We start from the raw sequence: 109,926 nt of genomic DNA, 5'->3' as shown, positions 1-109,926 counted from the left end.
TGTGATCGGGGCGCGTCCGTTCCCGATGGGCCCACAACCTTCCTGGTGATCACGTCGATACGGTCGGTTCAATGACCCAGGATACTGCGTAAGCCTTTCATCTTTTGGGGGGCTGCGTTCAGTGTCTGCCTTGGCCGAGAGAGCACAGCAAGCATGACTTATCTGGGATGGGGAGCGCCAATGCAAGGGTGGAGGAACAGGTGAAACGATGCGCGTCGGGGGGCGATATTTTCCCTGCTGCTCGAACCTGGGAGTGGCGAGGTGGCAGGGCGATGCAGCTACACGAATATCGTGAGGGGCGCTTTTCAAGCCTGTCATCTCGGCTTCCCTGGGCGAATTGTTGGTTGAGTTGGGGAGGTGCCTAGTGCCTGGGTGGCTGCTTTCAGCCCATCGCTGCCGATCAGCACAGACACTAAACAGCCACAATCAGACATCCGTGACGGTTAGCATTCAGCTCGAAGTAGCCTCCCGCACGGTAGTTACATCAGCTTTTCAATCAAAATCGAGGTAGCTGTGATCGTTATATCTCCAAAATCGCCTTCAAGGGATAGAACATTATCAACGATATTTATCCCTTCAAGCTCTCCGAGTTCGCTGATGTTTTGAACGTTAAGGGCGCCAAGCTTGATAGCTAGCTGAGTGCCGTCCGCGTTCCACGCCATCAGCTTGTTTCTGGACCCGTCATCCAGTCTGACAACCATCTCGAAATAGCGATGGGCTTGGTCCATTGTGATCGATAAGACACTGCTTTCTTCAAGTGCGTGAACATCCATGATGAAGCTTCTTTTGTTCAAATCCGCATTCTACTACAGGCCGCTATAGGTGAATGAATGCGTCTAAAATGAAGGTCCGCTCCTGGCCGCTTGCCGACCTTCATACAGGGCAGCTTCTGGTCGATTGCCCCATCAGCGGCTGACGACCTCTGACCCAGAGCTTATGTGGCATGCGTTGGAGTAGCCCACTGCCTGAGAAAGTCGTCAACTCTGCGCTCAATGTCACTCTCAACTGTCCGCAGTCGCAGAATAGGAATGCCACTTTTCGCCAAGATCTCATTTTTCATGGCGTCCCGAGCGGCCTGCACGGGGAGGTCGTGGTAACCGCCATCGACCTCGATTACGCCTATCGGTTTCTTGCCCACCCTGAAATAGATCACGAAATCGCAGCTGGCGCGTTTCATGAACGCCCGCTGGGGCTCCGTCCAGTCGAGGCTAGTCGGCGATGCGAGCTTATCCAGATGGATTTGAGTGTGGAACGTCAATGCCTGGCACGCCGGGGTTGACAGCGCTTCGCGCAGCAACTGTGCCACGATCTGCTCGGACTTGTAGCGTGAATCCTCGGGCCGCAGGCGGGCGTCCAAGCGTGCCAGAGACTGGTCGTACTCGCGGTACAGCAAGTCGAATGCAGACACGACCGGTGCGCGCACGATCTGCTCGTCCTGCGCGTAATAGCTGATGTAGCGGATCAGTGCGGCGATGTGGCCATTGTTGTCAGCGAACACCTCGTCGCCGGTTACCAGGGTGAAACGATGTTTGGCCCGCGAAACCGCCACGTTGATCATGCATGGGTCGTCGACGAAATCCATGCGTGTTCGTGTCTGGTTGTAGCGCTTCTTGTCCAGCACAGTGGAGAAGACGATCTCGTCGCATTCGCGGCCCTGAAACTTGTGCACGGTGTCCTTGACGAAGTCCGCCGGCAAGTGTGTGTCGGAAAGGTTGACTTGCGCCCGGAACGGGGCGATGTAACCCCGGCCTTCGCCGTCTGTTCCAACGGGCTGCCCCTCGTCCTCAAGCACCTTCAGCAGGGAATCCAATTCCCGAAGGTTGGTGTTCTTCCTGGTGTGGTTGCCCTTGGCTGTCACCACCAGGCGCAAGGGCGCTTCGCCCTTGTCCTCGGTCATCGGTATCAGCGTGTTGTCGTAGAACTGTTGGTTGCAGAACTGGATGATCCTGGGGTGGCAGCGATAATGCTCTTTCAGCAGGGTTCTGGGCAGTGCGTTGCGGAACACCGCAATGCACGAATCCAGCAGGTTGTAGTGCTCGCAATCGTAGGCCTCGGCGGGCGCTTGGAGCCCTAGTGCAACAGGGATATGCGGCAACTGGCGGTTGTCTCCAACGACGATCAGGTTCTTTGCGCAGCCCAGTGGCAGGATGCCCGGCACGATGTCCTGCAAAGACGCTTCGTCGATGATCACGTAGTCGAGAACCGCTCCCGGCGCGATCGAATTGACGATGGAGTGCGTGCCGCTGCCCAGGATAGGGAAGCGCTGCACGAAGGCGTCGAAATGCCTGCAGTAGGTTTTGACATCAAAGCTATGCGATGGCGGTACCTGAAGTTGCAGATGCTGCTTCAGATGGTGCATCGATGCGGTTGTCAGTTCTTTCAACAGGGCGGTGAAATTCGCGCGTGCCAACGATTCACGGCACGCCCGCTGCTCAGCTTCCTTGTCCCGTAGCGACTTGTCGTAGTAATGCATCTGCAGTGCATGGAAAATGGCCATGCGCGCCTCGCCCTCGGCGAATGTCTTGGCGCGAAAGATTCTGAATTTGAGCAGTAGCTCGATGCGGTCCTTGAGATGAATGCGCTGCTCGCCGAGGTAAGCCAGATAGGCCATGAGGTCCGCAGTCTTGCGTGGTGTCAGTCCGTACTTGTCGAGCGAGCCTGTGGCCTGCACATCGTTTTCTGCCTGCCACTGCTGTAGGTAGCGTCGCTCGATGACCAGCTCGTCCAGCTCGATTTGCAGTTGTGCGACCCTGTTGTGGTCTTGCAAGTGCTGCTTCAAGCGGGTCAGCAAGGCCTGGATCTCATCCAGGGATGGTGCCGGCTCGGGCGCGCTTGAGGGCCACACAGGCAGGTCGGCGAAGAAGGCTTCACGTTTGTCCTGGTTGCCAAGCTTGGCGACCAAGTGGCCCAGACCGTGTTTCTCCAGCTTTTCGTAGACGTTTTCCACAGCAGCATTGTTGTTCGACAGCACCGCTACCGTCTGCCCACGTAACAGAATATTGGCAAGGATGTTGAGGATCGTCTGGGTCTTGCCGGTCCCTGGTGGGCCTTCGATCACGCTGACTTGCGCACTGAACGCTCGCTCGACCGCCTGAAGCTGACTCTCGTTAAGTCCGAACGGATAGATGAACCCCTGGCCTGGCGCCAGCGTGCCGTTGCGGCCCGTACAATAGGCTTGCAAGGCAGTGCCAGTAATGGCGGGCAGTTTTGCGAGCTGGCGTACCACATTGCCGGCAATTTCACGGTCAGTCTTCGACTCAGCGTGATCCTGTCGGGCATTCGCCACAGTGCTGAAATAGCGGAAGACCGGCGTGTCCTTCATCGATGTCGGGGCGGTAAAGCCGATGCCATCCATCTTGTAGACATAGGGTTTTTCGGCGCCCGGGTAATGCACGACGGCATATCGCTCATCGTAGATCGTCGCTTTGGCAATAGGCGTGGCGATCGTGCTGCCGGGCTTGTGCAGCAATACGTTGGTCAACTCGCGGGTGGGCGAAACCTGACAGTGACTGAGTGGGCGGGTGTATTTTTTCTTGGAGGGGAAGTGACAGGTCAGCTCCAGGGCTTCGTACTTGTCGCTCCAGCGAATCGCCCAGTCGTTGATCTTTGCGGTCTTGTCCTCACCATCCATCTGAATCGAAGCCATATTCCTTATCCCTCTGCGCATGACATCCGGTTTCGCCTAGCGCCGAATGTTACTTTTTCCTTGAGAGATCATATTGCCATCATTGCGTGCAAGGTCGATAGTCGGTTCATGGGGTTAGTCATCTTCCGTGTGCCTGGTCGAGAGCAGCCCTTTGCAAGCAGCTGCAATCGATCCAAAGCGGAGCCGAGCGTGCCTCGGATGCTTCAGGAATGGTTAAGCGCGATCACATAGGCGCGAAACATATCAGCCATGCCATCGGCATAAACCGCGATGTCTTCAGCCGTGCGTGGGCTGCCGGAGAAATCCTTTCCTACTGAACTGAGGGTGGTCAGGATCAGATCGCAGGCCAGTGTGCGCGTCGGCTCGGTGACCCCCGGCAGCAATTCAAGCATGAACCCTTCGAAAATCTGTTGCCCCGCCGCGCGCACTTCCACGGCTTCCGGGGCGTTGCGATAGAGCGGCGCCGCGTCGTTCAGTGCGACGCGCATCTGTGCTTCTTCGCATTCCGAGCGGATAAAGGCGTGCACCAAGGTGCGCAAGCGCTCCAGCGGTGCCGCGTGGTTGTTTGCGAGGATTGCGCGCAGCATCTGGGTGGTCTGCTGCCACTCGTCACTCTGCAACCTGAACAGGATCGCCGCCTTGTTCGGAAAGTACTGGTACACCGAGCCCACGCTCACGCCGGCTTTTTCCGCGACCCGTGCGGTGGTGAAACGGGTGGCGCCTTCCTTGGCCAAAACCTGAATAGCCGCTTCGAGAATCGCTGCCACCAGCTCGGTGGAGCGTGCCTGTTGTGGCTGCTTGCGCGTGGAAATCCGCGGGGTCTGGCGGTTGGTCATGCAGGGCTCCGGTGGTGGGGCTAATGCGAATAGCGAATGCGACGAATCACTCGCATACTTTTAATGCGACGAATTAGTCGCATCTTAGCCCCAACGTCACGGAAATCAATTATGTCGAGCCTGACCACCGCGCCTTTGGCGCAACTGATTGAACGCCTGTATGCCCAGGCCTGCGCCGCCACCAGCCCGGTGCTGAACACGGTATCGAAGGCAGAACGCGAGCGGCTGATGCACAGCAAGACCGAGTATGTGGCGCTGTATTCGATGCTCAAGGACCTGTGGCTTCCCGTGTCGCGGGACACCGGCAAGCTGCTCTACATGCTGGCGCGCAGCAGCAAGGCGCGGGCGATTGTCGAGTTCGGTACCTCGTTTGGCCTGTCCACCTTGCACCTGGCCGCTGCGCTGCGTGACAACGGTGGCGGTGTGCTGATCGGCAGTGAATTCGAAGCCTCGAAGGTGGCCCTGGCGCGGGAGCACTTTATCGACGGCGGCGTGAGTGACTTGATCCACATTCGTGAAGGCGATGCGCTGGTGACCCTGGCCAGCGACCTGCCGGACAGTGTCGATCTGCTGCTGCTGGATGGCGCCAAGGCACTCTATGGCGATGTACTCCGCCTGGTGGAAAGCCACCTGCGCCGCGGTGCTTTGGTGGTGGCCGACAATACCGATTACTGCCCTGAATACCTGGCCTACGTACGCGCCCCCGAGAACGGCTACTTGTCCGTTCCATTTGCCGATGACATCGAACTTTCAATACGCCTGGGATAATCGAGGAGTCAACTCATGCACGTATTTGTCACGGGAGCCACCGGTTGGGTGGGCTCCGAAGTGGTAAAGGACCTGATCGGCGCCGGCTACCTGGTGAGCGGTCTGGCCCGCTCCGACGATAAGGCCCGCGCACTCGCTGCCACCGGCGCGAAGGTGGTGCGTGGCACGCTGGATGATCTGGACACCCTGCGCCGTGCTGCGTGGAGCGCTGATGCGGTGATCCACACGGCGTTCAACCATGACTTCTCGCGGTTTATCGAAAACTGCGAGCAGGATCGCCGTTTAATCGCGGCCTGGGACAGTGTGTTGAAGGGGTCGGACACGCCGTTGATTGTTACGTCGGGTTTGTCTGGCCTGGCACGCGGAGCGACTGAAGCGGACTTGCCGAGCGACGCTTCCCCGCGCAAATCCGAGGCGGCCGCCAGGGCGCTGGCTGAGCGCGGCGTGCGTGCGGCAGCGGTGCGCCTGGCGCCGTCGGTGCATGGCGTCGGGGACCATGGCTTCCTGCCGATCCTGATCCGTCTGGCCCGCGAAACCGGTGTGTCGGCGTACATCGGCGAGGGGCAGAACTGCTGGTCGGGCGTGTACCGCACCGACGCGGCGCGGGTGTATCGCCAAGTGCTCGAGGACGGCCTGAGCCAATCGGTGTATCACGCGGTCGCCGACCAGGCGGTGCCGTTCAAGGCGATTGCCGAGGTGATCGGGCGTCGGCTGGGCTTGCCGGTGGAATCCCGGCCGCGCGAGCACTTCGGTTGGTTCGCCATGATGGCCGGCGCCGATATGGCGGTGTCCAGTGTCCAGACCCGCGAGCGGCTGGGGTGGACGCCGGTAGGTCCGGGTTTGCTGGCGGACCTGGACCAAGCCGATTACTTCATGGGTTAAGGGGAGGGGCGTCATGACACAACACAGAAGTGAGCAGCGCTCGGTGCTGCTGAATATGCTGCCGATCACCTTGGCGGTGTTCGTCGGTTTCCTGATGATCGGCATGCAGTTGCCCGTGCTGCCGTTGCATCTCAACCAGACGTTGGGCATGGGCACGCTGGTGGTGGGCGTGGTGATCGGTGCGCAGTTCGCGGCGGCGCTATTGTCGCGGGCCTGGGCCGGCAACTTTGCCGATATGCGCGGCCCCAAGCGCGCCATGTTGCTGGGCATGCTGGTGGCGGCCAGTTCGGGGTTGTTGTACCTGGCCTCCCTGGCCTTCGTCGATTCGCCGGTGCTTTCGGTGTGGGTACTGCTGGCCGGGCGCGTGGTGCTGGCGTTGGGCGAAAGCCTGATCATCACCGATTCCATGGGCTGGGGGATGGGGCTGGTGGGACCGCAGAACGCCGGCAAGGTGATGGCCTGGATCGGGATCGCAATCTACGCCGCGTTTGCGTTGGGGGCACCGCTGGGCGTGGTGATCAATAGCCAGTGGGGCTTCAGCGGGCTGTCGATTGCCAGCCTGATATTGCCGTTGTTGGCGTTTGGCATCGTGGTCGGCGCCAAGGGCGTGGCGCCGACCAGTCAGCGGCGTACGTCGTTTTACTCGGTGTTGGGGGCAGTCTGGCTACCGGGATTGGGGCTGGCGTTTTCCAGCATCGGCTTCGGGGTGATCACGGCGTTTATCGCGCTGCTGTTCGCATCCAAGGACTGGGGCAATGCGTCGTTCGCCTTTACCGCGTTTGGCCTGGCGTTTATCAGTGCGCGGATTTTCTTCGGGCATCTGCCAGACAAGCTGGGTGGCACCATCGTCGCGCTGATCTGCGTGCTGATCGAGGCGGCGGGGCAATTGTTGATCTGGGGCGCGAGCGACCCGTTGATGGCGTACCTGGGCGCGGCGCTCACCGGCTTTGGTTACTCGCTGGCGTTCCCGGGCTTCGGCGTGGAAGCGATCAAGCGCGCGCCTCCGCAAACCCGTGGGTTGGCGATGGGTGCCTATGTGGCGTTCCTGGATATCTCGCTGGGTATCACCAGCCCCTTGGCGGGTGCGCTGGCTGGCGCGGCGGGTGTGGCGTCGGTGTATCTGGCGGGCGCGGTGGCGGTGGCGCTGTCGGCGCTGGTGGCGTGGGTGTTGCTGACGAAAAAGCCGCTGCTCAGCGCCTGCTGAACGCCAAACGTGCGGCAAACAACACGAAGATCATGCCGGTGGTGCGGTCCATCCACTGGATGACTTTTTCACGCCGCAGGATCCCGGAAAGCGGCCGCGTGGCACTGATCAACACCAGCGACCACAACGCGCCGAGCAGCACATGGATGCTCACCAGGCCGAATGTCCAGAGGATCAGCGGCTGACCCTGGGGGATGAATTGCGGCAGGAAGGACACGTAGAAAATCCCCACCTTGGGGTTGAGCACGTTGCCCAGCATGCCCTTGATAAACCAGTTGCCGGCGGGCTTGGCATCCGTCTCGGCACTCGTGAATGCGCGGCGGGGGCGCAACAGCATGTTCAGACCCAACCAGGCCAGGTAGGCGGCGCCGCAGTACTTGAGCAGGTTGAAGGCGACTTCCGACACCGCAACCAACGCCCCAGGCCAAACGCAACCGCCGCGCCCCACAGCAGGCAGCCGGCGTTGATGCCCAGCGTGGCCTGCAGTGCCTGGCGCTTGCCTTCCACCGTTGCGGTCCTGAGCACCAAGGCCGTGTCGAGGCCGGGCGTGAGCGTCAGCAGCGTGGCGGCGAAGGTGAAGGCGAGGAGGTTATCCGTGATGGACATGGGTGGGCTTCTTGATGGGGTGGGCGTTGACCCAAGCATATCGCCATTATCGTGTGGCGAGCGCGTTCTTTATGGTGAACGGGACAAGCCCGCTCACCACAGGAAGCGGGCTTGTCACGAGACGTTCAGCAGGGGCTCAGCGATTGAAGCGCTCGACCAATGCGTATTGGGTGGACGCGGTGTTTGTCAGTTCCTTGCTCAGGTCCGTGGATTGATGGGCTTGTATCGAGGTCTGGTCGGCCAGTTCGGCGATGGTGGTGATGTTGCGGCTGATCTCCTCGGCGACCGCGCTCTGTTCTTCAGTGGCGGCGGCGATCTGGGTGGTCATGTCGGTGATGTGGGACACGGCCTCGCTGATACCCACCAGCGCCTGGTCGGCCTCGAGTACCCAGGCCACGCCTTCCTGGGCCTGGCGCTGGCCGTTTTCCATGCTTTGCACCGCGTTGTTTGAAGACGCCTGCAACTGGGTAATCAGCGCGTGGATCTGGGTGGTGGACTGAGAGGTACGCTGGGCCAACTGGCGAACTTCGTCGGCGACCACGGCAAAACCACGGCCTTGCTCACCCGCACGCGCGGCTTCGATGGCGGCGTTGAGGGCCAGCAGGTTGGTCTGGTCGGCAATGCCCTTGATCACATCCACCACGCTGCCGATTTCGTCGCTGTCACGGGCCAATTGCGCCACGGTGACGCCGGTTTCGCTGACCACGGCGGACAAGCGTTCGATCGCCTCACGGGTATCGCGCGCGACGTCACGCCCGCGCCCGGTCAGCACATTGGCTTGCTGGGTGGCGTCGGCGGTGCGCTGGACGTGGCTGGCGACTTCCTGGGTAGTGGCGGCCATCTGGTTGACGGCGGCCGAGACCTGTTCGGTTTCGACGCGCTGGCGGTCCAGGCCCTTGGAGCTGGCGGTGGCCAACTGGTCGGATTGCCCGGCCAGGGCGCTCAATTGCTCGGCACTGTCCTGCAGGCGGGTCAGGCAGGTTTTCAGGCGTGCGGTCTGGCTGAGGAACGCGGTTTCCAGGCGTGCCTGGGGCCCGCTGGCGTCGCTGTACATTTGTGCGATCAAGGCGTCCGAGGTCGAGGGTTCGACACCTTGCAACAGGCGCAAGGTGCTGCCTTGGCGCCAGCGCGAGCAGAGCACGCCCACCGGTACCGCGACGACGACAGCCACGGCAATCGCCAGCGGTGCACTGAGGAACATTCCGGCAAGGCTGCCGGCCACGCCGGTCGCCGCGTACGGCACGCAGCTGAGCGCGGCCGGCAGCCAGGCGTCCTGGCGCGGCACCGCCGGTTTGCCTTGGCTGATACGGCGGTACAAGGCCTGGGCGCGGCGGATCTCATCGGCGCTGGGCTTGACGCGCACTGACTCGAAACCCACGACCTTGCTGCCATCGAAGATCGGTGTGACGTAGGCGTTGACCCAATAATGGTCGCCGTTTTTCGAGCGGTTCTTGACGATACCCATCCAGGGCAAGCCTTGTTTGAGCGCGCTCCACATGTGCGCAAAAACGGCGGGGGGCACATCGGGGTGACGTACGATGTTCTGCGGGGCGCCGATCAGGTCGGCGCGTTCGAAGCCGCTGATTTCGACGAAGGCGTCGTTGCAATAAGTGATGACACCTCGGACATCCGTGGCGGAGATGAGTTTTTGTGACGGCGCGAGGGAAATCTCACGCTGTGTTACAGGCTGGTTATTGCGCATTCCGACTACTCCCTGGTTGCCTTAAGTCCATCGGCGCCAACAGCGAAAAGGTTAATGCACATCTGTCATTTAGCCAGCCACTGGTCAAAAGCCTGAAACTTCCCGGTGAAAAACCTCATAATGGCGGCCATTTTTGTTTAGCCCGTTATTCTGGTGTGCCCCCATGGAAATCAAGGTCAACTTTCTCGACAACCTCCGGCTAGAAGCCAAGTTCGATGACTTCACGGTGATTGCCGACCAGCCCATTCGCTATAAAGGCGATGGCTCGGCACCGGGGCCATTCGATTACTTCCTGGCGTCGTCGGCGTTGTGCGCGGCGTACTTCGTGAAGTTGTATTGCCAGACGCGCAATATCCCCACCGACAATATTCGCCTGTCGCAGAACAACATTGTCGACCCGGAAAACCGCTACAACCAGATCTTCAAGATCCAGGTGGAATTGCCCGCGGATATCTCCGACAAGGACCGCCAGGGCATCCTGCGTTCCATCGACCGCTGCACGGTCAAGAAAGTGGTGCAGGCCGGCCCTGAGTTCGTCATCGAAGAGGTCGAGAACCTGGATGCGGATGCCCAGGCCTTGTTGATGCCCGGCTCTACCTCCGAGGGCGGCACCTACATCGCCGGCAAGGACCTGCCACTGGAACAGACCATCGCCAACATGTCCGGCATCCTGGCCGGCCTGGGCATGAAGATCGAGATCGCGTCGTGGCGCAATATCGTGCCTAACGTGTGGTCGCTGCATATCCGCGATGCGCATTCGCCGATGTGCTTCACCAACGGCAAGGGCGCGACCAAAGAGGGCGCCTTGGCGTCGGCGTTGGGCGAGTTTATCGAACGGCTCAACTGCAACTTCTTCTACAACGACCAGTTCTGGGGCGAAGAACTGGCGAATGCGCCGTTCGTGCATTACCCGGATGAGCGCTGGTTCCAGCCCGGCCCCAACGACGAACTGCCGAGCGAAATCCTCGATGCGTACTGCCTGAAGGTCTACAACCGCGACGGCGAGCTGCGCGGTTCGCACCTGTTCGACACCAACTCCGGCAATGAAGAGCGCGGTATCGTTTCGCTGCCGTTCGTGCGCCAGTCGGACGGTGAGGTGGTGTACTTCCCGTCCAACCTGATCGAAAACCTCTACCTCAGCAACGGCATGAGCGCCGGCAACACCCTGGCCGAAGCCCAGGTGCAGTGCCTGTCGGAGATCTTCGAGCGCGCGGTGAAGCGTGAAATCATCGAAGGCGAGTTCGCCTTGCCGGATGTACCGGCCGAAGTGCTGGCCAAGTACCCCGGCATCCTCGCCGGTATCCAAGGGCTCGAAGCCCAAGGCTTCCCGGTATTGGTGAAAGACGCGTCCCTGGGCGGTGAATTCCCGGTGATGTGTGTGACCTTGATGAACCCACGTACCGGCGGCGTATTCGCCTCGTTCGGCGCGCACCCAAGCCTGGAAGTGGCGTTGGAACGCAGCCTCACCGAACTGCTGCAAGGCCGCAGTTTCGAAGGCCTGAACGACCTGCCGCAGCCAACCTTCGAAGGCCAGGCAGTGACCGAGCCGAACAACTTCGTCGAGCACTTCATCGACTCCAGCGGTGTGGTGTCGTGGCGCTTCTTCAGCGCGCAGTCGGATTACGAATTCGTTGAATGGGACTTCACCGGCGAAGGGGCCGACTCGAACGCCCAGGAAGCCGCGACCCTGTTCGGGATTCTCGAAGGCATGGGCAAGGAGTCCTACATGGCGGTGTACGAACACCTGGGCGCTACGGCGTGCCGCATCCTGGTGCCGGACTACTCGGAAATCTACCCGGTGGATGACCTGATCTGGGACAACACCAACAAGGCGCTGTTCTTCCGCGAGGACATTCTCAACCTGCACCGCCTCAACGAGGAAGAATTGCAGGCGTTGGTCGAGCGGCTGATTGAAAGCGAGCTGGACGACTACACCGATATCACCACCCTGATCGGCATCGAGTTCGACGACAACACCGCCTGGGGCCAACTGACCATCCTGGAGTTGAAGCTGCTGATCTTCCTGGCCCTGCGGCAATATGAAGAGGCCAAGGAGTGCGTGGAGATGTTCCTGCAGTACAACGACAACACCGCCGAGCGCGGCCTGTTTTACCAGGCGATGAATGCGGTGCTGGAGATGGAACTGGACGATGACCTGGACCTGGCGGATTACGAAACCAACTTCCGCCGCATGTTCGGCAATGAGCGGATGGACGCGGTGATTGGCTCGGTGAAAGGCGACGTGCGTTTCTATGGCCTGACGCCGACCAGCATGAAGCTGGAAGGGCTGGAACGGCATCTGCGCTTGATCGAGAGCTACAAGAAGCTGCATGCAGCCCGAGCCAACATCACCTCAAGCTGACACAACCCATTGTAGACGCCGGCTTGCCAGCGATGGCGATCTTGCGGGCGTCATCGCCGGCAAGCCGGACTCCTGCAGAAGCGACTCAAATCCACCTTTGTAGGAGCCGGCTTGCCAGCGATGGCGATTTTTCGGGCGTCATCGCCGGCAAGCCGGACTCCTACAGAAGCGACTCAAATCCACCTTTGTAGGAGCCGGCTTGCCGGCGATGGCGATTTTGCGGGCGTCATCGCCGGCAAGCCGGACTCCTGCAGAAGCGGCTCAAATCCACCTTTGTAGGAGCCGGCTTGCCAGCGATGGCGATCTTGCGGGCATCATCGCCGGCAAGCCGGACTCCTGCAGAAGCGGCTCAAATCCACCTTTGTAGGAGCCGGCTTGCCAGCGATGGCGATTTTGCGGGCGTCATCGCCAGTTGGCTCCTACAGGGGATTGGTGTTGTTGTTAGATTTTTGCCAGCGCCTGGGCCAGATCGGCGCGCAGGTCCTCCACATCCTCAACCCCCACCGACAAGCGCACCAGCCCATCGCCAATTCCTAGTTGCGCGCGCGTGGCGGCCGGGATGCTCGCGTGGGTCATGATCGCCGGGTGTTCGATCAGGCTTTCCACGCCGCCGAGGCTTTCGGCCAGGGCGAAGATCTTGACGTTTTCCAGGAAGCGCGTCGCGCCGGCCAGGTCGCTGTTCAGGTCAATCGAAATCATCCCGCCAAACCCACGCATCTGTTTGCGAGCCAGTTCATGCTGCGGGTGGGAGGCCAGGCCTGGGTAGTAAACCCGTGCCACTTGCGGTTGCTGCTCCAGCCAGGTGGCCAGGTCCAGGGCGTTGCTGCAATGGCGCTCCATACGCAGTGCCAGGGTTTTCACGCCGCGCAGGGTGAGGAACGCGTCGAAGGGCCCCGCGATGGCGCCGACCGAGTTCTGCAGGAAGCCCAGGCGTTCAGCCAGCTCGGGGTTGTCGCCGACAATCGCGATGCCGCCGATCACATCGGAGTGGCCGTTGAGGTATTTGGTGGTGGAGTGCACCACCACATCGAAGCCCAGTTCCAGCGGACGCTGGATCCATGGGCTGGCGAAGGTGTTGTCGGCCACGCAGATGATGCCTCGATCGCGGCAGATACGTGCGATGGCGCTGAGGTCGGTGAGGCTCAGCAGCGGGTTGCTCGGGGTTTCGACCCAGACCATGCGTGTGTCGTCCTGCAGGCTTGCTTCAAACGCCGACAGGTCACTCAGGTCGACAAAGCTGAAGCGGTGCCCGGCGCTGCGCTGGCGCACTTTGTCGAACAGGCGGAAGGTGCCGCCGTATAGGTCATTGCCGGAGACGATATGGGCGCCGGCGTCCAGCAGCTCCAACACAGTGGAAATCGCCGCCAGCCCTGACGCAAACGCAAACGCCTGGCTGCCACCTTCGAGGTCGGCCACACAGCGTTCCAAGGCGAAGCGCGTGGGGTTGTGGGAGCGGCCGTAGTCGAAGCCCTTGTGCACGCCGGGGCTGTCTTGCAGGTAGGTGGAGTTGGCGTAGATCGGCGGCATCAGCGCGCCCGTGGTCGGGTCGGGGGATTGCCCGGCGTGGATCACACGGGTGGCAAACGCGCTTTTATCGGACTGACTCATGCAAGGGATCTCCGTAGGTGGTTAAGCAGGTCGACGCGGGTGATCAGGCCGTGGAAGCCTGAATCGTCGGCAATAATGGCAACCAGGCCGCGATCCAGCTCCGCCTGCAGTTCCGCCAGGCTGGCGCTGGGGGCCAGGGTTTGCAGGGTGTTGGTCATGGCGCTGGCGACCATCATTTTGAAGTCCGCGGCGTCATGGTGCAGGCCCAGCAGGATGTCGGATTCATCGATCACACCGACCAGCTCACGACCGTCCAGCAGCACCGGCAGTTGCGAGACATCGGCCAGGCGCATGCGTTGGAATGCGGTGAGCAGAGTGTCGTCGGGGCTCACGCTGATCACGCGGCCGTCTTCGAAGCGCCGCGCGATCAGGTCGCGCAGGTCGCCGTAATGCTTGTATTGCAGCAGGCCCGCGTCGTTCATCCATTGGTCGTTGTAGACCTTCGACAGGTAGCGCGTGCCGGTGTCGCACACGAACGTGACCACGCGCTTGGGCGTGGTCTGTTCGCGGCAATAACGCAGCGCGGCGGCGAGCAGGGTGCCGGTGGAGGAACCGCCGAGAATGCCCTCGGCCTTGAGCAACTGCCGGGCGTGATCGAAGCTTTCTTCATCGCTGATGGAATAGGCGTGGCGCACGCTGGAGAGGTCGGCAATCGACGGGATGAAATCCTCGCCGATACCTTCAACCGCCCAAGACCCCGGTGTTTCCAACTGGCCGCTGCGGCTGTATTCGGCCATCACCGAACCCACCGGATCAGCCAGCACCATGGCCAGTTCCGGCTGCACACGTTTGAAGAAACGCGTCAGGCCGGTGAGCGTGCCGGCCGAGCCGACGCCCACCACGATGGCGTCCACATCGTGCTGGGTTTGCGCCCAGATCTCCGGCGCGGTGCTGGTCTCGTGGGCCAGGGGGTTGGCCGGGTTGTTGAACTGGTCGGCGAAGAACGAATCGGGGATGTCCTTGGCCAGGCGCGCGGCCACGTCCTGGTAATACTCGGGGTGGCCCTTGCCCACATCGGAGCGGGTGATATGCACCTCGGCGCCCATGGCCTTGAGGTGCAGCACTTTTTCCGTGGACATCTTGTCGGGCACCACCAGCACCACGCGGTAGCCCTTGGCCCGGCCGACCAGCGCCAGGCCCAGGCCGGTGTTGCCGGCGGTGGCTTCGATAATGGTGCCGCCGGGGCGCAAGCGGCCGTCGCGTTCGGCGGCGTCGATCATGGCCAGGCCGATGCGGTCCTTGATGGAGCCGCCGGGGTTCTGCGATTCGAGCTTGAGAAACAGCGTGCAGAGGCCGGTGTCGAACCGGCTGACCTTGACCAACGGCGTGTTGCCGATCAGTTCGAGGACGGCGGGGCGGGAAAGGGTGGGCATGTCGTCACCTGAATACGGATGGGATGGACAGCAAAGGCACAGCATGCGTTCGACGATAGGCCGGGATCGGTCCGGTCGCAACCGGACGGTCCGTTGGCTGTCTGTTTTTGGCGCATTAGCCGGCCTGGGCCAGCACCTGCTGCAAACGCGCCGTGACCGCAGCACTGGCCGCTTGCATCGGCGCGCGCAATTCGCGGCCGATCAGGCCCTGCATGGCCAGCGCGGCTTTGACCGGGGCCGGGTTGGGCTCCATGAACAGTGTCTCGATCAGCGGCTGCAAGCCGAAGAACGTCGTGCGTGCCTCGGCCAACTGGTTGTCGCGTACCTGCAGGTACAGCGCCACGAACTGTTCTGTCTGCAGATGCGCCGAGGCTGCAATCGCTCCGGTAGCGCCGAGGCACAAGGCGTTGAAGATCTGCAGGTCTTCGCCACACAGTACGTCCACGTCACCACTGGCCAGCAGTGCCAGGGTATTGCCCAGGTTGCCACCACAGTCCTTGATCGCCACGATGCGCTTGTGGGCGACGATGTTCAGCAGCGTGGCCTGCTCGAAGGTCACGCCGGTGCGGTAGGGAATGTCGTAGAGAATGATCGGCACGCTGGATGCATCGGCCACTGTGCGGAAGAACGCCTCGAGGCCGGCCTGGGACGGGCGGATATAACTCGGCGCCGGCACCAGAAGCCCGGCCACCGGACGCTGTAGAACTTCACGTTGGAACTGCAGCAGTTCGATCTGGTTGTTGCCCGCCAGGCCCATCACCACGCGGTACGCCGGCACCAACTGCAACACGGCATCGAGTACCGCCAGTTGTTCCTGGCGGCTAAGCGATGCCGCCTCCCCAGTGGTGGTGCAAACCATGATCCCGGCCACGTGCTTTTCCAGCAGGTGGCTGACCAGCCGGCGCAGGCCGATAAAGTCGATGGCGCCGTCATGGAACGGCGTGACCACGGGAACCCAGATACCTTGAAACGCTGACATTGCACTCTCTCCTGATGATTGACCGCTTGAGTCACCGTCAGAAGGGCAGAGGCAATTGTGCAAAGGAGGGGAGACCGTCGCGCTCAATGTCCTGTCAGCTCATCTGACGGGACAGCGCGCCCCGGTCACATGAGCGACTGTTTCTTCGATTTGAGGGCGTGCGCAACGCAACCTTGCGCCTTGGCAATCAAGCCAATGGCGTAAAGGTTAACGGAGGACATTGCGGACATTGGCTGACACACCCTGAATAAGGCCACCATCTTCATGGAATATTACAGAGTGTGTCAACGGTGCTTATTCGAATTTTTCGATACGCGGGTCGGAGTAGAAAAGCGCGTTCTTGTCGGTGCTCGACTCGAAGAAGCAGGCGTAGTCGGTCAGGAAATACAGGTGATTGACGCGCTTGTACTGGCCGTCGTCGACACGGCAAGACAGGGCCTTGGCGCTGCCCGACAGTTTCGCGTTGAGTTCGCTGGCTGCCAGCACGTGCGGCTGCACCGACGTCAGGGTGACGGCGGGTGAAGCTGGATCTTTAGCCGGATATGTACGGGTCGCAACGGTTCCAACCCACTCGCAAGGCCCACGCCCGTGACGTATTGCCTTAGCCTGCGGCCACCGCCGCCTCAAGGCTGGCGATGTCGATCTTTTTCATGGTCATCATCGCGTCAAAGGCGCGCTTGGCTATCGCCGGGTCGGGGTGGGTCACTGCATCCGTCAGTACGCGCGGGCTGATCTGCCATGACACCCCCCACTTGTCCTTGCACCAGCCACAGGCGCTTTCCTGGCCGCCATTGCCGACGATAGCGTTCCAGTAACGGTCGGTTTCAGCCTGGTCATCGGTGGCCACCTGGAATGAAAACGCTTCGGTAGGGGGGAAGATCGGCCCGCCGTTGAGGCCGATGCAGGCGATGCCCAGCACGGTAAAGTCCACCGTCAACACATCGCCCTGTTTGCCGGAAGGGTAATCGCCGGGGGCCAGGTGCACGGCGTTCACCGTGCTGTCCGGGAAGGTCTTGGCGTAGAAGGTCGCGGCCTCCAGGGCGGTGCCGTTGTACCAGAGGCAGAGGGTGTTTTTGCTACGCATGATCGCTCTCCACGTGAAAATGGGTGTGTGGAGTCTAGACGGCCAGCTGCTGCTCGATGGCCGCTTTGTCGATCACTGACCACACGTGGGCCAATTTGCCGTCGACCACCTCATAGAACACGTGCTCGTCGAAGGTCACCTGGCGCCCATTGATCGGCAGTCCGAAAAACTCGCCCCTGGGCGTGACCTTGAAGTTCAGGCGACTGGCAACGGTAGGCGGGTCGGCGACCAGCAACTGGATACGGAACACCAGGTCCGGTATCTCGCGAAAATCCCGTTCCAGCATGGCGCGATAGCCAGCAAGGCCGACCACCTTGGCGTTATAGGTCACGTCCGCGTGCACGAAGTGGCCCAACTGGTCCCAGTCCTGGCGGTTCAGGCAGTCGATATACCCTTGGTAAAACATGGCCAGTGCATCTCTGTTCATACCGCTCTCCTGGGTTAAAAGCGTTCGTCACGCAACCCGGCCTGTTCGCGCGGGGTGCTCAAGGGGGCCTCGGTGTTCAGATACCCCAGGGGTGTCCCCAGCCTTGCCGAGCCCCTCGATCAGGGCCTTTTGCCCGAGGCTCAGAACGGCCAGAACTTGAACCAGCGAAACGACGTGGAAACTTTTCGATCGCACTCCAGAAGCTGGGCCCTGACTTCTCCGGCAGGCTGGGCGGAGGTCGAAACGTTTACATACCAGCGCCCCGCAATCAGATCTTCCATCTGCGCCGGCGACAACACCGCCTTGCCACGCAACGCGTGCCCCTCTGTGTCTTCCACCGCGGCAGCATTGATCTTTTCCCTGGCAATCGGAATCTGGAGCGTGCCCACTTGTCCCTTCCCGGCAGGGCCGAAGAAGCCAACGGCGATGGGTACGCCACTCAATCGTGCGTAGTGGATAGACCATTCCAGCACCCTGGATTCGATCATGAGGCTGACCTCTGCCGATCCGCCTCCGTCGCCACGGGCAGGAGGCACAACCTGTTCCGTCTCAAGGCTGGGGCAGGACAGGTATAGCCAGCGTTCTTGCTTGGGGGCTGTCGGAGACGGTGCCTCACCCCTGGCACTCGATGCATGGACCGGGAAGGTTGCTACAGATAAAGCGAGGGCAGCGATCATCAGGCACACCGCCTCAGGTCTGTGGCTCCGTTTCATGTGTTCTCCTTGCTTTATTGGGCAGTGTGCTTGGGGTGAGCCCAGCTTGATTGCTCATTTCCATGTGACGACTGTCAGGGCAAAGCGGGATGCGGGGCCGTTCTAAACCCTGCGCGCGGTCAACAACACCGTCGCCGCCGCCGACAACAACCCCGCGCAGCAACGATTGAAAATCCGCTTGCCTCGAGGCTCGGCAAACCAGCGACGCATATGCAGCCCCATGTAGGCGTAGACGCTGATAGCGATCCATTCCAGCACCAGGAACAGCGCGCCCAGCAGCGCGAACTGCGGCGTGATCGGCTCGCCGGGAACCACGAATTGTGGCAGGAACGCCGTGAAGATCAGGATGGCTTTGGGGTTGCCCGCCGCCACCAGAAACTCCTGACGTGCCAGCGCCCACAATCCCACCTTGGCCGCCGCCGGTTCCGCCTCGGCCTCGGGATTGGCCCGCCACAACTGAAACGCCAGATAAAACAGATACGCCGCCCCCAGGATCTTGATCCCGTAGAACAACAACTCCGACGTTTGCAGCACCACCGCCAAGCCAGCCGAGGCGAGGGCGATCATGCCGGCGAAGGCCAGCAAGCGGCCGATACCGGCCAGGCATGAAGTGCGGTAGCCGTAGCGTGTGGAATTGCTGACGGACAGCAGGTTGTTCGGGCCCGGCGCCATGTTCAGGGCGAAGCAGGCGGGGAGGAAGAGGGCGAGGGTGGCGAGTTCCATGGCAGTTCCTGGTTTGCGGGGGACGGGGAGGCGTGAGGATAAGGGGAGTCGGTAGCGATTGGACAGCCTCGACCGTTCCGGTTTCCAGCTATTTCCCTATTTGTGACATCGCCTTAACGACGTCCGCGGCTATCTGCTCGGCACTGTTCGTCCCGTCGATCCGCAGGACCCGCGCCGTTTGCTGTGATAGCCATGCCTCGTGCCACGCGCGGTTGCGTCCCGAAAAGCTGGGGTCGTCGTACTGCGAAGCCCACTCCTTGAAGGCCACGTGTATCTGATGCATGTCGCCGCCGGGTGCAATCCGGTCGCCAAAGCGCGCCGTTTCACGCGCGGTCAGCCGTTCAAGACGAACGGGCGTTGGGGTCGCCACGAACACAATCAGATCGGCATCAGTAATCAGTGCGTCGCCCCAGCCCAGGCAAGAACCGGTCAGTACCCATTCGTCGTCACCGAGTGCCTGCCGCATCAGTGACACGCGGTCAGCGGGAGGTCGCTTGGTCGTGAACGGGGGGCTGGTGGGCATCCAGTAGTAATCATCGACATCGACCTGGCGTACGCCGAGGCGCGTTACCAGGTTTTGCCCCAGGGTGGTCACGCCTGCGCACGAAGCGCCGGTAATGTATATCCGCATTTTTTCTCCATGAATGCCTGCCGGCGTCGAGGTCAGCACGATAACCCAAATGGCTCATTCGTTTGCATAACACCGCTGAGCACCATGTGAGTAATGGTCGCTGCAGCGTTGTGGTAGTCGGTGGCCGCTGGATGTTGCGTCCCTGTAATGAGCGACATTTGCCAAGCAAGATTTGTATAGGTTCGGGTTGCTGACCAGATGAAAAGCATCAGGTGCTCAGGGTCTACGGGGGCGATCAAGCCGCGTTCAATCCAATTGCGCAGGAACTCGACGTTGTGCTGCGCCTCGGCTTGCAGCAGTGCCTTGTGCTCTTGCGGCAGATGCTTGGCACCCCGTAGTAGCTCGTGACTGAAAACCTTCGAGCTGAGCGGGTTTTCTTGGACGATGCGGATTCTTGCGTGTATGTAGGCGTGCAGGGCGACGGCTGGGTCGTCGCTTGCTCGAAGGGCCGCCGATGCTTCCAGCAACGGCTCGACAAAGCTCAATAAAACGTTTGCGTAGAGGTTCTCTTTGCTTTGAAAGTAGTAATAGATATTCGCCTTGGGTAATCCAGCGCGTGCTGCGATTTCACGAATTTGAGTCGCGTCGAAACCTGTTGCCGCAAACTCCTCGCTGGCTGCATTCAGGATGAGGCGCATGGTGCGATCGCGGATGCGGGGCGTCGTGACTTCGAGAGGCCCTGTCAGGGCACGGGTATCGATGTTAGAGGTTTTCATAAGGCAGGGGCGAAGGGCGGGTCATGGCTGTATCTTTTTTATAGGTTATCGCAATATACAAAAATACATAGCGAATAACCTGTGCTTTCTCAACAAAGGAGTCATCAATGCCTTTTTCTGTTCGCGAGGCGGTAAAAGACGACTGCCTGCGCATCAGCCAGATTGCCGCACAAACATTTGCCTTGGCGTGTCCGCCGGACACGCCGCCGGCGGAGATCGATGCGTTCATTCAGGAAAACCTGCTGCCAGAGCACTTGGAAGCACTGCTGCAACGCCCTGACAAAGAACTGCGAGTGATCCTGAATGAAGGGCAGGTTATCGGTTACAGCATGGTCAGCCTCAGGCCCGAATCGCTGGGAGTGCCGCTCGCCGATCATGTGCCCGAGTTGACGCGCTGCTATCTGTCAGCGAGCCATCATGGGACCGGTGCGGCTCAGTTCCTGCTCGACCACACACTGCGCAGCCTCCAAGGCCCTGTGCGGTTGACGGTCAGCGAGAGCAATGAGCGTGCCCTGCGTTTTTATCAACGCAATGGTTTCAAGACCGTTGGCGAGACGCACTTCCAATGCGGCGCAGACCTGCACCGCGATTGGGTGATGCTGCGCTGCTGACATGGCGCAGAGCGCGCTCTTTCTCCCGCAACACGGCGCTGTAGTTGTCTTTACACAGCGCTAAGCTTGATGATGGCGCCAATTTCTAACCTGCAAGTCAAGAAAAGAGGCATTCCCATGAAAGTCAGTGCACGTAACGTATTCAAAGGCCAGGTCAGCCAGGTCCAGGAGGGCGCGGTCAACGCTGAGGTCGTCCTGACCCTGCCCGGCGGTGAGCAATTGGTGGCGGTGGTGACCATGGAAAGTATCCGTAACCTCGGCATCGCTGTCGGCAAGGAAGCGGTCGCGCTGGTCAAGGCACCGTGGGTGATGCTGATGACCGAATCCAGCGATATCCGTCTTTCGGCGCGTAATTGCCTGGAAGGCAAGGTGCTGAGCGTGAACGACGGTGCGGTGAATGCTGAGGTGGTGATTGAGCTGGCGGGCGGTTCGAAGGTGTTTTCCATAGTGACCCGCGATGCGGTGGCAGAACTGGGCCTGGTGCCGGGCGTGAGCGCGACGGCGGTGATCAAGGCTTCCCATATCATCCTGGGCGTACCGGCCTGATAAAGACCCTGTGGGCCGGTGCGTTCCAGCCCACAGGTTTTTCGGTTGAGGATGCCTGCGCGCCGACATCAGCCAGCCTCCTGTCCCGCGGGCCAACGGGTCTATGCCTATGATGCAGTCCGACACTGAGTTCAAGGAGCAAACAGAGTGCTGAAGATCGGAGTCCTGGGCGTTGGTGAGTTGACGGAAAAGGTCGTGATCGGCCTGCGCCGCAGCGGGTTTGCAGGGCGGGTGCTGCTTTCGCCGCGCAACCACGAGCGTGCACAACAGCTGCGCAAGGTGTGGGCGTGTGACGTGATGTCCGACAATCAACGGGTCGTCGATGAGGCGGACCTGTTGTTCCTCGGTGTGCGCCCGGAGGTGGTCGAGCCGCTCTCGAATGAAGTGCAGCTCAAGCCCCGGCAGACGCTGGTGTCGCTGGTAGCCGGTTTGAAGATGGACGCGTTGCAGCGCCACTTCCCACAGGCGCGTCCGGTGCGCGCGATGCTGTCGTATGCCGCCCAGATCAACCAGTCAACCGTCGTGATCACGCCGGGTGGTGAGCCCCATCAAACACTGCTGGGGGCACTGGGCTCGTTGATCGTGCTCGACCAGGAAGACGCATTCGAATTGGCCACCGTCGCGGCCTGCATGAACGGCTGGTTCTATTTCTTTCTCAGCGATCTTCAACGGTGGTTTACCGATAAGGGCCTGTCGCACGAGCAGGCCAGCCAGTTGGTGATGGGGAATATGCAGGACTGCCTGGCCAGTGCCCTGCACCCGCCGCATGCCAACCTGGAGGTGCTGGGGAATGCCATTGCGACGCCGGGGACGTTTACGGCGGCGGGGCTGGATGTGCTCAGGCGTAACGGTGCGACGCAGGCGTGGAGAGAGGCGTTTGATGAGGTGTTCGGTCGGTTGCACAAAGGATCATAGCGGCGCCTTCAAAAATCGCTGTTCATGACCCGGATGTGGCAACAGGCAAGTGTCGCATTTCCCCAAAAACCGATAGCGATTGCGTGCGATGCGGTCGTAAGAGGCGGTTAGTACCGATCCTACCTGCTTCGGCACCGCCGGCATTTCGGTCGCCTGATACTCCGCGAGCGCAGCAGTCCCCACAGGATTATCGCGAGAGCAATGGCTCGGCGTCTTTTACCTCCGTGCCCACGTCGTGCAGGGAAACCCTCGATGTCTCCGGCAGCGCCAGCCCACCGGCCAACGCCAGCAGCGCCACCGCGATCAGGTAAAACGCCGGTGACAGGTTGCTTCCCGTGGTGCTGATCAACCAGGTTGCCACCAGCGGGGCTGTGCCGCCGAAGATCGTGTACGCCATGTTGTAGGTAATCGCCGAGGCGGTGTACCGCGTGCGCGTCGGAAAGGTCTCCGACAGCAACGCCGCCGTGACCACCCCACACAGTACGGCGCCCACCGCCAGCAGCATCACGCCGACAATGGACGCCGCAAACGAACCGGAACTGGCCATCAGGAACGACGGGTACACCACCACAATCAACAACACGCACGCGGTCATCACCGTAACCCGACGCCCCACTCGATCCGAATACAGCCCCGCCAGCGGACAAATCGCCGCCGCGAAGATCAACGCAATCAGCGACACCAGCAATGCCATCGCCCGACTCAAGCCACCCGCTACTTGCAGGTACGTCGCAAAGTAGGTGGTGAACATATAAAACGACAGCGCCGTGAGTGACACAAAAGCGCCCAGGCAGCAGATCGCCGCACCATGGCTGCGCAAGGTTTCCGTGAGTGGCGAGTGGGCGATAGCGTGCTCCTGCTTAACGGCCTGGAAGGCTGGCGTCTCGTCCAGCTTCCAGCGCAGGTAGAGGCCCACCAGCCCCAGCGGTGCGGCGATCAGGAACGGCAGGCGCCAGCCCCAACTGCCCATCGCCTCGGCGGACAACGACGCTTCAAGTGCATATGCCACCACCGCGGCGGCGGCGAACGCGGAAAATGTCGACACCGGCACGAAGCTGCCGTACCAGGCGCGTTTGTCGCGGGGCGCATGCTCCATCAGGTAGGCACACGCTCCGGCGTATTCCCCTCCGGCGGAGAAGCCCTGGGCACAACGGATCAGCGACAGCAGAATCGGCGCAGCAACACCAATGGCGGCGTAGGTGGGCAGCAGGCCGATCAAGGTGGTGGCGCCGGCCATCAGCAGGATCGTCATGGCCAGGGTGCGTTTGCGGCCGATCCGGTCGCCGAGCATGCCGAAGAAAATGCCGCCCAAGGGCCGGAAGGCGAAGGCCACCGCAAAGACGGCGAAGGTTTTCAGCAAGGCGGCGCTGGCGTCGCCGCTGGGGAAGAATTGTTGGGCGATGGTGGTGGCGAGAAAGCCGTAGACGGCAAAGTCAAACCACTCGACGAAGTTACCGATGCCGGCGGCGATGATGACCTTTTTCAGGGTTTGGGGGCTGACCTGTTCGGTGGAGGGGCTCGTCATGGGGGAAGGCCTCGGGATAGCGGGGGGGATGACCGATTATCGGGGCAGGCGGTTGGGCGGCGGGGCCCAAAAGAGTCGTCCGCGTAGTCAGTAGCGACTTGATGGGATCAGAGCAGGCAGGAATCGGGCCAGGTGAGGGCGCGCAGTTGCATGTTGAAGAACGGCTACCCGGGCGGGTAGCCGTTGAGGGGGGCGGGGGTCAGAAGCTGTATTTGGCTGTGACGCCAAAGCTGCGCGGGTTCCCGTAGGTGTCGGTGGAACCCCAGGTCGGGCTGGTGCCAATTGCCGAATAGTAGGTACGGTCAAAAATGTTGTTCACGTTCAGTTGCAGGTCCAGGTGCTTGTTCACCTGGTAGCCGGCCATGACGTCCGCAACCGCATAGCTGCCTTGTTCCAGGCGATAGGTACTGCTGTTGGCGAGGACCACATCGTTGTACATGCGGCTCTGCCAGTAGACGTTGCCACCGATGCGCAGTTTTTCCAGCGGACCCTGGAAGCGATAGGACGTGGTGAGCTTGAACAGTCGCTCCGGGGTGTCGGTGTCAAAGCGCTGGTTGTCGTTGGCCGGCTTGGTGTCCTTGATGTAATGCGCGCGGGTATAAGTGAAACCACCGCCCACTTGCCAGTTCTCAGTGAGTGCGCCTTGCAGTTCAAGGTCGATACCTTGGCTGCGTACCAGGCCCGAGGCTTCATAGCAGGCAGTGATCGGGCATCCGACTTGGCTCTCAGGCAGCGTCGCGCGGTTTTTCTGGTCGATCTGGAACACGGCCAAGCTGGCATTGAGCGCGCCGTTGAAGTATTCGCCCTTGATGCCGACCTCGTAGTTTTCGCCGACGATAGGCTCCAGCGGCTTGTCCGAAAAATCTCGGCTGGTCTGCGGCGTGAAGATATCGGTGTAGCTGGCATAGACCGAGTATTGATCATTCAAGTCGTAGATCACGCCGGCATAGCGCGTGAGGTTGCGGGTCACTTTGTAGTCGCCGTCGCCCTGGCGGTCATCGTAGTCGTACCAGTCCACGCGGGCACCAAGGATCACCTTGAGCGGGTCCGCGAGGTTCAGGCGGGTGGTCAGGTACACACCATCCTGGGTGGTGATGCTGTGGCCTTTGCCGTCGCGTACGAAGTCCGGTTTTGCCCCATTGAGCGGGTAGTTGGTGTCGTAGGGGCTGTATTCCTTGGACGTCGCATCGTAGATGCGTTTGCTGGTGCCCACCACGACTTCGTGTGTACGGCCGAAGGCTTCGACCGGGCCGCTGGCGAAGGTGTCCAGGCCGTACTGTTTGTCGTCCTGGTGCGATTGGTAGGCGGTGCGCGCAAGGGTGGTGCTGTAGCGCGACTGGTACGTGCCGGTGAACACGCCGTCCAACTGCGATGACGAACCCGCGACGTGCAGTTTCCAGCCGTTGCCGAAGCGATGTTCGATGTCACCGAATACGGTGTCGATGGTCAGCTTCTTGTTTTCCCAGTCGGAGCCTGGGTTGGTGGAGCGGGGCAGGTTCAGGTGATGGCCATCTGTGCCGAGGGGCAAGCCGCCCCAGAAGAAGTTGGTCTGGTCTTCCTGGCGCGAGAAGCCCAGGGTGGCGGTGGTATTTTCGCTGAGGTCAGCTTCGCCGATGGCGTAGAACAGGCCGTGGTCGCTTTCTTCACCTTTGCGGAAACTGTTGGCATCCCGATAGGAGCCCACCACGCGCCCACGCAAGGTGCCGCTGTCATTCAAGGCACTGGAGGCGTCGAATTCACCGCGATAATCGTCCCAGCTGCCGGCGGCGCCCGTGATCGACACCTGCGGCGTTGCCGTGGGGCGCTTGCGCACAAAGTTGATCGCCGCCGAAGGGTTGCCGGCGCCGGTAACCAGGCCGGTGGCGCCGCGAATCACTTCCACGCGGTCGAACATTGCCAGGTTGGGTTGCACGCTGTTGGCGTAGCCGGAATAGGAGCTGGGGATGCCATCGAACATCATGTTGTCGATGTCGAAGCCGCGCGAGCTGTACGTCTGACGCCCTGGGCCGCTGGATTGGCTGAGGAACAGGCCGGGAGTGTTCTTGACCACGTCGTTGACGCTGGTCATGGCCTGGTCGTCCATGCGCTGGCGGGTGATCACCGTGACGGCCTGGGGTGTCTCGCGCATGGTCAGAGGTAGCTTGGTGGCGGTGGCCATCTCGCCGGTGGTGTAGGACTGCGTGCCTTCGGTCGTCTGGCCCAGCTGTTCACTGCTGATCTGGGTGGCACCCAGCTCCAGTGGTACGGCTTTTTCGGCCTCCGCGGCAAATACCGCTTGTGAGCTTGCAAGACAGACGGCCAACGCCATCAAACTGGGTGAAAAACCTTTGCCGCCAAGTTGTTGCACAGACATGGAACTGACTCTCCCCGAACGCCGTCCCTAGCGAATAATAAAGATGTTGATAATTATTCGCATCAGTGTGCCAGAACGAATCTGTAGGAAAAAGCCTTTAGAGAGAATTAGTTAACGAATTTTTCACATCTGGGTGGCGGCGTTTGGCCATAGCGCCCCAAAAATAGCCGCTGCAGCCCCCTTCATTCGCGCTTGGAAATCGCCACCCGACTTGTCGCCTTTACCTCACGCAACGCCAGGCTCGACTGTATCGACGCAATCCCCAACTGCCGTCGCAACACGCTCTCGACGAACTCGCTGTAGCTGTCCAGATCTTCCGCCAGCACCTGCAACAAATAATCGGCATCCCCGGTGATCTTGTGGCACGACAGCACCTGCGGCAGTTCCTTCACCACCGCCTCGAAGGCGTCGGGCGCGTGGTCGGTATGGATCGCGAAACGCACGTGCACGAACGCCATGATGTCCAGCCCGAGCATCTTGCGATCCAGATTGGCCTGGTAGTCCTTGATCACGCCTTCTTCTTCCAGGCGTTTGCGTCGGCGCCAGCAGGGCGTGAGGCTCAGGGACAGACGCTCGCTCAGTTGCGCATTGGAAATACTGGCGTCTGCCTGCAGCAGGGCGAGGATGGCGAGATCGGTGTCATCGAGAACGACCTGCTTGGATTTATTTTTCATAATTGCGCGCTGTATGGGTAAGAATTCCCGATAAACCTAACAGCGCCGCAAGTAAAAGCAAAGAAAGCCCGGCGTCGCCAGAACAAAATAGGCCCTGTCTTTTACTGGCGGATGTCCACACATGTTGACTGTTTTCAGCGAAGCCCACCGTTTGCACCATGGCACCGAACTCAAGGACGGCGTGCTCAAACCCTCGTTCGAACAACCCAGCCGCGCTGACACCGTGCGTGACCGCGTCCGGCAGGTTGGCCTGGGCGATATCATCACGCCGCGTCACTTTGACCGCGCCTGTTACGTTGCCGCCCACAGCGAGCGTTACGTGACGTTCCTCGAAACCGCCTGGGCCGAGTGGACCGCTATCGGCCGCAGCCATGACGCATTGCCCCTGGTGTGGCCGGTACGCGACCTGGCCAACCAACAGGTGCCCGAGTTCATCGACGGCAAGCTCGGTTTCTTCGCCATGGACGCCGGCTCGCCTATCACCCGCACCACCTGGGAGGCGGTGAAGACCAGCGCGGATATCGCGCTGACCGGCCTGGCGCTGCTCGATGAAGGCCACCACAGCGCCTTCGCCCTGTGCCGCCCACCGGGTCATCACGCCGCCCGCGAGTACATGGGCGGTTATTGCTACCTCAACAACGCCGCGATTGCCGCGCAGCACGCCATTACCCAGGGCGCCAAGCGCGTGGCGGTGCTGGATGTGGATTTCCACCATGGCAACGGCACGCAGAATATTTTCTACGACCGACCGGACGTGATGTTCATTTCCCTGCACGGCGACCCGCTGGTGTCGTACCCGTACTTTTCCGGTGCCAGCAGCGAACGCGGTGCCGGTGCCGGTGAGGGCTTCAACCTGAATTACCCGTTGCCGAAAAACACGACCTGGGCCCGCTACCAAACCGCCCTGGTCGACGCCTGCCAGCAACTGCGCCGCTTCGCGCCCGATGTATTGGTGATCTCCCTGGGCGTCGACACCTTCAAGGACGACCCCATCAGCCACTTCCTGCTCGACAGCCAGGACTTCCTCGGCATGGGCGAAATCATCGCCAGCGTCGGCGTGCCCACGTTGTTCGTGATGGAAGGCGGCTACATGGTCGATGAGATCGGCATCAATGCCGTCAACGTGCTCCACGGTTTCGAAAGCAACACCCGATAACAACAGCGCTCGACTTTTTCTTCTGCCAAAACTCAAAAACATAACAAGAGGTTTTGTGATGAAAACATCCACGCCCGGGCTTTGTGAAAAGCCTGCGTTGCAACGCACCCTGAGCAACCGCCATATCCAGTTGATGGCCATGGGCGGCGCGATCGGCACCGGCCTGTTCATGGGCTCCGGCAAGATCATTGCGCTGTCCGGCACCTCGATCATCCTGATCTACATGATCATCGGGCTCTTCGTGTATTTCGTGATGCGCGCCATGGGCGAGTTGCTGCTGTCCAACCTCAACTTCAAAAGCTTCGCCGACTTTGCCGGTGCGTACCTGGGGCCGCGCGCGGCGTTTTTTCTTGGCTGGTCGTACTGGCTGAGCTGGAGCGTGGCGGTGGTGGGAGATGCGGTGGTCGTCGGCGGCTTTTTCCAGTACTGGTTTCCCCATGTGCCGGCCTGGATGCCCGCCGTAGGCATGCTGCTCACCCTGTTCGCGTTGAACGTGCTGACGGTCAAGCTGTTTGGCGAAGTGGAGTTCTGGTTCGCGATCATCAAGATCATCGCCGTGGTGACCTTGATCAGCGTGAGCCTGGTGCTGATCGCCAGCTCGTTTGTCTCGCCCACCGGTGTCACCGCCTCGTTGAGCCATTTGCTGGATAGGCAGGTGGCGTTTCCCCATGGCCTGTCCGGCTTTTTCGCCGGGTTCCAGATGGCGATCTTCTCCTTCGCAGGCACGGAGCTGATCGGCACGGCCGCCGCTGAAACCCGTGCACCTGAGCGCACATTGCCCAAGGCGATCAATTCGATCCCGTTGCGCATCATCCTGTTCTACGTGCTGGCCCTGGCGTGCATCATCGCGGTGACTTCATGGCAGCAGGTCTCGCCGACCAAGAGCCCGTTCGTGGAGTTGTTCCTGGTGGCAGGCTTTCCCGCCGCAGCGGGTATCGTCAACTTTGTGGTGCTGACGTCGGCGGCGTCTTCGGCCAACAGCGGGGTGTTTTCTGCCAGCCGCATGCTGTTCGGTTTGGCCGACCTGGGTGACGCGCCGGGTATCTTCCGGCGCCTGTCGACCAGCAGCGTGCCCTTTATCAGCCTGGCCTTTACCACCTTGCTGATGCTGTTGGGGCTGGTGTTGCTGTTTGTGGTGCCGGAGGTGATGACCGCCTTCACCATCGTGTCGACGGTGTCGGCGATCCTGGTGATCTTTACCTGGTCGACCATCCTGGCGTCCTACCTCGCCTACCGCAAGAAACGCCCGGACCTGCACGCCACATCCATCTACAAGATGCCCGGCGGTGTGCCGATGGCCTGGATTTCCCTGGCGTTTCTCGCGTTTGTGCTCGGCCTGTTGGCGTTGCGGCCGGATACACGCCTGGCGCTGTGCGTGATGCCGGCCTGGTTCATCTGGCTGGGGATTGCCTACCAGTATTCACGCTGTCAGGGAGCCCATTGGGCGAAGGCGACGCACTCGGTCACAGATGATCCGCATCGATGACGGCCTTGGCAAACGCCTCCGGCGCTTCCTGCGGCAGATTGTGGCCAACGCCACCGGTGATTAGGCGGAACGCATATTTGCCGGTAAAGCGCTTGGCGTAGTCCTCAGGCTGCGGGTGCGGGGCGCCGTTGGCGTCGCCTTCGAGCGTGATGGTCGGCACACCGATGGACGGCGTCTGTGCGAGCTTCTGCTCCAGTGGGTCGTACTGCGATTCACCCTGGACCAGGCCCAGGCGCCAGCGGTAGTTGAACACGGTGATCGCCACGTGATCGGGGTTATCCAGGCCTTTGGCGCTGCGCTCGAATGTGGCGTCATCGAACTTCCAGTGCGGCGACGCCAGTTGCCAGATCAGCTTGGCGAAGTCGTGGGTGTTTTTCTGGTAACCGGCGGCGCCGCGCTCGGTGGCGAAGTAGAACTGGTACCACCATTGCAGTTCGGCCTTGGGCGGCAGCGGGTTGTTGCCAGCGGCCTGGTTGCCGATCAGGTAACCGCTGACCGACACCAGCGCCTTGACCCGCTCCGGCCACAGTGCCGAGACGATGTCCGCCGAGCGGGCGCCCCAGTCGTAGCCGCCAAGCACGGCTTGCTTGATTTTAAGCGCGTCCATGAAGTCGATCACATCACTGGCCAGCGCCGCCGGCTGGCCGTTGCGCAGGGTTTTATCCGACAGAAAACGGGTATCGCCGTAACCCCGGGCGTAGGGGATCAGCACGCGATAGCCCTTGGCGACCAGCAGCGGGGCGACCTGGGCATAGCTGTCGATATCGTAGGGCCAGCCGTGCAGCAGGATCACCGCCGGGCCAGTCGCTGGCCCGACGTCGGCATAGGCCACGTCCAGCAGCCCGGCCTTGACGTGCTTGAGGGCACCGAAGCCGGGTTGCGGGCTGACAACGGTCTTGGTGGGGGGCTCGGGCATTTCCGCATGGGCCATGCCCATGGTGCCCAATGGCAACAGGCCAAAGGCCAGGAAGAGGGCGGGGTGTTTGAAACGGCGAGTCAACTGAGCGTGCATGGCGAGCCTCCTGCGGCTTGATGTGTGCCGGGTGCTCAGTTGAACGCCTGGCTGTATCTGGCCTGTTTCAGGAAACGCGTTGAGTTAAAGATGGTGTATCGCCGCGGGCTCTGTACACACTGCGATACAAACCTGCCACGTCTGACGCGAGCAGCAGGCGTAGTGGGGTTTACGAGAGCACTATCTCATAGGGTTCGCGCATTCGCTCCAGCAACACCTGCGCCAGCATCGGCGCCAGGCCGATCTGCGGGTCGCCGGCCAGTTGGCTGGCATAGGCATGCGCGGCATGGAGCTTGCGCGCCACGCTCCACGTGTCCAGGCGCACCTTGCGCGCTCGTTGCCACGGGATGATCGCACCTTCGCGGGCGGGCCAGTGCCAGGCCCAGATCGGCAATTCATACAGCTGCGCACCCACCAGGCTGCAGGCCTTGGCACTGGCACGGCCGACGGCGTCATGGTCGTCATTGCCATCGTTGCGCCAGGTGCTGAACACCACGTCGCCGGGCTGCAGGTAGCGGGCAATGAATTGGCTCAGTTGTGGTTCGCGGGCGGCGAGGGCGTTATCGCAAAAGCCGCCGCGAATCCACTTCAGGCTATGCAGTGGCATGCCCAGGCGGCGCAGGGCTTCGGCACTCTCTTGCGGGCGCACCACACTGAGGCGGCTGGCTGGCCAGACATTGGAGCCTGGATGGCTGGCGCTGCCGTCGGTGATCGAGATCAGTTGCAGCGGGTGTTCCAGGGTGCTGAGCAATTGCAGCAGCCCGCCGCAGGCCAGGACTTCGTCGCCGGGGTGCGGGGCGACGATCACTACCCGTGCACCCGGTGGTACCAGTGAGGCGGGCGTAATGGGAGGGATCTGCGCCAACTGCGGGGCGCTGTTCCAGATTTGTGCAGGACCGCGACGGCCGTCGCTTAAGGAAGCAAGCTTCATGGGGTGTCACATCCTTGTCGATTGATGCGGGGTCGTGCCCCGTTGACGGGACGACTCTCTTTTATCCACCACGGTCTGCGCCGCAGTGGCTGCGTGGCACCCCAACCCTGGAATGCCAGCAAGGCGTATTCAGCATAGACAAGGATTGGGTGGTTTACATTCTGTAACGCCGTTTTTTTAAGTGGCGTGCATCAGGCTCTTCAAATAGTCGCCAAACCCGCCCTGGGCGCGGGCGTCCAGGCGTGCACTGGTGATCACCTGCGGGGTGTGGCTCCAGGCGATAGACGCGCCGCACAACTCCAGGCTGCGAACCAATTGCACGTCTTCATGGCACGCCAGGGGTTCGAAACCACCGGCGCGCACATAAGCGCCGGCGCTTACGCCGAGGTTGGCACCGTGAATGTGCCGATGACCGTCACGGGCCTCGTAGCCCTGAAGATAACGAATCTGCGCCGCGGGGTCGAAATCTTCGCTCCACGCATCCACCGTGACCGTGCCACACACTGCATCCACTTCCAGCGCCAGTTGGGCCACCAGCCAATCGGGGGCTACCCGGCTGTCGGCATCGGTGCAGGAGATCCACCGTGCGCCCTGATTGAGCAGATGCCGTGCACCCACGCCCCGCACGTGCCCCACATTGCGCGCCTGGGCTTCCAGGCGTTGCACCGGGTAGGCTTTGGCAATCGCGGCACTGCCATCGCTGCAGCTGTCGAGCACCACCAGGATGTTCACGGGCTCGCCCAACAGCCCCGGGTGGCTGGCGGCGATCAGCGCTGCTTTCAGGCAGTCGTCCAGCAACGCCTCTTCGTTGTGTACCGGGATCAGAATGCCGATCATCGCAGGCCCTCGAGGGTGGCGACCGAGGTGCCGTCGCGGCTCCACAGATCAAGAAGGAAGTCATGTTCGTGATGGCTGGCGACGCGTGGCATATCCAGGCGCTGCTGCAGCAATGCGTGCACCTGTTCGGCGGTTTGCGGGCAACCTTCGATCGGTGGACGCCAATGGCAGGCGAGTATCTGGCCGTCGCTGGTCAGCGAGGCGCGGGCACGATCGATCAACCGGCACAGGTCATCGGCATCGAGGTAGTAGCACAACTCGCTCAACACGATCAGCTCGAACTGGCCGGTCGGCCACTGTTCGGGCAAGCGGCTCTGCTGCACCTCGGCATAGGGGAAACCCAGCAAGCGACTGCGCGCCAGCGCCACGGCAGCCGAAGCCGTGTCGCAGCACAGCAGGCGATCACAGCGGGGCGCCAGCTCGAAGCTCAGCTCGCCGTTGGCACAACCGGGTTCAAACACCGAGGCATAGCGAGGCCGCGTGAGTATCGCCAGGGTCATTGCGCGCTTGCGTCGTTCATACCAGCGTTGGCGGAACGCCCAGGGGTCATCGTTCTCGGCGAACAGTTGGTCGAAGTAAGGCGTGGCCACACTCATACGAATACCACTTCAAAGGGTTGCAACAGGCGCTCCACCACATAGGGCGCGAGCACGGGAGGCAGGCCGATCTGCGGGTCGCCCTCCAATTGGCTGGCAAACGCATGGATGGCATGGCGCTTGCGGGCCACGGCTTCGCAGGTCAGCGGGATCTTGCGTGCGCGGTGCCAGGGCACCAGGCTGTTTTCCGGGGTTGCCCAGTGCCAGGTCCATACCGGCAGTTCATACAGGGTGGCGCCTGCGGCTTGAGATGCCTGGGCACTGGCACGACCCACGGCCTCATGGTCGCAATGGCCGTCTTCGCGCCAGGTGGTGAACACCACGTCGGTGGGTTTGAGGTAGCGCTGGATGAACGCTGCGAGTTCGTCCTCTCGCGCTGCCACCTGGCTGTCGGAGAAGCCTGCGCGCAGCCATTTCAGGCTGTGCAGCGGCAAGCCGAGACGATGCAGGGCCTGGGCGGACTCCTGGGGGCGCACCACGCTCAGCCGCTCCACCGGCCAGCGTCGCGAACCGGGGTGACTGGCGCTGCCATCGGTGACGGAAATCAACTGGATCGGCCGGCCCAGCGCCGCCAGCCCCTGCATCAGGCCACCGCAGCCCAGCACCTCGTCATCCGGGTGCGGGGCGACGATCACTGCGCGGTGCCCTTCGGGTACCAATTGTTCGATGCTGATAAGCGGCAGTTCGGCCATCTTTGGTGACGCCTGCCAGTGATGCAACGGCGTGCCCTGGCCAACAATCGGGTTGGGTTTCATAGCTGCCACCTCCCTGTGGGTTCACCGGCAACGAACTCTCCGAGGCCGGCCAAGTCGCGTTCGGCATGGCTTTGGCGCACATACACCGGCAGGTCCGCCATCAGTTGGGCAAAATGCGGGTCCTTGCAGTAGGGGCCTGCGCCGACCGCACGACCCACGTGGCGTATCACTTGTTCAACGGTGTCTTCGATACAGGCACGGGCCTGCTGGGCCAGTTCCCTGGCGTCGGCCGCTGGTTCGCGGTCGATCTGCCTGGCGCTGGCACGCAGCACGCACGCCGCGCTGTTCAACGCGCTGTCCACGGCGCCAAGGTGGGCGAGGGCATGGGGTTCGGGGCGCTTGCTGCATTGCTCGCGCAGGACTTCCGCCAGGCGTTGGGCGCCGCCATACCAACAGGCAGCGATACCGACTCCGCCCTGCCAGAAACCGGGGCGAGCGAGGTAGTCTCCCGGCTCGCCCACCGCCAGCCCCCAGGCCCCGTCGAACACGATCTCGACGCTGCCGGTGGCGGCCATGCCGACGGCGTTCCAGCCTTCATCTGTCACGGTGATGCCGGGCTGGTCCATGTGCACCGCCACCAATTGCTGGCGATCCTCTTCGTCCCAGGCGGTCAACAAACCATGGCTGACCACCGCCGCGCCAGAACACCAGGCTTTGCGTCCTTGCACCCTCAGGCGATGGCCCTCCCGGTGCACGCGTACCTTGGCGGTTGGCGGCTCGGCGGCCCACATGCCCCAGGTACTGCCCAAGGGCGGCAAGGGGCTGTCGAGCTCGGCAATGATCGCCAAGGCATCGGTATGGCCTTCGAACAGCTTGCACAGGCGCAGGTCATGACCCGCCACCTGCGCCAGGCGACTGAACCGCGCCAGGGTCTGGCCGCTGCCCGGCAAGGGCAATTGGTCCAGGCCTTCCTCCTGAAGCGCCTTCAGGGCCACGCCCAGGGCTTGCGTGTCCGCATAGCCCCGGAAGCCTTGAAGGAATCGGTGCAAAGCCATCTCACACCTCGTCTTCACGCTGCAGTTCGAACAGCAACAGCGAGCGGCCAGTCACCGCGTACTCGTGATCAAAGTCAAAGCGTTCCTGGCCGCGTACGGCGGGCTCGTTGGTATCGAGCATGCAAGTCCAGAATTGACCTTCGGGCACCGACGGCAAACGGAAATTGACCATGTCGTGGTGCGCATTCACCACCAGCAGCAAGGTGGCGTCAGCGCCGGCGCGCCGGATGCCGGTCTCCTGGGCACGGCCATCCATCAGCATGCCCAGGCAACGACCGTGGCTGTCTTCCCACTGCTCCGTGGTCATTTCGTTGCCATCCGGCGCCAGCCAGGTCACGTCCTTCACGCCGATGTCTTCGTTGTAGTCGCCCACCAGGAAACGCCCACGGCGCAGAATCGGGTAGGCCAGGCGCAGCTTGATCAGGCGCTTGACGAACTTGAGCAGCGCCTTGCCGTCATCGTCCAGGTCCCAGTTGACCCAGCCGATCTCGCTGTCCTGGCAATAGGCATTGTTGTTGCCGTGCTGGGTGCGGGCGAATTCGTCCCCGGCCACCAGCATCGGCGTGCCCTGGGCCAGCAGCAGGGTGGCAAAGAAGTTGCGCATCTGGCGCAGGCGCAGCGCGTTGATTTCCGGGTCGTCGGTCGGGCCTTCCACACCATGGTTCCACGACAGGTTGTTGTTGCTGCCGTCCTGGTTGTTTTCGTCGTTGGCTTCGTTGTGCTTGTCGTTGTACGACACCAGGTCATGCAGGGTGAAACCGTCGTGGGCGGTGATGAAGTTGACCGAGCTGTAGGGGCGGCGGCCGCGATGGTTGAACATCTCGCCCGAGGCTGTCATGCGCCCGGCAAAGTCTGCCAGCTGGCCGTCGTCACCTTTCCAGAAGGCCCGCACGGTGTCGCGGAAGCGGTCATTCCATTCCACCCAGCCCGGCGGGAAATTGCCCACCTGATAACCGCCGGGACCGCAGTCCCAGGGTTCGGCGATGAGTTTCAACTGGCGCAGCACCGGGTCCTGGCGACACGCCACGAGGAAGCTGTGGCGCTCATCGAAACCGTCACGGTAGCGGCCGAGGATGGTCGCCAGGTCGAAGCGGAAGCCGTCGACATGCATCTCGTTAGCCCAGTAGCGCAGTGAGTCAGTGACCATTTGCAACACGCAGGGGTGACTCAGGTCCAGGGTGTTGCCGGTGCCGGAGTCGTTGATGTAGAAACGCTTGTCATCCGGCATCAGGCGGTAATACGAGGCGTTGTCGATGCCGCGCATGGACAGGGTGGGGCCACGCTCGTTGCCTTCGGCGGTGTGGTTGTAGACCACGTCGAGGATCACTTCGAGCTTCTGCTCATGCAGGTGCGCCACCATCTCCTTGAACTCGGCGATCTTGCCGCTGGCCAGGTAGCGCGGGTCGGGGGCAAAAAACGCAATGCTGTTGTACCCCCAGTAGTTGGTCATGCCTTTTTGCAACAGGTGCTGGTCGTTGACGAAGGCATGTACAGGCAGCAGCTCCACCGACGACACGCCCAACTGGCGAATGTGCTTGAGCACGTCATCTTCCATCAGCCCGGCGCAGGTGCCACGCACGGATTCGCCGACCGAAGGGTGGCGCATGCTGATGCCGCGCAGATGGGTTTCGTAGATGATCGTACGGTCCCAGGGCACGCGCACCGGCTGGTCGTTGCCCCAGGTATGCGCCGGGTCGATCACTTTGCATTTAGGCACGAAGGGCGCGCTGTCGCGCTCGTCGAAGCTCAGGTCGTCATCCGGGTGCCCGATGGTGTAGCCGAACAGCGCCTCGGACCATTTGAGTTCGCCCACCAGCTGTTTGGCGTAGGGGTCGATCAGCAATTTGTTGTGGTTGAAGCGGTGGCCGTTGGCCGGGTCATACGCACCGTACACGCGGTAGCCGTAAATCAGCCCGGGGTGGGCGTCGGGCAGGTAGCCGTGGAAGGTTTCGTCGGTGTATTCGGGGAGTTCGATACGTTCCAGCTCGACTTCGCCGGCATCATCGAACAGGCACAGCTCCACCTTGGTGGCGTTGGCCGAGAACAGTGCAAAGTTGACGCCCAGGCCATCCCAGGTGGCGCCAAGCGGGAAGGGCAAACCTTCACGAATCCGCGACGGCTCGTTGCCCGGCGTCGAAGGGGTTTTGTCGGGTTTGCTCATTGAGTTGCTCCTGCAAAGGTCTTTTTTCGGGCCGAACGCGGCCGTGCTGACGCAAGGTCAGATCAATCTTCAAATTTGTACGAAACCCCGTAGGAGCCGGCTTGCCGGCGATAGCGATCTTGAGGTCGCTATCGCTGGCAAGCCAAGCGCCTACGCGGGGCAGTCAGCTGGCGGGTTTGCGCGGCGCTGCCTTGGACTTTTTAGGCGGCGGTGGCGGGGCAGCTTTAGGCTTGGCCGTCGCCTTGGGCGCGGCCTTGGGCTTGGCAGCGGCCTTGGGCTTGCTGGGCGTCAGCGCTTCGGCTTCCGCCAGTTTGCGCGCCATTTCCCAGTGTCGCGCATCCTCGCCGTGGGGTTTACCTTCAGACTCCCAGATCTGATGCGCCAGTTCGCGTATGCGTTTGTCTTCAGTACTCATCACAATGCTCCTCACAGAAAATTTCAGCTTTCTTGATCATCAGGATTGATAAAGACATTGACCGGGAAATCCCCCAGGGCAGTGCTGATCAACAGCTCCTTGTCTGGTGTGACTGCGCCTGTATGAAAAAGTCCCTTCCAGTTTCGAGTTGGCGCGGCGAACGGTAATTTCACCCGCGTATCGCCCCAAACCTGCGCATTGATCTGGGGATGCACACCGTTTTCAAGCAGGTGATAAGGCCAGCGCGGCACCACCACCAGCAGGTGTTTGCCTTGATGTTCGCGACCGAAAGCAACCACCCGTTCGGCGTGTTTGCCGACCACTTCCAGCGGCGTATAGGCGCCGTTGCGGAACAGGTCGGGATGGGCGTTGCGCAAGCCCAGCACCTGGGCGATCAACGCCTGCTTGATACGCCCATCGCGCCAGTTGAACAGCAGTTCGCCGCTGTCCGGCGGGGTATCCAGCGCCTGTTGCCGTGCGTTGAAATCCACCGGACGGCGGTTGTCCGGGTCCACCAGGCTGAAGTCCCAGAACTCATCGCCCTGGTACAGGTCCGGCACACCCGGCACGGTGATGCGAAGCAAGGATTGCGCCAGGCCGTTGAGGGCGCCGGCCGGGGCAATCACCTGAGCGGCGTCGCCGATGGCCGTGCGCAGCGCATGGCCTTCTTCGCTGAGCAACAGCCGCGAGAGGAACGCTTCCACACCTTGCTCATACGCCTCGTTGGGCGCGCTCCAACTGCTCTGTAACTTGGCTTCGCGCAGGGCTTTCTGTTGCCACTGCCACAGGCGTTGCTGGTAGCGCTCGAAGTCGGACGTCAGGTCCAGCGGCCAACTGCCCAGCAGCACCTGATAGAGGATCAACTCATCGCCGGCTGACGGTGTGTCGGCATCCACACGCAAGGGGGCGGCGAGGCTGCGCCAGTGCTCCACCTGCTCGACGTACCACGGCGCGCACTCACTGAGTACCGCCAGGCGCGCACGCGTGTCTTCGCCGCGCTTGTGGTCGTGGGTAGCGGTGGCCAGCAGGTTGTCGGGGAAGGTCTGCAGACGTTGCCGGTTGACCTCGTGAAAGTCGGCCAGGGGGGCGCTGAACTGCTCGGTGCTGAAGCCCACGTCGTTACGCGACAGCAATACCGCCGAGCGATAGAACGCGGTGTCTTCCACGGCCTTGGCGGCGGCGGGCGAGGTCAATTGCTGGAAGCGCACACAGGCATGCTTGAGGATCTTGCGCTCACGGCCCACCGGGCGGTTGCGCCAAGGCTGGCCGCCGAGCCATTTTTCCAGGTGTTCGAGCACCGGCCAGTCGCCTTCGCCGAGGGTGGTGCGTGCGCCGTCCATGGCCTGCTGGAACACCTTGTCGTCGGCAGCACTGCGGCCGCGTGCGCTGATGTAGGTGCGGTACACCGGGAAGTGCACGATCAGTTCTTGCAAGGCCCGGCGGATGGCGCCGAGGGTCAAGTCACGGGTCATCACATCGTCGCGGGCCACTTGCAGCAGGGCCTGGGCGACGCTTTCAAAGTCGCCGCCGAGGGAGCCATTGAGGATCTGCTGGCGTGCCAGCCGCGCTTCTTCGGCAAACGCCGAAGGCCGTTCGCTGTGGCGGGTCCACAACTCGGCCAGGGGCGCGAAGCCGTCCGGGTGATGTTGCAGCAGCGACAATTGGTTCATGAATTCATAGCCGGTGGTGCCGTCCACTTGCCAGTCTTCACGCAAGGTTTCGCCTTCGCCGAGGATCTTCTCGACGAAGATCGGCAAATGCCGCTCCGGCGACAGCGAGTCCACGCGACGGCGTAGCTTGCGGCAATAACCGCGCGGGTCGGCCAGGCCGTCGATATGGTCGATGCGCAGGCCATCCACCAGGCCTTCGCTGATCAGCTCGAAAATCTTGCCATGGGTGGCTTCGAACACGGCCGTGCGCTCCACGCGCAGGCCGCCCAGCTCGTTGACATCGAAGAAGCGCCGCCAGTTGATATCGTCCGCTGCCGTGCGCCAGCTGGCCAGGCGATAGGCCTGCTGTTCCAGCAAGTGATGCAGGCGGTTGAAGCCCTCGGGATGGCGTGCGTCGAATGCGGTCAGCCGTTGCTTGATCGCCGGCAGCACTTCGGTGGCGCGCTCGGCCAGGGCTTGCTTGAGCCACGCCGCTTCGTGGTAGGCATCGTCTTGGTAGGCGAGGGCGCTGAAGCGCTCCGCCAGGGGCTTGAGCAGTTCATCGTTGCCGAGGATCGCGGCGTAATCCCTGGGGCAGATCGGGAACCGGTGTTCGTAATGTTCGACGTAGAACGCACCGTGGCCGGCATCGAACTGCAAGGTCAGGGTACCGGACTGCAGGGCTTCGCCGTAGTCGCTGCCGAGGAACGGCATCAGCAACTGGCCCTTGAGCAACGGGTCGGGCGAATGCCACTGGATATCGAAGAACTCACTGTAGGGGCTCAGGCGCCCCCATTCGAGCAGGTCCAGCCACCAGGGGTTGTCGGCGCCGCCCACGGCCATATGGTTGGAGACGATGTCGAGGATCAGGCCCATCTCATGTTCGCGCAGCGCAGCGACCAGACGGCGCAGGGCCGGCTCGCCGCCGAGTTCCGGGTTGACGCTGGTAGGGTCGACCACATCGTAGCCGTGCATGGAGCCGGCGCGGGCGCTGAGCAGGGGCGAGGCATACAGATGACTGATGCCCAACCGGGCGAAATACGGCACCAGAGGCACTGCATCATCGAGGGTGAAGCCTTTATGGAATTGCAGGCGCTGGGTAGCGCGCAGGGGCAGTGCTTTCATCGGTCACGCTCATAGGCTTGGTTGCGCGCGACGGCCAACAACTCGAGGCGGCGGGCGGCACCGGCATTGTCGAGCAGGCTCGACGCCTCACCCGGCAGGCGACGGCGCCAGTTGGGGTGGGTGTCGGTGGTACCGGGCAGGTTGGCTTGTTCTTCCACGCCAAGGGCGTCCTCCAGCGGCAACAGCACCAGCGGGGCGCGGGTGTGGCCGAGGTAGCGCACGCTGGCGTCGATCATATGGTCGGTTTCATTGCGGATCTCGTCGACGAAATTCTGCGGGTCCTGGCTCAAGGCCTGGCGCAGTGCCTGGCGCTCGCGCAGGCGGTGTTCGCTCCATTGCTCCACGGTGGGCGCATCGATCAGGCCGAGCTGGATATTCCAGTCGATATCGCGGCTGTGCCACCAACCGTTGAGGGTCGGCAAGTCGTGGGTGCTGGTGGTAGCCAGGGCGTTGTCGGGCCAGTCGAGGATCGGCTTGAACCGGCCTTCGTGGTTTTGTTCGAACAGCAGCACGCGCATGCCGAGGATCGAACGGGCGATGAGTTTTTCACGCAGGCCGTCCGGCACTGTACCCAGGTCTTCACCCAGCACAATCGCCTGATGACGATGGGACTCCAGTGCCAACAGGCGCAGCAGGTCGTCCACCGGGTAATACAGGTAAGCGCCCTCGCGTGGCGACGCGTCCATGGGGATCACCCACAGGCGTTGCAGGCCCATCACATGGTCGATGCGCAACCCGCCGGCATGGGCGAAGTTGGCGCGCAGCATTTCGATAAAAGCACGAAAGCCATGGCGCTTGAGGCCTTCGGGGGAGAACGCGGAAATGCCCCAGCCCTGGCCGGCACGGTTGAGAATATCCGGCGGGGCGCCCACGGTCAGGTCGGCAAGCAATTCATCCTGGCGGCTCCAGGCCTGGCTGCCGCCGCCATCGGCGCCCACGGCCAGGTCGGCGATCAGGCCGACGCCCATGCCGCTGCCGCGCGCGGCTTGTTGTGCGCGTTCAAGGCAGCGGGCGATCAGCCATTGGTTGAAGGCGAAATAGCCGATCTCGTCACGGTGGTCTTCGGCGAACTGCGCCAGTGCGGGGCTCTGCGGGGTGCGCCAGTCTTCAGGCCAGTGGCGCCAGTCGAGGTCTTCACCCGCCGCTGCGCGGGCCGCTTGCACGGCTTCGAAGCGGCAGTGGTTTTCCAGCGCCTCTCCACCGGCCTGGCGGAAGCTCTGGAAGTCGGCGTGTTGTGGGTGGTGGCCGTGGCGGAAGTCTTCATACAGCGCACGCAGCAGGCGCTGCTTGGCCTGGGCGGCCGCTGGCCAGTCGATCAGGGTGTGTTGCTCCAGGTCGTGCAACTCGTCCGCCAGGCCGCTTGCCTCGATGGCGTTGCGCACTTCGCGTTCACCGAGGATGCAGCCCGGCGAGGCATACAGGCTGTTGAGGAACAACCGGCTGGAGGGCGAATACGGGCTGTAGCGCCCGGTGTCGGCGCTGAACATCGCGTGCATCGGGCTGATCGCCAGGGCATCGGCGCCACGCTCGGCCGCCGAACGGGCCAGGTGCTCCAGGGCCAGGGTGTCGCCAAAGCCGCCATCGCCCAGGCGACGCAGGCTGTACAGTTGGGCACTGAGACCCCAGGCACGGGCGGGCTGGGTGTCGACCGCTTCGGCCACGCTGTAGCAGTGGGTGGGCGCGACGGCCAGGGTGAAGGTCTGGTCGGCGATATGCACCTGGTGATAACCGAGGGCAATGATGCCCGGCAGCACGGCGGCGCCATCGAGCCGCAGTTCCAGGGTAGCGCCGTCTTCGAGGCTGACCCGGCACGGGGTGTCCGCTTCGAAGTAGCGGGCCAGGTCCAGGCCGGCGCCGCTGTCGATGGTGAGTAACGGTGGCAGGTGTCTGTCTTGTTGCACCTGCTCCAGTTCGAGCAGGCTGGCGTCGATCTCGGCATCGGTGTCGGCCGGGTGGCCCAGGCCTTTGAGAACGGCGCGCAAGGCGTCGGGTTTCACATGTTGCGGGCGGCCGTTTGCGTCGATCCAATCGACGGCCAGGCCCGCTCGGCTGGCGAGGATTTCCAGGTTCGCTTCGCTCAAGGGTGCTCTCCAACAGGGGATAGGGTGACGCGTGCGCTGTACGGCGGCAGGTGCGCGCCCGCGTTGGCAGGCGTTTCAAACAGGACTGGCTGCGTCGCCGGGTGATCCACGGACACGTCACTCAGGTTGAGGTCGATCTGCAGCACACGGCCATTGCCCAGGCGCCAACGGGCGGTCACGGCACCTTCGGTCAACACCTCGGCACCCAGCGCCACGCTGCCAGGCAGGTGCGGGGCGATGTGGCGATGGCGCAGGCCCAGCAGTTGGCGGTAAAGCCGGGTATGCTCGTTTTCGTCGAAGCTCGGGGTGGTCTGCACAAAGGTCGGCAGGGCATTGGGATCGGGGATGCGTTGGCGTCGCTCTGGGTCCTGGAACGCAGCGAAATCCTTGAACTCATTGCGTCGGCCTTCGCGCACCGCTTCTGCCAGTTCGCCATGGTGATCGGTGAAAAACAGGAAGGGCTCGCTGGCGTTGACCTCATCGCCCATGAACATCAGCGGGATCATCGGCGAGAGCAGCAGCAGGGCGGTCGCCGCTTTCAGCGCCTGGGGCGAGCAGAGTTGATGCAGGCGCTCACCCAAGGCACGGTTGCCGATCTGATCGTGGTTCTGCAGGAACGCCACGAAGGCGGTCGGCGGCAGGTACCCACTGGGTTCGCCGCGCTCATGGCCATGCCGGGTGGTATGCCCCTGATAGATAAAACCTTCGCCCAGGCAGCGCGCCAGTTTGGCGGTAGGCGCGTGGGCAAAGTCGCTGTAATAGGCATCGGTTTCGCCGGTCAGCAGGACATGCAGGACGTTATGGAAGTCGTCATTCCACTGAGCGTCGAAATCGTGTTGCAGCAGGCTGGCCTGGTTGAGCTCGTTTTCCAGCATCAGCCAGACGTGCCGACCCGTGTCCACTTGCTCGCGCACCCGGTGCGCCAGCTCCTTGAGAAAGTCCGGGTTATCAATGGCGTGTACAGCGTCCAGGCGCAGGCCGTCGAAGCGGTATTCGAGCAACCACATCAGTGCGTTATCGAGGAAGAAATCCCGGACTTCACGCCGATCGAAGTCGATGCCGGCACCCCACGGCGTGTGCACGTCCTCCTGGAAGAAACCCTTGGCGTACTGGCCCAGGTAATTGCCGTCGGGCCCGAAGTGGTTGTAGACCACGTCGAGGATCATCGCCAGGCCATGTTCGTGGGCGCTGTCGATCAGGTGCTTGAGCTGTTCGGGAGTACCGTAGGAGGCTTGGGGGGCGTAGGGCAAGACCCCGTCGTAGCCCCAGTTGCGATCACCGGGAAATTGCGCCAAGGGCATCAATTCAATCGCGGTAATGCCCAGCTCGGCCAGGCGTGGCAGGTGTTTCTCGATTTCGGCATAACCGCCCATTGCACCGACGTGCAGTTCATAGATGACTGCTTCGTGCCAGGGACGGCCTTGCCATTGGCTGTGACGCCATTGATAGGCGAGGGGATCGACCACCAGGCTCCAACCATGCACATCCGAGGCCTGGGCCCTGGATGCGGGATCGGGTACATCCATTTCCCCATCGATATTGAAGCGGTAGCGCGTGCCCGCCGGGCACGCTATTTCAGTTTCAAACCAGCCATCTGCCTGGGGCAGCATGGCGACGGACTTGCCGTTTTCCAATTCAACGCTGACATAAAACGCGTCTGGCGCCCACAAGGCAAAACGCGTGTGTTGCGCGTCCAACATGATTGCGCCGTGGGGCCAGGTTTCCAGAGTCCGTAACGGCATCTACAAAAACCTCCCTTTGATTATTTAGCGGATTTCCCCAGTGCTTTAGCCACCAGTTGCTCGTACAGCTCGGCGTAGGGTTCCACCGCCTGGCTCCAGTTGAACGGTTGAGTCATCGCCCGGCTGCGCATGGCGTTGAGCAAGCCAGGGAAGGCAAACACCTTGAACGCACGGCTCAAGGCTTCTTTGTAGCTGTCGACTGTGGATTCATTGAACAGGAAGCCAGTCACACCGTTTTCGATGGTGTCGGCCAGCCCGCCGGTATTGCGTGCGACAGGCAACGAACCGAAGCGCTGCGCATACATCTGGCTCAGCCCGCAGGGCTCGTAGCGCGACGGCATCAGCAGGAAGTCGCTGCCGGCGAACATGCGGCGGGCATCGGTCTCGTTGAAGCCGATGCGTACGCCGATCTGGCCCGGGAAGCGCAGCGCCAGTTCACGCATGGCGTTTTCTTCTTCCGGCTCGCCGCGACCGATGATGGCGATCTGACCGCCTTGTTCGACGATAAAGCTGGCAACGGCCTCGGTAAGGTCCAGGCCTTTCTGGAACACCAGGCGCGAGACCACGGCGAACAGCGGGCCGGTCGAGTCATTCAGGCCGAACAGGTTGCGCACCTGCGCGGCATTCACCGCCTTGCCTTCCCAGTCGCCAATATTGAAGTTGTGCGTCAGGTGCGGGTCCGTGGAGGTCTCCCAACTGTCTTCGATACCGTTGGGGATGCCGCTGAGCAAGCCTTGCTGGGTCTTGCTGGCCAAAAAGCCATCAAGGCCACAGCCGAACTCAGGGGTGGTGATTTCCTGGGCGTAGGTGGCGCTCACGGTGGTGATATGGCTGGAATACGCCATGCCCGCCTTGAGGAACGACATCTTGCCGTAGAACTCCATGCCTTCCTGTTGCAGGGCGTGGGGCGGGATGCCCAGCTCCGGTGTGGAGGCCAGGCTGACCACGCCCTGATAGGCCAGGTTATGGATGGTGAACAGCGTCGGGGTGCGTGACCCACGCCAGTGCATATACGCCGGGGCCAGGCCAGCGGGCCAGTCGTGGGCGTGCACCAGGTCCGGGCACCAGTGGATCTGCGCCAGGTTGGCGGCCATGTCAGCGGCGGCCAGGCCCAGGCGGGCGAAACGAATATGGTTGTCCGGCCAGTCACGGCCGTTGTTGGCGCCGTACGGCGTGCCTTCGCGCTCATAGAGTTCGGGGCAGATCAATACGTAGATGACCAGGCCATCCTTGAGGTCCATGCGCCCGATCTTGCACGGCGGCAGCGCGGCGTGGCCGCCCAGCTCACCGATGATATGGATCGGGTTGTCGCTTTCCATCACCTGCGGGTAACCGGGGATCAGCACCCGCACATCATGCAGGTGGGCCATGGCGCGGGGCAGGGCTGCGGACACATCACCCAGGCCGCCGGTTTTGACCAGGTCGGCGAATTCCGAGGTCACAAACAGGACTTTCTTGCGATTGGGGTTCTGACTCACGATCGGCCGCACAGTGTTGGTCAGGTCGGCCAATGAAGGCCCGCCTACCGGTTTACTGCCACGCTCTCCTTGAATATCTACAGCGGCACTGATCATAGTTCTCTCCCACATGTTGGTCGGCTAATGGCCCGCTGCCATTAGCTCCGATGACCGCATCCTGCGGCCAGGCGCACAAGCACTGTACAAACTGGCAAGGCGTATGCCAGTTGCACGGTTGGCCTGAAAAGATTGGATGGACGGCATTGGGTGTGTATCCCACGTGCTCGCCTTACCTTAAAACTGGACCTACGGCAGAGTTGGAAAGTTTCGATTTTTTGCGGGGTTTTTGTTTTGGAACGGACCCATCGGTCATGAGTCTAGGACAGATCCTAGAGCCTGTAGGGTTTCTAGGAAGATTTTGTAGGACAAAATACTTGTAACAAAAATAGGTCTGGTTATTAGGCGGCGGCGTTGGTTCGCAGATTTACGGGGAGAACCGGATTGTTGTGGTGAACGGGCTCTCTGTGGTGAGCGGGCTTGCTGTGGTGAGCGGGCTTGCCCCGCGCTGGAGTGCGAAGCGCTCCCAAATGGGCTATGCCAGTGCACCCTATAGATCTCGGTTGTCTGGTTTGGGGCTGCTTCGCAGCCCAGCGCGGGGCAAGCCCGCTCACCACAAACGACAAGCTGGCTCAGCCTGACGCATCCGTGCGCCCGGAAGTATCCTTGCCCTTTATTGGTGCGTCAGCCAAGCACCCGAATGGGCGCGCCGTTGGCCCAGGCCTGGATGTCTTCGATCATCTGCGCGTAGAACTGTCGGTAATTCTGCTCGCTCACATACCCCACATGCGGTGTGGCCAGCACATTCGGCAAACTCCGGAACGGATGATCGGCGGGCAGCGGCTCCTCGGCGTACACATCCAGCGCCGCACCGGCCAAGCGGCCGCTTTGCAATGCCTGCACCAGCGCCTGCTCATCCACGATGGGCCCTCGCGCCGTATTCACCAGGCGTGCTTCGGGCTTCATCCAGCCGAGTGCCTGGGCATCCACCAGTCCACGGCTGCGGTCGCTGAGCACCAGGTGCACGGTGAGGATGTCCGCCTGTTCGAACAGCGCTTGCTTGCTGACCCAGGTAACACCCGATTCGGCCGCACGTTCCGGCGTGAGGTTTTCACTCCAGGCGATCACGCGCATGCCAAACGCCTGGGCGAACAGCGCGACCTTCTGGCCAATGCTGCCCAGGCCGAGAATGCCCAGGGTCTTGCCATGCAGATCGCCGCCGAGGCCAACCTGCCAGTTGCCGGCACGCAGCGAATTGGCTTCGGCCACCAGGTTACGCGTGGAGGCCATGATCAACGCCCAGGTCAGTTCCGGCGCGGCGTGTTTGTAGCTGTCGGTGCCACAGACCTGAATGCCCAGGGCCTTGGCCGTGGGAATATCGATGGCGGCGTTGCGCATGCCGCCCGTCACCAGCAATTTGAGTTTTGGCAGGCCTTGCAGCAGGGCCTTGTCGAAGGACGAGCGCTCGCGCATCACGCAAATCACCTCGAACCCCTGCAAACGCTCGATCATCGTGGCGGTGTCCGCCGGGTAATCGTGCAGGAAATGCACTTGGCCCACGGCCTCCAGGACCGACCAATCCACTACGCCACTGGCCACATCCTGCCAATCATCAATGACTGCGATCTGTACCGACATTCACGAGTGCCTCGAAAAAAGTTGGATTAAAGGGCATTCAGGCCCTGCAACAGCGCGGTGTGAAACTGGGCCGGCTCTTCCATTTGCGGTGCGTGCCCCAGCCCCGGGAACTCCACCAGGGTCGCATGGGGGATCAGCTTGGCCACTTGCTTGCCCAACACGGCATAGTTGCCGAGCTTGGCCTTGACCGCCGGCGGCGCGACATCTTTGCCGATGGCGGTGTTATCCGCCGTGCCGATCAGCAGCAGCGTGGGCATCTGCAGGTTCTTGAACTCGTAGTACACCGGCTGGGTGAAGATCATGTCGTAAATCAACGCCGAGTTCCATGCGACCAGCGTATGCCCAGGCCCGTTGCTCAGGCCGGCGTACATATCCACCCAGCGCTCGTACTCCGGTTTCCAGCGCCCGACGTAATAGGTATTGAGTTGATACGTGCGAATGCCCTCGGCGCTGACTTTCAGCTCACGCTCATACCACTGGTCGACGCTGAGCGAGGGCACGCCCAGCGCCTTCCAGTCCTCCAGGCCAATAGGGTTCACCAGCCCCAACTGCTCGGTTTGCCCGGGGTACATCAGAGCGTAACGGGTGGCGAGCATGCCGCCCGTGGAATGGCCGATGACTGTGGCCTTTTGAATGCCGAGCTTTTCCAGCAGTTGGTGAGTGTTGTTCGCCAGTTGCTGGAAACTGTACTGGTAGTGATCCGGCTTGCTGGAGCTGCAAAAACCGATCTGGTCCGGCGCGATCACCCGGTAACCGGCGTCGCTCAGGGCTTTGATCGAGCCTTCCCACGTGGCGCCGCAGAAGTTCTTGCCGTGCATCAGCACCACGCTGCGGCCGTTGGCCTGCCCTTTGGCAGGCACGTCCATATAACCCATTTGCAGGGACTTGCCCTGGGATTGAAACTCGAAATGCTTGAGCGGATAGGGGTATTCGAAGCCTTGCAGCTCGGGACCGTAGGTAGCGGCGAATACCGGGACGGCAGCGGCCGTGAGCAGGCCGGCGATACAGAAAGCGCGGATCAGGGGCATTGGCAGGGCTCCGAGAAGGGTGGCTCGGATGCTGTTGCCCAAGGATTAACTAGCGATTAAGCGGGGACTAACACCCACTGCAAAGTCGCGGCTGCAAGCACGCCATAACGCACGCCTTTGGCCAGGGTCACCAGCAATAGAAAACGCCACAACGGCTCGCGCATCACCCCGGCCACCAGCGTCAGCGGGTCGCCAATGATCGGCACCCAACTGAGCAACAACGTCCAGTGCCCCCAGCGCTCGTAATGGTTGCGGGCTTTTTCCAACTGCTTGTCGTTGATCGGAAACCAGCGCCGTTGCTTGAAATGCTCCACCCAGCGCCCCAGCCACCAGTTCACTACCGAGCCCAGCACATTGCCCAGCGTGGCAATCCCCAGCAACAGCCACAGGCTGTAATGCCCGCTGAGCAGCAGGCCGACCAGCAGCGCTTCCGATTGCAGCGGCAACAATGTCGCGGCGCCAAACGCCGCGAAGAATAGTCCCAGATAACCGGTGATCATTGCGCCGGGTATTCAGCCACCACCACATCGTTGCCTTCACGGGTCAGGCCGATGACTTGATACGCCTCGCTGCGGCCTTGCACTTCCATGCCCGGCGAGCCCATCGGCATGCCCGGCGCAGCAATGCCCAGCAGGTCGTCGCGCTTGCGCAGGGCCAGCACCTGTTCGGCCGGCACATGGCCTTCAACGAATTTGCCGTCGATTACGGCGGTGTGGCATGAGCCCAGGCGCGGTGCCACGCCCAGGCGTTGCTTGACGGCGCTCATGTCGGTTTCGACGTGGTCGCTGACCTTGAAACCGTTGTTTTCCAGGTGGCTGATCCACTTTTTGCAGCAACCGCAATTGGCGTCGCGGTGCACGTCGATGGGGATCAGATCGGCGGCCAGGGCCAGGGGGGCGGTGAGCAGGGCTGACAACAGGGCCAGGCGAAACGGGGTTTTCATGGGGGACTCGCGTGCAGGAGAAAGCCGTTGGGATGGCGGCGATCATGACGACGTCATCACCGGCAAGCCAGTGCCTACTGGTGGGCGAGCGTGCCGGTAATGTTTCAAAATTATACGAACGGCGGGTTTTCCAACCGGTGCTTGAGCTGGTCCAACGCGACCGCCGACAGCTCGATCATGCGTTCATGCAAGGTGGCGAGTTGCAATTCGGTCTCGTAGGTCAACACGCGCTTGAACAGCGTGCCGCCTTGATGGGGCAACAGAAAATAATGAATCGAACCATCGACGGCCAGGGACGTGAACACGGTCTTGAACTCGCCGGGGCGTCGGGCGATCTGTACGCGGTAACTCATCGGCACGCGTACACCCAGCAAGTCGATGAACTCGGTAAAACGCGCGCCGGCCGGAAGTGAGCCGGTGGTGCCGGTATCGGCGCCGAGGGAGGTGGGGTGCCATTCGTGCCAGCGATCCGGTTGGGTCACATAGTCGTAAACGGCTTCGATAGGGGCCTGGATAAAGCGTTCCTGACTGATCCGCTCCAAGCGGACCGACTGCTCGGCTGCGCGCATGGCACACCTCCTGTGTGGCGTCTTCGAACTGTCAGAATAGTCCGACTCCCGCGCTTTGCACGGGAGTACACAGGCATTTGATCAGCGGACTTTAAAACGACCCATCAAGGCGATCACCCGGCCATTCGCATCCAGCAGGCTTTGGGTATTGGTTTCAGTGGCATGGCCGCTTTGCACCAGTTCTTCGACCATTTGTCGGATCTGCACCATGCTGCGGTTGATCTCTTCGGTCACTGCACTTTGCTGCTCGGCGGCCGTCGCGATCTGGGTGCTGAGGTTGTTGATATGGCTGACGGAACCGGCCATCTCATCCAGCCCGGTGTTCACCCGCGCCGTGGCATCCGCGGCCGATTGGCAGCTGGCCTGGGTGTTTTCCATGGCTGCCACCGAGGAGCTGACGCCCGCGGTCAGGCGCGTGAGCATGTCGTTGATCTGCGAGGTGCTGGCCTGAGTGCGTGCGGCGAGCGCGCGGACCTCATCGGCGACCACCGCAAAACCACGGCCTTGCTCGCCGGCACGGGCGGCTTCGATCGCGGCGTTGAGGGCGAGCAGGTTGGTCTGCCCGGCGATCGCGCCGATCACGCCGAGGGTTTCGGTGATGCGTGCGGCGTCCTGGCGCATGTTTTCCACGCTGTGGGTGGCGCTGGACACTTCGCCGATCAAGGCGCTGACGCTGTTGGACGCTTCACCCACGACCACGCGGGAACGGTCGGCGTGCTCATTGGCGCGCTGGGTGAACGCGGCGGTTTCGGCGGCGTTTTGCGCAACGGTGTCGGCGGTGGAGCTCATTTCGGTGATGGCGGTGACGGTCTGGTCGGTTTCCGAGGCATGCCGCACCAGGATCTGATTGGTATGCGCCGAAGTGCGCTGCAGTTGCTCAAGGCTTGACGACATGGCGCCAGTGGCTTGGGTCACTTCACCGATCATGTTCTGCAGGTAGACGATAAAGCGGTTCACCGAGTGGCCGATGGCACCCAGTTCGTCTTCGGCACGGATGGTGATGCGTCGCGTCAGGTCGGCATCGCCGGTGGACAGTGCGTCGATGTTGGTCTTCAGCGATTTCATGCGTTGCACCAATTGGCGGATCGCATACGCCGCGAGCAGCACCAGCAGCAACACCATCGGGATCTGCAGCAAGGCCAGGGTGCCTAGCACGTCATCACGCTGGGCGGTGATCAGCGAGGTGGGCAGGGCGGTGGCGAGGAACCACGGCGTGCCACCGATCGGCCGCATATAGAAAGTGCTGGCCACGCCCTGATTGTCGAACTCGCTGCGTTGCAGCGCTTGGTCGCGGTGGGCCAGGGCTTTGCTGACCTGGCTGGCGAACGCCGAGGAGCCGGTGAGTTCGCTGATGTTCTTCAACACCACTGGGCCGCTGATGCGCGAGCTGTTGCTGATGATCTTGCCGTCACCTTCGACGATCAGCATCTGCCCGCCGATGTCCTTCTCTTTGCTGGCGACCAGGTCATTGAAGAAGCCCAGGGTCACGTCGATGGTGGCGACACCGTAGGGCGCGCCATCGCGCTGGATGGCCATGGCGCAGTTGGTGCGCGGCTCCTGGCTGGCGTCGTCCTTGTAGGCGGCGGCCCAGGCGCATTGGCCACGCGGTGAGGCGAGGCCGCCTTTGTACCAGCTCTGGTCGTAATAGTTGGGCGCGGGGTCGCTGTTCCAGAAGGTATTCACCGCCAGCTTGCCCGATGCATCACGGTGCCAGAACGTGCTGTGCTTGTTGCGCCCCGGCGTGCGCTGGTTGGGCAGCGGCCAGATCCCGCCGCCGAAGACTTTCAGTTCGCCATATTGGTCGACCAGGCCCGGCAGCACCTTGTCGATGGCATCGCTGTCGAGCAAGGGGATGGTCTGGGTGATGGTGCGTTGCTGGGATTGAACCTTGTTCAGTTCGCCCTGGATCTGTTCGGCAACCTCAGCGATGCGGTTGAGCACCACCTGTTCTTCGGTATGGCGCAGCGTTGGGGCGACCAACTGGCCGATACCCACCACGGTCAACACAAATAACACCAGGACGAACAGCACCAGGAACAGGGTATAGCGGGCTTGGATAGAGCGCAGTGTGGGCATGGGGTCGTCCTTACGAAGCGTTTATTATCGACGCGGCTTTGTGAGAGCTTCGTAGGGCTATCGGCTTGGGCAGGCGGAGCTTTAGGTACGTTCGTACAAGAAAAAAGAGCGCCGGGTGAGGGCGCTCCGTTTATTCAGATATCCAGCATGGCCATCACGGCCTCGGGGTAGCGCAAACCGGCGGTTGCTTCGAGCGGGAAGATCGCATCCAGGGCCGCCAGCTCAGCCTGGCTGAGGCGGATCGACAGCGCTGCGGCATTTTCTTCCAGGTACTTGCGCTGCTTGGTGCCGGGGATCGGAATGATGAAGTCACCCTGCGCCAGCACCCAGGCCAGCGCGAGTTGCCCGGCGCTCACGCCTTTGTCGGTTGCCAGTGCTTGTACCTGTCTCACCAGTTCAAGGTTTTTGCCGAAGTTCTCACCCTGGAAGCGCGGGCTGAACCGGCGATAGTCATCGGCCCCAAAGTCGTCCGGACTTTGCAGTGCGCCGGTCAGGAAGCCACGGCCCAGCGGACTGTAGGGCACAAAGGCGATACCGAGGCGCTGGCAGGCGGCGAGACAGCCGTTGTGTTCCTGATCGCGGCTCCACAGGGAGTACTCGCTTTGCAGTGCGCTGATCGGGTGTACCTTGTGGGCGCGCTCCAGGGTGACGGCGGAGGCTTCGCTCAAGCCCAGGTAACGCACCTTGCCCTGCTGCACCAGCTCGGCCATGGCGCCGACGGTCTCTTCGATGGCGACATTCGGGTCGATACGGTGCTGGTAGTACAGGTCGAGGGTCTCCACGCCCAACCGCCGCAGCGTGCCGTCGATGGCATTGCGGATGTAGTCGGGGCGGCCGTTCACACCACGCAGCGCCGGGTTGGCCGGGTCGCGCACAATGCCGAATTTGCTGGCCAGGAACACCTGGTCACGTTTGCCGGCGATGGCCTTGCCGATCAGTTCTTCATTGGTGTGCGGGCCATAGATGTCAGCGGTGTCGAGAAAGTTGATGCCCAGCTCCAACGCACGGTGCAGGGTTGCAGTCGCTTCGCGGGTGTCGCTGCCGGGCGTATAGAAATCGCTCATACCCATGCAGCCGAGGCCGATGGCTGAGACGAGTGGGCCATTTGTTCCGAGTTGACGGGTGTGCATGGGGATCAGCTCCTTGGGTGGGAAGGGCTGCATTGTTACGCTCGACAAAATCGGGATAAACCGGCTAAAAGTACTAACACTATTCGTATTATCTAAATAATCCGCTCTAGGAGCCGCCCTTTGGACCGTTTCAACGCGATGCGCGTGTTCACTCGGATCGTCGAACTGGGTGGCTTTGCCAAGGCGGCCGACAGCCTGCAATTGCCGCGTGCCTCGGTGACTATCCTGATCAAGCAGTTGGAGGCGCACCTGGGTGTGCAACTGTTGCAGCGCACCACACGGCAAGTCAGCCCGACCCTGGATGGCGCCGCTTACTACCAGCGCTGTGTGCGATTGCTGTCGGACCTGGAGGAAACCGAGGCGGTGTTTTCCGCGAGCCGCCAGAGCCCGCGTGGCACCTTGAGTATCGATATGCCCTCGGGAATCGGGCGTTTGATCGTGATTCCGGCGTTGCCGACCTTCACCGCCCGCTACCCGCAGATCGAATTGGAAATTGGCCTCAATGACCGCCCGGTGGACCTGATTCGCGAAGGTATCGATTGCGTGCTGCGCGGTGGCGCAGCCCTGGACGACTCCTTGGTGGCGCGGCCCCTGGCGATGATGGATCAACTGACCCTGGCGAGTCCTGGCTACCTCGAACGCATGGGCGTGCCCATCTGCCTCGATGACCTGGCCCACCATCACATGGTCGAATACCGCTCCGGTGCCAGCGGCAAACGGTTTGGCCTGGAGTTCGAAGTCGACGGCGTGTTGCGCCCGGTCAACCTGGCCAAGCAGGTCGCAGCCAACAGTTCTGATGGTTACTTCGCGGCTTGTGAGGCCGGGTTCGGTTTGATCCAGGCGCCGCACTATCACGCGATGCGTCAATTGGCCGAGGGCACGCTGGTGGAAGTGCTGCCGCACCTGGCAGTACCCACCATGGCCCTGACGGCGCTGTACCCGCCGCACCGCCAGTTGTCCCAGCGCGTGCGGGTGTTCGTGGACTGGCTGGTGGAACTCTGCGCCCAGCCCGGCACTGGCTTGCAGCGCTAGGCTTGGGCCTTGCGATAGGCGCCGGGCTGTTGGCCGGTGACTTTGTGAAAGGCCCGGGTAAATGCTGCCACCGACTGATACCCCACCGCCAGGGCGACATCCGCCACCGTCTGGTCCTGCTTGAACAGCTGGCAGGCATGGCGCATGCGCATCATCAGCAGGACCTGCCCTGGCGACTGGCCGCACAGTTCATTGAAGCGCTTGAAAAACGCCGAGCGCGACAACCCGGTGTACGCGGCCATGCTTTCCAGGGTCCAGGCATCGGCCGGGCGGGCGATCAGTTGTTCCAGCAGGTGGGCAAACGCCGGCTGCCGGCCCAATGCGGCCAAGCCTCCGAGTTCGCTGTTGTCCAGCACCTGTTGGCGCAGAACGTACAGGAACAACAGGTGGCAAAGCCGTTCGAGCAAGGGGGAAGAGGGCGCCGGCACACGCTCGCACTCTTGCAGGATCAGTTCGAACAGGTTGCGCGCGGCGGTCAGTGAGGGGTCGCCTGCACGCAGGATGATCCAGGCGGGCAGGGTATCGACGATCATTGCCGACAAGCCGGATTGGAAATGGAAGAACCCGCACACCAGGCCTACGCCATCGCTGGCGGCACTGTCCAAGGGCACCATCGGCACACGGGGGCATTCCTGCGCACCGGCCGCCGTGGGTTCGCCGGACAGGCGATAAGCCAAGTCGCGCAGCAGGAACACCGCATCGCCGTTTTCCAGATGATGGGGCGCGCTGTCGCCATCGATGTGCAGCCAGCACTGGCCCTGCACCACCAAGTGGAAACTCGCGCTCGCCAGGCCATGGGTGCTCGCGTGCCAGTCGCCGCAGTAACGGCCCACATGGAACAGGCTGGTGTCGAGTTCGAGGCTGTCTAATAACCAATCGACAAGTGCACTGGATGAATTCATCTAATGGAAAGACTCAAGAGCAAGTAATCGCTACTTTAGACTATTGAGGCGATTTTTTATAACCAACAGACTTGGTACACCAACCCATCAGGAGTCCACTCCATGTCCCGTGTACCGTTGCTCACCCCTGAAACCGCGCCGGAAGCGGCCAAGCCCTTCCTCGAAAACGCGCTGAAAGGCTCGGGTTTCATCCCCAACCTGCTGGCGGTATTGGCCAATGCCCCGGCCGCGCTGGAAACCTACGTCACCGTATCTGGCCTGAATGCCAAGGCCGAGCTCAGCCTGGCCGATCGCGAAGTGGTGCAACTGATTGCCGCCACCACCCACGGCTGCGATTTCTGTGTGGCCGGCCACACCGCCGTGGCACGCAACAAAGCCAGATTGCCAGAAGAGGTGATCGAGGCCCTGCGCCAACGCGGCGAACTGCCCAATACGCGCTATGAAACACTCGCCGCCTTCACCCGTGAAGTGATCGCCACCCGTGGCGATGTCAGCGATGCGGGTTTCGAGGCATTCCGCGCTGCCGGTTACTCCGACGGCCAGGCCCTGGAAGTTATTCTGGGCGTGAGCCTGGCAACCCTGTGCAACTTCGCTAACGTGTTTGCCCGCACCCCGCTGAACCCGGAGTTGGCGCAATACCGCTGGGAAAAACCGGCAAGCTGAAGATGGTCCACCTGCTGCAAAGGAGAAACATGAATGCTTGACCCAATCCTGAGCCGTTGGCTCGATGTTCAGGCGCAGGCCCTGGATGTGGGCAGTTGCGATCCACAGGAAGTGCTGCCACGGCTGGCAGAGGCCAACGTATTGCGCATCGGCGTGCCGGCTCGACTGGGCGGGCTGGGCGGTGATGTGGCCGGCGCGGTAGAAGCCATCGCCAATGTCGCCAGCCACTCCCTGGCGGCGGCATTCGTGTGCTGGGGCCAGCGTTCCTTCATCGAATACCTGCTGCAAAGCCCCAATGCGCGGTTGCGCGAGCAACTGCTGCCGGACTTGCTCAGCGGCAAGCTGGCCGGGGCCACGGGGCTGTCGAATGCGATGAAGTTCTTGTCGGGCATCGAAACCCTGCAGATCAGCGCCGATCCCACCGATGACGGCTGGACCCTCAACGGCCGCCTGCACTGGGTGACCAACTTGCGCAAGAACGGCTTTGTCGCTGCAGCGGCCATCGAACATGCCGCTGGCGGCGCGCCGTTTATCCTCGCCATTCCCGACTCGGTAGCCGGCCTGCAGCGCTCCCGCGACCTGGAGCTGCTCGGCCTGCAGTCGAGCAACACCGCCGCACTGGGCCTGGAAGGCGTGGCGTTGAGCCGCGACTGGTTGTTGCATGAGGACGCGCGCAAGTTCCTGCCGGCGGTACGCCCGGCGTTCCTGGGGTTGCAGTGCGGCATGTCCATTGGCCTGGCCCGTCGCTCCCTGGCGGAAGTCGCCAACCATCTGGGCGCGACCCGTACGGTATTGCGCGAAGAGCTGGAAACCTTGCGTGTGACCCTGGACCAGTTGGTTACCGATTTGAAGAACGGCTTGCTGGCCGGGCGGTTTGCGGCCGAGCCGGTGCCGTTGTTCAAGCTGCGCATCGCCCTCGCCGAAACGGCGGCCAGCGCCGTGCAGCTGGAATTGCAGGCCAGTGGCGGCAAGGCGTACCTCACGGCCCACGGCAGTGGTTTCGCCCGCCGTTGGCGCGAGTCGGCGTTTGTGCCGATCGTGACCCCCAGCCTGGTGCAATTGCGTACCGAGCTGCAGCGCCAGGCCAACCTATGACTGACGCCGTATTGAGTGCCCGGGGGATTTGCCTGGGGTATGCCAGCGGGCCGGTGCTGCAGGGCTTCGACCTGCACTTGCAGGCCGGCGAAGTGGTGTCGATCCTCGGCCCCAGCGGTGTGGGCAAATCCAGCCTGTTGCGAGTACTGGCCGGTCTGCAGGCACCCCAGGGCGGCAGTGTGCGGGTGTTGGGCGAGCCGCTGAACGGTCCCCATCCTCGCGTGGCGGTGGCGTTCCAGGACCCCAGCCTGTTGCCCTGGCTGAGCCTGGAAAAGAACGTCGCCTTCGGCCTGGACTTCGCCCGTCAACCGCACCTGAGCGCTGACGAGCGCCGCCACCGCGTCGACCACGCCATCGCTGCCGTCGGCCTGGAACATGCGCGCCAGCACTTCCCGGCGCAGCTCTCCGGCGGCATGGCCCAGCGTACGGCGCTGGCCCGTTGCCTGGCGCGACAACCCCAAGTGCTGTTGCTGGATGAACCCTTCGGCGCGCTGGACGAAGTGACCCGCGCCGACATGCAGCACCTGCTGCTCAAGGTCAACCGTGAGCAAGGCTCGGCAGCGGTACTGATCACCCATGACATTGACGAAGCGCTGCTGCTGTCCGACCGCATCCTGCTACTGGGTAACCGCCCGGCGCGGACGTTGGGCGAGTGGCTGATCGACCTGCCGCAGCCGCGGGAAGAACAGGTGGAGGCCATCGGCGCGCTGCGTATCGACATCCTTAAAACCCTACGGCAGGCGAGCCGCCCTCAACCCGACCCCCTTGACCTGCTGGAGCCTGCCCATGTGCCTGGATGACTTGACCCACTCGCGCCGCGACTTTCTCAAACTCTCCGCGGTGCTCAGTGCCGCCGGTGCCTTGCCGTTGTTGAGCAGCTTGCAGGCGCGCGCCGCCAGCGAGCCGGATGCGCCCGTACGCATCGGCTACCTGCCGATCACCGACGCCACGCCGCTGTTGGTGGCGCATAACAATGGCCTGTTCGAAGCCGAAGGCATCAAGGCCGAGCGCCCGGTACTGCTGCGCAGTTGGGCGCAGGTGATCGAGGCCTTCATCTCGGGCCAGGTCAACGTGATTCACCTGTTGTCGCCGATGACCGTGTGGGCGCGTTATGGCAGCAAGGTGCCGGCCAAAGTGGTGGCGTGGAACCATGTGGGCGGCTCGGGCTTGACCGTGGCACCGGGCATTACCGACGTGAAGCAACTGGGCGGCAAGTCGGTGGCGATTCCGTTCTGGTATTCGATCCATAACGTGGTGGTGCAACAACTGTTTCGCGACAACGGCCTGACGCCGGTGGCGCGGGCGACGGGCACGGCCATCGCTGCCAATGAAGTCAACCTGATCGTGCTGCCGCCTTCGGATATGCCGCCTGCGCTGGCCAGCAAGCGTATCGACGGCTATATCGTCGCCGAGCCGTTCAACGCCCTGGCGGAAAACCTCAAGGTCGGCCGCGTGCAGCGCTTTACCGGCGACGTGTGGCGCAACCATGCGTGCTGCGTGGTGTTCATGCACGAGCACGACCTGGTCAACCGCCCGGAGTGGTCGCAGAAGGTGGTGAATGCGATCGTCAAGGCGCAGGTGTGGACCCGTGACAACCGCGAAGAGGCGGTGAAGCTGCTGTCCAAGGACGGCCCGAACCGCTACACCCCACATGCCGAGCCGGTGCTCAGCAAAGTGCTGGCGCCAGCCGCTGCCGACCGCGCCGCCTACCTGGCCGACGGTGCCATCCAGCACGCGAATTGGGACGAACACCGCATCGACTTCCAGCCTTACCCATTCCCCAGCTACACCGAGGAACTGGTGCGTCGCCTGAAGGACACCCTGATCGAGGGCGACAAGCAGTTTCTGTCTCAACTCGACCCGTCGTTCGTCGCCAAGGACCTGGTGGACGACCGCTTCGTACGCAACGCCATCGAGGCGGTAGGCGGCATGAAGACCTTTGGGCTGCCGGACGGTTTCGAGCGGCACGAGGAGATCGGCGTTTGAACAACGGTAAAATCCTGGGCGGGTTGCTGGGGCTGGGGGGCTTGGCCGGTTTGCTGTTGCTCTGGTGGCTGGGGGTGAACGTGTTCGGTGATGCCGGGGGCTTGTCGGCACGCTTTTCCCTGGCCGCCACCTTCGGCAGCCTGTGGGAACTGCTCGGACGTGGCGAGCTGTACCTGCATATCGCGGTGAGCCTCAAACGTATTTTTGTCGGGCTGTTCCTGGCCTTGCTGGTGGGGGTTCCCCTGGGGTTGCTGGTGGGCAGTTCGCGCAACCTGGAGGCGGCGACTACGCCGGCCTTCCAGTTCCTGCGGATGATCTCGCCGCTGTCATGGATGCCCATCGTGGTGATGCTGATGGGGGTAGGGGACCAGCCGATCTACTTCCTGCTGGCGTTTGCCGCCGTGTGGCCGATCATGCTCAACACCGCTGCTGGCGTGCGTCAATTGGACCCGCGCTGGTTACAGTTGAGCAGCAGCTTGAGTGCGACTCGTTGGGAAACCTTGCGCCGGGTCATCATCCCGGGCGTCGTAGGGCATGTGCTGACGGGCGTGCGCCTGGCCATCGGCATCCTGTGGATCGTGCTGGTGCCGTGCGAGATGCTCGGGGTCAGCGCCGGCCTGGGGTATTACATCCTGGATACCCGTGATCGGCTGGCCTATTCGGAACTGATGGCAATGGTGCTGCTGATCGGGCTGCTGGGCTTTGCGTTGGATGCGTTTGCGCGGTGGTTGCATCAGCGTTGGGTGCATGGAGAATAACGTTTCAACCCAAAGGCCCGAGTCGATGCTTGTCGGGCCCTGGTTTTCGCTGTCTGAGTGTCGAGTCAGATATTGATGTTCCAGTGGAGCGTTCAGGCCCGGGAGTGTGAGCATCATCGTAAGCACCTGTGTTTGCACCGGAAAGACGTGCCTGCTCTATGGGACAGGCACGTTTTTAAGTGTTGAAACAGGTGTTGGCGTTCCAGCATCGAGAGAAGGGAATGTGAGAAATAATCTCAAGGACCGTCAGCGATGGTAATACCCAGGGCCGCCGCCCTCGTAGCGATGGTCATGCCAGCCGCCACCGCCGTGGGGGAAAAAGATGCAGCCACTCATGCTCAACATGATCAGCAAGGGAATCAGCAAGGTGATTCGACGGAACATTTCAAAAATCCTCTAGGGTACTCACTGGGTGTTTCAGGCGTCGGACAAGCCAAAGCTTTTCATCGCCTGTAACATGAGACCCTGCCGACCCCATTCCATCCCCGTCACCGGGTATGTGCTTGGCATGTTCGGCGATACACAGTGGATACATTCTCAAGGTTCAGGAACCCGTCATGACCCAAAAGCAGCGTTTGAAATATTCGATTCTGATTGCCCTGGCCGTACTGGCGACGATGTTTGGCCTGTCCTACTTGCAGAACACCGGGGTTATCAGTGAGAAGACATTCCAGACCATCGCCATTGCCGTCGCAGTGGTCGTGGTGGTGATCAACGGCATCATGCGTCGCAAGGTCAAGCTCTAAGCGCCAGGGCGCCGATCAGGCGCGACCTTCGAGTACCTTCGCAGCCTCTTCATGGAGGCTGTAGCTTTTATCCGCATTGAGGGTGATCACGCCCTCGCTGCACAGGCGCTTGAGCACCTCGCGCACGCTGAGAAACGACAGCGGGATACCCAGTTCCAGCAAATGGCTGTGCACGCCGCGTACGCCCAGGGTGCGCTGATTGTCGGCGGCGGTGAGCAGGGCGTCGATGACCTTCAGCCGGATCAGGCTGGTGCGCAAGCCAAAACACTTGAGCAAATGGCGGATACGCTGGTTGCCTTGTTGTTCGGGCGCTTTGCCGAACGCTTGTGTGCCGCTGCCGAAATTGGCCTCGGCAGCCGATGAATGTCCATCCGTGGGCACTTGCGGGTTGTACATGCAAAAACTCCTTATCAGAGCCTGATCAGGAAAAAATGAGCGCTCTTAGTTAATAAGACGAACGAGCGAGCGAAATCATGAAGTGTTGGATGTAGAAATTTCGTCGGTATCGGTTTTGTCACGTTCGTGCTCGCTTCAATAAACGTCCCCCCGCGCTAAATTATTCCCGGCGGTCTGCGTTCTTACGGTGGGGTTATTACCCCTTGTGAGGCGGTTAAATCTGACGGTGGAGTCTGCGTGATTATTTCCAATGGGTTGTCCAGGGTGTGTGTGGCCGGGGTGTTGCTGGGGGCGAGCCTGGCCGCGTCTGCGCGGGAGCAGGTAACGCAAGCGTCGGCGGATATCCGTCGTACCAGTTACGGTGTGCCGCACATCCGCGCCAACGATGAGCGTGGCCTGGGTTTCGGCATTGGTTATGCCTACGCCCAGGACAACTTGTGCCTGTTGGCCAACGAAGTCGTCACGGTGAATGGCCAGCGCGCCAGGTTCTTCGGCCCCGAGCAGGCGACTCTGGAAGAGCGCAACAACCTGGCCAGCGATATGTTCTTTACCTGGCTCAACACGCCGGACGCAGTGGCCGCATTCTGGAAAGCACAGAGCCCGCAGATCCAGCAGCGTATTGAAGGTTATGTGGCCGGCTACAATCGCTACCTGAAAGAGCAGGGCGCACCTGCACAGTGCCAGGCGGCCTGGGTGCGGCCACTGGTGGCCGAAGACCTGGTCAAGTTGACCCGTCGGCTGTTGGTCGAGGGCGGCGTCGGGCAATTCGCCGAGGCCCTGGTCGGCGCGACGCCCCCTCAAGCGACCGCCAGCGTGACAACCAGTGCCAAGGCTTTTGAACGGGTCGCCGCCAATCAGCAGCGCTTCGCCTTCGATCGCGGCAGTAACGCGGTAGCGGTGGGCCGTGATCGCTCGTTCAACGGGCGCGGCATGCTGCTGGCCAACCCGCACTTTCCGTGGGTGGGGGGCATGCGTTTTTATGAGATGCACCTGACCATTCCTGGCCAACTCGACGTCATGGGCGCCGCGCTGCCAGGCCTGCCGGTGATCAATATCGGCTTTAACCAGCATGTGGCGTGGACCCACACCGTGGATACGTCCAAGCATTTCACGCTGTACCGCCTGACCCTGGACCCCAAGGATTCCACGCGCTATATGCTCGACGGCAAATCGGTGCCGCTGGATCAGGCCACGGTAACCGTGCAAGTCAAACAAGCGGACGGCAGCCTCACGGATCAGTCGCACACGGTCTATAGTTCGCAGTTCGGCCCGGTGGTGCAGTGGCCGGGCAAGCTCGATTGGGACAGCCACTACGCCTTCAGCCTGCGTGACGCCAACCTGGGCAACGACCGCGTGCTGCAACAATGGTACGCGATGAACCGCGCCGCCAGCCTCAATGAGCTGAAAACCTCCGTGCACACCCTGCAAGGCATCCCATGGGTCAACACCCTGGCCACCGATGACCAGGGCCAGAGCCTGTACATGAACCAGTCGGTGGTGCCCAACGTCAGCGCGGCCAAATTGGCCCGATGCAGCGATCCACGGGCCGGCCTGCGAATGATCATGCTCGACGGCGCCCACAGCGCCTGTGCCTGGGACATCGACCCGCGCGCGGCCCAGCCCGGTATCTTCCCGGCTGACCAACTGCCGCAACTGGAACGCACCGACTACGTCCAGCATTCCAACGACTCGGCCTGGTTGGCCAACCCCGAGGCGCCACTCACCGGCTTCTCCCCGGTGATCAGCCAGGACCACATCGGCCTCGGCCCGCGCGCACGGTTCGCCCTGCAACGCCTGCAGTCCCTGGCTAAACCGATCAGCGTCAGCGACCTGCACAACATGGTGATGGACAACGAGGTGTACCTGGCCGGCCAGGTCATGCCCGACCTGCTCGATTTCTGCGCCAAACACCTCGGTACCGAGGCCACCGCGTTGCAACCCTTGTGCAGCAGCCTGAAAAACTGGGACCAGCGCGCCAACCTCGACAGCGGCATCGGCCTGGTGCACTTCATCAACCTGGTGGACCACTTGCAGCAAATCCCCGATGCCTGGCGCGTGGCCTTCGACCCGGCCCAACCCCTCACCACCCCACGTGGCGTGGCCATCGACCGCGCCGATGTCGCCAAAGCCCTGCGCGAAGCCATGCTGGCCTCCACTGCCGATGTCGCCAAACTCGGCCTGACCGCCGACAGCACATGGGGCGATATCCAGGTATCCGGCCAAACCCCGATCCACGGCGGCCCGCAGGAACTCGGCATCTACAACGCCATGCAAACCGTGCCCCGCGCCGACGGCAAACGCGAAGTGGTCAGCGGCAGCAGCTACCTGCAAATCGTCATCTTCGACGACCAGGGCCCGCAGGCCCGGGGCGTGCTCGCGTTTTCCGAGTCCAGCAACCCAGCCTCCGCGCATGCCAAGGACCAGACCCAAGCGTTCTCCCAGAAACAACTCCGCCCGCTGCCCTTCACCGAAGCCCAGATCAAGGCTGATCCGCAGTATCAACAGCAGCGCATCAAGGAGTAGGGCAGGCGCGCAACCCCTTGATGCCAGTACGAAATATTTTTGAAATCAAGGGGTTGCACGCATACGTAAATACGTACATAATGGCGCCCATCGAACGCAACGAAGCATTAAAAACTTCAATGTATTCAGTAGGTTAGAGTAGAGGCAGGGTTGTACAGCCCGCTCAAGTTTTTATGCGATGAGTGTCAGCAGCTGGGACATTGATCGTTTGAGGCCGAGTAGCAAAATGGTTATGCAGCGGATTGCAAATCCGCCTACGCCGGTTCGATTCCGACCTCGGCCTCCACTCTTAAAGCCCCGTAGATCAATGGTCTACGGGGTTTTTTATTGCCTGCGATTTAAGAACCGTTCCGCAACTTTTGCCATTCGTTCCGCAACTACGCTCTGATTTCTTCAAATCCACGAACACTCAGCTCGGCGGGATTTCTGGTTGTGAGCGCGGTGAGACCTGCAAATTCGCTACTTGATTTGAGTGCGTGATGGCTCGCATGATGTCACCAGGGATGTCGTGAGACATACAGCTGATAGAGCTGCAACCACGAATGTTTGAGGGACTCAATGAAGCTTATAGATGAAGCGATAGAAATTCTGAGTGATGCAAGCCAGCCGCTGGCAAATGCTTTTTTTAAAGCTCAAGTGATCGCGCATAGGCTGCAGAATGATGACTTCGCGAAGTGGGTGAAGAGTGAAATACAGGGGTATGGAGATAACGATGAACTTCCAAAATATCGTATCTCGAATTTAACTCCGTACGGCAATCTTGAGAACGGAGCCAGGTATTACAAAAATTTTAAGTTGCCTGTTGGTGACATGCCTGAAGATATGGTTGAAAAGTTTCTGGTTTATAGGCACAACCAAAGCATTGCCGTAATTGAAGAATTTTCCAAAAAAGCCGATGATCTAGCAGTCAATATCGATCACCGGTTGTATCCATATTTACGGCAAGGGATCGATAAATCATATGCAATTTCAAGCGCCTGGGGAAAACCTCCGGCTGGTTTTTTTGAGCAGATACTGAATGAAGCAAGATCGCGATTGCTCGACTTTCTTTTAAATCTTGAACACGTAATACCAGAGAAGGCGGCGGGCGCCGATCCCAAGATCATGCCCAAAGTTGAAGGGTTAAGCGAGATGTTCAAGGGTGCTGTTTTTGGTGACGGGGCTAATATAAGTCTGGCTATCGGTGAGGGGAATCAAGCATCACATAATCAGTCAACGGTTGGTGTAAATGATTTGCCGGCTTTGATTCGTGAGCTAAGAAGAAACAAGGTTGCAGAGGCTGACGTGGCAGAGCTACAGGTTGCCATCAATGACGATGACCTCAATGCTGAATCGGACAGCAATAATTTTGGTCCTGGTGTACGCACTTGGCTTGCCGGCATGATTTCTAAAGCCGGCACTCCGGCGTGGGAAATTCCTGCCCAGGTTGGAGCTGGCGTGCTGACCTCTGCGTTGACAAAGTTCTTTGGGATGTGAGCCGTTATTCAGACGAAAATCATTTCGTTGGTTTAACGATTTCCCCAATACGTCGATAGACCTTTTTGGTCATCTCTTCCGTAGTGTGGCCAAGCAGGCGGCTGGCGTGTGTTAGTTCAATCTCGCTGGCCGCTTTTGGGCGAATGTCTTTAAACTGGAATTGGCGTATCAGCACTGCCAGGTCAGAGTCACCATCGGTGCCAGCTTTGATGGCCGCTTTCTCCCGGGCTTCGTCCCAACGATTGCGCAGCATCTGCTGGCTCATCCGAAGTCCGGATGTATTGGTAATCAGCCTCGATGTTTTTATGCCGCTGAGGGCCCTACGTTCCTGTAGGTCATTGATAAAGGCGCTCAGTCCTGACTGCACACCTTCATCCTCCAGTCGTAGGCGAAGTTTCTTCGCGGTCTTGCCTTGTTTCACCAGCAGGAACTCGTCGTTTAAATCCGTGGTGGCCACTTTCAACACGTCGGCCGGGCGCTGACCAGTCAAGTAGGCGAGGTCCATGGCATCCTTGAGTTCCTGCACGGCTGCGTCGTACACGGCATTCCAAACGATATCGCCGGCGTAATAGTCCCGTGGGGTCTCCTTGTTGCGGCGTACGCCGAAGCAAGGGTTAGCGTTGTTGGTCAGGCCCCACTCGCGGGCGATCGTGAACATGTGCGACAGCAGCGCGATTTCCCGATTCGCCCTGACCTTTGCAGTCCTGGCGTCCCGGTATTGCGCTACAACCTGGGGCGTTATCGAATCAATAGGGGCTTTCTCAAACGCTTTCCTGAGCTGTTTCAGTTCCTTCATGTTGTCGGACTGGGTGCGCAGCCCTTTGGTTGGGATGATTTCTTTCGCATACCTGTCGAACAAAGAGCCCAGCAGATGGCTGGGCTTTGGTGGTGCTCGCCGCTCCAGTCTGGCCCATTCCACTTTGGCCTGGTCGAGGTCGCCACCAAGCGGAATCTCTTTGCGTTTACCCTCAGCATCCCTGCCGTTGTAGTAGTACCCAATCCACGTCTTTCCACTCTTACGCTTGTGGCATCGCCGGATCATTCGCGGAGGGAGGTCTCGGTTGGCTATCGATTTCTGGCGCATGGTCAGCTCACGTTCGCCAGGTCGAGCGTCCAGGTTTCTGCCGCTGGGTTCACGGCGGAAGGCGTGACGCCTGCAAGTTTCATTCGGGCGTACACCCGGCCCACGATCGGGCGCCGGGCGCCGGTTAGAACATGCTCCCAGTGGTTATCAATCAACCACTGGATCTGCTTGGACGGGATCTGATAGCCGGTGATTGTTGCCAGCTCTTCGTCGGCCAGGGTCTCGCTTTGGAATTCCATCATGCTGCCTCCCGCTGTTGCAGGGTGAGTTCCCACGGGTCATTAGCGCGGGCCAGTGCTGCCATCGGTGGCGGACTGACGCTGTTACCGCACATGTGCACCTGCTGGGTGACGGTGAAGGGCTTGCCATCGGCGCCATGCGTGATGTGGTAGTCAGCCGGGAAACCCTGGGCCTTGTACAGCTCCGCTGGCTTGAGCATCCGCAGGCAGATATCTACGATCACGTAGGGGGTGCCTTGAACCATCACCGTGACCAGGGCCAGGCGGTCCTTGGTGGTAATAGTGGGCGCCGGTGCGTTGCAGGCGCTGGTGTTCTCGGTACCGTAGTAGCTGATCAGGAAGGCGGCAACGCGCAGAGCGCCCGCTTCGTGTTCTGGCGACAGGGTGAGAGACACCAGCGTGCTCTTGCCGCCACCACCGGCAGTAATGGTCGGCGCCGGCTCTTCCAGGCCCTGGCCCACGCTTCCCCCAAACGCCCGCTCCATGAAAGCGCTGACCAGGCCGTGGTGCTGGCCGCCGGCGCTGATGGTGTGCAGCGGGTCATTCGCGTCCCGCGCATCGCAGTTGCCGCGCATGTGCACCAGGTGCGCCGTGGCCAACTGCTGCTGGCTGCCGGTGTTGGTCACCGTGGTCATAGGGTCGCGGATGTCCTTGGCGTGCACGGTGTTGAATCCGCCGTTGGCCTGGATCATCACTGCGGCGCTGACGGACTGGCCACCGCCGCTGGCAGTGACGGTGCCCACTGGGCCGCAAATGTCGTTCACCCCATGGGAGCGGCGCTTGGTCACGCCGGAACCCTCGCCGTGTCCCGCTTGGACGATGCAGGCTGATGTAACCGCGCGGTGACTGCGGGTCATGAGCGTTCCGATTGGTTGGTCGGCTGATACTGGGTGACCGGCGTACACTGGCCCGCCGGCCCCTACCATCAACGGGCTGATCAACGTCAGCTCGCCGCGATTCGCGCAGGTCACCGTCGGCAGTGGCTCGAGCGGGTCATTGATGCGGACGCTGCCCTGGTGCGTTGCCGGCGCGATCACCGGGCTGACCACAGAGAAGGCGCCGCCCTTGGGGTAGGACGTGATCGTGCGCAGAGGCTCGCCGGCGGATTGCACCGACTCACCCGACCAGTTCGCAATCGGGACAATGAACGGTGCCGGGTTGTCGATGACGAATTTCTTCATGCCCTTGGCGACACGGCGCAGGGTGGCGTCGGCCAGGTCCTTCTTGCGGCCGAAGATGCTTTTGCCCAGGTCTGTGAAGTCGATGCAGTCGGCAGCGGTCTTCCACTTCTGTTGGCCCTTGGCCGGGTTCTTCGCGTGGGTCGGCTCCGGCCACACCACCGGGCGGCCATCGCACCGCGCAATCATGAACAGGCGCTCCCGGCTGGTCGGTGCGCCAAAGTCGCACGCCTTGATCACCTTCCACTCCACCACATAGCCCATGCCTTCCAGCAGAGCCACGAAACGGCGCCAGGTGCGGCCGCGGTGTTTCGGGTCAGGCACCAGGAACTGGTTGGAAACCGGCACCTGTTCGCCAGGCGCTGCCACCCGGTTGGTGGTTTTCCCTTTCTTGGTCGGGTGCGGCACCTGGTCCAGGGTCACCACCCGGCCGGTGGCCTTGTCGCGCTTTGCAATCAGCCGGCCCCATTGCAAGATCTGCTTCACGTTCTCCAGGCTGATCACCCGGGGCCGCTTCTTGCCGCCCCACTTGAGGCCGATCCACGACAGGTTGCGGATCTCGCGCTTGCGCGGCTGGCCGCCGGCGGCCTGGGAGTGGTGCGTGCAGTCCGGCGACATGTGGAACCAGCCCACGGCCTTGCCGTCGCACTCGGTGTCCGGGTCACCCTCGAATACGTCGGTGGTGAAGTGCTTCGCGCCTGGGTGGTTCACGGTGTGCATGCTGATCGCTTGCGGGCTGTGGTTCTTCGCCACGGTCACGGTGCGGCCCAGGCCCATTTCCAGGCCAGTCCCAGCGCCGCCGCCGCCACAGAAGAAGTCGACAACGATCTCATCGTCCTGAGGGTTGAAGCCAAGTCCGTATTGGGTTTTGAAGTCGAACGGCTGTTTCTTCAGTGCGCTCATGCCGACAACCTCCGCCGATGATCGCTCTGCATCAGGTTCATTAACTGAGTGAAGAACGCCATTGAGGCGTAGTCCGCAGGAAGTGGGACGATGACGTCCGTCATAGGCTGCACGCCGCGTAGGCATTCCCATTCTTCCAGGTGGTAGGGCATGAGGTCGCGACGTTCAGTAGCCAGGGCCACCATGTCGGCTTGTTTAACGCAGGCCGGGAGGTCCGGCAGGATGCTGAATCGGGTGCACACCGCTAGCCAAATGTTGTTTTCGACAACCTGGTACTCGGGCAATACCGCTTTGAGCGGGCGGGTCATGTCGCCGATGTAGGCTTCGGTCGCGTCGTGCAGCAGGGCTACCAGCTGGTGCTCAGCGGGTACCAGGCTGGCAACGATCAGGCTGTGCTGGGCCACGCTGTAGTGCGCACGGGTGTGGCCATTGAAACGGCACAGGCGTGATAGCGCGTGAGCAATATCCACCGGCTTGATCATGGCTGCGGTTGGACGCAGCAGGTCGAACTGCTGGCCGCTTTGGGTGATGATCCAAGTCATGCCGCATCCTCCGCGTTGATTGGCGCGGGGTAGGCTGCCAGCCACATCTTCGCGGCAAAGGCGGTTAGCTGGCGGCGCTGTTTGTTCACTTTGGCGACCATGATCTCTGTGCCTGGGAACGCCTGCCAGGTTTCCACGGCAAGCGCTAGCGATGTGGTGATCTTGGTCAGCAATTCGTGGTCTTCGATGGTGCAGGTCGTGGCGTTAGTCTTTTGCTGGCGTGCAGCATGAAGGCCGTTATAAAGGCCTCGGTTGTATGCTTTCTTGCTGGCTTTAATCAGGAAGAAGGCGGTTGCAATCCAGCCGATCAACAAGCCGATTGCGATGATGTAGGTTTCGATTTGCATGTGCTGTATGCCTCGTTAGAGCCCGCCGCCGGACAGTTTTGGTGAGAGGACGGCAGCGGGGTGTTGCAGGTTGTTAACCCAGATTGAAGGTGCCGATGGTCAGGGTGGCCGAGCCGCCGACTTCTTGTTGAACGACTTGCTTGAACTCTTGGGCCAGGACTTCACGTAGTTGTGCTTCACCGATCCAGCGAAGGCGCAACGCTGGCTTGTCGCCGCCGGTCAGTACTGCAACGCGCAGTCGGACGGTGCGGACGGTCAGCCCTTCGTATGGGGCTGCGGTAAACAGGAATTCAGCAGGCAGACCTTCGGACGACTTGGCTTCGATCTGGTCCATCGCCGAACGGGACGTGCTCAGGTCGCCGACGACGTGCTCGCTCTTACGTGCTTGCTCAATGCTGATTGAGCGGATCGCGCCGGCCGCTTTGCGCAAGTCAATCGGGTTGTCTTCAGCATCCAGTGCTTTAAGGTTCGGTGCCCAGTCCTCAATCCAGTCGCTGAGATCCTTCTGGGCGTGCTGACGCTGAGCGGCCTGTTCCAGCGCCACGAAGGCAGCGGTTTTCTTGAGGGTAAGCGTTGCGTTGTAGTCCCCGTGACCTGGGGATTCGGTGTCACCGAGGTTGAAGTAGACAGTGCAGGCCATTGCGTCGCCGTCCACAAAACCAACAGCGGCGGGGCCTTTCGCCGCGACTACGTAATCAGCAAAGTCTTTCAGCGAGTGGGTAGCCAGCGCGCCACGGAAGCGGCTGCGCAGTTCCTGAAACTTCTCGATGCTGTGCAGCTTGACGTCAGTCGGCAGGGCCAGCACCGGTGTGAAGGTGCCCAGCGATTTGGCGTGAGCCAGGAGGGCGGTGTCTTGAATCAACTGAATTGCTTTGGCTTCCATTGGTTCTATTTCCTGTTTTGGTGAGAGGTATGAAGCGGTGAAGCGTTACGACTTGGCGTGAATCGGTGCTGCTTCGCGGTTAAACAACTGGTCCGCGTGGGGTGTTTCTGGGAACAGCGTGAGGCAGCCGCCCGCGCCCACATGCATCGGTGTGTCGAGCGTGGTGTCTTCGCTGCGGCTGCCGCGTTTGGTCGGCACCTTGTAGGCGAGCTTGTGGTTGACGGTCACCTGGTGGCTGTCGGCGATCTGCTTCATGGTGAAGGTCAGCGTGACGGTGCCGACCTTCTTGTTGTCGACGACACCGGCCGCTACTTCTGAGAGGGCGTGCCCAATTTGGCTGGCGAAGACGCCGGCGTTGAGTTCGGCGATGAACTCGGAGGTGTTGGTAGCTTTCATGTGCTGTGCCTCATTGAAGAGTTGCTGTTTGCCCCTGGTCGGCAGGGGCTACCGTTTGAATCAGGCCGCTTGCTTCGTCGCCTGGGCGTCGAGGTAGTCGGCCAGGTCGTGCAGGTAAACGACTGGCTTTGCGCGGGCCGAGCAGTGCAGACGCTTGACCACCAGCGCGATCCGGCCGGCCTTGATTTCGCTCAGCAGGTAACGGTCGGTGCGGATGTGCGTGAAGTACTGTTCCCGCACGGCGGTCAAAGACGGGCACGGTGTGGCGAACTGGCGCCGGAGTTGTTCCAGGGTGGTGGTCACGCGCGTTCCTCCCCATGCCCCTCCTTTTGGGGCACCAGCTTGAGGCGGATCAATTCGGCAAGGCCTTCTTTGCTCTGGCCCTTGGCCGCTGCCAGGACGTTGCCCTTGGCGTCTGCGACGACGGCGCCGTATGGGTATTCCGGGCACTTCACCGGCGTCACGTAGGCGATTTGGCCTTCTGCGATTACTGCGTCAACGCAGCGGAACACTTCGGCCAACTCGACCGACACGCAGGGCAATGACTCCAGCAGCGCGACAGCTTCGGCCGAGGCACCAATCAGCGTGGCGCGGCTGATCACCGTAGGATGGTTGAGGTACATCGGCACCAGTTTCAGGGCGCCTACAGCGGAGTTGATGGCGTTCGGCGTCTTCATGCTGCTGCGTCCTTCTTGGTGATGGTGATGTTCAGCTTCTTGGCGATCCACTCGACACCCGCTTCCTTCACCATCACAACGGCGTAATGCACGGGCTTGCCGATCGTTGGATTCCAGCGCACGCGAGCGTCCGAAAACAGGTAGCCGCGTTCACGGTGAGCGCTGGCCAGGTCGCCTGATGAGTTGATCACGCCGAGTTCCCGCAACCTGGTGCGGAAGGCGCGGGGCTTGAGCCCGAGCAAAGCGGCTGTTTGATCCAGGGTGCGGTTCATGGCGCTGTCCTCAGGCCGCTGCCGGCGCGTTGGCGGCTTGCTGGATGAAGTCGCGCAGGTGCAGGTGGTTGGCCGGATCCTTGCGTTTCAACTTGAGTTGCTGGGTTTTGCCCGCAACATCCACGGTGACCACTGCGTGTTCCGTGGTCAGCTCAACCTCAAAGGTTGCATGGATGGTTTGCTCGGCTCGGGTCAGCCCGCACACAGCGCTGCCACCGACCTGCAGGACGTGGTGAAGCAACTCTTGGCGAGCCAGCGGGAGTAGATAACTGTTCATGCTGCTGCCTCCACGTTGAGGTAGCCCTGGGTCCAGCTCAGCAGATCTAGACGCTCTTGGCGCGCCTGTTCTTCGGTGATGCGCTCCGGGAAAAACCCGGTAGATGTGAAGCCGGCAGATTTGGACGGTGTTTTTTTGGGGTGGTCCGCATCGTAGTTGTAGTCAGTCGGACGCAGCCTCACGTCAATGTCGCCAACGTGGCCGAAAAGGCTGTAGAAGGCATGCCATTTGCCTTGAGCGTTGATCAGGAGGCAAGTGGAGAGGATCTGAAGCATGAGTTCTTCGATGGTGAGCTTCATGCCGCGTCGCCTCCCCATGGGCCCTGGTCATCAATTGCGATGGCGGCGGGGGCGGGAGCAATGGTTGCGCGCCCCAGATTGACGATAACCAGAAGGCCAGTGTTGCGCTGGATACGCTCCACGGCGGCAGGGCTGGTTGCCGCCGCCGGGTGAAGGTAGACCGGGCAGCGGGGGTTGCTGTGCTGTGTGGTTTGCATGGTTTGTACTCTTTGGTGAGAGGAGTACGAACGAGGCTATACATACGTTTCGATCGAGTCAATACGTTAACGAATAAAATATACGTTTCGGGATGGTTGCGGGTCTTGACTGTTTCGGAGGGGGTGAAGGCGGGCGGTTAGTGGGTGGCAGTTTGGGCGGGCCACGTAGGGTTTCGTGAGTGAATTATGACGCTTGATACTTACTTCGCGGGTCCGACGAATAGAAATTTCAGTTCAGAGAGGCGATACGTGCTGATCAGCTCGATAAGCTCAGGTTGGTCGTCATAGATCTCGTAGACGTATTGCTGGATGAAACCTTGGAGAGCCTGAACAAGCAGCTTTTCTTGCTCAAGAGACGTAAAGGTTTTACTCCCTACATCGTCGACAACCTTAATTTCCAGCTTGGTTCTTGGCTTGCTTGCCCTGCTGGGCGGGCGTTTGGCCGCGATAGCAACGCTGTCTTCACTGGTGTTTATAGATTCTCGAGGTATGAGTACTGAGTCCTGCCTACCGGTCCATAACCAGGTTGCAGTGACGGACAGCGCCTTGGCTATCTTTTCGACATTCTGCTGTCGTGGGCTCTGCGACTCGCCCGACATGATGCGATGAATGGTCGGTTGCGGAACGCCTGAGAGGCGCCCGAGTTCCGTTTGCGATAGACCAAGTTCGGTCATGCGGTCGGCTATTCGTTTGCGAAGCATCTGAGCACCCTGATTAAAAATACACGACCGTATTCTATTGCATGGGTGTATACGTGTGCGTATGATTCGAAACGAATAAACGCATTGGCAGCCATGATGAATATCCAACAAATGCTGAAAGAGCTTCTGAGCCGAGGACATACCCAGCGCGGTATTGCCGTCCAGATTGGCACCACACAGCCAACCATTTTTCGGGCTGTCAATGGTGCGGACGTGAGATACGAATTGGGCAAAGCAATTGAGAATTTTTATACGCAGGAAGTCGAATCAGGTCGATTGAAAAGCGCATAAAGGGTGCCGGTCTGGGGCCTCTCACCAAAGATCCCCCAGACCGGCTACGACGACACACAGCACATGCACATCGGTCGTGGTCGTAGGATAGGGCGTGCCCGTTTCTATGGCTAGGCCGTAAATGGAGTATTTACGGTTATGAGTCGAACAGATCAATCACCGGCCACTGCGCCGGTTCTTTCACTTCGCAAAGCAATCTACCGCGCGGCCCATGATTACCGGGGCGGCGTGACCGCTTTGGCGCTCGACATGGTGCTCGATTACGACAGCCTACAGAAGAAGGTTAAGCACGACGAAGAGCGGCGCTGGCTGGACCCTGATGAGCTGGAAGAGGTGGTCAGGCTGACTGCGGATCCTTGCTTGTTGGATGCCCTGGTCAGGCCGGCCGGTGCGGTTTGGTATAAGCCAATTCCGGTACCAGCAACTGCTGATGCGTTGAAGGCCGTCGGCAAGATGCTCGAGGAGTCAGGCCAGTTCGTGGCCTGCATGCACGACGGCGCTGCCGACAACGTCTGGGAGCCCCACGAAGTCCTCCTGCTGGAGCAGCGCGGCATGGATGTTATCCGCGAGGTCCTGGGCATCATGGCGGGTGCCCGCAAGGCGATGGAGGGCTCGGACAATGTCTGATGATATCGATATCGCTAACGAGGCAGCCGAACAGTTCCGCCTGCGAGCACTGGCAAACCGTCCGCGCCCGACATGCTCCGTCAGCGCGCAATTCTGTGAGGATTGCGATGACCCAATCCCGTTACTTCGTCAGCAGGCAGTTCAGGGGTGTGCGACCTGTGCCAGTTGCCAGGGGTTGCGGGAGCGGCGGCGATGAGCGAGCAATCCACCAGCACCGCGCTATCGTTCTGGGCTCGCCGTTACATCGAAACCTTCAACCTTGCCCTGGTCCCGATTGACCCGGGCGAGAAGGCACCGAAGGGCATGGGCTGGAACAAGCCAGGTGGTTACATCACCGACGCGGCAGCAGCCGAAGCATTCTGGCAACGCAACCCTAATCACAACCTGGGCGTAGTGCTCGGGCCCAGCCGTGTCTGCTCGTTGGATGTTGACGATGTTCAGTGGACGCGGTTTGTGTTGTTCGACCAGATGGGCCTCGATCTGGATGCCATGGCGGTGGTTTACCCGACTATCGTGGGCAACCCTTTGCGGTTCCGCGTGGTCTTCAAGATGCCGGATGACATTGAGCTGACGCGTCACTCGCTGTCCTGGCCCAACGAGAACGACCCTGACGGCTCGATTCACAAGGGGTTGATGGCTCGTGCCAAGGCCGCGAAAGAGCAGGGGGATGCTGCCGGTGAGGCAGCAGCCAAAGCGGAGGCTGAGGAATACAAGCGCTTCACGGTGTTTGAATTGCGCGCAGGCCTGGTGCAGGACGTTTTCCCGCCATCGATCCATCCAGGCACTGGAAAGCCCTACACCTGGCGCACGCCGCCGAACGCAGCTGACGGCCTACCCGTGCTCACCAATGAGCTGTTGAACATTTGGCAGAATTGGGATGTGTTCAAGCGCAACGCCGAGGCCGCGTGCCCTTGGACGCCGAAACCAAAGAAGCCTGCCGCGAAACCTATCAAGCGTGCGCCAGCTGCTGACGGAAAGCCCTCGGTGATCGATGAGTTCAACCGGTGTCACGATGTGGAAGAGCTGTTGCGTGCCCACGACTACATCAAGCGCGGCAACAAATGGCTGTACCCACACAGCAGCACCGGGCTGCCTGGCGTGACGGTCACCGACCGCAAGGTCTATTCGCACCACGGCGCGGATCCGCTGGCCAACGGTCACCAGAATGACGCCTTTGAGGTGTTTTGCCTGTTGGATCACGATGGCGACCAGGCGAAGGCGGTAAAGGATGCCGCCCGGATGCTGGGCATGCAGTATTCGTCCCGCCCAGATCCACAGGATCTTCCCCCAGCCCCATCTGCGGATGCTGGAGGGCCGAGCCCAGACGCCGAACCGGGCTCGGCTGCTCCTGCTGCTGACGGGGGCGCGGGGGAAGGGCTGACCTATGACCAGGTGCTGCGCCGGTACGTGCTGGTCGAGGGCACCACGCAGGTGTGGGACCTCGACAAAGCGCGGGTGATGAAGAAAACCGCGTTTGAGGCCCGGGTGGGTAAACCGCTTGCAAAACAGTGGATGGACGACACCGCTAAAAAGCTGATCTCAGATGACAAGGTCAAAGAGATCGAGCAGGCCCGCAAGATGGCGGGAAAGAAGGGCGGGGCGCTCAACCTGGAGCCCATTGAGCGTTACGTTTACATCGACGGCACCAAGGATGTTTGGGATCGTGAAAAGAAGCGGCGCGTAGCCGAGGGGGCGGTCAAGATGGCCCTCGGCGATATGTATGGGATGTGGTTGAACAGCCCCGAGCGGCGTGTGGTCGACGTGGAAAACATTGTGTTCGACCCAACGATGACCAAGGACCCAAACGTCTACATCAACACGTTCGACGGGCTGCCGATGGAGCCCGCGCGCGACGACGCCGCGTGCGAAAACTTGCGGTGGTTGATTTCATTCCTGTGCAACCACGACCAGTCGTCACGCGATTGGCTGGTGAAGTGGTTGGCGTACCCGTTGCAGCACTTGGGCGCGAAGATGGATACGGCAGTGCTGGCTCACTCGACGATGGAAGGCTCGGGCAAAAGCCTGTTGTTCGCCGATGCGTTCGGTTTGCTCTATGGGCAATACGCGGCCACGGTCGGGCAGACTCAGCTCGAAAGCAACTTCAACGCCTGGCAAAGCCGCAAGTTGTGGGCGGTGTTCGAAGAGGTCGTGAGCCGTGATCAGCGTTACAACCAGGTGGGCAAGATCAAACACCTGGTGACCGGCAAGACGGTGCGCATGGAATCGAAGTTCATCAACGGTTGGGAAGAAGCCAACCACATGAACGCCGCGTTCCTCAGTAACGAGATTATGCCGTGGCCGATCGCGCCCAGTGACCGGCGGATGCTGGTGTTGTGGCCGATGGAGACATTGCCTGTGGAGCGCCAGAAGGCCGTTGGCCGGGAGCTGGAGAGCGGTGGTGTGGCGGCGCTGTACGCGTGGTTGTTATCCATTGACCTGGGCGACTTTGACCAGCGCACCCGGCCACCCAGCACTGATGCGCGAGAGCGGTTGGTGGCGTTGAGTCGGGCCAGCTGGCAGACTTTCCTGTTCCTCTGGCAGTACGGCGAGCTTGGGCGAGACATGTGGGGTGCCTGCTTGTCCACCGACCTCTACTCGATGTTCTTGGAGTGGTGCCACCGCAACAAAGAGCATGTGATGAGTCAGACGAAGTTCTCGTTGTTCATCAGCTCGGAGGTGGACAAGACCCGCGCCATCCCCTGGACCGACGGCAGCAATCGCAAGTTCGGGGCGTTCTTTTTTCCGCGTGATGACCAGGCTTCCCTGCCCCCATCAGTCAGTTCGGCCGATCTGGGCAAAGCGGTTGTTGCATGGCGTGCAGCGGCGCGCCTGGCGGGCTGGAACGTCGACAACTGGGACCACATTAAGGCGGCAGCAGCATGAATCCGACTAAAAGTGTGTTGGGTGTGTTGGGTATGTGTTGGGTTGGTTTTCGATACCCCACACAATTTGAATCCTTCTGTTTCGCGGCTTTCCGGGCTGTGTGTTGGGTGTGTTGGGTTTGTCGTCGCGCGCGCGCATGGGCGACGTTATTTGAATCCATGGCAGCAAGATTTTTTTCTTATGCGAGAACCGTTAAACCCAACACACCCAACACACTCAACACAGTTGTATTGAAGCTATTGAATTTAAAGGGTTTTAGCTGTGTTGGGTTTGTGTTGGGTATGGCGTTTTTTGTGTCGGGTTGGGTTTTGAGCGGGGGAGCGGGGCGATGATCGAGGAAATCGAAGAGCTGATGCAGCATTGGGGTAACCAGTTCAACCAGGTCGGTGACGGCGGCGGTCTTGGTAGCCCTATGGCGACGATTATGGAATGGGGCGGCTCTGCCCCTCGCGGCACGCCGGGGTCTCGCGATTTGATGATGGCAACGGGCGGTGGGATGGATCACGCGGCATTGGAGGTCGCGGCGGCACTTGCGCAACTTGAGCGGCAGTCGGAGAAAGGGGCGTGGCTCGCGACGCTAGCGCGTAACCGTTATCTGCCTCGGCCAGCGTTGTCGGTTCGATCCCAGTTGCCACTGTTGGGACTCGGTGATGACGCGGATCGAACGTACAGGAACTGGGTCCACGCTTTGCATCAGCAGGTGCAGTTGATCTTGACGGTACGCAGTGCGCCAGGTCGGGCACGGAACAAACGCGTGAAGTCGCCGGTTACTGATTTAACCCGGGCTTCCGCTGTAGCCCGCGTCAGATCTTGCTGACTGCCGTTCGTCTGGATGGTTTACCTCAAAGTTGCGTCAACGTGCGTCAAAGGTGCGTCGAGTAGATCAACCGAAAAACACTCCTTTCCGGTTTTTCCGGAGAGGGGTAAAAAGTCCCCACGATATGGAATTTGCGCCTCGGCGCTGACCTCGCACGTGCTGTGCAGCTTTACCCGGTTTCCCTAGACCGGCCACTTAACCCCGCTTCGGCGGGGTTTTCTTTTTCTGCCCGATGGGTGTCTGCAATGGAGTTATCAGCATGGGCGAGCCAGCGAGCACGGCTGCAACTGTTGTCGTGGCCGGCGGTGCCGGTGCTGCTGTAACGGGGTTGTTTACCGGAATTGATGCACTCGCTGTGATCGGTGCACTTGCCGGTGCGCTGGTGTTCTTCACCACCACCGAAGAGTTGCCGGTCTGGAAGCGGGTGGTGTTCCTTTTGGTGTCCTTCGTCATGGGCTATCTGTTCGCCCCAAGCCTCGGCGAGTTGGAGTTGTGGGGCATTCGGCCGTTCAAGCACTCCGGGCCAGCTGCATTCGGTGCGTCGGTGCTGGTGGTCACGGTCGCACTCGCCATCATCAAGCGACGCGGTATCGATGCCGAACCGCATGGGAGGCAGGATGGATAGTCACGTGATTCAGGAAATGCTAACCCAGTTCACGTTCTGGTTGTGCGTGGCGCTGTTCGTTCGGTTGTTCACCTTCCGGCGGCGTGGCGCTCGGTTCCGCCGTGACATGAGCTGCCTTGCCTGGCTGGTGATGGTGGCGTCCGGTGCGGTGATTGTTTACATCGGTAAGGGGCAGCTGATCATGCCGCGCAATTCGTGGCCGCTGGTGGTGCTGCTGGCGGTGTTCGTCGGGTCGGTGTGCCAGAGCTCGGGCAACCTGGCCCGGGTGTGGAGAGTGGGTTGATGAGCAGGGTGTCGGATGACCGTCGCGGCAGCAGTACCGAGCGCGGTTATGGGTACAAGTGGCAGAAGTCCCGCGACGGTCACCTGCGTGAGAATCCCTATTGCACGATGTGCTCGACTGATCAACGTCCCGTCGCTGCCAGCGTTGTCGACCACAAGGTCGCGCCCAAGCTCAAGGACGCCAAGGACAGCGGCGATCCGGTGCGCATCAAGGCAGCCTGGAAGCTGTTCTGGAATCCCGCGAACTGGGCGAGCCTCTGCAAGTTCTGCCACGACTCGACCAAGCAGCGAATGGAGCGGACCGGCACGGTCCCCGGCTGCAACCCTGACGGTCGCCCGGTGGACCCTGGACATCACTGGAACCGGTGACCACGGGACGAAAACGCACCAAAAAAGCGCACTCCCGAGGGTAGGGGGGGTGAAAAACCTTTTTCGAAATTTCTTCTAGACCGCTCGCCCCCCGTCGTGTGCAACGTCGGGATAAATGAGGGAGGGGGGGTATCAACAAGTTAGGGGTATTTATGGCCGGAAACGGAAACTCGGGTCGCCCTGGAACGCCGGCGGCGCTGAAATTACTGCAAGGAAATCGTGGCCGCGAAAATGTTAGTGACCTTCTGGCGCAGGTCGCGGCGCCGCCGGTACCGGTTGGTGCGCCGCCGATGCCGGACGTGCTTTCAGCTGATGCGATCGCCGAATGGGAGCAACTGGTACCGGCGCTGATTTCGCTGGGCATCGTTTCTAAATTGGACTCGATGGCGCTGGCGACCTATTGCCAGGCGACCGCCGATTGGCGCCGGTACCAGCGGCTGATCACGAAGCGTAACGCCGCTTCTGATGATGACCTGGGCGGCGACATCCAGACCTTCAAAACCGGCGCGCAGCAAATGCACGTCCTTCGCCAGCTCGCGAACGACGCCGAAAAGCGCGCCAACGCCGCCGGTGCCCAGTTCGGCCTGTCGCCTATGTCCCGGCGCAATCTGAAAACGTCGCCGGCGCCGCAAGGTGAGCTATTCCCCAATGAGCAACGAGACGCCGCAGACAAGTACTTCAACTGATGATCGCGTCAGCGCGTTTGCCCTGGCGGTGTTGGCTGGCGATATCGTCGCCGGTCCTGATGTCCGCAACGCCTGCAAGCGGCACCTGCAAGACCTCAAACACGGGCCAGCGCGTGGCTTGATCTGGGATCTGGGCAAGGCCAACCGAGCCATAGGTTTTTTCGAAGAGGTGCTTTGCCTCAACGGTGGCGACTACGAAGGCCTGCCGTTCCTGCTGGCCCCGTGGCAAGCCTTTGTCATCGGCAGCCTGTTCGGCTGGATGACGGTGGACGGGTTCCGCCGCTTCCGCTTGGGCTACATCGAAACCGGTAAGGGCTCTGGAAAAAGCCCGCTGGTGGCTGGTATTGGTCTGTATGGATTGGTGTCGGATGGCGAGCAACGCGCCGAGATCTATGCCGCTGCGACCAAACGTGACCAGGCAATGATCCTGTTTCGTGACGCCGTGTCGATGGTCGACATGTCCACCAAGCTCCGATCACGGCTGGTGCAGTCGGGTCGTGACGAAAAGGTGTGGAACCTGTTCTACCCCAACACCAATTCGTTCTTCCGTCCGATCAGTGCCGACGAAGGCAAGTCAGGCCCACGGCCTCACATCGGCCTGCTTGATGAGGTGCACGAACACAAAACCGCCGCCACCGTTAACATGATGCGCGCCGGTACCAAGAACCGCCGCAAGGCCATGGTGGTGATGATCACCAACAGCGGCTCCGATAAGAAGACGGTGTGCGGTCAGTATCACGACCTAGGCGTGCGTATCTGCGCCGGCATTGAGGATGACGACAGCTTCTTCGCCTTCATCTGTTCACTCGACAAAGACGACGATCCGTTCAAAGACGAAAGTTGCTGGGCAAAGGTCAACCCCTCGCTCGATTACGTCGCCGAAGGCCAGGCCGATGGCATCCCGGGTCGCAAGTACTTGCGCGAGCAGGTGAAGGCCGCACGGGGGTTGCCGGCCCAAGAGTCAGTGGTGCGGCGCCTGAACTTTTGCGAGTGGACCCAGGCCGACGCCCCATGGATTTCGTGGGCGGTATGGAAGCAAGCGGAAGAGCGTGTGCCGATGCGGATGTTGCGCAACCGGCGCTGTGTCGGCGGGCTCGACCTCGCAAGTACCACGGACTTGACGGCATTCGTTCTGCTGTTCTGGCCGGCGCCGCACGATCCGCACTGGCGGATGCTGCCGTACTTCTGGATACCGGACGACGATCTGCAAGGTCGCGAGGATCGCGACAAGGTGCCTTATGCTATGTGGGTCAAGGCCGGGCACCTTGAAACAACGCCGGGTCGGGCGATCAGTAAACTGCACGTACTGCGGCGCCTTGTCACGATCACTGCCTACTTCGACGTGGAGCGCATTGCGTACGACCGTTGGCGGATCGAAGACTTGCTGCAACTGATGTCGGAATACGACATCACGCTGCCCGAGATGGTGGGATTCGGCCAGGGCTACAAGGACATGGGCCCAGCCGTAGATGAGTTTGAGCGGCGCCTGCTGGGCTTGGCCCCCAAACCCGAGGGTGACGAAGTTATCGACCTAGACCCCAGTGAGTGGGAGTTGGTCGAAAGCGAGACAGTCGAAACCCTCCGGCACGACGGTAACCCGGTAATGACCTGGAACGCAGGCAACGCGGTAATCGTTTCTGACCCTGCCAACAACCGCAAGGCCGACAAGGCCAAGGCTACGGGCCGCATCGACGGCATTGTCGCCGGCATCATGGCCACTGGCATCAGCGGTAAAGCCGCCGGCGCTGGTGGTAAATCCATCTACGACGAAGGGGTCGGTATATGAAACTGGTCATTCTGTCCTGGCTGTCCGGCCTGCTGGGCTTCTGCCTGCTGGTTGGCGGCGTGGCGATGGTCCACGTGCCCGCTGCGTGTGTAGTGGCGGGTGTCGGGCTTATTGCCTGGTCCTGGCTGGCAGATCGCGCAGCTGCTGCAACGCAACCCAAACCCAAAGGAGGTTGAGCATGTTCTTTTCAAGCGTGCTCGGCGAAGGGCGCGGCAACCTCACGGAGACGGGTAGTGGTTTCTGGCGCGGCCTGATCGGTAGCGGTCGTAACAGCTCCGGGGTGAAGGTCACACCGGAGTCAGCGTTGGGTTTGCCGATCCTGCAGAACTGCGTCACGTTGCTAGCCGAGACCATGGGGCAGTTGCCTTGTGAGATGTACAAGCGCCTGGACAAGGGCCAGCGCGAATCAGCGATCAACCATCCCGCGTATGACGTCCTGCGGTATCAGCCAAACGGTTTTCAGACTCCGTATGAATTCATGGAGTGCATGCAGGGCGCCGCTGGCTTGCGTGGCAACGGTTACAGCTTCATCGACCGTCGCGACGACGGCAACATCGTTGCGCTCTGGCCGTTGTGCAACGACAAAGTACAGGTGCTCAAGGGCGGCGACATGCTGCCGTACTACCGGATCGGTGGCGGCGAAGCGTTGCCAATGCGCATGGTTCATCACGTGCGGTGGTTCAGCACGAACCACTACGTTGGCCTGTCACCGATTGAGGTACACGCCGATTCGCTGGGTTTGGCCCAGGCTGTCAGGCAATACACGGGCAAGAGCTTTGCCAATGGTGTGACGGTCTCCGGCGTGATCGAGCGGCCGCGCGAGGCGCCTGCGATCAAGGACCAGGGCAGCATCGACAAAATCGTCGACCAGTGGGGCCAGAAGTTCGGTGGCATGGACAACGCCAAGAAGGTGGCGTTGCTGCAAGAGGGTATGACCTTTAAGCCTGTCTCCATGAACAACGTGGATGCTGAGGTGCTGGGGATTCTCAAAACCACCGGTACCGATATCGCCCGGATCTACAAGATCCCGCTGCCTATGGTTAACGACCTGGAGAAATCCAACTACAACACCCTTGAGCAGTTGATGATTCAGTTCGTGGTGTTCGCGTTGCTGCCATGGGTCAAGCGTCACGAACAATCGATGATGCGCGACTTCTTGTTGCCGGCCGACCGCCGCAACTACTTCATCGAGTTCAACCTCTCCGGGTTACTGCGCGGCGATCAGAAGAGCCGATACGAAGCCTATGCCATTGGACGGCAGTGGGGCTGGCTGAGTGCCAACGACATTCGGCGTCTGGAGAACATGCCGCCGGTTACCGGTGGCGACATCTACATGCAGCCGCTGAACATGGTTGACGCAGGCAAGAGCGGCGCCGACTTGACCAACCCTGCGGTGCGCGCGCAACTCGAAATGCAGCACGCACAAATTGAGAGGATTCTGGCGCAATGAAAAACTACCTGAGAGCCTCAAGCCTGCTGTTCAACCAGCCGCTGTTGGTAATGCCTGATATGTTGGACCTAGGAGTTCGCTGGGCCAACCAGGTAATGAGCTTGAACATCGTCAACATCGGTGGGCAGGGTACCCCCGGCCTGTGGTCGGATGACGGAATGGACCGCATCGCCCAGCGCGAAGAAGAGCGCCGAACCGCAATCGCGCGCACTGGTATCGAGGTGATTCCTGTCAGCGGCGTGTTGGTCAGTCGCGGCAGCCACATCGGCATGTGCGAAACGATGACCAGCTATGAACAGCTGCGTGGGCAAATTCGCAACGCTGTTGCTGACCCAATGGTCGAGCGGATCGTGCTCGACATCGACAGCCCAGGCGGTTCTGCCGTGGGGGCTTTCGAACTGGCGGCCGATATCCGCGCGATGGCCCAGCAGAAACCGATTACAGGCATCGTCAACTTCATGGCCTACAGCGGTGGCTATCTGCTCGGCTCTGCCTGTAGTGAGCTGGTAGTGAGTCAGACCAGTGGTGTCGGGTCCATCGGCGTCATTGCCAGCCACATGGACCGCTCCAAGATGGAGGAGGGCATGGGCGTCAAGGTGACCACTGTGTTCGCCGGTGCACACAAAAACGATCTCAGCCCTCACGAACCTTTAAGCGACCAGTCGCTCAAGTACCTCAACGATGTGGTGCAGGAGAGTTACCAGCTCTTCGTTAACGCCGTCGCCGAATACCGGGGGCTGTCCGTACAACAGGTCATGGCAACCGAGGCCGGGCTTTATCGTGGCCAGGCCGGCATCACCGCTGGGCTGGCAGATCGAATGCAGAGCCCGCAACAGGCCGTTGATGATCTTTCCCATTCTGTCGCTGTGAGCCGGGCGAGCCGGCAGGGTGGCCGCATCGCGGTTCGCGCCGCTGCACTGAATCTTCAAACACTGAGCTGACCGCGTTCGCGGCACTCGTCGAAGCCCGCCTTGTGCGGGTTTTTTAATGCCCAGGAGGCACCATGTCCCTTGTACTTCAAATGCGTAGCGAACGCGCCAAACTGGTTGAGCAGGTCCAGGCACTGGCCCAGATCGAATCGGGCGGCGGGAATCTGAACGTTGAGCAGCTGGCGCAGTTTGCGCAGCTGGAAACCCAGATCAACGAAATGACCGCGAAAATTACTCGCGCTGAAAGCGCTGAGCGTATTGCGGCAGCAACTGCGGTACCTGTCGAAGAAAGTGCGCAGGGCAATAAAGGCTCCCCAACTCATATCAGCGTTCACAGCGAACCAACGAAGCCGGGTGTTGCGATGGCGCAAATGGTGCGCCTCATGGTCCAGGCCGGCGGCAATCAGCACGTCGCTGCTGAAATGGCCAAGACGGGCGGTTACGGCGCCGATGTGCATATGGCGCTTTCCACTGTGACTCCGGGCTCCGGTGGTGTGCTGGTGCCCGAGAACTTCAGCACCAGTGTTATCGAATCGCTGCGGCCTAAGTCCGTGGTGCGCAAGATGGGAGCCATCAGCCTTCCGCTGAACAATGGCAACCTGACCATGCCCCGTGTGCTGGGTAACACTCAGGTGACCTACCTGGGCACCGAGGAAGACATTGCGATCACCGATATGCAGTTCGGTGACCTCAAGCTGTCCGCCAAGAAGGCGGCTGCGATCGTGCCGATCTCCAATGACCTGCTGGCGTATGCGGGCGTTAATCCGCGCATTGATTCCCAAGTCAGCAGCGATCTCGCGGTCAGCATGGGTCTGTCGGAAGATCTTCACTTCATCCGTGGTGCTGGCACCGGCTCGCTGCCGAAGGGTCTGCGCTACTGGGCCCTGCCTGGCAACGTGATGGGTGCGCCTGCCGGTGCAACGCTCGCTATTGTCGACCTGTACCTGGGCGGCATGATGCTGCGCCTGGAAGGGGCCAACGTGGACCTGGCGGGCTGTGGCTGGATCATGGCGCCACGCACCATCCGTTGGCTGCAATCGCTGCGCGACGGCAATGGCAACAAGGCCTACCCAGAAATCGACGGCGGTATGTTGAAGGGCTATCCAGTGGCACTGACCACTCAAGTGCCGGTCAACCTGGGCGCCGGCGGTAACGAGTCCGAGATCTACTTCGTGAACTTCGCCGACTGCTACATCGGTGAAGACACCACGCTGGCGATTGCGATCAGCACCGAGGCCTCCTACAAGGATGGCGCTGGTAATACCGTCAGCGCGTTCCAGCGTGATCAGACCCTGATCCGCGTGATCAGCAAGCACGACTTCGGCCCGCGTCACGTCGAGTCGATTTCTGTGGGTACCGGCATCACTTGGGGCGCCGGTATGTAAGCCCCTTGGCCCTGCCGCTTGGCGGGGCCTACCTCTTGAGCAGGTAACATCATGACCGATATGAAAATCGTCACATTCAAGCAGGGCTGGCGCGGATACGCAGTCGGGGAAGTTGCTGGTTTTGACTCTGCCGCTGCAGACGCCTTGATTGAGTCAGGCCGAGCAAAGCTTTACGTAGAAAAGGCTGCCAGTGGAAAAGCAGCCAAAACGCCTGCTGGCAAGAAATCAGCGGCCAAAAAGCCTGCAGATCAAAAGCCATCGCAGCAGGAAGAGCAGGAAGAGCAGGAAGAGCAGGAAAACGAAGAAATCGACGAGAAGCCATAAGTCATGGCCCGTCGAATTGAGTACTTCGGTGATCCGGTCCTGACGCTTGAGCAGGTGGCGTTTCAGTGTCGTGTCGAGCCGGAGGACATGGCGCCGGAGCTGATCGAGCAAATCATCATCCCTGGCGTCACCACTCAATGCGAGTCGAAAACAGGCGCGGCAATTCGCGGTGCTGTTTACGAAGAAGAGTGGCCCGCAGACAGGCAGAGCGGGCATGCCCTCGATGTTGGCCAGGCAAGCGAAATCGTTTCGGTGTTCTCCCAGCAGGCCGACGGTGGCTGGGTCGAGCAAGTTGGCCCCTTCGAACTGCGCCAGGATCAGCGGGAAAGTTTCATGCACTTCACTGGAACTCGGCCGGTTGGTCGGCTCCGTATCCGTTACAAGGCGGGGCTGGATGTAAGCCTCCACCCCGGCGTACGCAACTGGCTGTTGATGGCGGCGGCGACGATCTACAGACACCCGGAAATGTTCCTGGTGGGACAGACACTCTCTGAGTTGCCGTCAGCGTTTCTTGATCACCTGGTGGCTGAGATCACCGTACCGCCGAGGTTCTGACCATGGCAATGCGCGAACCGAGTGCCGGCGAACTGGACCGGCGTATCACCCTGCGATTGCGGTCAGACACACCGGCGCCTGACCTGGGGCTCGATTCGCTGTTCACCGATCAGAAGCAGCGGTGGGCGAAGATAGAGCCGGTCGGCACCGCTGTCTACGCTAATGGCGTTCAGACAGAGGTGAAGATCACCCACCGCGTCATCCTGTATTACTTGAAAGGCATGAGTGATGCGCATGAGGTTGTTCACGGTGGCTCGATCTATCGGGTGAAGCGTGTGGCTGATATGAATGGGACTCGGCGCTACACGCTGCTGGAAGTCGAGGAGTTGGGCGCGGCTCAGCCTGGTGGGGGGATATATGGCTAACTCAGTTGGTGTTGATGGATACATTCACATCGAAGGCTTCGAAAAGTTCGAACGCGAAGCCTTCGACAAGAAGAAGATCCGCGCAGCAATGCGCAAAGCCGGCAAGTTGGTGCGGCAGCGAGCACAGCTCAACGTGGCATTGTCCCGTGGCCAGGAAAGCTACCCGGTGAATCGCACCGGGGCCTTGCTGGATTCGATCAACTTCAAGGTGTCCCGCTCGGGCTTCCTGGTGAAGATTGCGCCCTACAAAACAGGTGCCATGTCGGAATACTATCCAGCTTACCTGCACTACGGCGTGCGGTTGGGTGGTCGTATCAAGAAGCTGGCACCGGGTGCCGGGAGCGGCAAGAGCAACCGACGCCGTAAGGGCGCCCGCGCTGCTCTGGTCGCTGAACGCAAGAGCAACGGCTGGCGTATTGAGCCTCGGGCAAACTACATGAGTGACGCCCTGCAGGACTCTTCCTCGGCTGTGCGAGCGATTTTGTCGCAAGCTTTTGCGGATGCACTGGGCTGATTGTTTCGCTATGACTTACTGCCTGTAGATGTTGTAGGCTTCCTTTTCGTCATTAAAGGAGTGTTTGTGATGGAAGGGATGTTGTTGGCCTTAAGCCTGGCTATATGGGCTGCCGTATGGGTTCTTGTTGTACGGAAACGCGGCAAGCTGAGCTTGGTTGCGGGCAACCTGGTGGGGGCCATTGTCGGGATTGTCGTTGCAACAGCTGTTCTGGCTGTGGTCGCACCCGAGCCTACAGAGGCCCAAAAGCAGGCGCAGGCGACGATTGATCGCGACCGGCAGGCCGCGAATGAAAACGCGGTTGCTGCGCGGCAGGCAACGGACGAGTCAACGGTAAAGGAAGCCCCGGGCGCCGCTATTGACGAGATCACGCTGCTGTATCTGAAACACAAGGTGTATGCCGATGGATCGGTTTCTTGCACTCCAAAGGTAATTGGTAGTCGCTCCTACGTTGGCTGCGTTGGCGTGCGCGTAGGCGCAACCAGCGCACCTCAAGTTTGGGAGTACGCTGGTGGTAAATTCAAATCCATCAACGGCACCGCAAGTGGCAAAGCCTCAACGACGTTTTCCAACGAAAGCGTGATTGAGGTGTCGCCACTGCCATTGCCGTCTGACATCGACGTTTCTGCAATCGTCGAGCAGTTCAAAAAGAGCTGATCAATATCGACTCAATAAACAACCTCGCCACGGCGGGGTTTTTTATTACCTGGAATTCGCCCATGAAGATCTCCCCAATCGTTGCTCACCTGCGCCAGTACTGCCCAAGTTTTTCAGGTCGCGTAGCGGGTGGCATTGATTTCGAGGCGGTTGCCGCCAGCGCAAAGCTGAGCCATCCCTCAGCGTACGTGATCGCGGTATCCGACAAGGCCGCTGAAAACGATGTTCAGAATGGTCTGCGCCAGGCAATCACCGATTTTTTCGACGTTGTTCTGGTGGTGGATACCCGGGATGAGCGCGGCCAGGAGGCGGCGGACCTCACCCATCTATTCCGGGCGGAGATCTGGCGGGCCTTGATTGCCTGGAAGCCCGCCCCGGAATACACGCCGATCGAGTACGAGGGAGGCGAACTGCTTTCCATCAACCGTAGTCGAGTGGTCTACCGCTTCACCTTCTCGGCCCGCTTCCAGATCGGGCGGAACGCGGCCAATGATCCTGCGGAGACCTGGCACGAACTGGAACTGGATGGGTTGCCCGGATTTACCGGCGTCAACTTTGACATGGACTGCATTGATCCTGCTGACCCCAACCTGCAACGACCTGGCCCGGATGGGCGCATCGAAGTGAAATTCTCAGGAGATGTAACACCATGACCAAGCGCATCACTGTGGTGCCGGCCGCTGGCCGTGCCGTGCCTGACCCGGAGGCTGGCGACCTGTTGCCTGGCGCGGGTCGTGAGGTTCCCGATAACGCGTATTGGCGCCGCCGCTTGGCAGACGGCGACATCACCGTTGAAACCACCACCAAGGCCGCCAAGGCGGCGAAACCCGAGGAGCCTAAATAATGGCTATTGGATTCAGCAATATCCCGGCCGACATTCGGGTACCGCTGTTTTACGCGGAGATGGACAACTCGGCGGCTAACACGGCGTCGTCGGCAATGCGCCGGCTGATCGTCGCCCAGGTCAACAGTGATGCTGCCGGTGACAATATCGGCGGTCTGGTGCTGGTACCAAGCCTGGGCCTGGCGAATAGCATCGGCGGGGCCGGCTCGATGCTCGCCTCAATGTACGAAGCATGGCGCAAAGTGGACCCGGTCGGTGAGGTGTGGTGCCTGCCCTTGCAAAATGACGAAGGCGTTGTGGCCACTGCTACCGTTACGGTCACTGGTGCTGCAACGGAATCCGGACTGCTGAACCTGTACGTCGGCGGCGTGCGTGTACAGGCAACAGTCACCGCCGCCGCAACACCAGCCATCGCCGCCTCGGCGCTGGCGGTGAAGATCAACGCCACGGAAGATCTACCGGTCACCGCTGTTGCAGCGGCAGGCGTCGTTACCCTTACCTGCAAGTGGAAGGGTGAGAGCGGCAACGATATCAACCTGCAACTCAACCGCCTGGGCAGAACAAATGGCGAAGTCACTCCGGCGGGCCTCACGGTTGTTCTGACCAAAATGACTCAGGGAGCCGGTGTGCCCGACCAGGTTGACGCTCTGGCCGCTTTGGGCGATGAGCCTTTCGAGTTTCTGTGCGTTCCGTGGACCGACACCAACACCTTGGACGCCTGGAAGGGGGCGATGGATGACAGTGTTGGCCGCTGGAGTTGGGCCAAGCAACTGTTCGGCCATGTGTACGCCGCCAAGCGCGGAACCTTAGGCACTCTGGTTGCGGCAGGGCAGACGCGCAATGATCAGCATGTCACGATCCAGGCAATGGAGGCAGGTGTGCCCCAGCCGTTTTGGGTGCAGGCTGCGACGTTGGCCGCGCGTACGGCGGTGTTCATCTCTGCTGATGCCAGCCGCCCGACGCAAAGCGGTAGCCTACCAGGTCTGGATCCTGCTCCGGCCAGTGAGCGTTTCACGCTCACGGAACGTCAGTCGTTGCTCAGCTACGGTATCGCCACGGCGTATTACGAAGGTGGTTATGTGCGCATCCAGCGCTCAATCACCACGTACCAGAAAAACGCTTACGGCCAGGCGGATAACTCCTACCTGGACAGCGAGACCATGCACCAGTCGGCGTTTATCATTCGTCGGATGCAGAGCGTCATTACCAGCAAGTACGGGCGCCACAAGCTGGCCAACGATGGTACCCGGTTCGGTGCCGGCCAGCCGATCGTGACTCCGAGCACTATTCGTGGCGAGCTGATCGCGCAGTACATGCAGTTGGAGTTGGAAGGCCACGTGGAAAACGCCGAACTGTTCGCCGCGCATCTGATTGTTGAGCGGGACAGTAACGACCCGAGCCGGGTCAACGTGTTGTTCCCGCCTGATTACATCAATGGGTTGCGGGTGTTTGCGTTGCTCAATCAGTTCCGCCTGCAATACAGCGACGCCGCTTAATCCCCCTCGCCGTATTTTCTGACCAACCCTGGCCCGCCCTGCGCGGGCTTTTGCATTCTGGAGACTATGACCATGGGTCAATTAGTGGCGGGTACCACCTACGTAAAAGTGGATGGCGTCCAACTGACTATCACCGGCGGCGCGGAAGCCCCTTTGATGGATGTGAAGCGGGAAACGATTTTTCCGGGCTTCTACAAGGAAGAGGAGTTGGCGCCTTACGTCAAGATGACGGCGATCCTTGAGCCGGGTTTTCCTATCAAAACGTTGGCGAATGGCCGCGATATGACGGTCACGACCGAGTTCAAAAACGGGCGTGTGTACGTCCTGGCCGGTGCGTACCTGGTCGATGAGCCTTCGTTCAAGGCTGACGACGGCACTGTTGAGTTGCAATTCGATGGCATCAAGGGGTCATGGCAATGAGCTTAACAGTAACGTTGCAAGTCCCAATCGAAGCCCACGGCGAGACCGTGACCCAATTGAATCTCCGCCGGCCGACAGTTCAAGAGGTGCGGGCGATAAAGTCGTTGCCCTACAAGATCGGTCAAGACGAAGAGGTAAAAATCGACACGGATGTCGCGGCCAAATATATCGCTGTTTGCGCTGCAATCCCGGCTTCCTCGGTCAATCAGCTGGATCTTTCAGACCTGAACGACCTCGCTTGGGCCGTCACCCGTTTTTTCATGAACGCGGCATCAGCGAAGTCTCCGACCTGATAGCCGTCGCTTATGACTTGGCTTGGTTTTGGAAAACAGACCCTGAGCTGATGATGGCCCGTCCCCTGGATGTGCTCTGTGAATCACTGGAGCACGCACAGCGCATCAATAAAACGCAGCAGGCATAACCATGGATAAGTTTCAGCTCAAGGCGTTGATCACCGGCGTCGACAAGTTGTCGCCGAAGCTTGCCGGAATTCAAAAGAACGTCGGGACGTTTAGGAAGAATCTGGAAAAAACCGGTTTGGGGAAAATCGGCATCAAGGATTTGGTGACTGGCGGCGCACTGGCGGCGCCCTTTGCCATCGGTACGCGGTCGGCCATCGAGTTTGAATCCGAAATGGCGAACGTTAACAAGGTGGTTAACTTCAAAAGCCCGGAGCAATTTAAGCAAATGGGTGACGACATCACCCGGATGTCAGAGGTGCTGCCCATGGCTGCGGGTGATATCGCCAAGATCGTAGCCGCTGGAGGTCAGGCTGGTTTTGCCAGCAATGAGCTGCTGGGCTTCGCTGAATCCGCGGTCAAAATGGGCATTGCTTTTGACCAGACTGCCGATCAAAGCGGGGAGATGATGGCGACCTGGCGAACGTCGTTCAAATTGACGCAGGACGGCGTGACGGATCTCGCCGATCGCATCAACTACTTGGGCAATACCGGTCCAGCAAACACCAAAAAAATCTCAGATATCGTTACCCGCATTGGTCCCCTCGGCGAAGTGGCGGGGCTTGCATCGGGTCAGATCGCAGCACTCGGTGCAACAATGGCCGGAGTGGGCGTGGAGCAGGAGGTCGCGGCTACAGGCATCAAGAATTTCATGTTGGCGATGACTAAAGGGGCGTCGGCGACGAAGGCTCAGTCGCAGGCGTTCAAGGCTATTCGTCTGGACTCCAAGCAAGTGGCGAAGTCGATGCAGACCGACGCTCAGGGCACCATCTTGAACATCCTGGAGCGGATCGGAAAGGTTGATGCTGCATCGCGTGTTGGCCTGCTGACCGAGTTGTTCGGTTCAGAGTCGGTTACCTCAATCGTGTCACTGGTCTCCAACCTCGACTTGCTCAAAGGCAACCTCAACAAGGTGGGTGATGCTTCGCTTTACGCGGGCTCGATGGAAAAGGAATACGCGGCTCGCGCGGCAACAACTGAGAACAACCTGGGGCTTCTGCGAAACGCAACTACCAACGTGTCCAAGGCGATCGGCAATGCAATGTTGCCTGCCGTCAACGCGGTCGTGGACGCAGTTCGGCCGATGGTAGTTCAGTTTGCGAAGCTGATAGAGGCTAACCCCGAAGTGGTGCGGGGTGTTGCGGCTGCCGGGATTGCCTTCACGGCGCTGCGGCTTGGTATAGTTTCGACGATCGTGGCTACCAAGCTGCTTTCGTTTGCGTTGAAAGCCAATCCCATCGGCCTAGTAGCATCCGGCATCGCGCTGGCAGCTGGGCTCATCGTCGCAAACTGGTCAGCGATTGCCCCGTACTTTCAGGCCATCTGGGCCAAGATCAAAGGCCCTACCATGGCTGCCTGGGAGATGTTCAAGACGTTTGCCTCGTGGACGCCCATCGGTTTGATTATGTCGAACTGGGAGCCTTTGACGGGCTTTTTCAAGGCGCTATGGGGAGTGGTTGTTGCGCTCTCTGTACCGGTCATGGACTTCCTCAAAACGATGTTCGATTGGTCGCCGTTGGGGTACATCGTGAGGAACTGGGAACCGATCAGTGCATGGTTCAAGAACCTGTGGGAAAAACTGCGTCCAATCATTGAGCCCATGATGAAGTTTTTCGGCGGCGGGGAGGGTGGTGACGGGCTCATCGAAACCGCCACCAGCAAGGCCAACGCCTTTGCCGATCAGCAGCGATTGCGCAATGCGGGCGTCGGCGGCGGCACTGGTGAGTTCCTTCAGGCGAATGCAGTGCAGATGGCCCAGAGCCGCCAGTTGGCTAACAACTCCCAGCTGGGTATCAATCCCGGCCAGTTGCTGCAGGCCCCCAGCAAGATGGCTGCACCGGGTAGCTTGTTGCAGCAAACCGCCGCTGCCAATGCACAGAACCTCAATGGCAAAATCGACATCAACCTCAACGGCGCGCCGCCAGGCACGACCGTGGAACAGTCGCAAACCAACCAACGCGGCCTGACCATAAAACCCAATATCGGCCAGCGTACAGTCGGCACGCAGAGGTAGCCAATGGAACAAACGTGGCGTGATCAGCTGCTGCTCGCATCGTACCGGGGCATCAGCTTTCTGATCGAGCAGGCCGCCGTGCCGGTCGGTCAGAAAGGCCAGCTGCATGAATTCCCACAGCGGGACGAACCCTACTTCGAAGCCCTGGGCAAACAGGCGCAAGTCCATCGGATGAGCGCCTGGGTGATCGGCGACGATTGCTTTGAGCGGCGCGACAAGCTGCAAGAGGCTTTGCAGACGGAGGGCTCCGGCGAGCTGGTGCATCCCTGGCTTGGCCGAATGCTGGTAAAGGCCGGGGAATGTGAGCTGACTCATGATCGTCGGGAGGGCGGCGTCGCCAGGTTTGAACTGACGTTCTACCCCGACACGCCGCGCAAGTTTCCCACGGCCACGGCGAACACTCGGCAACAGGTGGTCAAGTCTTCGGAAGGGCTATTGGACTCAGCCCTGGCCCGGTACAAGACGGCAATGGAAAAGATCGACAAAGCGCGGCTCAGTGTCATCGGGTTGCGCAACAGCTTGTCGGGCGTCTATGGCGCGATCCAGCGCCAGTTCGCTCCGCTGGTGGGATTGTTCACCAACCTCAGTGGTTTCGTGCAGTCCCTGATCAACTCGCCCGGCGCGCTGGGGGGCTTGTTCTCCAGCTATTTCAGCGACTTCACCGGGCTGGATTTTTCCAGTCCCGGTTCCAGCTACCGCGCAACGGTGGCCACCGCATCGCAACACACGTCGGCTGTGACCGATATCAACACGGTCACCCAGGCCAATGGGGTGGACACCAGTGCCATGGCCCAGGCCACTGCCGATCTGGTGCAGGACGCCCTGTTGGTGCAGGTCGGTTTAATCATCAGCGAGATGCCCGTGTCTATTCGCCCGGCGGTGATGGACTCGGTGCCTGCGATCGATCAACAAGCTGTGTCGCCGGTGGATCGGCCAGAGGTGCCGGTGGCTGATGATGTGATCGAGTTGCGCGACACGCTCAATGAGGCCATTTGGCAGGCATCGCTCAAGGCTGATCCTGATCACTACCGAGCGTTGACCACCATGCGGCAGGTGCTGGTAAAGCATCTGACCGCCGTGGCTGCATCTGGTGTGCGGTTGGTGGACATGACACCCGCTGAAACGCTCCCGGCCCTGGTACTTGCGTACAGGCGCTTTGGCGATTCCACGCGTGCTGGGGAGATCGTGCAGCGCAACCGCATCAGTCACCCAGGGTTTGTTCCGCCGGTGTCGCTCAAGATCGCTCAGGAGTAACCCATGCTCGATGCAGAGAATGCCGTCAGCCTCACCGTTGACGGCTTGGATTATGGCGGCTGGAAAAACGTTGAGATCTCCGCGGGGCTGGAACGTCAGGCCCGCGACTTCAACCTGGGCATAACCTGGAAGTGGCCAGGCCAACCGATCGCGATACCGATTCGCCAGGGCTCCAAATGCCAGGTGCGCATTGGTGGCGACCTGGTGCTGACTGGCTGGGTGTTCGCTTCGCCGATCAGCTACGACGACAAAAGCATCACCCTGACGATCTCCGGTCGATCGTTGACCGCTGATCTGGTGGACTGTGCGGCAATCAACAAGCCGGGTCAGTGGAGCGGGCAGGGCGTGCTTGCCATCGTGAAGGCGCTGGCTGCGCCCTATGGCATCAAAGTACGGAGCGAGATTGCCGACACCGGCACGCTGTCGGATCACACGATCGAACCGGGCGAGACGGTGTTTGAATCCATCGACCGACTGTTGACTCTGTTCCGGGTGTTCTCCACCGATGACGCGACCGGCATGGCCGTGCTGGCGAAGCCAGGGAGTGAAGGCTGGGCGAGCGACAAGCTGGAGGTGGGGCGCAACATCCTGACCGGAGACGCGGGCCTGGATTTCTCAGGGGTTTTTTCTGAGTACCGGGTGCTTGGCCAGCGTAGCGGGACCGACACCGAGTTCGGTGAAAAAGCGGCAGAGGTCTCAGCCGTTGTCACGGATGACCGCACCACGCGCAAGCGGGTGATGATCATCAAGGAGTCGGGCCAGTTGAGCGACAAGCTCGCAATGGACAGGGCTCGTTGGGAAAGCGTCACCCGCATCGGCAAAGCCTTGAGCACCACCTATAAAGTCCAGGGATGGCGGCAGTCGAACGGCGCGCTGTGGAAGCACAACATGTTGGTGCGCGTGGTGGATCCCATCATTGGGATGGACCGCGACATGCTGATTTCCGAAATCACTTATTCGCTCACGGACAGCGGCACCATCACCACGATGGTGGTGGGGCCACCGGACAGTTTCGAGCCCGAACCCAACGACCGCCACAAAGACCGCAAGCTCAAGAAGGGCGGCAAGGCCGACAACTTCGAATACCTACTCCCCGCTGACTGGAAGCCATCCGAATGAGCCTGATGAACTTGCTTGTGCGCGGTACGGTGGTGCTGGGCAACGCCGCGAAAAAAATGCAAGCCCTGCAAATGCGACTGCTCGCTGGTGAGGTCAAAGACAACCTGGAGCATTTCGAGCCCTATGGACTAACCAGTCACCCGCTACCTGGTGCTGAGGGCATCACTGCGTTCCTGGGTGGCGATCGCTCCCATGGGATTGTGCTGGTGGTGTCTGACCGGCGTTACCGGATTCAGTCGATGAAGCCGGGGGAGGTGGCTATCTACACCGACGAAGGCGACAAGATCCACTTCAAGCGCGGTCGAATCATCGACATCGAAACCCAGACCCTGAATATCAAGGCGGGTGTGGCAGTGAACTTCGATACGCCGATGATCACGCAGACCGGGCAGATCGTTTCCGAAGGCGACCAGGTCGCCGGTGGCGTCAGTCAGATTGAGCACCTGCATGGCGACGTGATGCCCGGCCAAGGCCAAAGCGGGCCGCCCGTGGGAGGTGCTGGATGATCATCACACCCAACCGAGAGGCGTCACTGGTGCGTGCTGTGGTGATCAGCCTGTTCACCTGGCGTCGCGCCGCGACGGATGACCCACTCGATGACGATGAGCGTTATGGCTGGTGGGGTGACAGCTATCCCAGCATCGCCGACGACCGTATTGGCTCGCGGCTGTGGCTGCTGCGGCGAGTCAAGCTGACGGCCGATACCCGTCGTGATGCTGAGTTCTACGCCCGTGAGGCGTTGCGCTGGCTGGTTGAAGACGAAGGTGTGACCGACATCGAGATCCTCAGCGAGCAGGCTGACGTCAACCGGCTAAACCTGCGGGTCATCCTCACCATCAGCACCGGGGCGCGCCTGGAAATCAACTCAAACCAACTGTGGCAGGTGATCTATGCCGTTTGAAACGCCAACGTTACCGGTGCTGGTCAGCCGTACCCAGAGTGACCTGGCCAGCGATGCGCTACGGCGCTCCGATGCGCAGGTGTTGTCGCGTGCATTGAGTGGCGTGGCCTACGGGCTGTATGGCTATCTGGACTGGATTGCTGAACAGATCTTGCCCGACACAGCAGATGAAGAAACGTTGGAGCGCATTGCCAACTTGCGCTTGAGCCAGCCGCGTAAGGCTGCCCAGCCGGCCGAAGGTACTGCCAGCTTCACGGCGGCCGCTGGCCGTGTGGTGGATGTTGATACGGTAATGCAAGCCAATGATGGCCGGGCGTACCGCGTGACCGAAGGCGTGACTACTGTCGCGGGTACCAACATCGCCAAGCTTGAAGCTGTCGATGCGGGCGTTCTTGGCAACATTGAACCTGGCATGGTGCTGACGCTTACTCAGCCAGTCGAGGGGCTTGTAAGTACCTTCACTGTGTTGGCGCCCGGATTGATCGGCGGTATCGCTCAGGAAAGCATCGAGTCTCTACGTGCGCGGGTTGTGCGATCGTACCGCGTTATCCCTCACGGCGGCTCCGGCGACGACTACGAAACCTGGGCCTTGGAAGTGCCCGGCATTACCCGTGCCTGGTGCCGCCGTAATTTCCTTGGGCCAGGCACCGTCGGTCTGTTCGTCATGCGCGATGATGACGCAAATCCTATCCCTGACGCCGCACAGCTCGCGGAGGTAAAAGCCTATATCGAGCCGCTGCGGCCCGTCACAGCAGAGCTGTACGTGCTCGCGCCGGTGCAGGTGCCGGTGGTGTACCAGATTCACCTTACACCCGACACCGGCACGGTGCGTGCGGCTGTCGCAGCGCAGCTGCAGGATCTCCACAGCCGCGAGGCTGGGCTGGGCGACAAGCTGTTGATCAGTCACATTCGCGAGTCCATCAGCAGTGCCACGGGCGAAACCGATCATGTGTTGTTGTTGCCAACTGCTGACGTTCCGGCCGCAAGCAATCAGTTGCTGACCTTTGGGGGTTGCCTATGGCTGGATTAAGAACGGCCGAGCAATACCGCGCCCAACTGCAAGCACTGCTCCCGGCCGGTCCTGCGTGGGATCCGGAGTTGGTCCCTGAGGTTGGGCTGATCCTGTCAGGCGTCTCCCTGGAGTTCGCAAGGCTTGACGGCAGAGCGGCGGACCTTCTCAACGAAATGGACCCAGGCGGAGTGAGCGAACTGGTACCTGACTGGGAAAAGATTATGGGGCTGCCAGACCAATGCTTGGGTCTCAATCCGGCGTTTGAGGATCGCCGTCTTGCTGTTCGCCGGCGCTTGGTAGAGGTAGGCGGGCAGAGCCGAGCGTACTTCATCGAAATCGCAGTGAGTCAAGGTTATCCAGGGGCAACCATCTCCGAATACCGAGCGCCCCGTATGGGGCGTTCCCGTTTTGGCGCCGCGCATTTCGGCACGTGGGGCGCCCAGTTTATGTGGGTACTTAACACAGGCGGCCGTCTGCGTACTGGCCGACGATTCGGCGCGAGCTTCTGGGGTGAGCGGTTCGGAACCAATCCTGGAGACGCGCTTGAGTGCCTTATCCGTCGACCGGCTCCGGCGCACACCGTTGTGCACATCAATTATGACTAAGGGGTGAAACGTGGATTTTCCTAAAAGTGTTCCCGGCGTAGGTCTGGTCGATGGAAAGTTTATTGATGAGGATCCGCTGGCCGCCACACCTGGTTCGCTGATTCCTTCTGCTTGGGGTAATGCTGTAACCCTGGAAATGATTAAGGTTATCGAAGATGCTGGCCTCACGCCCGACGAAGACGACAACGCGCAGCTGAGCGCGGCCATTGATCTGAAAATTTCGGAGTCCTCTGTTGCGTTCGCAACCCAGGCCGAGGCCGAGGCAGGCGAGTCGTCTACCAAGGCAATGAGCCCGCTCCGAGTGTTCCAGGCAATTGCCAAGGTGATCACGCAGGCTACTGAGTCAGCGTTCGGCTGGCTCAAGATCGCAACCCAGGCGCAGGTCAATGCAGGCACGGATGATGCTGCAGCAGTGACATCGAAAAAACTGTCAACTGCTCTGCAAAGTCAGTCGGCAACTGCATTCACTACTGCTGGTCCAGCGGGTGCGTTGACGCTTACTCCAGCCCCAGCCATCACGGCCTACTCTAATCAGCGGTTCAACGTGAAATTCAACCGTGCAAGTACCGGCGCGGACACCATCAATATTTCAGGGAAAGGTGCGAAAGCTTTAAAACAATACGACGCGCTTGGTGCAAAGGTTGCGGCGACATTCGCAATCGATCAAATCGCTGATATTCAATATGACGGCACAGATGTTGTATTGATTGATCCTCTTCCAACTACAAACCTAGTTGGCATTCGTGGGGGCGCGCTTAATCTTCGAGTGTCGGCCACGGGAACAGATTCAGTGATTACTATCACTGCTGATGAGTTGCAGGTCGAGAACGCGGCGGGCCAATTCATCACGCTGCGTAACGTGTCATGTACGGCGTCGTTCGCAGTGGCTGGGGCAGGCGGCTTGGCATCTGGCGCTGCCAATAGTCAGCTGGCATCAACTCTTTATTACGTTCATGTGATCTGGGACGGCACCGCACCGAAGGGATGGCTAACCCCGGACGTAAACCCGGCCACTCCACTCCCTGGCGCGTTTACCCACCGGGCTCGGGTTTCCCGAGACTTTACGGATGCTACGGGTAGCAGATTCCCGCTCAGCTATTTGCAGAGAGGTCGCAATGGGCAATACGTGGTTGGAGGAAACGTCCCGGGATTGCCAAGGTTAATCTCCGGCATATCGGGCAACCCGGTCACGCCGACATGGACCCCTGTGCCCTTGGCACCATTCTTAGCACCGACAGATGCAGTCTTGTACCTAGGGCTATACAACCAAGGCGCCTCAACGCAGACAACCGCAGCACCTAACAATTCTTATGGTGCAGTCAACTCCGCAACAAATATGCCGATGTCCAACATCAGTAACAGCTCGGCGAACTCAAACCAGAATAATTTCTTGATGCGGATAGTGCCGGAGAGCGGAAACGTCTATTACGCGTCGAATGCCACAGTTAGCCACCTTAGCGCTTTTGGATGGGAAGACAGCATATGACCGATGCAATCGAAGCTCCAGAAAGCGAAGTTAGCGAAGTTCTGCCGCAGGAAACATTTCTAGGATGGGCGGTCTACTACTGGTTCAACCCGGACGGCACCCCGCATGGGATTAAAAACTGGGTCGGCATTACTTCGATGAATGTCATTACCGAGGGTGTTGTTTTCCTGCCGGCCGACCAAGGGCCGCCAGGGGATCCGGTTTACCCTCCGCCTACCGCTGCTGACATCTTGGCTGGCCAGGCCGCGGTGCTTGCTAGCTTGAATCAAGAGTGCGACTCGCAAAAGGTTGCTCTGACTTCGCGTATCTCCACGCTTCAAGATGCGATCGCCGCCAAGGATGATCCGGATGCCGAAGAGTTCTGGGCTACTCCCGAGGAAGAGGCGGAGCTGCCAGTGCGTAAAACCCAGCTGACGAAGTGGAAACAGTACGGGATCCTGCTCGGGCGTGTTACCAGTCAAGTCGGCTGGCCGCAAGAAGCGTCTTGGCCAGCCAAACCGTCTGGTGGGATGGAAATAAGCTCTTCAGTCTCGAAAACCGCCTGAAAATAGCGGCGCTCGTTAACAATACAGATCAGCTATTGCGCGGGGAAAGCCATGCCGATCACCGAGCAGCAGTTGCTGCAGATTCTTCCGTACGCCGGCCTCGAGCCGGTATTTTTTTGCCTGGAGAAAGTATGAGCGCAACCGAGAAAGACCGCGATGTTTTGGCGCGCACGCTTTGGGGCGAGGCTCGCGGCGAAGGGCTGGCCGGCCAGATTGCCGTGGCCTGGACGATCCGCAACCGCGTGCTCGACGGAAAGGCCAAGTCCTGGTGGGGCGAAGGCTACGCTGGCGTATGCCTGAAGCCGTGGCAATTCAGTTGCTGGAACCAGAACGACCCGAACTACGCCTACCTGAGTGGAGCTAAGCCGATCCCGGCCGCGCAGTTCGCCCAGGCCCAGAAAGCCGCCGACCTGGTGATGTCCGGTGCGGCGGCCGATCCAACTGGCGGCGCCACCCACTACTACGCCACGACCATGCCTAAGGCGCCGGACTGGGCGTCGGGCGCCAAGGAGACGCTGCGCCTCGGTCACCACATTTTCTTCAAGGATGTACCGTGATGACGCCGGGTCAGATCCTGGCGTCGATCCTGCTGGCGCTGTCCATCGGCTTTGGGGGCGCCTGGCAGGTGCAGGACTGGCGCATGGGCGAGAAGCTCGCCGCGCAGGCCGGCCTGCACAAGGATGACCTGGCCACGATCAGCGATGCCGCCACCGCTCAGGCCCGCGCCGAGCAGGGTAAACGCCTGGCCACAGAACAGCAGCTAGCCCGCCAAGACCAACAACACACCAAGGAGTTATCCGATGCCCAGCGTGATCAGGCTCGCCTGCGCGATCGCCTTGCCACTTCTGATTTGCGGTTGTCAGTCCTACTCGAGGATTCAGCCAGTGGCTGCAGCGTGCCTTCCACCCCCGGCGCCGTCGGCTTGGTTCATGCAGCCCGTCGAGCCAAACTTGACCCAGCGCATGCTCAACGAATTATCGCCATCACCGACGCCGGTGACCAAGGACTGATCGCGCTGCGGGCTTGCCAGGCGTACGTCAGGGGTGTGGCCCCCTGAGGACTTTCAACTCCATCAACAGCCGCTGATTCTCCCTAAGTAGGTGATCGCGCTGACCGGTAACTAAATCGATGGGTCGAAAGCTCATATTGTCAGGTGCTTCATCATTCATGGCTGAGTTGCGCTCAAGTGCTTGCCTGAGCGCAGCCTCTGCTGATGCCTTGCCGGTGGCGAGCAGGTCATTCATCTGCACCAGACCGGCTACATTGGCGCGCGCCTTTCTGAGCATCGCCTCAGTCTGGATGAGCTCGTCCTCAAGAAGGGCGCACTGGTGTTGGTACATTTCGAGGGGCGTGGGGCAGCCAAGCCACTTGGAGGTGTCTTCGTCGATGTTCATGGTGGGTAAACTCAGTAACTGTATGTGCATACAGTAATCGAGGTTGTCAGCTGGTGCGACCTCAGGCGACGAAGCGTAGAAAATCAATTCCGCAATGGAAATGAAACCACACGGTTTCAGCGGGCTACAGCCAGCCTAAAATGCTTTAGATGCGGAATAGATCTATGCATAAGCTATTGATAAAAATTGATATTTTCGTGGATTGCAAATCCGCCTACGCCGGTTCGATTCCGACCTCGGCCTCCACTCTTGAAAACCCCGTAGATTAACGTCTACGGGGTTTTTTATTGCCCGAAGAAAAGGGTGGGGGAGCCGAAACTTCAGGGGGGATTGATCAACGAGCAAGCTGAGTCGAGTACGCCTGGCTTCAAAGCTCAAGACAACGCTCCTGACAGGTTCTGTCAGTCGGGTGCTCTATGCTGGTGACTCTATCTAAGGAGGTTCCTATGAAAGACGTTACCCACGCTCTACCACAGGTCATTCTTGAGCATATTCAGGCTCACAACACACCGGATGCCAAGGCATTTGCTGCAACCTTTGCTTCGGACGCTTTACTGAATGACGCGAGCCGGGAATGGTTTGGGGTGGATGCGATCTCAAAGTGGGCGGAGAAGGAAATTTTTGGCGATAACATTCGGGTTGAACTGGTGAGTGCGTACGAAAACCAGGGAACTTACATTGTGCATCTCAAAAATGATGGCGACTTCGACAAAACCGGTTTACCCGACCCCGTCATTCTCACCAATTACATCAGGCTGGCGGGAGACAAAATTACCCAACTGATCGTCTTGCTAAACAAGGTTAATTATCCTGAGCAGCCAGAGCCTGGGGTTCGCTGATATGTAGACTTTGCGGCGGATGGATGGGGACTGGCTCCAGTGCGAGCTGTAATCGTCGCTACAGCGCGTCAGATCTGATTATTGCTCCAAAGGCTTCAGAGCAAACCCCGTGATATCCATCCCCACTTTCAGCCAGATCGGCCTGTTCCCTCAGGTCAGGCGGCGCATGGCGAAGATGTGTGTCACATCGCCCAGCCCAACCCCAATGCCTTGTGCAGCGAAGCAAAATCCTTGAGCAATTCCGCATCCCCCGAAATCCGGCTCTCCTGCGCCTGGTACCGCGTGCGCTCCGCATCCAGCCAATCCAGGGTACTCGCGGTGCCGGCACGGTAGCGTTGGCGAGTGAGGTCGGCCGCACGCACCGCCGAGGATTCCACACTGCGCAGCAGCACCACGTTCTGACGCTGATGCCCGTACCGAGCCAGGGCGACATCGGCGTCGCGCAGCGCACTCAGTACAACACTTTTGTATTGCGCGAGCGCTTCATCGCGGCCGGCCTCGGCGCCTTTGACGCTGGCAGCCACACGGCCGAAGTCCAAGGCGTTCCAGGTCAGTCGCGGCAGGATCAGCCAGCTACCGTTGTCCTTGCGGGCGAGGTGGCCGGGGTCGCCGGCAGAGAATGACAGATCGCCCATCAGGCTGAGCTTGGGAAACCAGTCGGCAGTCTTCTCGCCGATCTGCGCGTTGCTGGAGGCCAGTTTACGTTCGGCGACGCGGATGTCGGGGCGCGCTTTGAGCACGGCGGCGGGATCGGCTACGGGCACCACGCCGGGAATGGCGGGCAGGGCTTTGGCGGTGGCGAGGCGGCTGTCCAGTTCACCGGGTTCCTGGCCGCAGAGCAAGCCGAGTTGGTCCAGGGATTCAACGATGGCGGCTTGCAAGGGCAGGCGTTGGGCCTGGGTGTTTTCTGCCTGGGTGAGGACTTGTTCGAGTTGCAACTGTGAGGCCACGCCACGGCTGCGGCGTTGCTGAGTCAGGTCGAGGGCCTGGTTTTCGATGTCGACGCTGGCGTCGACCAGGGCCAGTCGCGCCTGTTGGTCGCGCAGGTCGGTGTAGGCCTGTACCACTTCGGCCGCCAGTTGCACCTGGGCGTCGGCCAGTTGTGCCTGGGCCGCATCGGCTTGCGCTTGCGCCGCCTCGACTGCACGGCGCGTGCCGCCGAACAGGTCGGCTTCCCAGCTGGCATCGAAGCCGGCGAGGTAGAGCGTCAGCGGGCCACGACCGCCACCGCCGCCACCCAGTGCGGAGGTGTCGGGCGAGCGCAGTTTCAGCATCGCCGCGTCGCCGGTGACCTTGGGCATGCCGTCGGCGCGTGCGCCGCTGAGGCTGGCGCGGGACTGCTTCAAGCGGGCCTGGGCGGTGGCGATATCCGGGCTGTTTTGCAGCGCCATGTCCACCAGTTCATTGAGCGGCGGGTCATTCAACGTTCGCCACCACTGCGCCACGGCGGGTGCGCTGGGCGCTTGGCGGTCGGCATGGGGCAAATGCCCGGCCGCGAGGGTTTTCGGCGCGGCGTTGGGGGCACCTGAGTAGTCCGGGCCCACCGTGCAGGCGGACAGCAGGCCAACGGTCAGGAGCAAGGGAAAGGAACGAGCAATCATGGTTATACCGTGCGCTTTTTGAGGATGAAGATCAGGGGCAGGCACGCCAGCATTGCGAGTCCCAGTACGTAGAACGAGTCGTTGTAGGCCAGCACTGACGCTTGCCGCGCGATGTCATTGGCCAGTTGGGCCATGGCTTGCAACGAGGCGGTGGAGGCGTCGCCGGTCTGTGCCAGGTAGCTGGCGGTGTTGCTGGCCATCTGGTCCTGGGTCAATTGGCTGTTGGCCAGGATGCCTTCGCGCAGCATGTCGTCATGGAAATGACTGCGACGGTCCATCAACACGCCGAGCAGCGCCAGGCCGATGGTGCCGCCGAGGTTGCGTGACATGTTATAGAGCCCGGCCGCATCGCCGGCGTCGCGGGTGTCGACCGAGCGCATGGACAGTTGGCTGAGGGGCATCATCACCAGGATCTGCCCGAAGCCGCGCAGCAGCTGCGACCAGACAAAATCATGGCCGACGCTGTCGGCGGTCAGCTGGGTGTCTACAAAGCAACTGGCCCAATACAGCAACAGGCCTGCGCCGACCATCCAGCGCAGGTCATAGCGGCCAAGCATCCTCGGCAGGATCGGCATCAGCAGGAATGCCGGGATGCCTGACAGCAGCATGATCGAGCCGGATTGCTGCGCGTTGTAACCGGACAAAATGCCGAGAAACTGCGGCACCAGGTACGCCGTGCCGTAGAGGCCGGCGCCCACTGCCGTCCCGATCAGCAACACGCTGCCGAAGCTTTTATTGAGCAGCAGTTGCAGACGCAGGATCGGCGTGCTCGAACGGAACTGGCCCACGGCAATCAGGAAAAACCCCGTGACCGTGGCGATGCTCAGCCACACGATCAACAGCGAATCGAACCAGTGCTCGCGTTGGCCTTCCTCCAGCACGACGGTGAGCGAACTCAAGCCCATGGCCAGCCCCAGAATCCCCAGCCAGTCCGCGCTGATGAAGCGTTGCAGGTTCATGCGCTCGCTGGGCAGGCCGGTGATCAGCAGCGTGATCAGCGCGATACTGATGGGCAGGTTGAGAAAGAAGCACCAGCGCCAATTGATGTTTTCCGTCAGCCAGCCGCCAATCACCGGGCCGAGCAAGGGGCCGAGGATCACGGTCATGCCGAACATCGTGGTGCCGATGGCCAGTTGATGCGGCGGCAGGCGCGTGCGCACGATGGTCTGCGCGGTGGGGATCATCGCGCCACCGGCGAAGCCCTGGCCGATGCGCCCGGCGATCATCGCGCCGAGGCTGGTGGACAGGCCGCAGAACATCGAGAACAGGGTGAACGTCAACGCGGTGCCGATCAGGAACCGACGCAAGCCGAACACTCGAGTCAGCCAGGCGGCGAGGGGGATCATGACGATTTCCGACATCAGGTAGCCGGTGGCGATCCAGGTGCCCTCAGTGCCGGTGGCGCCGATCTGGCCCTGGATCTGCGGCAAGGCCGAGTTGGTAATCGACACGTCCAGGGTTGCCAGCAAGGCGCCCAGCGCCCCGGCGGCGACGGCGATCCAGTCGGTCAGCGAGGCATTGCGCGGTTTCTCGGCGGCCACCCCGGCCATGATTGCCTCAGCCATGGTTGGCGTCCGCGGCGTGGGTGCGGGTGTCGACTTCCACGGTGGCTGACAGGCCAGGCATCAACGCGGCGCGCAGGTCATCCGGCACGTCCAGGGCAATACGCACCGGTACGCGCTGCACGATCTTGGTGAAGTTGCCGGTGGCATTCGACGGCGGCAACAAGGCGAACTGCGCACCCGTGCCAGGCGCCAGGCTGTCGATGTGGCCTTGCAGGTCGCGGCCGGGCAGGGCGTCCACATGCACGGTGACGGTCTGGCCGGGGTGCATGTCACCAATTTGGGTTTCCTTGTAATTGGCGGTCAGGTAGATCGCGCTGATCGGCACCACCGTCAGCAACCGCGTGCCGGGTTGCACGTACTGGCCCACGCGCACGCCACGGTCGGCCACGCGTCCGTCCAGCGGGCTGCGGATGACGGCGTCGTCCACGTCCAATTGGCTTTGCGCTTCGCTGGCCTTGGCCACACCCAGTTGGGCCTGGGCCTGCTTGAGCTGGGCCTGGAGCGTGCCGTAGCGGGTCTGGCTGGAACGCAGCGCCGCCTGTTTGGCCGCCACCGTGCTGCGGGCTTGCGCGAGTTGGTTGTTCAACTGGGCCAGGCGTTCTTCCGGTTCGGCGCCGGAGCGGGCCAGCGGCGCGTACCGGGCCACTTCGGTCTGCGCGTGCCGCGCATCGGCTTCGGCGCCTTGCAACTGGGCACGGGCTTCAGCGATGGTCGAATCCTGTTGTATCAGGTCGGCCTGGGCCTTGGCGTAGTCGGCGTTGCGTGCGGCAATAGTCGCGGAGGCTTCATCACTCACCGCCTGGTATTTACGTGCATCCAGGCGTACCAGCACATCGCCGCGCTTGACGTTCTGGTTGTCGCTCACCAGCACTTCGGCCACGTAGCCGTTGATCTTTGGCGCCACGCTGATGCTGTCGGCTTGCAGGTAGGCATCGTCGGTGGTTTCGATGAAACGCCCGGTGATCCACCACCAGGCGGCCCATGACACGCCCACCAGCAGTGCGACGCCCGCCAGGCTGAGCAGGATGCGTCGGGCCTTGCCGCGTTGACCGTTGACGGTATCTTCATGACTGACCTGAGGGGAGGGAGGTGCAGCGGACATCGAGGTCACTCCAGATTTATAACAGGTGGAATAAATTCCTTTTTTCGCGAATTTTTGTCAACTGGTATATTTTGGTCGGGTATTCGAATGGAGCTGCACATGGCACGACACAAACCTGCCGCCGAGGGTGGTTACCAGCGCGGCGAAGAAACCCGCGCGCGCATTATCGACGCGGCTGTCGAGGTGTTTGGCGAGCGCGGCTACGATGGCGCCTCTACCCGCGATATTGCCACCGCCGCTGGCGTCAATGCGCCTGCGATCCAGTACTACTTCGATGGCAAGGAAGGCGTGTACCTGGCGTGCGTTGAGCACCTGGTCACGCTGTTATGGCACAAGATGTCGCCTTCGGTGGAGGCTGCGGAAAACGCTTTGGACGACGCAGGCTCAGACGATCACGCGCTGATCGACGCCTCACTGGGCATCTTGGGTACCGTGGTGTCGACGATCCAGGACAGCCCGCAGACCACGGCCTGGCGGGCATTCATGGATCGCCATCAAGCCGGCTTGTGTCCGCAAAGTGCGACGATGGCCTTCGAAGAACGTTTCAAGTCACGTATTGCGCGGGTCATCCGTCAACTGATCGCGCGCCTGGCCGGGTTTGCCGTGGAAGACGAGCGCACGGTCATTCACTCGATGGCGCTGTTTACCCAGGGGTTGGCCTTCCGGGTGCAGAAACCCAAGCTGCTCGAAGCCTTGAAGTGGAGCGAAGTGAGCCAGAAGGAAATGGAGCTGGTACGGGATGTGGTGCTGATGCAAGCGCGGTTCACCCTGGAAGGCCTGGCCCGTCACCGTGACCAGCAGACCTCCCGATAACCGCGGTTTGCCGCTTATTTGCCGCCTGTTACATCCAGGAACGTCCCGGTAATAAACGACGCCTCTGAACCGGCCAGCCACAGGATTGCGCGTGCCACTTCTTCGGGCTCGCCACCGCGGCCCATCGGAATGCTGTCCTTGACGCGATCCACGCGGCCAGGTTCGCCGCCACTGGCGACGGTGGCGCCATCGACGATGATCGTTTCGTCGTGCTGCCGATGGAAGTGACGCTGCGGCTGACACGATTCATGTGGAGGGGGGCATGTCTGAGCGACCATTTGCCGAAACTCTGCTGCTCCTTGTGAATTGTTGTGAAGCGCATGATTAATGGCCCATTGCCCATGCTAACGTCGGCGCCAGGCTATCGTCAGCACGACGATTTCATTCGTACCTTCAGGGGAGCAGCGCCGATGTCTACTACCGTAACGCCCGCCGGCAGCGGGGCAAACACGCCTAAAGCGTCACCTTCGGCGTTCGATGACAAGTTGAATATTGCCAAGTCCAGCAAGGTGATCGCCGATTACATGCGCCAGACCGGCAAGTCGGCCATTACCAAGCAGGAACTGACCCAGTTGGCCAACAACGCTTCGGGCAAAGTGCCGACGGATGTCTCCGATGCTGCCAAGTACATGGAGCGTCACCCCGATGTATTTACCGCCATCGAAACCCACGACGTGGCGGGCGCCGATAACCTGTCGGGCGTGTGGAACTTCGACTGGGCCGCCAACGGTGGCCTGAAAGGCACCGCTACCGATGCCATTGCCAAGATGCAAGACACGTTCGACCTGGCGATTGCCAAGTCCGCGCAGATCACCGAAATCAGCACCGCTAAAAAAGCCGAACTGGACTCGACCAAGCAACGGCCGCAGAACTGACGGCGCGCTGTACCGTCGAGCGTGGCGGCGGCCCGCGTCAACGGACAGGCACTGGAGGCAAGCCATGCACAATGGCTTGCCTCTTTTTTTGCCCGTGGCAAATACCGGGCAAAGAAAAGCCCGCGTGGGGCGCGCGGGCTAAAAGGATGTTCATTAGGAGCTGGAATCACCATAGGCGGTTGTCTGTGAAAGGTTTGTGAAAGACTCGGCAAAAAAGTGTATGCCTCAATCTGCCCCTGGCTGTACGGGGCGGGGCGGCCCGTAACCCTCTACTGTCGCAGGCACACCACCTCCGTTTGGATGCCGCGTCATGTTCATGTCTACCAGTCTGTTGTCAGCGTTTGTGCTATTCGCCTTTGTGTCCTCGATCACACCGGGGCCCAACAACACCATGTTGCTCGCGTCGGGGGTGAACTTCGGGTTCCGCCGGTCGATGCCTCATGCGCTGGGGATCAGCATTGGGTTCATGCTGCTGGTGATCTCGGTCGGCCTGGGATTGGGCGAGGTGTTCAAGGTGTTTCCGTGGGCCTACACGGTGCTGCGCTACGCCGGGGCGGCGTACCTGCTGTACCTGGCGTGGAAGATCGCGACGGCAGGTGGCATGTCCGACAGCAGCGATGAGCAGGGCAAACCCATGACCTTCCTTGGCGCAGCGGCGTTCCAGTGGGTGAACCCCAAGGCCTGGATCATGGCGCTGGGGGCGATCACCACCTATACGCCGGCGGAAGGCTACGTCACCAATGTGCTGGTGATTGCGCTGGTGTTCGCGGTGGTCAACCTGCCCAGCGTGTGCGTGTGGGTCGGCTGTGGCAGCGGCTTGCGCAATGTGTTGCGTGAGCCGCGCTGGTTGCGGATGTTCAACTGGTCGATGGCCGGGTTACTGGTGCTGTCGCTCTACCCGATGTTGTTTGTCCACTGACCAGGCCGAAGTCAGACCGGCGAGATGGTTGCCAGCAGGCCGATGCCGATGGTCAATACCAAAAAGCCGAACAGGAAAAGTGCCATCTTGGTCATAAGGCCTCCGAAGGGAAGGGAGTGGGGATGGCGCTATTGTCCGCCCGGGCGGTTTTTCAATACAGACGCAGATAGCAAAGAAAAAACCGTATCAGATGCGCTTTGCACTGTTCTGCTGCGGGCTTTGAGGGCTGGCCGTTTTCTCAAGATCAGTGCCTGAGACAGACCGCGCGTTTCCCCCTAAGATGGCGCCCACTGCATCAACAATAAGAGTGGGCCAACCCTCGATGGAAAGACGTCAATTCAGCGGTGGCATGAAAGGCAAGAACCTGCGCTACCTCAACGAAACCCTGCAGCCGGCGTTGGTCACCCGCGTCGGCTTCCTGTTGCTCGAACACTTCTCCCTGCCCGCATTCACCCAGACCCTCGACACCCTCGTCACCGCCAACCTGCTGCGCCCTGAACTGTTTGCCACGCGCACCTTCGGCTGGAACGACGCAGAAGTCATCAGCGACCTGGGCCTGGTCATCCGTCCCGACGCACGCCTGGATATGGCGGCCCTGCAAGACCTGGAGTTACTGGTGATCTGCGGCGGCTTTCGCACCGAACTCAAGGCCAGTGAAGACTTCATCCACCTGCTGCGCAGCGCTGCCGAACACGGCATCAGCCTCGCGGGCTTGTGGAACGGTGCGTGGTTCCTGGGCCGCGCCGGCCTGTTGCAAGGCTATCGCTGCGCGATCCACCCTGAACATCGCCCGGCGCTGGCGGAAGTGTCCAAAGCCACCCACGTCACCAGCGAACCCTATGTGATCGATCGCGACCGCCTGACCGCTTCAAGCCCGTCCGGCGCGTTCCACATGGCGCTGGACTGGATCAAGGGCCTGCATGACAAAGCCCTGGTCGAAGGCATTGAAGACATCCTGGCCTTCGAAGAGTCCCGCTACCGCCGCATCAAACCCACCGAAAACGTCAGCGTCAGCGCGCCCCTGCGTGAAGTCGTGAAGCTGATGGACGCCAACCTCGAAGAGCCTCTGGAACTGGACCAACTGGCGGTCTACGCCGGCCGCTCCCGCCGGCAGTTGGAGCGTTTGTTCAAAGAACAACTGGGCACCACGCCCCAGCGCTACTACATGGAACTGCGCGTCACCGAAGCGCGCCGCCTGTTGCAGCACACAGAGCTGTCACAGGTAGAGGTGCTGGTGGCGTGCGGGTTTGTCTCGCCGAGTCATTTCAGTAAGTGCTACAGCTCGTATTTCGGATATCGCCCCTCCAAGGAAAAGCGGTTGGTCAAGTAGATTGATGACTGACTCAATACCTTTTCAAGGACGGCCCATGTCTCTCACGCTTTTGGAACCCCTTTGTGGTGAGCAGGCTTGCCCTGCGCTGGGCTGCGCAGCCGCCCCAAAAGCCAGGCACTGATGAGTGCCTGATGCACTGTGTTCCTCATTGAATGGGGCCGCTTCGCAGCCCAACGCGGGGCAAGCCCGCTCGCCACAATAGTCTGGTGGTGCTGCCGCTGTCGTTGGCCACAGATGAGCGCTTCAAGGCGGCTGCTGGAAACCCTTGCCAGGTGAACACGAGCCTCCCTTTGTGGTGAGCAGGCTTGCCCTGCGCTGGGCTGCGCAGCCGCCCCGAAAGCCACGCACTGATGAGTGCCTGATGCACTGTGTGCCTCATTGAATGGGGCCACTTCGCAGCCCAGCGGGGGCAAGCCCGCTCGCCACAATAGTCTGGTGGTGCTGCCGCTGTCGTTGGCCACAGATGGGCGCTTCAAGGCGGCTGCTGAAAA

General features: G+C 60.9%; 116 protein-coding genes, 1 tRNA gene and 4 pseudogenes (1 of these 121 only partly in view). 61 read left to right on the top strand and 60 right to left on the bottom strand.

Going from position 1 to position 109,926, the window contains the following annotated elements; genetic code table 11:
- Both BM70_RS0114740 and BM70_RS33085 read left to right on the top strand, forming a co-directional pair.
- Positions 1-5, top strand: the 3' portion of a protein-coding gene (locus tag BM70_RS0114740) for a GNAT family N-acetyltransferase (protein ID WP_025856720.1). It extends 571 nt beyond the left edge of the window; 5 of the gene's 576 nt are visible here — the last part of the coding sequence; its start codon lies beyond the left edge, outside the window; its stop codon occupies positions 3-5.
- Between the two features lie 217 nt (positions 6-222).
- A pseudogene (locus tag BM70_RS33085) lies at positions 223-327 on the top strand (30S ribosomal protein S5 alanine N-acetyltransferase); the annotation flags it as partial.
- A 152-nt stretch (positions 328-479) separates the two neighbouring features.
- Here BM70_RS33085 and BM70_RS0114735 read toward each other — a convergent pair.
- The 3 genes from BM70_RS0114735 to BM70_RS0114725 all read right to left on the bottom strand — a co-directional run bounded on the left by BM70_RS0114735 (position 480) and on the right by BM70_RS0114725 (position 4,482).
- Positions 480-773 carry a hypothetical protein gene (locus tag BM70_RS0114735; protein ID WP_025856719.1) on the bottom strand — a complete coding sequence of 98 codons (294 nt, stop codon included), beginning with the start codon at positions 771-773 and terminating at the stop codon, positions 480-482.
- Between the two features lie 161 nt (positions 774-934).
- Positions 935-3,646, bottom strand: a complete 2,712-nt coding sequence (locus BM70_RS0114730; RefSeq protein WP_025856718.1) for an AAA domain-containing protein — start codon at positions 3,644-3,646, stop codon at positions 935-937.
- A 203-nt stretch (positions 3,647-3,849) separates the two neighbouring features.
- A complete protein-coding gene (locus tag BM70_RS0114725) occupies positions 3,850-4,482 on the bottom strand; it encodes a TetR family transcriptional regulator (RefSeq protein ID WP_025856717.1) in 633 nt (210 codons plus the stop codon).
- 111 nt (positions 4,483-4,593) lie between these two features.
- Between BM70_RS0114725 and BM70_RS0114720 the strand changes: the two genes are divergently transcribed.
- From BM70_RS0114720 to BM70_RS0114710, 3 genes are read left to right on the top strand one after another with little or no spacing between them, the layout of a single operon-like run.
- Positions 4,594-5,250 (top strand): O-methyltransferase, encoded by a 657-nt coding sequence (locus BM70_RS0114720; protein ID WP_025856716.1) that lies wholly within the window; start codon positions 4,594-4,596, stop codon positions 5,248-5,250.
- A 15-nt stretch (positions 5,251-5,265) separates the two neighbouring features.
- Positions 5,266-6,132, top strand: a complete 867-nt coding sequence (locus tag BM70_RS0114715; RefSeq protein WP_025856715.1) for an SDR family oxidoreductase — start codon at positions 5,266-5,268, stop codon at positions 6,130-6,132.
- 13 nt (positions 6,133-6,145) lie between these two features.
- Positions 6,146-7,336, top strand: a complete 1,191-nt coding sequence (locus tag BM70_RS0114710) for an arabinose transporter (protein WP_025856714.1) — start codon at positions 6,146-6,148, stop codon at positions 7,334-7,336.
- On the opposite strand, the pseudogene BM70_RS31305 reads toward BM70_RS0114710, so the two are convergent.
- Together BM70_RS31305 and BM70_RS0114700 are read right to left on the bottom strand one after the other, a co-directional pair.
- Positions 7,323-7,942, bottom strand: a pseudogene (locus BM70_RS31305) (LysE family translocator). The gene BM70_RS0114710 and the pseudogene BM70_RS31305 sit on opposite strands and share 14 nt — an antisense overlap.
- Before the next feature lie 136 nt (positions 7,943-8,078).
- Positions 8,079-9,644 (bottom strand): PAS domain-containing methyl-accepting chemotaxis protein, encoded by a 1,566-nt coding sequence (locus BM70_RS0114700; RefSeq protein ID WP_025856713.1) that lies wholly within the window; start codon positions 9,642-9,644, stop codon positions 8,079-8,081.
- A 163-nt stretch (positions 9,645-9,807) separates the two neighbouring features.
- Between BM70_RS0114700 and BM70_RS0114695 the strand changes: the two genes are divergently transcribed.
- Positions 9,808-12,006: an OsmC domain/YcaO domain-containing protein gene (locus BM70_RS0114695; protein ID WP_025856712.1), complete on the top strand. Its 2,199-nt coding sequence runs from the start codon at positions 9,808-9,810 to the stop codon at positions 12,004-12,006.
- A 441-nt stretch (positions 12,007-12,447) separates the two neighbouring features.
- On the opposite strand, the gene BM70_RS0114690 is transcribed toward BM70_RS0114695, so the two are convergent.
- The 10 genes from BM70_RS0114690 to BM70_RS31295 all read right to left on the bottom strand — a co-directional run bounded on the left by BM70_RS0114690 (position 12,448) and on the right by BM70_RS31295 (position 20,182).
- Positions 12,448-13,614, bottom strand: a complete 1,167-nt coding sequence (locus BM70_RS0114690) for a cystathionine gamma-synthase (protein WP_025856711.1) — start codon at positions 13,612-13,614, stop codon at positions 12,448-12,450.
- Positions 13,611-14,987 carry a cystathionine beta-synthase gene (locus tag BM70_RS0114685; RefSeq protein WP_025856710.1) on the bottom strand — a complete coding sequence of 459 codons (1,377 nt, stop codon included), beginning with the start codon at positions 14,985-14,987 and terminating at the stop codon, positions 13,611-13,613. Before BM70_RS0114685 ends, BM70_RS0114690 begins: the two co-directional genes overlap by 4 nt.
- A gap of 115 nt (positions 14,988-15,102) precedes the next feature.
- Entirely contained in the window at positions 15,103-15,966 is an 864-nt protein-coding gene (gene dapA, locus BM70_RS0114680; RefSeq protein ID WP_025856709.1) for a 4-hydroxy-tetrahydrodipicolinate synthase, read from the bottom strand.
- Positions 15,967-16,260: 294 nt separating this feature from the next.
- Entirely contained in the window at positions 16,261-16,452 is a 192-nt protein-coding gene (locus tag BM70_RS0114670) for a hypothetical protein (RefSeq protein ID WP_256220908.1), read from the bottom strand.
- Positions 16,453-16,567: 115 nt separating this feature from the next.
- Positions 16,568-17,050 (bottom strand): VOC family protein, encoded by a 483-nt coding sequence (locus tag BM70_RS0114665; protein WP_025856707.1) that lies wholly within the window; start codon positions 17,048-17,050, stop codon positions 16,568-16,570.
- A 34-nt stretch (positions 17,051-17,084) separates the two neighbouring features.
- A complete protein-coding gene (locus BM70_RS0114660) occupies positions 17,085-17,477 on the bottom strand; it encodes an ester cyclase (protein WP_025856706.1) in 393 nt (130 codons plus the stop codon).
- A gap of 140 nt (positions 17,478-17,617) precedes the next feature.
- The gene (locus BM70_RS31880; RefSeq protein WP_025856705.1) at positions 17,618-18,190 is read right to left on the bottom strand and encodes a CHRD domain-containing protein; all 573 of its coding nucleotides are present in this window, start codon (positions 18,188-18,190) and stop codon (positions 17,618-17,620) included.
- Between the two features lie 102 nt (positions 18,191-18,292).
- The gene (locus BM70_RS0114650; protein ID WP_025856704.1) at positions 18,293-18,913 is read right to left on the bottom strand and encodes a LysE family translocator; all 621 of its coding nucleotides are present in this window, start codon (positions 18,911-18,913) and stop codon (positions 18,293-18,295) included.
- 88 nt (positions 18,914-19,001) lie between these two features.
- A complete protein-coding gene (locus BM70_RS0114645) occupies positions 19,002-19,544 on the bottom strand; it encodes an adenylate kinase (protein WP_025856703.1) in 543 nt (180 codons plus the stop codon).
- Between the two features lie 32 nt (positions 19,545-19,576).
- Positions 19,577-20,182, bottom strand: a complete 606-nt coding sequence (locus BM70_RS31295) for a TetR/AcrR family transcriptional regulator (protein WP_043274264.1) — start codon at positions 20,180-20,182, stop codon at positions 19,577-19,579.
- Between the two features lie 185 nt (positions 20,183-20,367).
- Here BM70_RS31295 and BM70_RS0114635 point away from each other — a divergent pair, with 185 nt between their 5' ends.
- The 3 genes from BM70_RS0114635 (at position 20,368) to BM70_RS0114625 (ending at position 22,332) form a co-directional block, all read left to right on the top strand.
- A complete protein-coding gene (locus tag BM70_RS0114635; protein ID WP_025856702.1) occupies positions 20,368-20,871 on the top strand; it encodes a GNAT family N-acetyltransferase in 504 nt (167 codons plus the stop codon).
- A gap of 117 nt (positions 20,872-20,988) precedes the next feature.
- Positions 20,989-21,417 carry a molybdopterin-binding protein gene (locus tag BM70_RS0114630; RefSeq protein WP_025856701.1) on the top strand — a complete coding sequence of 143 codons (429 nt, stop codon included), beginning with the start codon at positions 20,989-20,991 and terminating at the stop codon, positions 21,415-21,417.
- A 147-nt stretch (positions 21,418-21,564) separates the two neighbouring features.
- Positions 21,565-22,332: a pyrroline-5-carboxylate reductase gene (locus BM70_RS0114625; protein WP_025856699.1), complete on the top strand. Its 768-nt coding sequence runs from the start codon at positions 21,565-21,567 to the stop codon at positions 22,330-22,332.
- On the opposite strand, the pseudogene BM70_RS33615 reads toward BM70_RS0114625, so the two are convergent.
- From BM70_RS33615 to BM70_RS0114610, 4 genes and pseudogenes are all read right to left on the bottom strand, one after another.
- Positions 22,327-22,434 (bottom strand): annotated as a pseudogene (locus BM70_RS33615) (thiol-disulfide oxidoreductase); the annotation flags it as partial. The gene BM70_RS0114625 and the pseudogene BM70_RS33615 sit on opposite strands and share 6 nt — an antisense overlap.
- An 85-nt stretch (positions 22,435-22,519) precedes the next feature.
- Entirely contained in the window at positions 22,520-23,857 is a 1,338-nt protein-coding gene (locus tag BM70_RS0114620) for an MFS transporter (RefSeq protein ID WP_025856698.1), read from the bottom strand.
- A 199-nt stretch (positions 23,858-24,056) separates the two neighbouring features.
- Positions 24,057-26,210 (bottom strand): TonB-dependent siderophore receptor, encoded by a 2,154-nt coding sequence (locus BM70_RS0114615; protein WP_025856697.1) that lies wholly within the window; start codon positions 26,208-26,210, stop codon positions 24,057-24,059.
- A 182-nt stretch (positions 26,211-26,392) separates the two neighbouring features.
- Positions 26,393-26,884, bottom strand: a complete 492-nt coding sequence (locus BM70_RS0114610; protein ID WP_043274255.1) for an Lrp/AsnC family transcriptional regulator — start codon at positions 26,882-26,884, stop codon at positions 26,393-26,395.
- Positions 26,885-27,005: 121 nt separating this feature from the next.
- On the opposite strand from BM70_RS0114610, the gene BM70_RS0114605 reads away from it, so the two are divergent.
- Both BM70_RS0114605 and BM70_RS0114600 read left to right on the top strand, forming a co-directional pair.
- Positions 27,006-28,040 (top strand): histone deacetylase family protein, encoded by a 1,035-nt coding sequence (locus BM70_RS0114605; RefSeq protein ID WP_025856695.1) that lies wholly within the window; start codon positions 27,006-27,008, stop codon positions 28,038-28,040.
- Positions 28,041-28,098: 58 nt separating this feature from the next.
- Positions 28,099-29,526: an amino acid permease gene (locus BM70_RS0114600; protein WP_025856694.1), complete on the top strand. Its 1,428-nt coding sequence runs from the start codon at positions 28,099-28,101 to the stop codon at positions 29,524-29,526.
- Here BM70_RS0114600 and BM70_RS0114595 read toward each other — a convergent pair.
- The 19 genes from BM70_RS0114595 to BM70_RS0114505 form a co-directional block, all read right to left on the bottom strand.
- Entirely contained in the window at positions 29,504-30,538 is a 1,035-nt protein-coding gene (locus BM70_RS0114595; RefSeq protein WP_025856693.1) for an alpha/beta fold hydrolase, read from the bottom strand. The genes BM70_RS0114600 and BM70_RS0114595 overlap by 23 nt on opposite strands.
- Positions 30,539-30,707: 169 nt before the next feature.
- Positions 30,708-31,469 carry a PIG-L deacetylase family protein gene (locus BM70_RS0114590; protein ID WP_025856692.1) on the bottom strand — a complete coding sequence of 254 codons (762 nt, stop codon included), beginning with the start codon at positions 31,467-31,469 and terminating at the stop codon, positions 30,708-30,710.
- Positions 31,470-31,646: 177 nt separating this feature from the next.
- A complete protein-coding gene (locus tag BM70_RS0114585) occupies positions 31,647-32,306 on the bottom strand; it encodes a glycosyltransferase family 2 protein (protein WP_025856691.1) in 660 nt (219 codons plus the stop codon).
- A complete protein-coding gene (locus BM70_RS0114580; RefSeq protein WP_025856690.1) occupies positions 32,303-32,902 on the bottom strand; it encodes an SAM-dependent methyltransferase in 600 nt (199 codons plus the stop codon). The genes BM70_RS0114585 and BM70_RS0114580 overlap by 4 nt, the downstream gene beginning before the upstream one ends.
- A complete protein-coding gene (locus tag BM70_RS0114575; protein WP_025856689.1) occupies positions 32,899-33,657 on the bottom strand; it encodes a PIG-L deacetylase family protein in 759 nt (252 codons plus the stop codon). Before BM70_RS0114575 ends, BM70_RS0114580 begins: the two co-directional genes overlap by 4 nt.
- Positions 33,654-34,652, bottom strand: coding sequence for an acyl-CoA dehydrogenase family protein (locus tag BM70_RS0114570; RefSeq protein WP_025856688.1), 999 nt, complete (start codon positions 34,650-34,652; stop codon positions 33,654-33,656). The genes BM70_RS0114575 and BM70_RS0114570 overlap by 4 nt, the downstream gene beginning before the upstream one ends.
- A gap of 1 nt (position 34,653) precedes the next feature.
- On the bottom strand, positions 34,654-36,813 hold the full coding sequence (gene glgX / locus BM70_RS0114565; protein WP_025856687.1) for a glycogen debranching protein GlgX: 2,160 nt from the start codon (positions 36,811-36,813) through the stop codon (positions 34,654-34,656).
- A gap of 163 nt (positions 36,814-36,976) precedes the next feature.
- The gene (locus BM70_RS0114560) at positions 36,977-37,228 is read right to left on the bottom strand and encodes a DUF2934 domain-containing protein (RefSeq protein ID WP_025856686.1); all 252 of its coding nucleotides are present in this window, start codon (positions 37,226-37,228) and stop codon (positions 36,977-36,979) included.
- Between the two features lie 23 nt (positions 37,229-37,251).
- Complete coding sequence (locus BM70_RS0114555; RefSeq protein ID WP_025856685.1) at positions 37,252-40,002, bottom strand: malto-oligosyltrehalose synthase; 2,751 nt, start codon at positions 40,000-40,002, stop codon at positions 37,252-37,254.
- Complete coding sequence (gene malQ, locus BM70_RS0114550; RefSeq protein WP_025856684.1) at positions 39,999-42,083, bottom strand: 4-alpha-glucanotransferase; 2,085 nt, start codon at positions 42,081-42,083, stop codon at positions 39,999-40,001. Before malQ ends, BM70_RS0114555 begins: the two co-directional genes overlap by 4 nt.
- Positions 42,080-43,825: a malto-oligosyltrehalose trehalohydrolase gene (treZ, locus tag BM70_RS0114545; RefSeq protein ID WP_025856683.1), complete on the bottom strand. Its 1,746-nt coding sequence runs from the start codon at positions 43,823-43,825 to the stop codon at positions 42,080-42,082. The genes malQ and treZ overlap by 4 nt, the downstream gene beginning before the upstream one ends.
- Positions 43,826-43,845: 20 nt before the next feature.
- On the bottom strand, positions 43,846-45,399 hold the full coding sequence (gene glgA / locus BM70_RS0114540; RefSeq protein WP_081782072.1) for a glycogen synthase GlgA: 1,554 nt from the start codon (positions 45,397-45,399) through the stop codon (positions 43,846-43,848).
- Positions 45,400-46,023: 624 nt separating this feature from the next.
- Complete coding sequence (locus tag BM70_RS0114535; RefSeq protein WP_025856681.1) at positions 46,024-46,977, bottom strand: D-2-hydroxyacid dehydrogenase family protein; 954 nt, start codon at positions 46,975-46,977, stop codon at positions 46,024-46,026.
- Between the two features lie 26 nt (positions 46,978-47,003).
- Entirely contained in the window at positions 47,004-48,005 is a 1,002-nt protein-coding gene (locus tag BM70_RS0114530; RefSeq protein ID WP_025856680.1) for an alpha/beta fold hydrolase, read from the bottom strand.
- A 56-nt stretch (positions 48,006-48,061) separates the two neighbouring features.
- Positions 48,062-48,505: a YqaA family protein gene (locus tag BM70_RS0114525; protein WP_025856679.1), complete on the bottom strand. Its 444-nt coding sequence runs from the start codon at positions 48,503-48,505 to the stop codon at positions 48,062-48,064.
- Entirely contained in the window at positions 48,502-48,948 is a 447-nt protein-coding gene (locus BM70_RS0114520; RefSeq protein ID WP_025856678.1) for a DUF411 domain-containing protein, read from the bottom strand. Before BM70_RS0114520 ends, BM70_RS0114525 begins: the two co-directional genes overlap by 4 nt.
- Positions 48,949-49,058: 110 nt before the next feature.
- Complete coding sequence (locus BM70_RS0114515) at positions 49,059-49,517, bottom strand: SRPBCC family protein (RefSeq protein ID WP_025856677.1); 459 nt, start codon at positions 49,515-49,517, stop codon at positions 49,059-49,061.
- An 81-nt stretch (positions 49,518-49,598) separates the two neighbouring features.
- The gene (locus BM70_RS0114510; protein ID WP_025856675.1) at positions 49,599-51,593 is read right to left on the bottom strand and encodes a methyl-accepting chemotaxis protein; all 1,995 of its coding nucleotides are present in this window, start codon (positions 51,591-51,593) and stop codon (positions 49,599-49,601) included.
- A gap of 134 nt (positions 51,594-51,727) precedes the next feature.
- The gene (locus BM70_RS0114505; protein ID WP_025856674.1) at positions 51,728-52,723 is read right to left on the bottom strand and encodes an aldo/keto reductase; all 996 of its coding nucleotides are present in this window, start codon (positions 52,721-52,723) and stop codon (positions 51,728-51,730) included.
- A gap of 120 nt (positions 52,724-52,843) precedes the next feature.
- Here BM70_RS0114505 and BM70_RS0114500 point away from each other — a divergent pair, with 120 nt between their 5' ends.
- Complete coding sequence (locus BM70_RS0114500) at positions 52,844-53,755, top strand: LysR family transcriptional regulator (RefSeq protein ID WP_025856673.1); 912 nt, start codon at positions 52,844-52,846, stop codon at positions 53,753-53,755.
- On the opposite strand, the gene BM70_RS0114495 is transcribed toward BM70_RS0114500, so the two are convergent.
- Positions 53,752-54,657, bottom strand: coding sequence for an AraC family transcriptional regulator (locus BM70_RS0114495; RefSeq protein ID WP_025856672.1), 906 nt, complete (start codon positions 54,655-54,657; stop codon positions 53,752-53,754). The genes BM70_RS0114500 and BM70_RS0114495 overlap by 4 nt on opposite strands.
- A 102-nt stretch (positions 54,658-54,759) precedes the next feature.
- Here BM70_RS0114495 and BM70_RS0114490 point away from each other — a divergent pair, with 102 nt between their 5' ends.
- The 5 genes from BM70_RS0114490 to BM70_RS0114470 are packed head-to-tail and all read left to right on the top strand — an operon-like array spanning position 54,760 to position 59,159.
- Complete coding sequence (locus BM70_RS0114490) at positions 54,760-55,320, top strand: carboxymuconolactone decarboxylase family protein (protein WP_025856671.1); 561 nt, start codon at positions 54,760-54,762, stop codon at positions 55,318-55,320.
- A gap of 33 nt (positions 55,321-55,353) precedes the next feature.
- The gene (locus BM70_RS0114485; protein WP_025856670.1) at positions 55,354-56,415 is read left to right on the top strand and encodes an acyl-CoA dehydrogenase family protein; all 1,062 of its coding nucleotides are present in this window, start codon (positions 55,354-55,356) and stop codon (positions 56,413-56,415) included.
- Positions 56,412-57,215 carry an ABC transporter ATP-binding protein gene (locus BM70_RS0114480; RefSeq protein WP_025856669.1) on the top strand — a complete coding sequence of 268 codons (804 nt, stop codon included), beginning with the start codon at positions 56,412-56,414 and terminating at the stop codon, positions 57,213-57,215. Before BM70_RS0114485 ends, BM70_RS0114480 begins: the two co-directional genes overlap by 4 nt.
- A complete protein-coding gene (locus BM70_RS0114475) occupies positions 57,202-58,401 on the top strand; it encodes an ABC transporter substrate-binding protein (protein WP_025856668.1) in 1,200 nt (399 codons plus the stop codon). Before BM70_RS0114480 ends, BM70_RS0114475 begins: the two co-directional genes overlap by 14 nt.
- Entirely contained in the window at positions 58,398-59,159 is a 762-nt protein-coding gene (locus BM70_RS0114470; protein WP_025856667.1) for an ABC transporter permease, read from the top strand. The genes BM70_RS0114475 and BM70_RS0114470 overlap by 4 nt, the downstream gene beginning before the upstream one ends.
- A 246-nt stretch (positions 59,160-59,405) precedes the next feature.
- Here the strand turns inward: BM70_RS0114470 and BM70_RS33345 are convergent, their stop codons facing one another.
- Positions 59,406-59,543 carry a hypothetical protein gene (locus BM70_RS33345; RefSeq protein ID WP_177326557.1) on the bottom strand — a complete coding sequence of 46 codons (138 nt, stop codon included), beginning with the start codon at positions 59,541-59,543 and terminating at the stop codon, positions 59,406-59,408.
- A 173-nt stretch (positions 59,544-59,716) separates the two neighbouring features.
- On the opposite strand from BM70_RS33345, the gene BM70_RS0114460 reads away from it, so the two are divergent.
- The gene (locus BM70_RS0114460) at positions 59,717-59,905 is read left to right on the top strand and encodes a hypothetical protein (RefSeq protein ID WP_010210250.1); all 189 of its coding nucleotides are present in this window, start codon (positions 59,717-59,719) and stop codon (positions 59,903-59,905) included.
- Positions 59,906-59,920: 15 nt separating this feature from the next.
- Here BM70_RS0114460 and BM70_RS0114455 read toward each other — a convergent pair whose 3' ends face one another.
- On the bottom strand, positions 59,921-60,301 hold the full coding sequence (locus BM70_RS0114455; RefSeq protein ID WP_025856666.1) for a hypothetical protein: 381 nt from the start codon (positions 60,299-60,301) through the stop codon (positions 59,921-59,923).
- A gap of 237 nt (positions 60,302-60,538) precedes the next feature.
- On the opposite strand from BM70_RS0114455, the gene BM70_RS0114450 reads away from it, so the two are divergent.
- From BM70_RS0114450 to BM70_RS0114440, 3 genes are all read left to right on the top strand, one after another.
- Positions 60,539-62,824 (top strand): acylase, encoded by a 2,286-nt coding sequence (locus BM70_RS0114450; protein WP_025856665.1) that lies wholly within the window; start codon positions 60,539-60,541, stop codon positions 62,822-62,824.
- Between the two features lie 212 nt (positions 62,825-63,036).
- Positions 63,037-63,110, top strand: a tRNA-Cys gene (locus BM70_RS0114445).
- Between the two features lie 272 nt (positions 63,111-63,382).
- Complete coding sequence (locus tag BM70_RS0114440) at positions 63,383-64,300, top strand: hypothetical protein (RefSeq protein WP_025856664.1); 918 nt, start codon at positions 63,383-63,385, stop codon at positions 64,298-64,300.
- Between the two features lie 19 nt (positions 64,301-64,319).
- Here BM70_RS0114440 and BM70_RS0114435 read toward each other — a convergent pair whose 3' ends face one another.
- The 14 genes from BM70_RS0114435 to BM70_RS31875 form a co-directional block, all read right to left on the bottom strand.
- A complete protein-coding gene (locus BM70_RS0114435) occupies positions 64,320-65,384 on the bottom strand; it encodes a tyrosine-type recombinase/integrase (RefSeq protein ID WP_025856663.1) in 1,065 nt (354 codons plus the stop codon).
- Between the two features lie 2 nt (positions 65,385-65,386).
- A complete protein-coding gene (locus BM70_RS0114430; RefSeq protein ID WP_025856662.1) occupies positions 65,387-65,623 on the bottom strand; it encodes a DUF4224 domain-containing protein in 237 nt (78 codons plus the stop codon).
- Positions 65,623-67,704: a DNA cytosine methyltransferase gene (locus BM70_RS0114425; protein ID WP_025856661.1), complete on the bottom strand. Its 2,082-nt coding sequence runs from the start codon at positions 67,702-67,704 to the stop codon at positions 65,623-65,625. The genes BM70_RS0114430 and BM70_RS0114425 overlap by 1 nt, the downstream gene beginning before the upstream one ends.
- On the bottom strand, positions 67,701-68,246 hold the full coding sequence (locus tag BM70_RS0114420; protein WP_025856660.1) for a phosphohydrolase: 546 nt from the start codon (positions 68,244-68,246) through the stop codon (positions 67,701-67,703). Before BM70_RS0114420 ends, BM70_RS0114425 begins: the two co-directional genes overlap by 4 nt.
- Complete coding sequence (locus tag BM70_RS0114415; protein ID WP_025856659.1) at positions 68,243-68,593, bottom strand: hypothetical protein; 351 nt, start codon at positions 68,591-68,593, stop codon at positions 68,243-68,245. Before BM70_RS0114415 ends, BM70_RS0114420 begins: the two co-directional genes overlap by 4 nt.
- Positions 68,594-68,666: 73 nt before the next feature.
- A complete protein-coding gene (locus BM70_RS0114410) occupies positions 68,667-69,476 on the bottom strand; it encodes a DUF2303 family protein (RefSeq protein WP_025856658.1) in 810 nt (269 codons plus the stop codon).
- A gap of 45 nt (positions 69,477-69,521) precedes the next feature.
- The gene (locus tag BM70_RS0114405; protein ID WP_025856657.1) at positions 69,522-69,872 is read right to left on the bottom strand and encodes a hypothetical protein; all 351 of its coding nucleotides are present in this window, start codon (positions 69,870-69,872) and stop codon (positions 69,522-69,524) included.
- A 60-nt stretch (positions 69,873-69,932) separates the two neighbouring features.
- Entirely contained in the window at positions 69,933-70,175 is a 243-nt protein-coding gene (locus BM70_RS0114400; RefSeq protein ID WP_025856656.1) for a pyocin activator PrtN family protein, read from the bottom strand.
- Complete coding sequence (locus BM70_RS0114395) at positions 70,172-70,549, bottom strand: hypothetical protein (protein WP_025856655.1); 378 nt, start codon at positions 70,547-70,549, stop codon at positions 70,172-70,174. Before BM70_RS0114395 ends, BM70_RS0114400 begins: the two co-directional genes overlap by 4 nt.
- Entirely contained in the window at positions 70,546-70,821 is a 276-nt protein-coding gene (locus BM70_RS0114390) for a hypothetical protein (protein WP_025856654.1), read from the bottom strand. Before BM70_RS0114390 ends, BM70_RS0114395 begins: the two co-directional genes overlap by 4 nt.
- A 10-nt stretch (positions 70,822-70,831) precedes the next feature.
- A complete protein-coding gene (locus BM70_RS0114385; protein ID WP_025856653.1) occupies positions 70,832-71,098 on the bottom strand; it encodes a hypothetical protein in 267 nt (88 codons plus the stop codon).
- Positions 71,095-71,397 carry a hypothetical protein gene (locus BM70_RS0114380; RefSeq protein ID WP_025856652.1) on the bottom strand — a complete coding sequence of 101 codons (303 nt, stop codon included), beginning with the start codon at positions 71,395-71,397 and terminating at the stop codon, positions 71,095-71,097. The genes BM70_RS0114385 and BM70_RS0114380 overlap by 4 nt, the downstream gene beginning before the upstream one ends.
- Entirely contained in the window at positions 71,394-71,594 is a 201-nt protein-coding gene (locus tag BM70_RS0114375; RefSeq protein WP_025856651.1) for a hypothetical protein, read from the bottom strand. The genes BM70_RS0114380 and BM70_RS0114375 overlap by 4 nt, the downstream gene beginning before the upstream one ends.
- Before the next feature lie 200 nt (positions 71,595-71,794).
- Positions 71,795-72,295 (bottom strand): helix-turn-helix domain-containing protein, encoded by a 501-nt coding sequence (locus tag BM70_RS31875; RefSeq protein ID WP_025856650.1) that lies wholly within the window; start codon positions 72,293-72,295, stop codon positions 71,795-71,797.
- A gap of 96 nt (positions 72,296-72,391) precedes the next feature.
- On the opposite strand from BM70_RS31875, the gene BM70_RS0114365 reads away from it, so the two are divergent.
- The 35 genes from BM70_RS0114365 to BM70_RS31270 all read left to right on the top strand — a co-directional run bounded on the left by BM70_RS0114365 (position 72,392) and on the right by BM70_RS31270 (position 100,051).
- Positions 72,392-72,586, top strand: coding sequence for a hypothetical protein (locus BM70_RS0114365; protein WP_025856649.1), 195 nt, complete (start codon positions 72,392-72,394; stop codon positions 72,584-72,586).
- 138 nt (positions 72,587-72,724) lie between these two features.
- Positions 72,725-73,213 (top strand): phage regulatory CII family protein, encoded by a 489-nt coding sequence (locus tag BM70_RS0114360; protein WP_025856648.1) that lies wholly within the window; start codon positions 72,725-72,727, stop codon positions 73,211-73,213.
- On the top strand, positions 73,143-73,409 hold the full coding sequence (locus BM70_RS32390) for a TraR/DksA C4-type zinc finger protein (protein ID WP_371262150.1): 267 nt from the start codon (positions 73,143-73,145) through the stop codon (positions 73,407-73,409). The genes BM70_RS0114360 and BM70_RS32390 overlap by 71 nt, the downstream gene beginning before the upstream one ends.
- Positions 73,406-76,096, top strand: coding sequence for a bifunctional DNA primase/polymerase (locus tag BM70_RS0114350; RefSeq protein WP_025856646.1), 2,691 nt, complete (start codon positions 73,406-73,408; stop codon positions 76,094-76,096). Before BM70_RS32390 ends, BM70_RS0114350 begins: the two co-directional genes overlap by 4 nt.
- A 328-nt stretch (positions 76,097-76,424) precedes the next feature.
- A complete protein-coding gene (locus tag BM70_RS0114345) occupies positions 76,425-76,913 on the top strand; it encodes a hypothetical protein (RefSeq protein ID WP_025856645.1) in 489 nt (162 codons plus the stop codon).
- A 259-nt stretch (positions 76,914-77,172) separates the two neighbouring features.
- Positions 77,173-77,538, top strand: a complete 366-nt coding sequence (locus BM70_RS0114340) for a putative holin (RefSeq protein ID WP_025856644.1) — start codon at positions 77,173-77,175, stop codon at positions 77,536-77,538.
- Positions 77,531-77,821: a phage holin family protein gene (locus BM70_RS0114335; RefSeq protein WP_043274254.1), complete on the top strand. Its 291-nt coding sequence runs from the start codon at positions 77,531-77,533 to the stop codon at positions 77,819-77,821. Before BM70_RS0114340 ends, BM70_RS0114335 begins: the two co-directional genes overlap by 8 nt.
- Positions 77,821-78,189 (top strand): hypothetical protein, encoded by a 369-nt coding sequence (locus BM70_RS0114330; RefSeq protein ID WP_025856642.1) that lies wholly within the window; start codon positions 77,821-77,823, stop codon positions 78,187-78,189. Before BM70_RS0114335 ends, BM70_RS0114330 begins: the two co-directional genes overlap by 1 nt.
- Positions 78,190-78,341: 152 nt before the next feature.
- Positions 78,342-78,875, top strand: coding sequence for a phage terminase small subunit P27 family (locus tag BM70_RS0114325; protein WP_025856641.1), 534 nt, complete (start codon positions 78,342-78,344; stop codon positions 78,873-78,875).
- The gene (locus BM70_RS0114320) at positions 78,838-80,661 is read left to right on the top strand and encodes a terminase large subunit (RefSeq protein WP_025856640.1); all 1,824 of its coding nucleotides are present in this window, start codon (positions 78,838-78,840) and stop codon (positions 80,659-80,661) included. Before BM70_RS0114325 ends, BM70_RS0114320 begins: the two co-directional genes overlap by 38 nt.
- The gene (locus tag BM70_RS0114315) at positions 80,658-80,837 is read left to right on the top strand and encodes a hypothetical protein (protein ID WP_025856639.1); all 180 of its coding nucleotides are present in this window, start codon (positions 80,658-80,660) and stop codon (positions 80,835-80,837) included. The genes BM70_RS0114320 and BM70_RS0114315 overlap by 4 nt, the downstream gene beginning before the upstream one ends.
- A gap of 2 nt (positions 80,838-80,839) precedes the next feature.
- Positions 80,840-82,111, top strand: coding sequence for a phage portal protein (locus BM70_RS0114310; RefSeq protein ID WP_025856638.1), 1,272 nt, complete (start codon positions 80,840-80,842; stop codon positions 82,109-82,111).
- A complete protein-coding gene (locus tag BM70_RS0114305) occupies positions 82,108-83,052 on the top strand; it encodes a S49 family peptidase (protein ID WP_025856637.1) in 945 nt (314 codons plus the stop codon). The genes BM70_RS0114310 and BM70_RS0114305 overlap by 4 nt, the downstream gene beginning before the upstream one ends.
- Positions 83,053-83,114: 62 nt before the next feature.
- Positions 83,115-84,425 (top strand): phage major capsid protein, encoded by a 1,311-nt coding sequence (locus BM70_RS0114300; RefSeq protein ID WP_025856636.1) that lies wholly within the window; start codon positions 83,115-83,117, stop codon positions 84,423-84,425.
- A 51-nt stretch (positions 84,426-84,476) separates the two neighbouring features.
- Positions 84,477-84,749, top strand: coding sequence for a hypothetical protein (locus tag BM70_RS31285; protein ID WP_025856635.1), 273 nt, complete (start codon positions 84,477-84,479; stop codon positions 84,747-84,749).
- A gap of 3 nt (positions 84,750-84,752) precedes the next feature.
- Complete coding sequence (locus BM70_RS0114290) at positions 84,753-85,304, top strand: hypothetical protein (RefSeq protein ID WP_025856634.1); 552 nt, start codon at positions 84,753-84,755, stop codon at positions 85,302-85,304.
- Positions 85,305-85,306: 2 nt separating this feature from the next.
- Positions 85,307-85,669 carry a phage head closure protein gene (locus BM70_RS0114285; protein WP_025856633.1) on the top strand — a complete coding sequence of 121 codons (363 nt, stop codon included), beginning with the start codon at positions 85,307-85,309 and terminating at the stop codon, positions 85,667-85,669.
- Positions 85,662-86,183, top strand: a complete 522-nt coding sequence (locus tag BM70_RS0114280) for an HK97 gp10 family phage protein (RefSeq protein ID WP_025856632.1) — start codon at positions 85,662-85,664, stop codon at positions 86,181-86,183. The genes BM70_RS0114285 and BM70_RS0114280 overlap by 8 nt, the downstream gene beginning before the upstream one ends.
- A gap of 69 nt (positions 86,184-86,252) precedes the next feature.
- The gene (locus BM70_RS32385) at positions 86,253-86,840 is read left to right on the top strand and encodes a hypothetical protein (protein WP_081782071.1); all 588 of its coding nucleotides are present in this window, start codon (positions 86,253-86,255) and stop codon (positions 86,838-86,840) included.
- A gap of 62 nt (positions 86,841-86,902) precedes the next feature.
- Complete coding sequence (locus BM70_RS0114270) at positions 86,903-87,493, top strand: hypothetical protein (protein WP_025856631.1); 591 nt, start codon at positions 86,903-86,905, stop codon at positions 87,491-87,493.
- Positions 87,490-87,684, top strand: a complete 195-nt coding sequence (locus BM70_RS0114265; protein ID WP_025856630.1) for a DUF2635 domain-containing protein — start codon at positions 87,490-87,492, stop codon at positions 87,682-87,684. Before BM70_RS0114270 ends, BM70_RS0114265 begins: the two co-directional genes overlap by 4 nt.
- Entirely contained in the window at positions 87,684-89,180 is a 1,497-nt protein-coding gene (locus BM70_RS0114260; RefSeq protein ID WP_025856629.1) for a phage tail sheath subtilisin-like domain-containing protein, read from the top strand. Before BM70_RS0114265 ends, BM70_RS0114260 begins: the two co-directional genes overlap by 1 nt.
- 72 nt (positions 89,181-89,252) lie before the next feature.
- Positions 89,253-89,600 (top strand): phage tail tube protein, encoded by a 348-nt coding sequence (locus BM70_RS0114255; RefSeq protein ID WP_025856628.1) that lies wholly within the window; start codon positions 89,253-89,255, stop codon positions 89,598-89,600.
- Positions 89,597-89,893, top strand: a complete 297-nt coding sequence (locus BM70_RS0114250) for a phage tail assembly protein (RefSeq protein ID WP_025856627.1) — start codon at positions 89,597-89,599, stop codon at positions 89,891-89,893. The genes BM70_RS0114255 and BM70_RS0114250 overlap by 4 nt, the downstream gene beginning before the upstream one ends.
- 130 nt (positions 89,894-90,023) lie before the next feature.
- On the top strand, positions 90,024-92,072 hold the full coding sequence (locus BM70_RS0114245) for a phage tail tape measure protein (protein WP_025856626.1): 2,049 nt from the start codon (positions 90,024-90,026) through the stop codon (positions 92,070-92,072).
- 3 nt (positions 92,073-92,075) lie between these two features.
- The gene (locus BM70_RS0114240) at positions 92,076-93,326 is read left to right on the top strand and encodes a DNA circularization protein (protein ID WP_025856625.1); all 1,251 of its coding nucleotides are present in this window, start codon (positions 92,076-92,078) and stop codon (positions 93,324-93,326) included.
- A 3-nt stretch (positions 93,327-93,329) separates the two neighbouring features.
- Positions 93,330-94,445, top strand: a complete 1,116-nt coding sequence (locus BM70_RS0114235) for a phage baseplate assembly protein (protein WP_025856624.1) — start codon at positions 93,330-93,332, stop codon at positions 94,443-94,445.
- Positions 94,442-94,951: a phage baseplate assembly protein V gene (locus BM70_RS0114230; protein ID WP_025856623.1), complete on the top strand. Its 510-nt coding sequence runs from the start codon at positions 94,442-94,444 to the stop codon at positions 94,949-94,951. The genes BM70_RS0114235 and BM70_RS0114230 overlap by 4 nt, the downstream gene beginning before the upstream one ends.
- Positions 94,948-95,346 (top strand): phage GP46 family protein, encoded by a 399-nt coding sequence (locus BM70_RS0114225; protein WP_025856622.1) that lies wholly within the window; start codon positions 94,948-94,950, stop codon positions 95,344-95,346. Before BM70_RS0114230 ends, BM70_RS0114225 begins: the two co-directional genes overlap by 4 nt.
- Positions 95,336-96,376 (top strand): baseplate J/gp47 family protein, encoded by a 1,041-nt coding sequence (locus BM70_RS0114220; protein WP_025856621.1) that lies wholly within the window; start codon positions 95,336-95,338, stop codon positions 96,374-96,376. The genes BM70_RS0114225 and BM70_RS0114220 overlap by 11 nt, the downstream gene beginning before the upstream one ends.
- Positions 96,364-96,963: a YmfQ family protein gene (locus tag BM70_RS0114215; protein WP_025856620.1), complete on the top strand. Its 600-nt coding sequence runs from the start codon at positions 96,364-96,366 to the stop codon at positions 96,961-96,963. The genes BM70_RS0114220 and BM70_RS0114215 overlap by 13 nt, the downstream gene beginning before the upstream one ends.
- A 10-nt stretch (positions 96,964-96,973) precedes the next feature.
- On the top strand, positions 96,974-98,449 hold the full coding sequence (locus BM70_RS31870) for a hypothetical protein (RefSeq protein ID WP_025856619.1): 1,476 nt from the start codon (positions 96,974-96,976) through the stop codon (positions 98,447-98,449).
- A complete protein-coding gene (locus tag BM70_RS0114205; RefSeq protein ID WP_025856618.1) occupies positions 98,446-98,994 on the top strand; it encodes a hypothetical protein in 549 nt (182 codons plus the stop codon). The genes BM70_RS31870 and BM70_RS0114205 overlap by 4 nt, the downstream gene beginning before the upstream one ends.
- A 131-nt stretch (positions 98,995-99,125) precedes the next feature.
- Complete coding sequence (locus BM70_RS0114195) at positions 99,126-99,551, top strand: cell wall hydrolase (RefSeq protein WP_025856617.1); 426 nt, start codon at positions 99,126-99,128, stop codon at positions 99,549-99,551.
- Positions 99,551-100,051, top strand: a complete 501-nt coding sequence (locus BM70_RS31270) for a lysis system i-spanin subunit Rz (protein WP_043274253.1) — start codon at positions 99,551-99,553, stop codon at positions 100,049-100,051. The genes BM70_RS0114195 and BM70_RS31270 overlap by 1 nt, the downstream gene beginning before the upstream one ends.
- Here the strand turns inward: BM70_RS31270 and BM70_RS0114185 are convergent.
- Entirely contained in the window at positions 100,032-100,388 is a 357-nt protein-coding gene (locus BM70_RS0114185) for a hypothetical protein (RefSeq protein WP_025856615.1), read from the bottom strand. The two genes, BM70_RS31270 and BM70_RS0114185, sit on opposite strands and share 20 nt — an antisense overlap.
- Positions 100,389-100,834: 446 nt before the next feature.
- Between BM70_RS0114185 and BM70_RS0114180 the strand changes: the two genes are divergently transcribed.
- Positions 100,835-101,227, top strand: coding sequence for a nuclear transport factor 2 family protein (locus BM70_RS0114180; RefSeq protein WP_025856614.1), 393 nt, complete (start codon positions 100,835-100,837; stop codon positions 101,225-101,227).
- A gap of 182 nt (positions 101,228-101,409) precedes the next feature.
- Here the strand turns inward: BM70_RS0114180 and BM70_RS0114175 are convergent, their stop codons facing one another.
- Genes BM70_RS0114175 through BM70_RS0114165 form a run of 3 tightly spaced genes read right to left on the bottom strand, consistent with a single transcriptional unit; the run spans position 101,410 to position 105,495 of the window.
- Positions 101,410-102,828 carry an efflux transporter outer membrane subunit gene (locus BM70_RS0114175; RefSeq protein ID WP_025856613.1) on the bottom strand — a complete coding sequence of 473 codons (1,419 nt, stop codon included), beginning with the start codon at positions 102,826-102,828 and terminating at the stop codon, positions 101,410-101,412.
- 2 nt (positions 102,829-102,830) lie between these two features.
- Positions 102,831-104,393: a DHA2 family efflux MFS transporter permease subunit gene (locus tag BM70_RS0114170; RefSeq protein WP_025856612.1), complete on the bottom strand. Its 1,563-nt coding sequence runs from the start codon at positions 104,391-104,393 to the stop codon at positions 102,831-102,833.
- The gene (locus BM70_RS0114165; RefSeq protein WP_025856611.1) at positions 104,386-105,495 is read right to left on the bottom strand and encodes an HlyD family secretion protein; all 1,110 of its coding nucleotides are present in this window, start codon (positions 105,493-105,495) and stop codon (positions 104,386-104,388) included. The genes BM70_RS0114170 and BM70_RS0114165 overlap by 8 nt, the downstream gene beginning before the upstream one ends.
- Before the next feature lie 99 nt (positions 105,496-105,594).
- On the opposite strand from BM70_RS0114165, the gene BM70_RS0114160 reads away from it, so the two are divergent.
- The gene (locus tag BM70_RS0114160) at positions 105,595-106,308 is read left to right on the top strand and encodes a CerR family C-terminal domain-containing protein (protein WP_025856610.1); all 714 of its coding nucleotides are present in this window, start codon (positions 105,595-105,597) and stop codon (positions 106,306-106,308) included.
- Positions 106,309-106,322: 14 nt separating this feature from the next.
- On the opposite strand, the pseudogene BM70_RS32380 reads toward BM70_RS0114160, so the two are convergent.
- A pseudogene (locus tag BM70_RS32380) lies at positions 106,323-106,484 on the bottom strand (SDR family oxidoreductase); the annotation flags it as partial.
- 234 nt (positions 106,485-106,718) lie between these two features.
- On the opposite strand from BM70_RS32380, the gene BM70_RS0114150 reads away from it, so the two are divergent.
- The 3 genes from BM70_RS0114150 to BM70_RS0114135 all read left to right on the top strand — a co-directional run bounded on the left by BM70_RS0114150 (position 106,719) and on the right by BM70_RS0114135 (position 109,432).
- Entirely contained in the window at positions 106,719-107,183 is a 465-nt protein-coding gene (locus tag BM70_RS0114150) for a hypothetical protein (RefSeq protein ID WP_025856608.1), read from the top strand.
- A 310-nt stretch (positions 107,184-107,493) separates the two neighbouring features.
- On the top strand, positions 107,494-108,102 hold the full coding sequence (locus BM70_RS0114145; protein ID WP_025856607.1) for a LysE family translocator: 609 nt from the start codon (positions 107,494-107,496) through the stop codon (positions 108,100-108,102).
- A 322-nt stretch (positions 108,103-108,424) separates the two neighbouring features.
- Positions 108,425-109,432: a GlxA family transcriptional regulator gene (locus BM70_RS0114135; protein WP_081782070.1), complete on the top strand. Its 1,008-nt coding sequence runs from the start codon at positions 108,425-108,427 to the stop codon at positions 109,430-109,432.
- Positions 109,433-109,926: the final 494 nt, after the last annotated feature.

This window comes from Pseudomonas sp. CHM02, assembly GCF_000612585.1.
Classification (GTDB): domain Bacteria; phylum Pseudomonadota; class Gammaproteobacteria; order Pseudomonadales; family Pseudomonadaceae; genus Aquipseudomonas.
This window is presented reverse-complemented; position numbering and strand designations above follow the sequence as displayed.

Bases quoted from the DNA above. Each gene is read 5' to 3' on its own strand.
- BM70_RS0114260 (WP_025856629.1), top strand. From the start codon at position 87,684: ATGGCTATTGGATTCAGCAATATCCCGGCCGACATTCGGGTACCGCTG.
- BM70_RS31285 (WP_025856635.1), top strand. From the start codon at position 84,477: ATGACCGATATGAAAATCGTCACATTCAAGCAGGGCTGGCGCGGATAC.
- BM70_RS32390 (WP_371262150.1), top strand. From the start codon at position 73,143: ATGTTATCCGCGAGGTCCTGGGCATCATGGCGGGTGCCCGCAAGGCGA.
- BM70_RS0114590 (WP_025856692.1), bottom strand. From the start codon at position 31,469: ATGAAGCTTGCTTCCTTAAGCGACGGCCGTCGCGGTCCTGCACAAATC.
- BM70_RS0114395 (WP_025856655.1), bottom strand. From the start codon at position 70,549: ATGAAGACGCCGAACGCCATCAACTCCGCTGTAGGCGCCCTGAAACTG.
- BM70_RS0114310 (WP_025856638.1), top strand. From the start codon at position 80,840: ATGTTCTTTTCAAGCGTGCTCGGCGAAGGGCGCGGCAACCTCACGGAG.
- BM70_RS0114240 (WP_025856625.1), top strand. From the start codon at position 92,076: ATGGAACAAACGTGGCGTGATCAGCTGCTGCTCGCATCGTACCGGGGC.
- BM70_RS0114650 (WP_025856704.1), bottom strand. From the start codon at position 18,913: ATGGAACTCGCCACCCTCGCCCTCTTCCTCCCCGCCTGCTTCGCCCTG.
- BM70_RS33345 (WP_177326557.1), bottom strand. From the start codon at position 59,543: ATGTTCCGTCGAATCACCTTGCTGATTCCCTTGCTGATCATGTTGAGC.
- BM70_RS0114425 (WP_025856661.1), bottom strand. From the start codon at position 67,704: ATGAGCGCACTGAAGAAACAGCCGTTCGACTTCAAAACCCAATACGGA.
- BM70_RS0114410 (WP_025856658.1), bottom strand. From the start codon at position 69,476: ATGGAAGCCAAAGCAATTCAGTTGATTCAAGACACCGCCCTCCTGGCT.
- BM70_RS0114710 (WP_025856714.1), top strand. From the start codon at position 6,146: ATGACACAACACAGAAGTGAGCAGCGCTCGGTGCTGCTGAATATGCTG.
- BM70_RS32385 (WP_081782071.1), top strand. From the start codon at position 86,253: ATGGAAGGGATGTTGTTGGCCTTAAGCCTGGCTATATGGGCTGCCGTA.
- glgA (WP_081782072.1), bottom strand. From the start codon at position 45,399: ATGATCAGTGCCGCTGTAGATATTCAAGGAGAGCGTGGCAGTAAACCG.
- BM70_RS0114315 (WP_025856639.1), top strand. From the start codon at position 80,658: ATGAAACTGGTCATTCTGTCCTGGCTGTCCGGCCTGCTGGGCTTCTGC.
- BM70_RS0114480 (WP_025856669.1), top strand. From the start codon at position 56,412: ATGACTGACGCCGTATTGAGTGCCCGGGGGATTTGCCTGGGGTATGCC.
- BM70_RS0114220 (WP_025856621.1), top strand. From the start codon at position 95,336: ATGCCGTTTGAAACGCCAACGTTACCGGTGCTGGTCAGCCGTACCCAG.
- BM70_RS0114335 (WP_043274254.1), top strand. From the start codon at position 77,531: ATGGATAGTCACGTGATTCAGGAAATGCTAACCCAGTTCACGTTCTGG.
- BM70_RS0114660 (WP_025856706.1), bottom strand. From the start codon at position 17,477: ATGAACAGAGATGCACTGGCCATGTTTTACCAAGGGTATATCGACTGC.
- BM70_RS0114320 (WP_025856640.1), top strand. From the start codon at position 78,838: ATGAGCAACGAGACGCCGCAGACAAGTACTTCAACTGATGATCGCGTC.
- BM70_RS0114195 (WP_025856617.1), top strand. From the start codon at position 99,126: ATGAGCGCAACCGAGAAAGACCGCGATGTTTTGGCGCGCACGCTTTGG.
- BM70_RS0114495 (WP_025856672.1), bottom strand. From the start codon at position 54,657: ATGAATTCATCCAGTGCACTTGTCGATTGGTTATTAGACAGCCTCGAA.
- BM70_RS0114285 (WP_025856633.1), top strand. From the start codon at position 85,307: ATGGCAATGCGCGAACCGAGTGCCGGCGAACTGGACCGGCGTATCACC.
- dapA (WP_025856709.1), bottom strand. From the start codon at position 15,966: ATGTCAGCGTTTCAAGGTATCTGGGTTCCCGTGGTCACGCCGTTCCAT.
- BM70_RS0114180 (WP_025856614.1), top strand. From the start codon at position 100,835: ATGAAAGACGTTACCCACGCTCTACCACAGGTCATTCTTGAGCATATT.
- BM70_RS0114280 (WP_025856632.1), top strand. From the start codon at position 85,662: ATGGCTAACTCAGTTGGTGTTGATGGATACATTCACATCGAAGGCTTC.
- BM70_RS0114165 (WP_025856611.1), bottom strand. From the start codon at position 105,495: ATGTCCGCTGCACCTCCCTCCCCTCAGGTCAGTCATGAAGATACCGTC.
- BM70_RS0114225 (WP_025856622.1), top strand. From the start codon at position 94,948: ATGATCATCACACCCAACCGAGAGGCGTCACTGGTGCGTGCTGTGGTG.
- BM70_RS31295 (WP_043274264.1), bottom strand. From the start codon at position 20,182: ATGCGCCTCATCCTGAATGCAGCCAGCGAGGAGTTTGCGGCAACAGGT.
- BM70_RS0114235 (WP_025856624.1), top strand. From the start codon at position 93,330: ATGCTCGATGCAGAGAATGCCGTCAGCCTCACCGTTGACGGCTTGGAT.
- BM70_RS0114390 (WP_025856654.1), bottom strand. From the start codon at position 70,821: ATGAACCGCACCCTGGATCAAACAGCCGCTTTGCTCGGGCTCAAGCCC.
- BM70_RS0114455 (WP_025856666.1), bottom strand. From the start codon at position 60,301: ATGTACAACCCGCAAGTGCCCACGGATGGACATTCATCGGCTGCCGAG.
- BM70_RS0114375 (WP_025856651.1), bottom strand. From the start codon at position 71,594: ATGCAAACCACACAGCACAGCAACCCCCGCTGCCCGGTCTACCTTCAC.
- BM70_RS0114525 (WP_025856679.1), bottom strand. From the start codon at position 48,505: ATGATCACCGGTTATCTGGGACTATTCTTCGCGGCGTTTGGCGCCGCG.
- BM70_RS0114485 (WP_025856670.1), top strand. From the start codon at position 55,354: ATGCTTGACCCAATCCTGAGCCGTTGGCTCGATGTTCAGGCGCAGGCC.
- BM70_RS0114185 (WP_025856615.1), bottom strand. From the start codon at position 100,388: ATGAACATCGACGAAGACACCTCCAAGTGGCTTGGCTGCCCCACGCCC.
- BM70_RS0114270 (WP_025856631.1), top strand. From the start codon at position 86,903: ATGAAGATCTCCCCAATCGTTGCTCACCTGCGCCAGTACTGCCCAAGT.
- BM70_RS31270 (WP_043274253.1), top strand. From the start codon at position 99,551: ATGACGCCGGGTCAGATCCTGGCGTCGATCCTGCTGGCGCTGTCCATC.
- BM70_RS0114510 (WP_025856675.1), bottom strand. From the start codon at position 51,593: ATGCCCACACTGCGCTCTATCCAAGCCCGCTATACCCTGTTCCTGGTG.
- BM70_RS0114255 (WP_025856628.1), top strand. From the start codon at position 89,253: ATGGGTCAATTAGTGGCGGGTACCACCTACGTAAAAGTGGATGGCGTC.
- BM70_RS0114560 (WP_025856686.1), bottom strand. From the start codon at position 37,228: ATGAGTACTGAAGACAAACGCATACGCGAACTGGCGCATCAGATCTGG.
- BM70_RS0114665 (WP_025856707.1), bottom strand. From the start codon at position 17,050: ATGCGTAGCAAAAACACCCTCTGCCTCTGGTACAACGGCACCGCCCTG.
- BM70_RS0114440 (WP_025856664.1), top strand. From the start codon at position 63,383: ATGAAGCTTATAGATGAAGCGATAGAAATTCTGAGTGATGCAAGCCAG.
- BM70_RS0114645 (WP_025856703.1), bottom strand. From the start codon at position 19,544: ATGCGGATATACATTACCGGCGCTTCGTGCGCAGGCGTGACCACCCTG.
- BM70_RS0114205 (WP_025856618.1), top strand. From the start codon at position 98,446: ATGACCGATGCAATCGAAGCTCCAGAAAGCGAAGTTAGCGAAGTTCTG.
- BM70_RS0114635 (WP_025856702.1), top strand. From the start codon at position 20,368: ATGCCTTTTTCTGTTCGCGAGGCGGTAAAAGACGACTGCCTGCGCATC.
- BM70_RS0114460 (WP_010210250.1), top strand. From the start codon at position 59,717: ATGACCCAAAAGCAGCGTTTGAAATATTCGATTCTGATTGCCCTGGCC.
- BM70_RS0114360 (WP_025856648.1), top strand. From the start codon at position 72,725: ATGAGTCGAACAGATCAATCACCGGCCACTGCGCCGGTTCTTTCACTT.
- BM70_RS31875 (WP_025856650.1), bottom strand. From the start codon at position 72,295: ATGCTTCGCAAACGAATAGCCGACCGCATGACCGAACTTGGTCTATCG.
- BM70_RS0114570 (WP_025856688.1), bottom strand. From the start codon at position 34,652: ATGGCTTTGCACCGATTCCTTCAAGGCTTCCGGGGCTATGCGGACACG.
- BM70_RS0114555 (WP_025856685.1), bottom strand. From the start codon at position 40,002: ATGAAAGCACTGCCCCTGCGCGCTACCCAGCGCCTGCAATTCCATAAA.
- BM70_RS0114735 (WP_025856719.1), bottom strand. From the start codon at position 773: ATGGATGTTCACGCACTTGAAGAAAGCAGTGTCTTATCGATCACAATG.
- BM70_RS0114265 (WP_025856630.1), top strand. From the start codon at position 87,490: ATGACCAAGCGCATCACTGTGGTGCCGGCCGCTGGCCGTGCCGTGCCT.
- BM70_RS0114690 (WP_025856711.1), bottom strand. From the start codon at position 13,614: ATGAGTCAGTCCGATAAAAGCGCGTTTGCCACCCGTGTGATCCACGCC.
- BM70_RS0114515 (WP_025856677.1), bottom strand. From the start codon at position 49,517: ATGCGCGCAGCCGAGCAGTCGGTCCGCTTGGAGCGGATCAGTCAGGAA.
- BM70_RS0114365 (WP_025856649.1), top strand. From the start codon at position 72,392: ATGAATATCCAACAAATGCTGAAAGAGCTTCTGAGCCGAGGACATACC.
- BM70_RS0114505 (WP_025856674.1), bottom strand. From the start codon at position 52,723: ATGCACACCCGTCAACTCGGAACAAATGGCCCACTCGTCTCAGCCATC.
- treZ (WP_025856683.1), bottom strand. From the start codon at position 43,825: ATGCCGTTACGGACTCTGGAAACCTGGCCCCACGGCGCAATCATGTTG.
- BM70_RS0114385 (WP_025856653.1), bottom strand. From the start codon at position 71,098: ATGAACAGTTATCTACTCCCGCTGGCTCGCCAAGAGTTGCTTCACCAC.
- BM70_RS0114345 (WP_025856645.1), top strand. From the start codon at position 76,425: ATGATCGAGGAAATCGAAGAGCTGATGCAGCATTGGGGTAACCAGTTC.
- BM70_RS0114715 (WP_025856715.1), top strand. From the start codon at position 5,266: ATGCACGTATTTGTCACGGGAGCCACCGGTTGGGTGGGCTCCGAAGTG.
- BM70_RS0114230 (WP_025856623.1), top strand. From the start codon at position 94,442: ATGAGCCTGATGAACTTGCTTGTGCGCGGTACGGTGGTGCTGGGCAAC.
- BM70_RS0114520 (WP_025856678.1), bottom strand. From the start codon at position 48,948: ATGAAAACCCCGTTTCGCCTGGCCCTGTTGTCAGCCCTGCTCACCGCC.
- BM70_RS0114585 (WP_025856691.1), bottom strand. From the start codon at position 32,306: ATGATCGGCATTCTGATCCCGGTACACAACGAAGAGGCGTTGCTGGAC.
- BM70_RS0114535 (WP_025856681.1), bottom strand. From the start codon at position 46,977: ATGTCGGTACAGATCGCAGTCATTGATGATTGGCAGGATGTGGCCAGT.
- BM70_RS0114630 (WP_025856701.1), top strand. From the start codon at position 20,989: ATGAAAGTCAGTGCACGTAACGTATTCAAAGGCCAGGTCAGCCAGGTC.
- BM70_RS0114290 (WP_025856634.1), top strand. From the start codon at position 84,753: ATGGCCCGTCGAATTGAGTACTTCGGTGATCCGGTCCTGACGCTTGAG.
- BM70_RS0114620 (WP_025856698.1), bottom strand. From the start codon at position 23,857: ATGACGAGCCCCTCCACCGAACAGGTCAGCCCCCAAACCCTGAAAAAG.
- BM70_RS0114595 (WP_025856693.1), bottom strand. From the start codon at position 30,538: ATGCACGCTCAGTTGACTCGCCGTTTCAAACACCCCGCCCTCTTCCTG.
- BM70_RS0114580 (WP_025856690.1), bottom strand. From the start codon at position 32,902: ATGAGTGTGGCCACGCCTTACTTCGACCAACTGTTCGCCGAGAACGAT.
- BM70_RS0114435 (WP_025856663.1), bottom strand. From the start codon at position 65,384: ATGCGCCAGAAATCGATAGCCAACCGAGACCTCCCTCCGCGAATGATC.
- BM70_RS0114305 (WP_025856637.1), top strand. From the start codon at position 82,108: ATGAAAAACTACCTGAGAGCCTCAAGCCTGCTGTTCAACCAGCCGCTG.
- BM70_RS0114600 (WP_025856694.1), top strand. From the start codon at position 28,099: ATGAAAACATCCACGCCCGGGCTTTGTGAAAAGCCTGCGTTGCAACGC.
- BM70_RS0114720 (WP_025856716.1), top strand. From the start codon at position 4,594: ATGTCGAGCCTGACCACCGCGCCTTTGGCGCAACTGATTGAACGCCTG.
- BM70_RS0114160 (WP_025856610.1), top strand. From the start codon at position 105,595: ATGGCACGACACAAACCTGCCGCCGAGGGTGGTTACCAGCGCGGCGAA.
- BM70_RS0114215 (WP_025856620.1), top strand. From the start codon at position 96,364: ATGGCTGGATTAAGAACGGCCGAGCAATACCGCGCCCAACTGCAAGCA.
- BM70_RS0114605 (WP_025856695.1), top strand. From the start codon at position 27,006: ATGTTGACTGTTTTCAGCGAAGCCCACCGTTTGCACCATGGCACCGAA.
- BM70_RS0114610 (WP_043274255.1), bottom strand. From the start codon at position 26,884: ATGAAAAATAAATCCAAGCAGGTCGTTCTCGATGACACCGATCTCGCC.
- BM70_RS0114340 (WP_025856644.1), top strand. From the start codon at position 77,173: ATGGGCGAGCCAGCGAGCACGGCTGCAACTGTTGTCGTGGCCGGCGGT.
- BM70_RS31880 (WP_025856705.1), bottom strand. From the start codon at position 18,190: ATGAAACGGAGCCACAGACCTGAGGCGGTGTGCCTGATGATCGCTGCC.
- BM70_RS0114615 (WP_025856697.1), bottom strand. From the start codon at position 26,210: ATGTCTGTGCAACAACTTGGCGGCAAAGGTTTTTCACCCAGTTTGATG.
- BM70_RS0114405 (WP_025856657.1), bottom strand. From the start codon at position 69,872: ATGAAAGCTACCAACACCTCCGAGTTCATCGCCGAACTCAACGCCGGC.
- BM70_RS0114325 (WP_025856641.1), top strand. From the start codon at position 78,342: ATGGCCGGAAACGGAAACTCGGGTCGCCCTGGAACGCCGGCGGCGCTG.
- BM70_RS0114700 (WP_025856713.1), bottom strand. From the start codon at position 9,644: ATGCGCAATAACCAGCCTGTAACACAGCGTGAGATTTCCCTCGCGCCG.
- BM70_RS0114300 (WP_025856636.1), top strand. From the start codon at position 83,115: ATGTCCCTTGTACTTCAAATGCGTAGCGAACGCGCCAAACTGGTTGAG.
- BM70_RS0114475 (WP_025856668.1), top strand. From the start codon at position 57,202: ATGTGCCTGGATGACTTGACCCACTCGCGCCGCGACTTTCTCAAACTC.
- BM70_RS0114430 (WP_025856662.1), bottom strand. From the start codon at position 65,623: ATGGAATTCCAAAGCGAGACCCTGGCCGACGAAGAGCTGGCAACAATC.
- BM70_RS0114415 (WP_025856659.1), bottom strand. From the start codon at position 68,593: ATGCAAATCGAAACCTACATCATCGCAATCGGCTTGTTGATCGGCTGG.
- BM70_RS0114250 (WP_025856627.1), top strand. From the start codon at position 89,597: ATGAGCTTAACAGTAACGTTGCAAGTCCCAATCGAAGCCCACGGCGAG.
- BM70_RS0114420 (WP_025856660.1), bottom strand. From the start codon at position 68,246: ATGACTTGGATCATCACCCAAAGCGGCCAGCAGTTCGACCTGCTGCGT.
- BM70_RS0114175 (WP_025856613.1), bottom strand. From the start codon at position 102,828: ATGATTGCTCGTTCCTTTCCCTTGCTCCTGACCGTTGGCCTGCTGTCC.
- BM70_RS0114530 (WP_025856680.1), bottom strand. From the start codon at position 48,005: ATGCCCCTGATCCGCGCTTTCTGTATCGCCGGCCTGCTCACGGCCGCT.
- BM70_RS0114380 (WP_025856652.1), bottom strand. From the start codon at position 71,397: ATGAAGCTCACCATCGAAGAACTCATGCTTCAGATCCTCTCCACTTGC.
- BM70_RS0114575 (WP_025856689.1), bottom strand. From the start codon at position 33,657: ATGAAACCCAACCCGATTGTTGGCCAGGGCACGCCGTTGCATCACTGG.
- BM70_RS0114730 (WP_025856718.1), bottom strand. From the start codon at position 3,646: ATGGCTTCGATTCAGATGGATGGTGAGGACAAGACCGCAAAGATCAAC.
- BM70_RS0114330 (WP_025856642.1), top strand. From the start codon at position 77,821: ATGAGCAGGGTGTCGGATGACCGTCGCGGCAGCAGTACCGAGCGCGGT.
- BM70_RS0114150 (WP_025856608.1), top strand. From the start codon at position 106,719: ATGTCTACTACCGTAACGCCCGCCGGCAGCGGGGCAAACACGCCTAAA.
- glgX (WP_025856687.1), bottom strand. From the start codon at position 36,813: ATGAGCAAACCCGACAAAACCCCTTCGACGCCGGGCAACGAGCCGTCG.
- BM70_RS0114725 (WP_025856717.1), bottom strand. From the start codon at position 4,482: ATGACCAACCGCCAGACCCCGCGGATTTCCACGCGCAAGCAGCCACAA.
- BM70_RS0114350 (WP_025856646.1), top strand. From the start codon at position 73,406: ATGAGCGAGCAATCCACCAGCACCGCGCTATCGTTCTGGGCTCGCCGT.
- BM70_RS0114490 (WP_025856671.1), top strand. From the start codon at position 54,760: ATGTCCCGTGTACCGTTGCTCACCCCTGAAACCGCGCCGGAAGCGGCC.
- BM70_RS0114145 (WP_025856607.1), top strand. From the start codon at position 107,494: ATGTTCATGTCTACCAGTCTGTTGTCAGCGTTTGTGCTATTCGCCTTT.
- BM70_RS0114170 (WP_025856612.1), bottom strand. From the start codon at position 104,393: ATGGCTGAGGCAATCATGGCCGGGGTGGCCGCCGAGAAACCGCGCAAT.
- BM70_RS0114695 (WP_025856712.1), top strand. From the start codon at position 9,808: ATGGAAATCAAGGTCAACTTTCTCGACAACCTCCGGCTAGAAGCCAAG.
- BM70_RS0114245 (WP_025856626.1), top strand. From the start codon at position 90,024: ATGGATAAGTTTCAGCTCAAGGCGTTGATCACCGGCGTCGACAAGTTG.
- BM70_RS0114135 (WP_081782070.1), top strand. From the start codon at position 108,425: ATGGAAAGACGTCAATTCAGCGGTGGCATGAAAGGCAAGAACCTGCGC.
- BM70_RS0114685 (WP_025856710.1), bottom strand. From the start codon at position 14,987: ATGCCCACCCTTTCCCGCCCCGCCGTCCTCGAACTGATCGGCAACACG.